General features: G+C 42.5%; 97 protein-coding genes, 1 other RNA gene and 1 pseudogene (2 of these 99 cut by a window edge). 44 read left to right on the top strand and 55 right to left on the bottom strand.

The features are described 5' to 3' along the window. The 7 genes from msrB to DFP82_RS11320 all read right to left on the bottom strand — a co-directional run. Nucleotides 1-811 carry the 5' portion of a peptide-methionine (R)-S-oxide reductase MsrB gene (gene msrB, locus DFP82_RS11350; protein WP_110923840.1) on the bottom strand. It extends 413 nt beyond the left edge of the window, so only the first 811 of its 1,224 coding nucleotides appear in the window; the start codon lies at nt 809-811; its stop codon lies off the left edge, out of view. 291 nt (nt 812-1,102) lie between these two features. Continuing rightward, nucleotides 1,103-2,422 carry an iron-containing alcohol dehydrogenase gene (locus tag DFP82_RS11345; RefSeq protein WP_110923839.1) on the bottom strand — a complete coding sequence of 440 codons (1,320 nt, stop codon included), beginning with the start codon at nt 2,420-2,422 and terminating at the stop codon, nt 1,103-1,105. A gap of 409 nt (nt 2,423-2,831) precedes the next feature. After that, entirely contained in the window at nt 2,832-4,502 is a 1,671-nt protein-coding gene (locus tag DFP82_RS11340; protein WP_110923838.1) for an ABC transporter ATP-binding protein, read from the bottom strand. Nucleotide 4,503: 1 nt separating this feature from the next. Further along, nucleotides 4,504-5,535 carry an ABC transporter permease gene (locus DFP82_RS11335; protein ID WP_220034745.1) on the bottom strand — a complete coding sequence of 344 codons (1,032 nt, stop codon included), beginning with the start codon at nt 5,533-5,535 and terminating at the stop codon, nt 4,504-4,506. Between the two features lie 50 nt (nt 5,536-5,585). Continuing rightward, nucleotides 5,586-6,656, bottom strand: a complete 1,071-nt coding sequence (gene yejB / locus DFP82_RS11330; RefSeq protein WP_110923836.1) for a microcin C ABC transporter permease YejB — start codon at nt 6,654-6,656, stop codon at nt 5,586-5,588. Nucleotides 6,657-6,714: 58 nt separating this feature from the next. Then, complete coding sequence (gloB, locus tag DFP82_RS11325; protein WP_110923835.1) at nt 6,715-7,494, bottom strand: hydroxyacylglutathione hydrolase; 780 nt, start codon at nt 7,492-7,494, stop codon at nt 6,715-6,717. An 87-nt stretch (nt 7,495-7,581) separates the two neighbouring features. Continuing rightward, a complete protein-coding gene (locus DFP82_RS11320; protein WP_110923834.1) occupies nt 7,582-9,414 on the bottom strand; it encodes an extracellular solute-binding protein in 1,833 nt (610 codons plus the stop codon). A gap of 255 nt (nt 9,415-9,669) precedes the next feature. Between DFP82_RS11320 and tnpB the strand changes: the two genes are divergently transcribed. Further along, nucleotides 9,670-10,824 (top strand): IS200/IS605 family element RNA-guided endonuclease TnpB, encoded by a 1,155-nt coding sequence (gene tnpB / locus DFP82_RS11315; RefSeq protein WP_110923833.1) that lies wholly within the window; start codon nt 9,670-9,672, stop codon nt 10,822-10,824. Between the two features lie 221 nt (nt 10,825-11,045). Here tnpB and serC read toward each other — a convergent pair whose 3' ends face one another. From serC to ffs, 5 genes are all read right to left on the bottom strand, one after another. Then, on the bottom strand, nt 11,046-12,170 hold the full coding sequence (gene serC / locus DFP82_RS11310; RefSeq protein WP_110923832.1) for a 3-phosphoserine/phosphohydroxythreonine transaminase: 1,125 nt from the start codon (nt 12,168-12,170) through the stop codon (nt 11,046-11,048). A 167-nt stretch (nt 12,171-12,337) separates the two neighbouring features. Continuing rightward, complete coding sequence (locus DFP82_RS11305) at nt 12,338-13,189, bottom strand: hypothetical protein (protein ID WP_110923831.1); 852 nt, start codon at nt 13,187-13,189, stop codon at nt 12,338-12,340. Between the two features lie 156 nt (nt 13,190-13,345). Then, nucleotides 13,346-16,222, bottom strand: a complete 2,877-nt coding sequence (locus DFP82_RS11300) for a M48 family metalloprotease (RefSeq protein WP_110923830.1) — start codon at nt 16,220-16,222, stop codon at nt 13,346-13,348. A 72-nt stretch (nt 16,223-16,294) separates the two neighbouring features. Then, entirely contained in the window at nt 16,295-16,891 is a 597-nt protein-coding gene (locus tag DFP82_RS11295; RefSeq protein ID WP_110923829.1) for a LemA family protein, read from the bottom strand. A 295-nt stretch (nt 16,892-17,186) separates the two neighbouring features. After that, nucleotides 17,187-17,283, bottom strand: an RNA gene (ffs, locus tag DFP82_RS11290) — signal recognition particle sRNA small type. Between the two features lie 261 nt (nt 17,284-17,544). Between ffs and DFP82_RS11285 the strand changes: the two genes are divergently transcribed. After that, the gene (locus DFP82_RS11285) at nt 17,545-18,258 is read left to right on the top strand and encodes an SIMPL domain-containing protein (RefSeq protein ID WP_110923828.1); all 714 of its coding nucleotides are present in this window, start codon (nt 17,545-17,547) and stop codon (nt 18,256-18,258) included. A gap of 139 nt (nt 18,259-18,397) precedes the next feature. On the opposite strand, the gene DFP82_RS11280 is transcribed toward DFP82_RS11285, so the two are convergent. The 4 genes from DFP82_RS11280 to glnA all read right to left on the bottom strand — a co-directional run bounded on the left by DFP82_RS11280 (nt 18,398) and on the right by glnA (nt 22,832). Beyond that, entirely contained in the window at nt 18,398-19,150 is a 753-nt protein-coding gene (locus DFP82_RS11280; protein ID WP_245905712.1) for a DUF4124 domain-containing protein, read from the bottom strand. Between the two features lie 170 nt (nt 19,151-19,320). After that, nucleotides 19,321-20,109: a hypothetical protein gene (locus DFP82_RS11275; RefSeq protein ID WP_110923827.1), complete on the bottom strand. Its 789-nt coding sequence runs from the start codon at nt 20,107-20,109 to the stop codon at nt 19,321-19,323. A gap of 49 nt (nt 20,110-20,158) precedes the next feature. Beyond that, nucleotides 20,159-20,950 (bottom strand): hypothetical protein, encoded by a 792-nt coding sequence (locus DFP82_RS11270; RefSeq protein ID WP_110923826.1) that lies wholly within the window; start codon nt 20,948-20,950, stop codon nt 20,159-20,161. A 472-nt stretch (nt 20,951-21,422) separates the two neighbouring features. After that, nucleotides 21,423-22,832 (bottom strand): type I glutamate--ammonia ligase, encoded by a 1,410-nt coding sequence (gene glnA, locus DFP82_RS11265; RefSeq protein ID WP_110923825.1) that lies wholly within the window; start codon nt 22,830-22,832, stop codon nt 21,423-21,425. 797 nt (nt 22,833-23,629) lie between these two features. On the opposite strand from glnA, the gene DFP82_RS11260 reads away from it, so the two are divergent. The 5 genes from DFP82_RS11260 to DFP82_RS11240 all read left to right on the top strand — a co-directional run bounded on the left by DFP82_RS11260 (nt 23,630) and on the right by DFP82_RS11240 (nt 28,147). Continuing rightward, nucleotides 23,630-24,253: an anthranilate synthase component II gene (locus DFP82_RS11260; protein ID WP_110923824.1), complete on the top strand. Its 624-nt coding sequence runs from the start codon at nt 23,630-23,632 to the stop codon at nt 24,251-24,253. A 95-nt stretch (nt 24,254-24,348) separates the two neighbouring features. After that, nucleotides 24,349-25,470, top strand: a complete 1,122-nt coding sequence (trpD, locus tag DFP82_RS11255) for an anthranilate phosphoribosyltransferase (RefSeq protein ID WP_110923823.1) — start codon at nt 24,349-24,351, stop codon at nt 25,468-25,470. Nucleotides 25,471-25,648: 178 nt separating this feature from the next. Continuing rightward, a complete protein-coding gene (gene trpC, locus DFP82_RS11250; protein WP_110923822.1) occupies nt 25,649-26,518 on the top strand; it encodes an indole-3-glycerol phosphate synthase TrpC in 870 nt (289 codons plus the stop codon). A gap of 115 nt (nt 26,519-26,633) precedes the next feature. Next, a complete protein-coding gene (locus tag DFP82_RS11245) occupies nt 26,634-27,365 on the top strand; it encodes a Smr/MutS family protein (protein WP_110923821.1) in 732 nt (243 codons plus the stop codon). Between the two features lie 149 nt (nt 27,366-27,514). Further along, the gene (locus DFP82_RS11240) at nt 27,515-28,147 is read left to right on the top strand and encodes a DNA-3-methyladenine glycosylase family protein (protein WP_110923820.1); all 633 of its coding nucleotides are present in this window, start codon (nt 27,515-27,517) and stop codon (nt 28,145-28,147) included. A 100-nt stretch (nt 28,148-28,247) separates the two neighbouring features. Here DFP82_RS11240 and DFP82_RS11235 read toward each other — a convergent pair whose 3' ends face one another. Beyond that, on the bottom strand, nt 28,248-30,191 hold the full coding sequence (locus DFP82_RS11235) for a mechanosensitive ion channel family protein (protein ID WP_110923863.1): 1,944 nt from the start codon (nt 30,189-30,191) through the stop codon (nt 28,248-28,250). Nucleotides 30,192-30,651: 460 nt separating this feature from the next. On the opposite strand from DFP82_RS11235, the gene DFP82_RS11230 reads away from it, so the two are divergent. The 11 genes from DFP82_RS11230 to DFP82_RS11180 all read left to right on the top strand — a co-directional run bounded on the left by DFP82_RS11230 (nt 30,652) and on the right by DFP82_RS11180 (nt 47,414). Beyond that, nucleotides 30,652-32,559 (top strand): TonB-dependent receptor plug domain-containing protein, encoded by a 1,908-nt coding sequence (locus DFP82_RS11230; RefSeq protein ID WP_110923819.1) that lies wholly within the window; start codon nt 30,652-30,654, stop codon nt 32,557-32,559. Nucleotides 32,560-32,829: 270 nt separating this feature from the next. Continuing rightward, the gene (ahcY, locus tag DFP82_RS11225) at nt 32,830-34,254 is read left to right on the top strand and encodes an adenosylhomocysteinase (protein WP_110923818.1); all 1,425 of its coding nucleotides are present in this window, start codon (nt 32,830-32,832) and stop codon (nt 34,252-34,254) included. A gap of 13 nt (nt 34,255-34,267) precedes the next feature. Beyond that, nucleotides 34,268-35,116, top strand: a complete 849-nt coding sequence (gene metF, locus DFP82_RS11220; protein WP_110923817.1) for a methylenetetrahydrofolate reductase [NAD(P)H] — start codon at nt 34,268-34,270, stop codon at nt 35,114-35,116. Between the two features lie 235 nt (nt 35,117-35,351). Then, entirely contained in the window at nt 35,352-36,218 is an 867-nt protein-coding gene (locus DFP82_RS11215) for a 16S rRNA (uracil(1498)-N(3))-methyltransferase (protein ID WP_110923816.1), read from the top strand. A 62-nt stretch (nt 36,219-36,280) separates the two neighbouring features. After that, a complete protein-coding gene (locus tag DFP82_RS11210) occupies nt 36,281-37,984 on the top strand; it encodes a putative bifunctional diguanylate cyclase/phosphodiesterase (RefSeq protein WP_181416304.1) in 1,704 nt (567 codons plus the stop codon). A 388-nt stretch (nt 37,985-38,372) separates the two neighbouring features. After that, nucleotides 38,373-40,166, top strand: a complete 1,794-nt coding sequence (locus tag DFP82_RS11205) for an acyl-CoA dehydrogenase C-terminal domain-containing protein (RefSeq protein WP_110923814.1) — start codon at nt 38,373-38,375, stop codon at nt 40,164-40,166. A gap of 305 nt (nt 40,167-40,471) precedes the next feature. Continuing rightward, complete coding sequence (locus DFP82_RS11200) at nt 40,472-42,256, top strand: acyl-CoA dehydrogenase C-terminal domain-containing protein (protein WP_110923813.1); 1,785 nt, start codon at nt 40,472-40,474, stop codon at nt 42,254-42,256. A gap of 247 nt (nt 42,257-42,503) precedes the next feature. Next, entirely contained in the window at nt 42,504-44,957 is a 2,454-nt protein-coding gene (locus tag DFP82_RS11195; protein WP_110923812.1) for a site-specific recombinase, read from the top strand. Nucleotides 44,958-45,205: 248 nt separating this feature from the next. Next, on the top strand, nt 45,206-46,279 hold the full coding sequence (locus DFP82_RS11190; RefSeq protein WP_245905711.1) for a glycosyltransferase family 4 protein: 1,074 nt from the start codon (nt 45,206-45,208) through the stop codon (nt 46,277-46,279). 324 nt (nt 46,280-46,603) lie between these two features. Then, a complete protein-coding gene (locus tag DFP82_RS11185; RefSeq protein ID WP_245905710.1) occupies nt 46,604-46,957 on the top strand; it encodes a PH domain-containing protein in 354 nt (117 codons plus the stop codon). Nucleotides 46,958-47,033: 76 nt separating this feature from the next. Next, nucleotides 47,034-47,414: a hypothetical protein gene (locus tag DFP82_RS11180; protein WP_110923810.1), complete on the top strand. Its 381-nt coding sequence runs from the start codon at nt 47,034-47,036 to the stop codon at nt 47,412-47,414. Nucleotides 47,415-47,771: 357 nt separating this feature from the next. On the opposite strand, the gene DFP82_RS11175 is transcribed toward DFP82_RS11180, so the two are convergent. The 5 genes from DFP82_RS11175 to pdxA form a co-directional block, all read right to left on the bottom strand. Next, nucleotides 47,772-48,608, bottom strand: coding sequence for a symmetrical bis(5'-nucleosyl)-tetraphosphatase (locus DFP82_RS11175; RefSeq protein WP_110923809.1), 837 nt, complete (start codon nt 48,606-48,608; stop codon nt 47,772-47,774). Between the two features lie 126 nt (nt 48,609-48,734). Next, nucleotides 48,735-49,598, bottom strand: coding sequence for a 16S rRNA (adenine(1518)-N(6)/adenine(1519)-N(6))-dimethyltransferase RsmA (rsmA, locus tag DFP82_RS11170; protein ID WP_110923808.1), 864 nt, complete (start codon nt 49,596-49,598; stop codon nt 48,735-48,737). 185 nt (nt 49,599-49,783) lie between these two features. Beyond that, entirely contained in the window at nt 49,784-50,182 is a 399-nt protein-coding gene (locus tag DFP82_RS11165) for a hypothetical protein (protein ID WP_110923807.1), read from the bottom strand. Between the two features lie 79 nt (nt 50,183-50,261). Continuing rightward, nucleotides 50,262-50,528 carry a hypothetical protein gene (locus DFP82_RS11160; protein WP_146221337.1) on the bottom strand — a complete coding sequence of 89 codons (267 nt, stop codon included), beginning with the start codon at nt 50,526-50,528 and terminating at the stop codon, nt 50,262-50,264. Nucleotides 50,529-50,828: 300 nt separating this feature from the next. Then, entirely contained in the window at nt 50,829-51,902 is a 1,074-nt protein-coding gene (pdxA, locus tag DFP82_RS11155) for a 4-hydroxythreonine-4-phosphate dehydrogenase PdxA (protein ID WP_110923861.1), read from the bottom strand. Nucleotides 51,903-52,239: 337 nt separating this feature from the next. On the opposite strand from pdxA, the gene dnaB reads away from it, so the two are divergent. The 3 genes from dnaB (at nt 52,240) to argF (ending at nt 55,996) form a co-directional block, all read left to right on the top strand. After that, entirely contained in the window at nt 52,240-53,643 is a 1,404-nt protein-coding gene (dnaB, locus tag DFP82_RS11150; RefSeq protein WP_110923805.1) for a replicative DNA helicase, read from the top strand. Between the two features lie 142 nt (nt 53,644-53,785). Continuing rightward, on the top strand, nt 53,786-54,892 hold the full coding sequence (gene alr, locus DFP82_RS11145) for an alanine racemase (RefSeq protein ID WP_110923804.1): 1,107 nt from the start codon (nt 53,786-53,788) through the stop codon (nt 54,890-54,892). A 186-nt stretch (nt 54,893-55,078) separates the two neighbouring features. After that, on the top strand, nt 55,079-55,996 hold the full coding sequence (gene argF, locus DFP82_RS11140) for an ornithine carbamoyltransferase (protein ID WP_110923803.1): 918 nt from the start codon (nt 55,079-55,081) through the stop codon (nt 55,994-55,996). Between the two features lie 144 nt (nt 55,997-56,140). Here the strand turns inward: argF and rpiA are convergent, their stop codons facing one another. From rpiA to DFP82_RS11115, 5 genes are all read right to left on the bottom strand, one after another. Continuing rightward, the gene (gene rpiA / locus DFP82_RS11135; protein WP_110923802.1) at nt 56,141-56,800 is read right to left on the bottom strand and encodes a ribose-5-phosphate isomerase RpiA; all 660 of its coding nucleotides are present in this window, start codon (nt 56,798-56,800) and stop codon (nt 56,141-56,143) included. 229 nt (nt 56,801-57,029) lie between these two features. Next, complete coding sequence (locus tag DFP82_RS11130; protein ID WP_110923801.1) at nt 57,030-58,340, bottom strand: arsenic transporter; 1,311 nt, start codon at nt 58,338-58,340, stop codon at nt 57,030-57,032. A gap of 67 nt (nt 58,341-58,407) precedes the next feature. Continuing rightward, nucleotides 58,408-59,154 (bottom strand): arsenical resistance protein ArsH, encoded by a 747-nt coding sequence (gene arsH, locus DFP82_RS11125; RefSeq protein ID WP_110923800.1) that lies wholly within the window; start codon nt 59,152-59,154, stop codon nt 58,408-58,410. Next, nucleotides 59,144-59,548 (bottom strand): arsenate reductase (glutaredoxin), encoded by a 405-nt coding sequence (arsC, locus tag DFP82_RS11120; RefSeq protein WP_110923860.1) that lies wholly within the window; start codon nt 59,546-59,548, stop codon nt 59,144-59,146. The genes arsH and arsC overlap by 11 nt, the downstream gene beginning before the upstream one ends. Before the next feature lie 173 nt (nt 59,549-59,721). Further along, nucleotides 59,722-60,084, bottom strand: a complete 363-nt coding sequence (locus tag DFP82_RS11115; protein WP_110923799.1) for an ArsR/SmtB family transcription factor — start codon at nt 60,082-60,084, stop codon at nt 59,722-59,724. Between the two features lie 193 nt (nt 60,085-60,277). Here DFP82_RS11115 and ilvA point away from each other — a divergent pair, with 193 nt between their 5' ends. The 8 genes and pseudogenes from ilvA (at nt 60,278) to DFP82_RS11075 (ending at nt 67,146) form a co-directional block, all read left to right on the top strand. Beyond that, nucleotides 60,278-61,831 carry a threonine ammonia-lyase, biosynthetic gene (gene ilvA / locus DFP82_RS11110; RefSeq protein ID WP_110923798.1) on the top strand — a complete coding sequence of 518 codons (1,554 nt, stop codon included), beginning with the start codon at nt 60,278-60,280 and terminating at the stop codon, nt 61,829-61,831. A 361-nt stretch (nt 61,832-62,192) separates the two neighbouring features. Further along, nucleotides 62,193-62,333: pseudogene (locus DFP82_RS14835) on the top strand (excalibur calcium-binding domain-containing protein); the annotation flags it as partial. A gap of 148 nt (nt 62,334-62,481) precedes the next feature. Next, the gene (locus DFP82_RS11100; RefSeq protein ID WP_110923797.1) at nt 62,482-62,904 is read left to right on the top strand and encodes an RNA-binding S4 domain-containing protein; all 423 of its coding nucleotides are present in this window, start codon (nt 62,482-62,484) and stop codon (nt 62,902-62,904) included. A gap of 208 nt (nt 62,905-63,112) precedes the next feature. Further along, nucleotides 63,113-63,610: a low molecular weight protein-tyrosine-phosphatase gene (locus DFP82_RS11095; RefSeq protein ID WP_110923858.1), complete on the top strand. Its 498-nt coding sequence runs from the start codon at nt 63,113-63,115 to the stop codon at nt 63,608-63,610. Between the two features lie 93 nt (nt 63,611-63,703). Then, complete coding sequence (murB, locus tag DFP82_RS11090; protein ID WP_425450609.1) at nt 63,704-64,852, top strand: UDP-N-acetylmuramate dehydrogenase; 1,149 nt, start codon at nt 63,704-63,706, stop codon at nt 64,850-64,852. After that, nucleotides 64,842-65,630, top strand: a complete 789-nt coding sequence (locus DFP82_RS11085; protein WP_110923796.1) for a YdcF family protein — start codon at nt 64,842-64,844, stop codon at nt 65,628-65,630. The genes murB and DFP82_RS11085 overlap by 11 nt, the downstream gene beginning before the upstream one ends. A gap of 139 nt (nt 65,631-65,769) precedes the next feature. Continuing rightward, nucleotides 65,770-66,036: a cbb3-type cytochrome oxidase assembly protein CcoS gene (ccoS, locus tag DFP82_RS11080; protein WP_110923795.1), complete on the top strand. Its 267-nt coding sequence runs from the start codon at nt 65,770-65,772 to the stop codon at nt 66,034-66,036. A gap of 207 nt (nt 66,037-66,243) precedes the next feature. Further along, nucleotides 66,244-67,146 carry a sulfite exporter TauE/SafE family protein gene (locus DFP82_RS11075; protein ID WP_110923794.1) on the top strand — a complete coding sequence of 301 codons (903 nt, stop codon included), beginning with the start codon at nt 66,244-66,246 and terminating at the stop codon, nt 67,144-67,146. A gap of 360 nt (nt 67,147-67,506) precedes the next feature. Here the strand turns inward: DFP82_RS11075 and DFP82_RS11070 are convergent, their stop codons facing one another. Continuing rightward, on the bottom strand, nt 67,507-68,661 hold the full coding sequence (locus DFP82_RS11070; protein ID WP_110923793.1) for a DEAD/DEAH box helicase: 1,155 nt from the start codon (nt 68,659-68,661) through the stop codon (nt 67,507-67,509). A 280-nt stretch (nt 68,662-68,941) separates the two neighbouring features. Continuing rightward, nucleotides 68,942-69,157: a cold-shock protein gene (locus DFP82_RS11065; RefSeq protein WP_110923792.1), complete on the bottom strand. Its 216-nt coding sequence runs from the start codon at nt 69,155-69,157 to the stop codon at nt 68,942-68,944. Between the two features lie 464 nt (nt 69,158-69,621). On the opposite strand from DFP82_RS11065, the gene aroQ reads away from it, so the two are divergent. After that, nucleotides 69,622-70,158: a type II 3-dehydroquinate dehydratase gene (aroQ, locus tag DFP82_RS11060; RefSeq protein ID WP_110923791.1), complete on the top strand. Its 537-nt coding sequence runs from the start codon at nt 69,622-69,624 to the stop codon at nt 70,156-70,158. Nucleotides 70,159-70,495: 337 nt separating this feature from the next. Then, nucleotides 70,496-71,797: an ABC1 kinase family protein gene (locus DFP82_RS11055; protein WP_110923790.1), complete on the top strand. Its 1,302-nt coding sequence runs from the start codon at nt 70,496-70,498 to the stop codon at nt 71,795-71,797. A gap of 43 nt (nt 71,798-71,840) precedes the next feature. On the opposite strand, the gene DFP82_RS11050 is transcribed toward DFP82_RS11055, so the two are convergent. Continuing rightward, nucleotides 71,841-72,671, bottom strand: coding sequence for an ion transporter (locus DFP82_RS11050; protein ID WP_110923789.1), 831 nt, complete (start codon nt 72,669-72,671; stop codon nt 71,841-71,843). 318 nt (nt 72,672-72,989) lie between these two features. On the opposite strand from DFP82_RS11050, the gene DFP82_RS11045 reads away from it, so the two are divergent. From DFP82_RS11045 to DFP82_RS14985, 4 genes are all read left to right on the top strand, one after another. Beyond that, complete coding sequence (locus tag DFP82_RS11045; RefSeq protein WP_110923788.1) at nt 72,990-73,739, top strand: YebC/PmpR family DNA-binding transcriptional regulator; 750 nt, start codon at nt 72,990-72,992, stop codon at nt 73,737-73,739. 231 nt (nt 73,740-73,970) lie between these two features. Next, nucleotides 73,971-74,309, top strand: coding sequence for a FeoA family protein (locus DFP82_RS11040; protein ID WP_110923787.1), 339 nt, complete (start codon nt 73,971-73,973; stop codon nt 74,307-74,309). A gap of 199 nt (nt 74,310-74,508) precedes the next feature. Then, nucleotides 74,509-76,428: a ferrous iron transport protein B gene (gene feoB, locus DFP82_RS11035; RefSeq protein WP_110923786.1), complete on the top strand. Its 1,920-nt coding sequence runs from the start codon at nt 74,509-74,511 to the stop codon at nt 76,426-76,428. Nucleotides 76,429-76,438: 10 nt separating this feature from the next. Further along, complete coding sequence (locus DFP82_RS14985) at nt 76,439-76,564, top strand: FeoB-associated Cys-rich membrane protein (protein WP_465182734.1); 126 nt, start codon at nt 76,439-76,441, stop codon at nt 76,562-76,564. Nucleotides 76,565-76,627: 63 nt separating this feature from the next. On the opposite strand, the gene DFP82_RS11030 is transcribed toward DFP82_RS14985, so the two are convergent. Beyond that, nucleotides 76,628-77,200, bottom strand: a complete 573-nt coding sequence (locus tag DFP82_RS11030) for a methylated-DNA--[protein]-cysteine S-methyltransferase (protein WP_110923785.1) — start codon at nt 77,198-77,200, stop codon at nt 76,628-76,630. 92 nt (nt 77,201-77,292) lie between these two features. Beyond that, nucleotides 77,293-78,204 carry a signal recognition particle-docking protein FtsY gene (gene ftsY / locus DFP82_RS11025; RefSeq protein ID WP_227680899.1) on the bottom strand — a complete coding sequence of 304 codons (912 nt, stop codon included), beginning with the start codon at nt 78,202-78,204 and terminating at the stop codon, nt 77,293-77,295. Nucleotides 78,205-79,002: 798 nt separating this feature from the next. On the opposite strand from ftsY, the gene DFP82_RS14720 reads away from it, so the two are divergent. The 3 genes from DFP82_RS14720 (at nt 79,003) to DFP82_RS11015 (ending at nt 82,478) form a co-directional block, all read left to right on the top strand. Next, nucleotides 79,003-79,167, top strand: coding sequence for a hypothetical protein (locus DFP82_RS14720; protein ID WP_181416303.1), 165 nt, complete (start codon nt 79,003-79,005; stop codon nt 79,165-79,167). Between the two features lie 188 nt (nt 79,168-79,355). Continuing rightward, nucleotides 79,356-80,855: a M16 family metallopeptidase gene (locus DFP82_RS11020; protein WP_425450608.1), complete on the top strand. Its 1,500-nt coding sequence runs from the start codon at nt 79,356-79,358 to the stop codon at nt 80,853-80,855. 54 nt (nt 80,856-80,909) lie between these two features. Then, on the top strand, nt 80,910-82,478 hold the full coding sequence (locus DFP82_RS11015) for a M16 family metallopeptidase (RefSeq protein ID WP_110923784.1): 1,569 nt from the start codon (nt 80,910-80,912) through the stop codon (nt 82,476-82,478). An 80-nt stretch (nt 82,479-82,558) separates the two neighbouring features. Here DFP82_RS11015 and DFP82_RS11010 read toward each other — a convergent pair whose 3' ends face one another. Together DFP82_RS11010 and DFP82_RS11005 are read right to left on the bottom strand one after the other, a co-directional pair. Further along, nucleotides 82,559-83,128, bottom strand: coding sequence for a hypothetical protein (locus DFP82_RS11010; RefSeq protein ID WP_110923783.1), 570 nt, complete (start codon nt 83,126-83,128; stop codon nt 82,559-82,561). Between the two features lie 232 nt (nt 83,129-83,360). Further along, complete coding sequence (locus DFP82_RS11005; protein ID WP_227681388.1) at nt 83,361-84,260, bottom strand: D-Ala-D-Ala carboxypeptidase family metallohydrolase; 900 nt, start codon at nt 84,258-84,260, stop codon at nt 83,361-83,363. 302 nt (nt 84,261-84,562) lie between these two features. Here DFP82_RS11005 and rodA point away from each other — a divergent pair, with 302 nt between their 5' ends. Together rodA and DFP82_RS10995 are read left to right on the top strand one after the other, a co-directional pair. Beyond that, nucleotides 84,563-85,705 carry a rod shape-determining protein RodA gene (gene rodA / locus DFP82_RS11000; protein ID WP_110923781.1) on the top strand — a complete coding sequence of 381 codons (1,143 nt, stop codon included), beginning with the start codon at nt 84,563-84,565 and terminating at the stop codon, nt 85,703-85,705. Nucleotides 85,706-86,558: 853 nt separating this feature from the next. Then, nucleotides 86,559-87,173, top strand: coding sequence for a septal ring lytic transglycosylase RlpA family protein (locus tag DFP82_RS10995; protein ID WP_110923780.1), 615 nt, complete (start codon nt 86,559-86,561; stop codon nt 87,171-87,173). Between the two features lie 147 nt (nt 87,174-87,320). Here the strand turns inward: DFP82_RS10995 and radA are convergent, their stop codons facing one another. The 11 genes from radA to DFP82_RS10940 form a co-directional block, all read right to left on the bottom strand. Further along, entirely contained in the window at nt 87,321-88,757 is a 1,437-nt protein-coding gene (radA, locus tag DFP82_RS10990; RefSeq protein ID WP_110923779.1) for a DNA repair protein RadA, read from the bottom strand. Between the two features lie 293 nt (nt 88,758-89,050). Continuing rightward, nucleotides 89,051-89,830, bottom strand: a complete 780-nt coding sequence (lptB, locus tag DFP82_RS10985; RefSeq protein ID WP_110923778.1) for an LPS export ABC transporter ATP-binding protein — start codon at nt 89,828-89,830, stop codon at nt 89,051-89,053. A 77-nt stretch (nt 89,831-89,907) separates the two neighbouring features. Next, a complete protein-coding gene (gene lptA, locus DFP82_RS10980; protein ID WP_227669241.1) occupies nt 89,908-90,396 on the bottom strand; it encodes a lipopolysaccharide transport periplasmic protein LptA in 489 nt (162 codons plus the stop codon). Nucleotides 90,397-90,559: 163 nt separating this feature from the next. Beyond that, nucleotides 90,560-91,144, bottom strand: a complete 585-nt coding sequence (lptC, locus tag DFP82_RS10975) for an LPS export ABC transporter periplasmic protein LptC (protein WP_110923776.1) — start codon at nt 91,142-91,144, stop codon at nt 90,560-90,562. Continuing rightward, nucleotides 91,141-91,707, bottom strand: coding sequence for a KdsC family phosphatase (locus tag DFP82_RS10970; RefSeq protein WP_110923775.1), 567 nt, complete (start codon nt 91,705-91,707; stop codon nt 91,141-91,143). The genes lptC and DFP82_RS10970 overlap by 4 nt, the downstream gene beginning before the upstream one ends. A gap of 65 nt (nt 91,708-91,772) precedes the next feature. Next, nucleotides 91,773-92,765 (bottom strand): KpsF/GutQ family sugar-phosphate isomerase, encoded by a 993-nt coding sequence (locus DFP82_RS10965; protein WP_110923774.1) that lies wholly within the window; start codon nt 92,763-92,765, stop codon nt 91,773-91,775. Between the two features lie 231 nt (nt 92,766-92,996). Continuing rightward, a complete protein-coding gene (gene hfq / locus DFP82_RS10960; RefSeq protein ID WP_110923773.1) occupies nt 92,997-93,530 on the bottom strand; it encodes an RNA chaperone Hfq in 534 nt (177 codons plus the stop codon). A 428-nt stretch (nt 93,531-93,958) separates the two neighbouring features. After that, entirely contained in the window at nt 93,959-95,137 is a 1,179-nt protein-coding gene (gene miaA / locus DFP82_RS10955; RefSeq protein WP_110923772.1) for a tRNA (adenosine(37)-N6)-dimethylallyltransferase MiaA, read from the bottom strand. Nucleotides 95,138-95,204: 67 nt separating this feature from the next. Further along, nucleotides 95,205-97,082 (bottom strand): DNA mismatch repair endonuclease MutL, encoded by a 1,878-nt coding sequence (gene mutL / locus DFP82_RS10950; protein WP_110923771.1) that lies wholly within the window; start codon nt 97,080-97,082, stop codon nt 95,205-95,207. A 44-nt stretch (nt 97,083-97,126) separates the two neighbouring features. Continuing rightward, the gene (gene tsaE, locus DFP82_RS10945; RefSeq protein ID WP_110923770.1) at nt 97,127-97,657 is read right to left on the bottom strand and encodes a tRNA (adenosine(37)-N6)-threonylcarbamoyltransferase complex ATPase subunit type 1 TsaE; all 531 of its coding nucleotides are present in this window, start codon (nt 97,655-97,657) and stop codon (nt 97,127-97,129) included. Beyond that, nucleotides 97,657-98,292 (bottom strand): 6-pyruvoyl trahydropterin synthase family protein, encoded by a 636-nt coding sequence (locus tag DFP82_RS10940; protein ID WP_110923769.1) that lies wholly within the window; start codon nt 98,290-98,292, stop codon nt 97,657-97,659. Before DFP82_RS10940 ends, tsaE begins: the two co-directional genes overlap by 1 nt. 452 nt (nt 98,293-98,744) lie before the next feature. Between DFP82_RS10940 and DFP82_RS14895 the strand changes: the two genes are divergently transcribed. Beyond that, a complete protein-coding gene (locus tag DFP82_RS14895; protein ID WP_264753840.1) occupies nt 98,745-98,867 on the top strand; it encodes a hypothetical protein in 123 nt (40 codons plus the stop codon). Between the two features lie 75 nt (nt 98,868-98,942). Here DFP82_RS14895 and DFP82_RS10935 read toward each other — a convergent pair whose 3' ends face one another. From DFP82_RS10935 to DFP82_RS10925, 3 genes are read right to left on the bottom strand one after another with little or no spacing between them, the layout of a single operon-like run. Next, entirely contained in the window at nt 98,943-99,275 is a 333-nt protein-coding gene (locus DFP82_RS10935; protein ID WP_110923768.1) for a YnfA family protein, read from the bottom strand. Nucleotides 99,276-99,295: 20 nt separating this feature from the next. Further along, complete coding sequence (locus DFP82_RS10930) at nt 99,296-100,117, bottom strand: PhzF family phenazine biosynthesis protein (protein ID WP_110923767.1); 822 nt, start codon at nt 100,115-100,117, stop codon at nt 99,296-99,298. 32 nt (nt 100,118-100,149) lie between these two features. Beyond that, complete coding sequence (locus DFP82_RS10925) at nt 100,150-100,785, bottom strand: DUF7822 domain-containing protein (RefSeq protein WP_110923766.1); 636 nt, start codon at nt 100,783-100,785, stop codon at nt 100,150-100,152. A 339-nt stretch (nt 100,786-101,124) separates the two neighbouring features. On the opposite strand from DFP82_RS10925, the gene htpX reads away from it, so the two are divergent. Continuing rightward, entirely contained in the window at nt 101,125-102,039 is a 915-nt protein-coding gene (gene htpX, locus DFP82_RS10920; RefSeq protein ID WP_110923765.1) for a protease HtpX, read from the top strand. A 43-nt stretch (nt 102,040-102,082) separates the two neighbouring features. Here htpX and DFP82_RS10915 read toward each other — a convergent pair whose 3' ends face one another. The 4 genes from DFP82_RS10915 to DFP82_RS10900 all read right to left on the bottom strand — a co-directional run bounded on the left by DFP82_RS10915 (nt 102,083) and on the right by DFP82_RS10900 (nt 108,154). Further along, nucleotides 102,083-103,075, bottom strand: a complete 993-nt coding sequence (locus tag DFP82_RS10915; RefSeq protein WP_110923764.1) for a DUF3644 domain-containing protein — start codon at nt 103,073-103,075, stop codon at nt 102,083-102,085. Between the two features lie 157 nt (nt 103,076-103,232). Next, nucleotides 103,233-104,927 carry an alpha/beta hydrolase-fold protein gene (locus DFP82_RS10910; RefSeq protein WP_110923763.1) on the bottom strand — a complete coding sequence of 565 codons (1,695 nt, stop codon included), beginning with the start codon at nt 104,925-104,927 and terminating at the stop codon, nt 103,233-103,235. Between the two features lie 437 nt (nt 104,928-105,364). Next, nucleotides 105,365-106,639, bottom strand: coding sequence for a saccharopine dehydrogenase family protein (locus tag DFP82_RS10905; protein ID WP_110923762.1), 1,275 nt, complete (start codon nt 106,637-106,639; stop codon nt 105,365-105,367). A gap of 258 nt (nt 106,640-106,897) precedes the next feature. Next, nucleotides 106,898-108,154 carry a carboxynorspermidine decarboxylase gene (locus DFP82_RS10900; RefSeq protein WP_110923854.1) on the bottom strand — a complete coding sequence of 419 codons (1,257 nt, stop codon included), beginning with the start codon at nt 108,152-108,154 and terminating at the stop codon, nt 106,898-106,900. 86 nt (nt 108,155-108,240) lie between these two features. On the opposite strand from DFP82_RS10900, the gene DFP82_RS10895 reads away from it, so the two are divergent. Further along, nucleotides 108,241-108,906 (top strand): DUF924 family protein, encoded by a 666-nt coding sequence (locus DFP82_RS10895; RefSeq protein ID WP_110923761.1) that lies wholly within the window; start codon nt 108,241-108,243, stop codon nt 108,904-108,906. 172 nt (nt 108,907-109,078) lie between these two features. On the opposite strand, the gene DFP82_RS10890 is transcribed toward DFP82_RS10895, so the two are convergent. Continuing rightward, entirely contained in the window at nt 109,079-109,954 is an 876-nt protein-coding gene (locus tag DFP82_RS10890) for a ribonuclease HII (protein ID WP_110923760.1), read from the bottom strand. Nucleotides 109,955-110,013: 59 nt separating this feature from the next. After that, on the bottom strand, nt 110,014-111,303 hold the full coding sequence (lpxB, locus tag DFP82_RS10885; protein ID WP_110923759.1) for a lipid-A-disaccharide synthase: 1,290 nt from the start codon (nt 111,301-111,303) through the stop codon (nt 110,014-110,016). Nucleotides 111,304-111,737: 434 nt separating this feature from the next. Here lpxB and DFP82_RS10880 point away from each other — a divergent pair, with 434 nt between their 5' ends. Continuing rightward, nucleotides 111,738-112,820: a 3-deoxy-7-phosphoheptulonate synthase gene (locus DFP82_RS10880; RefSeq protein WP_110923758.1), complete on the top strand. Its 1,083-nt coding sequence runs from the start codon at nt 111,738-111,740 to the stop codon at nt 112,818-112,820. Nucleotides 112,821-112,934: 114 nt separating this feature from the next. Here the strand turns inward: DFP82_RS10880 and pepN are convergent, their stop codons facing one another. After that, nucleotides 112,935-115,343 carry the 3' portion of an aminopeptidase N gene (gene pepN / locus DFP82_RS10875; RefSeq protein ID WP_110923757.1) on the bottom strand. It continues 234 nt past the right edge of the window, so only the last 2,409 of its 2,643 coding nucleotides appear in the window; its start codon lies off the right edge, out of view; its stop codon occupies nt 112,935-112,937.

The following is a 115,343-nucleotide window of genomic DNA, read 5'->3' as shown; positions in this document are numbered from 1 at the left end:
ATTTCTTTAATTCACTCTTCGCAGGTTTTACAAAGGTCTTTGAATTAAAACCAGTAGTAGCCACTGCGGTATTTGAAGGTGTGGTTGATGTATTTGCTGTCACACTACCAGCAGCTGGTTTGAACTGACTAAAGTCCAACTCATAGTTTTTACCATATACGCTCTCGATAAACTGGTAGCGACCAGAGTTGAAGGTATACGCTTTATAACGAAGTGGGTTCTTTTTATAGTAATCCTGATGATAATCCTCTGCCGGGTAGAAGGTGCTGGCAGGAACGACTTCTATCACCACTGGCTTGTCATAGACGCCAGAGTCTTGCAGCGCTTTTTTCGCCGCTTCTGCTGTTTGCTTTTCTTGTTGATTATTATAGAAAATAGCAGGTCGATACTGGGTTCCACGATCTACATACTGGCCGTCAGCATCGGTTGGATCAGCGATACGCCATAATGCTTGTACTATGCCATTATACGTTATTTTCGTCGGATCATAATATACTTGTGCCGCTTCCGTATGACCGGTACCACCTGCCGATACCTGTTTATAAGTTGGATTCTGAGTCTCACCACCTGTATAACCTGATACCACTTCCACAACACCAGGTATTTTCTCATAACCCGCTTCTACACACCAAAAACAGCCGCCAGCGACTGTCGCCACAGCCAAATTAGGATCTGTAGGCGCATAAGGGTTATTACCAGTGGTTGGTGGCGTGGTCTTCGCAGTATTTTCAGTGGCAGCACAGCCGACAAAGAAGGTACTGCTCGCCGCAACAACCATAGCAGCGACCTTGGTGTTTAGTTTGAGGTTCATTAGAATATCCTAAAAATAATGTTATGGAGTGAGGCTACACAGTTATCATAACCCCTGTGTATCACTGGAATACACCTAGTTTGTTATAAAAATTTAACGTAGATTAAAAACTCTGTACTTAAACTGAACAATCATCGTCTAATATTTTTGGTTTAAGCTATTTTTTAGGTTTTTACTTTCCGAATAGCAGTTTTTTGAATATTTATAAGCTAAACCCATACAGCGTAATAATAAAAAAAGAGCACGCTACACTGGTGGTAGCATGCTCTTTTTATACCGCATTTATATATCTTAGGCTACTTTAGTACTTTCCGTTTTGTCATTCATACAGTGATCACTTGCCTGCTTGATCTTTATCAAGATATCTTTTATTTCAGATGCTGTGAGATAAAGTGGTACTGCATAGGTATCACTGACCTCTTTTGCAGCAGCTTTAGCAATATTATCAAAATCACTGGTTTGTAAGCCATCAATAGTGGGATCGATATTTAAGTCTGTAATTAGCTCACGTACTTGAGCGATTAGATGATCGGTTATCGCACTATCAATACTGTCACTTTCAGCTGCTTGCTCCGTTTTCACCATGCCTGTTTTTCTAGCCAATGCCGCCAGTCTTTTTTGGCTTGCTTGACGGTTCACGTCCAAAACGTAAGGCAATACAATAGCATTTGCACGACCATGAGGAATACGATAATACGCCCCTAATTGATGAGCAATCGCATGCACATAGCCGAGGCCCGCTTTATTAAAGGCGATACCACCATAGTGAGCCGCTACACCCATCGCTTCTCTTGCTTTCAGGTCGCCACCATCTTTATAGACTATCGGTAAGTAATGCATAACAGACTTGACCGCAGAGGCCGCATAATAGTCGGTCTCTACACTAGCGTTCACACTCATCCATGCCTCTAACGCATGTGTCAGTACATCGATACCCGTATCAGCGGTAATATGGGCTGGCATGCCTTTCATAATAACCGGATCAATCGCGGCTGCTAATGGCACCATTCTAGGATCAATAGAAAGTGCTTTTTGATGCGTCTTGTCATCAGACACTACCGCACCAAGCGTGGCTTCTGAGCCAGTGCCCGCCGTCGTCGGCACACAGTACAATGGAATGGCGGGTTTTCTTGCTTTGAGGATACCAATGAGCTGCTTAGGTTCGCAGCGATTACCCTGCGACATCGCCATCATTTTGGCAGCATCAATGACCGAACCACCACCGATGGCGATGATTGCATCACACTTTGCTGCGATAGACTGGCTTAGACCTTCTTCGATTACCGTAAAAGTAGGATCTGGTGTAACACCATCGTAGACATGATAGCTGATATTCTTTGCCTCTAAATATTCAGTGACTTTCGCAGGTATACCAAGCTTATTTAATACCGCATCAGTGACAATAAAGACATTGGTGCTGCCTTCGTTGATGAGCATATCGCACAGCTCATGACAAGCAGACTCACCGACGAACAGCATTGGTCTTCTGATAGGAATGACGTAAGAAAATGCCTTCAGCACTTTGGCGCGAGTCTTAGCAACGGCGACATACCCTGCATGTTGCAATCCAGCGTTACCTACTAATCTAGAAATACTATTTTGCTTCTTCATGGGTAAACAGTCCTTTTAATAATACCAAAATAGTAATAACAACCATTTTAATCAGCGACTAAAAGCCATTAGTAAAATAGCAGCACATCTATAGTTGATTCAGTTTAAAAGAGATACAAGGCAACCGAATGCAGATGTATATGTAATACTTCAAGCGAGGTTAACGCTGTCACTCTTTTATAGAGGATTGGATACGGTGTCAGTCTCGCTTAGTCTACGACTTGTAGTACTTTCACTCGGCTTCCTTGTATCCAAATTATATTGAACTAACTATAGTGTCAAAGTGAGCCTTAATATTTACGCTAAAAAATCACTTTCTAACCGTAGTTTATCACTGCCATCTATATGATATCGCTATTAATATGAACTGCTACAGTCAATTCCATTTATGTAAGGTCTGATGTCACGACTAAGTGCTACTCGCCTGTAGCAAACGCCTAACATAAGGATGTTGTGGGTTATAAAAAACATCTTCAGTACTCCCTGACTCCACACATGTACCGTCTTTTAACACCATGATTTTTTGACATAGCGCCCGCACGACTTTTAGGTCATGGCTGATAAACACATAGCTGATTTGCAGTTTTTGTTGAATCTCACGTAGCAAGTTAACCACTGTCACCTGCGTGGTACTGTCGAGCGCGGAAGTCGGTTCATCCAATATTAATAGACTTGGTTGCATGATAAGCGCGCGTGCGAGTGCCACACGTTGTCGCTGACCACCAGACAACTCATGCGGATAACGCTGTGAAAACTCAGCTGGTAGATGTACGGTAGCCAGACTATCAATGACCGCCTGCTGACGAGTGGCCTTATCGACACCTTGGACGAGCAACCCTTCCTCAACGATTTGCATCACTGTCATACGAGGATTGATACTGGCAAATGGGTCTTGAAATACCATCTGAATCTGCGAACGGAAAGTGCGCAGTTCACGTTTCGATAATGCCGCAATATCTTGCCCATTGACAACTATCTGTCCGTCAACACGCGCCGTGTTACCAAGTAACTGGCTTAAAGCAAGCGCCGTCGTCGTTTTGCCAGAGCCGGACTCACCCACGATACCCAATGCCTGTCCTTTATGCAGCGTTATATCTAAACCTTTAACCGCTTCAAACCAACGCTTGGTACCACCAAATAGACTTTTTTCCATTGGAAACTGTACTTGTAGCGCGTTTACTTGCAGTACCGTTGACTGCTCACTTTTATTATCATCCAATATAGTCAATGCTTGACCAAAATCCTGCTGGATAAGCGTGCGGGTGTATTCCGCTTTAGGCTGATTAAATACAGCGGCCGTTTGTCCTTGCTCAATCGTTTTTCCTTGGCGCATAACGATGACATCATCACTGTAACGCCTGACCAAATTGAGATCATGACTGATAAGCACCATCGCCATATTATGCTGACGCTTTAGATCATCTAACAGCTCAAGAATCTCATGTTGCAACGTTACATCGAGTGCCGTCGTCGGCTCATCAGCGATTAAAATATCAGGCTGCTGTGCCAATGCCATCGCAATCATGACACGCTGACGCTGACCACCTGATAGCTCATGCGGATAGCGATTCAATTTATCAGCAGGATCGGTAATATTGACATCGTCTAGCAAGGCGATACTTTGTACGCGCCATTGCTTTTTAGGAATGCCACTTAAACGCAGTGACTCAGCAATTTGTTTAGCAACCGTATGTAGAGGGTTAAGCGCAGTCATTGGCTCTTGAAATACCATACCAATACGCTGCCCACGCACAGCACGTAATGCCGTGTTCCGCCCTTTTTCATTAGCTATCGGTAAGATTGTCATACCTGCTGAATCTGCCAGCTGCACCTTGCCCGTAATGGTTAAGCTATTTGGTAATAATCCCAGCAGCGCGAGACTGGCTATTGATTTGCCAGAACCTGACTCACCAACAATAGCTAAGGTTTGCCCTTGTGTGAGCTCATAAGACAGTGCATCAACCAAAGCCACGCCCACATCGGTATGAATACTGAGCTTATCTACCGACAGTATGACTGTGTTTGTTTCCTGACCATCATTTTCATTTAATCGGTTGTTTTTAGCAGTCGTCATTGTCATATTAAGATCGCCTCGGATCAAATGCATCACGCAGCGCTTCGCCAACGAAGATGAGTAGCGATAAAATAAAGGTCAAACTGAAGAACCCAGATAAGGCCAGCCACGGTGCATCCAGGTTATTTTTGCCTTGTACCATCAGCTCACCAAGTGATGGTGAACCCGGCGGTAAACCGTACCCTAAGAAGTCTAGTGCCGTTAAGGCAATAATATTCGCCGTTAAAATAAAGGGCAATTGAGATAAACTTGAGGCCAAAGCATTCGGCAAAATATGTCTCAGCATAATCTGACTGTCCGACACACCAAGATTGCGAGCAGCTCGGACATAATCAAAGTTACGCACGCGCAAAAACTCTGCCCGTACCAAACCCACCAGACCCATCCAGCCAAACAATAACATCAAGGCAAACAGCATGGTGATACTCGGACTGAATAAACTGACCAGAATAATAATCATAAACAGCTGAGGCATCCCGCCCCACACTTCCATAAAACGCTGCCCGATTAAATCAACCCAGCCACCGTAATAGCCTTGGATAGCACCGACAATGATACCTATCAATGCGCCTGCAAGTGTCAATGCCAAGCCAAATAGTAAAGACACTCGCAACCCATAAAGTATGCGTGCCAGTACGTCACGGCCTAAGTCATCCGTACCAAGCCAGTTTTGGGCGTTAGGTGCCGCTGGATAAGAAATGCCTAGCTCTACGTTGGGTGTCTGATCAGCAAATGGAATCGGCGGCATAATATAAAAGCCCTGCTCATCAATCAATGCTTGCACCGCAGGATCTTTGTAATTTGTTTCGGTTTCAAACACACCACCAAAAGTCGTTTCAGGATAAGCCTTTATAACAGGAAAGTAATAGTCACCTTGATACTGCACCAGTAGCGGTTTGTCATTGGCAATCACATTGGCTGCCATACAAATGGTAAATATCAGCGCAAAAACAAATAGCGAGATAACACCAAGGCGATTTTGGCGAAAACGGTTTAGGCGTGCCTGCCAGATAGTATTTAGCCGACGTTTTTTTGGCATAGAAACAGTAGAGTCAGATGAGGGCATTGAAGGTGATGGATGACTTGACATTAGCGCCCCTCAAAATCAATACGGGGATCAATCAGGTGATAACTTAAATCGCTGATTAATTGTAATAACAATCCCACCAAGGTAAAGATAAATAACGTACCAAAGATTACTGGATAATCGCGCTGTTGAATGGCTTCAAATCCGAGCAAGCCTAAACCATCTAATTTAAAGATAATCTCAATCAGAAAATTACCAGCAAAGAAAATACCAACGATAGCGGCTGGAATACCAGCGATAATGATTAACATAGCATTACGGAAAACATGCCCGTATAACACTTGCCGCTCTCCTAAACCTTTGGCACGAGCAGTAAGTACATACTGCTTACCTAATTCTTCTAAAAAGCTAAATTTGGTCAAATAGGTCAAGCCAGCAAACCCACCGACCGTACTTGCTAAGAGTGGCAACGCCAAATGCCAAAAATAGTCTTTCACTTTGCCAAGGGCGCTTAGTTGGTCAAAGTTCTCAGAGGTTAGCCCTTGTAGTGGAAAGATATTCCAATAACTGCCACCCGCAAAGAACACCAGTAGTATGACGGCGAATACAAAGACAGGTATCGCATGACCGATAGCAAGCAGCATAGCCGTTGCTTTATCAATCCCAGAGCCATGATGCATGGCTTTATAGACCCCGAGTGGAATCGCTATCATATAAATTAGCAGGGTACTCCATAGCCCAAGCGAGATTGATACTGGTAGCTTTTCTACAATGAGATCGGTCACTGTCTGACCTTTAAAAAATGACTCACCGAAATCTAGCTGGGCATAATTTTTTAGCATCAGCCAAAAGCGCTCGGGGGCCGATTTATCAAAACCGTATTGCGCATTAATCGCTGCCACCATCTCTTCAGATAGACCACGCGTACCCTGATACGTGCTGTTATTGCTGCCTGCACTGCCCGCGCCAATGTTACCAGCCAGCGCATTGTCTTTTGCGCCTTGTTCAATAAGCGCCAGCTGCTGCTCAACAGGACCGCCGGGGGCTGCTTGTACAATGACAAAGTTTGCGAGCAATATTAAAAATAGTGTCGGTAATATCAACAATAATCTTTTTAAGATATAACGACCCATAACAGCAGCTTCCTAGCATAACAAACATGACGATAGAGAAAACGAGCGGTGAACACAGTTAGAAGTTATTTTTTAGTTCACGTAGAGCAGCAAATACGGTCAAAGACTTATCATCGTTAATGCTCATTTTAGCCTTCACGCCTGCTATCACACTTGGCTCTTGTGTACGTAAGAATACATTGACCATACGCTCATGCTCTAGGGTCACAGGTAATGTCGGCATACCCTGTGCGGTTTGCGCTTCTGCTTGTGCCAATGCTTGCTGCATTGCCTCATTAGCAGGCTCAATCGACAATCCAAAACGTAAGTTACTGGCCGTATATTCATGCGCAGGATATAGTAGCGTCTCAGCAGGTAGACCATTCAAACGCTTAAAGCTGTCATGCAATTGCTCAATCGTACCCGTAAATACACGTCCGCACCCTGCACTAAATAGCGTGTCACCACAGAAGCAATGCTTGCGCCCATCGATATCCAAGATATAAGCCACATGACTGGCGGTATGACCAGACACATCCCAAACTTGTGCGGAGCAGCCCCATGCACTTACTGTACTGCCATCTTTGATGGTTTGATCTTCATCGACATTATGCTCAGTATGCGCCACTAGGTGCGTCATCGGATAAGACTCTTGTAGCGCTGCGACGCCGCCGATGTGATCATGATGATGATGCGTGGTCCAAATAGACGTTAGCTCTAGATTGTTTTCTTCTAAGTAAGCAATGACAGGTTCAGCCTGACCTGGATCAATGACAATCGCTTGCTTATTGTTTTCATTAATCAATGTCCAGATATAATTGTCATTGAACGCTTTAATCGGGTGAATACGAATACTCATGGTAAATCCTTACGAATAGTTATCTCTGTTGCTTAATTTTTATCAAACGTTTTTGTGAAACGCTTTAACATTCAAAATTGTTGATTTTTACTTTTTTAAATAGGTATTAATACGAGCTTCTGCTGCTTTGTCCGTCCACCAGTAGTCGATGCCGACAGCATTGGTAGGCAGTTTTTCTGTATGGCGGTATTGATTCCAGTAGGCGACGTTGGTGCCCGACTTTCCATATAGTGGCACTAAATAATGACCAGCACGTAATAAGCGGTCTAGCACTTGGGTATATAGCACAATCTCTTCACGGTTCTTAGCACGACCCAACTTGTCTATGACATCGTCGATTGCCACGTTTTTAATACCCGCTGTATTTCTATTACCCGCTTGGTCAGCTGCCGCACTACCCCAAAAGCTCGCCTGTTCAGCGCCAGGTGATAAACTCTGCGCAAATACATCCACCACCATATCATAATCAAAATTGCGCATACGCTCATAATATTGTGGACCATCCACTTGACGCAAGGTCGTATCAAACCCTAAACGCTTCAAGTTGCGAATGTATGGCAACAGCACTCGTCCCATGGTTTCGCCTGTCATCAAAATCTCAATTTGAGCAAGCTGTCCATCAGGTTGATACAGCTTCATATCCTCATAGTAGAAACCCGCATCTAGCAATAGCTGCCGCGCTTTTAATAGCCCTTGACGATTAAAACCGCTACCATCAGTAGTAGGCAGCTGCCACTCTGCCAATACAGCCTGACGTTGTATTGGTTCAATCTTGGATAACAAAGGGGTAAGCACTTGCATCTCAGCAGCCGAAGGCGTATCCGTGGCAGCAAGCTCCGAGCCATGAAAGAAGCTCTGTAAGCGCTCATACTGCCCATGAAATAAGGTTTTATTCATCCATTCAAAGTCATAAGCTGCCGTCAATGCCTGACGAACACGAATATCTTGAAAAATTGGCCGACGCATATTCATCACCAGACCTTGCATTGGTACTGGATTTTGACTGCTTATCGTCTCTTTGTTAATTAACTTCGCTTTTACTGCAGGGAAATTATAACCAGTTGCCCAATTGGACGCTTTGTTCTCAGGGCGGAAGCGATATTGACCAGATTTAAACCCTTCAAACGCAATCTCATCACTTTGATAATACACAAACTTAATCATATCAAAGTTGTAGCGACCACGATTGACCATTAAATCACGTCCCCAATAGTTGGCATCGCGTATATAGCTGACCGCTCGCCCTGCATCTACACGTCCGAGCTTATAAGGACCACTGCCCATCAATGGCGTTAGACTAATCTTCTCAAAATCAGCATCGATAGAGGATTTGGCAAAGATAGGAAACTGCCCAACCGTTAATAAGATTTCTTTATTCTCATCAGACGCAAAGACAAACTTCACTCGTTGTTTATCCAGAACTTGAACGTCTTTAATATCACCCAAATAGCTGCGAATATACATCGGCCCTTTGTTCAATATCGCATCATAAGTGGCTTTGACATCATCGCTAGTGACTGGCGACCCATCCCAAAAACGTGCAGCAGGATTGATATGATAAACAATCCAACTGGTATCATCAGGGTCATACGTCACCTTGCTTGCCAGCTGCGGATACATCGTAAATGCTTCATTTAATGAGCCAGTCATCAGAGTATCATACAGATAGTCGGTACCAGCCATTGCCACACCAGTAGTCATCCATTTATTGGCAGCATTAAAAGTGCCACGCGCATCGAGCGAGAGCGTGCCGCCTATCGGTGCATTTGGATTGGCATAAGGCATGAATGGTGCGTCAATATAGTGAGTAGGACTATTATGACCAAGCGCAGTCGTGGTGATTGGCGCTGCGATACTGACAGGTATACAGCTCACTGCGGCAATTAGCATTATGGCTTTTAGCATGGTGTTTTTTATCATAATAAAGTTATAACAAGCCCTTTTGCCAAACCGATGAATATATTTAGAATGTATCTAGTGACTGCATGCTAATTGAAAACTCACTAAGCATGATAAGTTGCACAAAATTTATCATAACAAACTTCAGTTTTTTAACATCTTAGCGCAGAATTCCCCTACTTCTAAAGTAGTGGGATGAATGCGTTATTAATCACTACCCTTAGTGCTTGTGGTATTATAATTAATAATTATACCACTTATTCATAATAAGCCTCTATGCCCACGCAAATTCTAAAAGCCCATAAAGTTAGACTATACCCAAACGAGGATCAGCAGATATTTTTTGCCAAGTCGTTTGGCTGTAGTCGTTTTATTTGGAACAAGATGCTTGGCGATAAAATAGACCACTACAAGGCCACAAAAACCACCTTAAACAACACACCTGCTCAGTATAAAAAAGAGTTTGAGTGGCTAAAGGAAGTGGATAGCTTAGCATTGGCTAATGTGCAGCAGCAGCTAAGAGGTGCTTACAACAAGTTTTTCAAGCAAAGCTCAGGTTTCCCTAATTTCAAGAAAAAGGGTATTAGGGACAGCTATACCACCAACAATCAAAAAGGAACGGTAGCGATCACAGACAGCACCGTTAAACTACCCAAAATAGGCCATATCAACGCCAAGTTCCCCGACAAAATAAATGGTCTGATTAAGAGCGCCACCATTAACCGCACCCCATCAGGTAGATACTACGTCAGCCTATTGGTTGAAACCATCGTTAACGCATTACCAAAAACCCAATCAAACATCGGCATTGATTTAGGATTGACAGACTTTATCGTCTTATCAGACGGTACAAAAGTTGCCAATCCTAAGTTTCTATCGAAACTGCAAGACAAACTGGCTCGCGCACAAAAGATTTTAGCCAAACGCAGAGCGATTGCTAAAGCGGATCAGCGCAAACTGTCAGAGAGCCGTAATTATCAAAAGCAAAAACTTAAAGTCGCTAAAGTTTATGAGAAAATAACCAATACCCGCAAAGACTTTCTACATAAGCTCTCATTCAACATCATCAAAAACCACGATGTGATTGCCATAGAGGACTTGAATGTAAAGGGTATGGTTAAGAACAGGAAGCTTGCCAAAGCCATATCGGACAGCTCATGGTCGTCATTCACCACCATGCTGGCCTATAAAGCAGAGTGGTACGGTAAAACGCTTGTCAAAATAGACCGCTGGTATCCATCCTCTAAGACCTGCTCAAACTGTGGTCACTTGCTAACGAAAGCTGAATTACCGCTGTCGGTGCGATCTTGGAATTGTCCAAGTTGTTTGCAAGAAAATGACCGCGACCTTAACGCCAGTATCAATATCTTAAATCAAGGATTGCTACTGGCTAAACAATCAAAAACTGTCGGTGCGACAGGGTTAGCTTAGTAAATTTGCCTAACCGCTGATACAATACATTGTATCAAGTATGGGCATTACCTAAGAAATCCCTACCTCTAAGGTAGTGGGTAGTTCATCCTAATGGTTTGCCATGCAAAATGTGTGGTATTACAAACCATTCGTCTATCCACCAAGCAAACATGCTGATTTTAGAAAAAAAAAGACGCAGCTCATAAAGTTGCGTCTTTTTTTCTAAAACTGGTGCTGATTTAAGCGTGCTTTTTTTCAAAGGCAATCATAAAATCAACCAGTTGCTGTACCCAGTCTAGTGATACGGCATTGTAGATGCTGGCACGCATACCGCCCACATCACGGTGACCTTTTAAGTTCATCAAGCCTGCCGCGGCTGACTCTTCTAAAAACACTTTATCAAGACTGCTGTCTGCCAAGGTAAATGGCACATTCATAATAGAACGATGTTTAATAGCTACTGGATTGTTATAAAAATCGCTGTCATCAATCGTTTTATAGAGTAAGTCTGCTTTTTGCTGATTAATCTTGCCGATAGCAGCCACGCCGCCTTGCTCTTCTAACCAATCAAAGACCAGTCCTGCCAAGTACCAAGAATACGTCGCTGGCGTGTTTGACATAGACTCTTTTTCAGCCTGATGCTCGTAGTTCATTAGCAGCGGACACCACTCACTCACCTGCCCTAATAGATCCTCACGAATAATCACAATAATCAGTCCTGCCGGACCAATGTTCTTTTGTGCACCCGCATAAATCATCCCAAACTTAGAGACGTCAATTGGCTGTGACAAAATGCAAGAAGACATATCAACGATAATCGGCGCATCAACGGCTGGCGGCTCAAATATTTGCAAGCCATGAATGGTTTCATTAGCACAATAATGGAAATATGCTGCGTTTTCACTCAATTGCCACTCACTTTGATCAGGCACATCGGTAAAGTTACTTTCTTTACCTGTTGCGACCACATTAGTCTCGCCCAGACCAAGTTTGGCATAGCGATCAGCTTCTTTGATTGCCTTACCTGACCAAGCACCTGTCGTTAGATAATCTGCGCGCCCACTATTTAATAGGTTTAATGGAATCGCTGAAAACTGTAAGCTGGCACCACCTTGTAAAAATAGCACTTTATAATTATCTGGAATGTCCATCAACGAACGCAATTTCGCTTCAGCTTTTTCCGTAATAGCAATGTACTCTTTACTACGGTGACTTACTTCCATGACCGACATACCGCTTCCCTGCCAATCAAGCAACTCGTCTTGAGCGCGTGATAATACAGCAGTTGGTATCGTAGCAGGCCCCGCTGAAAAGTTAGGCACACGGTTAGGAGCGACGGTATTGATAGTTGATGTGGTGGTCATAGTCATTATCCTAAATATGATGAAATCATCGTTGTTTGTTGGAGCGTAAAAGTTGCCTATCAAAATCACTGTAAAAGTGACTTTCGTTGTTTTTATTTGCTAATGTCTGTTTTTTTATGCCGATAGTTTATACAAGTAATTTATGACCACACCAATGGTCAGCTGGCTTAACCAGATAACTTTTCCCACAGCTGGCGCTTTAAGCTGCTATCAGCGAGCATTTCATCTAACGTGGGCACAGCCGTAAGCGTCGGATGCTCAAGCCCTTCAGGCAATTCAGTCAATGCTACCACTTGTATTTCTTCACTGCGACCAATTTTAAAGACATACCCAGCAAGACTGGCATTGGCGAGCTCTGCGGTATCCATTCCTTCACAAATAGGAAAAGAGGTGGTCTCACAAGTGATTGATAACGCTTGGGTGATATTCTGCCATAGCTTTTGACTGTCATTGTTGAGTGCTTGGATATCAACCAAAACCACCCAGTCGCCATAACGACCGCCTTGCAAGTCGAATGGTGCTATTTTTTTAAAGCTCTCATCGTTGTTTATATGAGCAATAGGGCTCTGCTTGATAGCGGCAGTAGTTTGCTGAGCTATGTTATCTACGAGAGGTCTAACTGCCACATCAGGAGTAGTGGTATCAAAACTATAAGTGACAGGGCTTTGTTCATTAGGTGATTTTAACTCTACATCACTAGCATCATGGTAATAATTGCGCGTGGCGTCATCATCGATGGCCGCTGATACAGAATCAGCAAATGCTATATTTGACATTTCGATGCTCGCGGCATTATTACTTTGCTGCTCTATACTTGGTTGTTCAGTGTTAGTAACAGACGACACAGCCTGAGTAGGCGTATCAATTGTAGAATCAGGAATAGTAGGCGCAGAGATATCTGCCATATTGATAGTGGCGGAGCCTGGCTGCACCCACTGATTGATACCCATCATCGCTAAAATTTGGCGCTGCTGCATACGATGTTGCAATACAATTAGCGGGTCTGCAATGTCACTCATACGTCTTTACTATCCTACTCATCTAAGATGGGTTTACAGAATATCTGTATTAAAAAATGTCAAATAACAACTTAAATCATGCAACTTCTGGCCAGCCCAATACGTGTCAAAAAATGCTTACGCACTTCACTCAGTAACATCACTCAGTCATAGTATTCAAAAGAGCTTTCGAACGCCTAACCAGCGCTCTGAAAGCAGCATTAAGCAATCATACTCATCTTGGCTGACTATCGTATCGTGTAACATCACTGTATGCAATGTACTCAGCCATTGCTGATAATTATTGTAGGTGTAACTCTCACCAGTCGTATCATTATAATCTATTTGCTTGAGGCTCTGTTGTCTCTCTTGATAATTATCACTGCGTTTGGCAGCTATTGCAGACGACTTAACGGTAGAGGCTATGCACACAGGCACATTCTCTATCAAGGCCAATAGCTGAATACTATTGAGGTTTTGTGCCATCAACAGCAACCACTGTAGATTGGCATCGCTAATGGCTGCTAAAGCAATATCAATCAAGCGTGCATGGCGGCGCAAGTCCACGATATAGTGGGCCACACTAGCATCGTTATAGTTAAGTATTGAACTATCAAGCTTTGAACTATATAGCGCTGATGTCATTTGGCCTTTGACATCTTTTGACAAACGATATGCCAGTAAAATCAGCATTGTTCTCTTAACATCGTTCAGTCGAGCAAACACTTGACCTGAAGGATCAAGTTGAGCATATATACCCTTTGTGCCAGCTCTCAATGTGTGCTGCCATGACTCATATTTTCGTACATGTGACTGCTCATCACTTAGCACCGTAGATAGTATCGGTAGCAGCTGTTGTAAATGTAGCGCTTGCCATAGTGACAAAATAGAAGGCGTCCAAGATGTACCACTTTTGGCGTCAGCTGATTCTGACTGAATACTATGCGTAAGAAAATCTTTATCCGTCATCTTATCCGCTAAGTCTATACTCAGGTCAGCAGTTAACTGACCATTAAAGAGTTCAGTGATACCTTGTTGATAGCGCATGAGCATCATACGACATTTTTTTTGCTGACTATAATATTGATAGCTTTCATTGCTGTGGCTGCTCTCATGCTTCAAACGTAGCTCTGCAATCACGCTTTCGGATAAATTATGCTGACTCAGATTTTTTATGACAGTTGTGATTAGCGCACTGTCTAATCGTCGATCAATACTCGCTACGGTTTCTATCAATTTATGGTCGATGGCATGCGGTAGTATTTGCGCTTGGCGATGATCATCGGTTTTTTTGTTAGTAACTTCGTACCAAATGTCAGCCAAGTCATAAGTGCTTGTCGTTACTAGAGCTTGACCCTGATGGCATAGCATCACCGCCTCAATCAAGGCCTGTGCGCCTAACGGGTGGTGACTGTGATTGAGCACATACTGTGGCAGCGAGACTTTTTCAATATCATTAATACTAATCAGCGCTGCTGATGGTAAATCGCTATCAGGTTTTGCCTGCCAAGGTTTTAACCGTTCATGGATATCCATATCTTGTGGCTGTATTTGTAACCGCCCATCAATGACAACATCCTCTGCTACAACGAAATCCAGCCCTTTTTCTTCTTCCTCTACCCCATTATTCAATGCTTGAGTAGAGAGTAGCTCTGCGTGGGGTAATTGTTTGTCAGTATTTTCTTTTTTATTACTACTTAGGCTATTTGTTTTTACTTTCTCCACGTCCCCAAGTCGACGCTGCTCATATATTTCTTTTATTTTTTGCTGGTTGATGCGTTTCTCTTTGGCAACTTGTACGGCAAACTTATGGTAAGCATTGGCATTAATAGCACCCATACGCTCAGACAAACTGGGATGAGTCGCAAACCAAGAGACATCCCCCAGGTCTGTGCCACTACTGGCAAAGAAAAAATGACTGAGTCCATTGATATCAGTGATACCTGTCAAGCGTGAACCAAGTGAATCTTGATGAATGGCTTTTAGTGTCTCCATAATCGCAGGAGAGCGCGTCAACTGCACACTGGTCGCGTCGGCAAGCAGTTCACGCTCACGATTGAAGCTATGTTTGATTAACTGAGCACTGGCCATGCTCGAAAAGCTCAACCCATGTAACAACAATGTCCAAACGCTACGAGGCGCTTGGCGATCTACTACCAGTTTTTTTTGTAGCCATTTCGACTGAATTTTTGCGGTTGACTGTTGATTTTGCGACTGGCTCTGCCAGTACGCCACCCACTCACTATGAGTGGTAAAGCTTGCGGTTTTCGCTTCGGTACTACGAGCATGATTATCGATGGACTTTTGTGATAGATCGAGGTTTTGATTGACGGCATTATCAAAATAATTGCCATTACCGATAGGATCGCTCCAGTCATATAGTATCTGCAAGCCTGCTAATACTACCATCAGCTGCAGATTGAAGGTGGCATCGCCATGGAGGATGTGACCATACTCATGTCCGATGAGCCCGTACAAAGCCTCATCAGACAACTTATCCAGTGCACCTTGCGTCACGACCAACACCATATCCTGACTGTGCCGACCCGCCACGAAACCATTGATACCCTGCTCATCAGGCAGCACATACAGAATAGGCATACTCAAGCCTGATGCAATGGCCAGCTGCTGCGCAATTTCATAATAGCGACGGTAGACTGGTGGAAAATCACGCTCATCACGCACCGCAATATGATGTGCACTATAGCGAACCTTTTGTATAGGCTCATGCTGATGAGCAATCCCCTGACTGTGCTCCCAAGCGTCTTGGCTATGATCAATAAACAATCTAACAGCACCTACGCGCTGAGCAATAGCACGACCGCCCGCTTTTAGACGACGATACTCTAAAAAACTACCACCAGCGAAGCTACCTAATGTCCAGATAATGACCAGTACTAATGCCCAATAATAAATACCACCCGTAAATAACGTGAGCAACAGTGCCATGACACCGAGCGCCACTGCCATATGCGCAAATACAATGAGAAAAAATAGCCCATAGAGCAATAGACTGCGCTGAGTACGTGTGCGCTGTTCACCAAAAAAATCCATCTACTTGTCTTACCTAAACTTTATGTTGTCTAAATTTTATACTATCTAAACATAGCCGAACGCATGTGAATATCAGCCCATATTGACAACAGGGGCTTGAGCAATCGCCTTTCTGTCTTCAAACACCAACTGACTTAATGGGCGAAAGCCAAAAGTAGTGCTCACCAGATTATTGGGGAATACTTCGCGATCATTATTATAGAACATCACACTATCATTATAGTGTTGACGCGCAAAACCAATCCGATTCTCCGTATTGGTCAGCTCATCCATCAACTCTTTAATCATACTGTCTGCTTTTAGCTCAGGGTATGCTTCGACGACAGCTGAAAATTGTCCCAATGCTTTGGACAGCATACTCTCTGCTTTGGCAAATAATGCCATATGTTCCAGTGAGTCTGGCTGATGTTTACTCGAGTCCTGCAAGCTTTGGGCATGATTACGCGCGCTGATGACACGAGTAAGCGTTTCTTCTTCATGCGTCAAATAACGCTTGGCCGTCTCAACGAGATTTGGAATCAAATCATGACGGCGTTTCAGCTGCACATCGATCTGAGCAAAACCATTTTTTGCTTGGTTGCGGGCGCGTACCAATTTATTAAATATGGATACCCCAAATACAACCACTAACACCACAAAGGCAATAAACAGCCAGACAAACATCTTCATAATCAAATCCTAAAACGTTTCGTATTGACATTAAGGCCTGTTGAATACTCCACCATGGCACTAACAGCGACTATTGGTGAAGACTCAACACACTCTAATATTACTAAAAAGTTAATACATTGTATTTTAACTCATATTAATCAATGAAACTTCGCAATTGAATAAGAAATCGAAATATAAATTGGATAAAATTCACGCAAAAAAAAGCCCTTTACAATGAAGGGCTTAATACATAATACGAGTGTTTTTGACTGATTATAAAACCAATTATCAAATTTTAGGCAAAAAAAAGCGACTCCAAAAGCACATCCTCGGCACACACTGTGACTATTACCGTTGCTACCTTCCGGTCCTGGCGGGATTCATAGAACAATGTTGCGAGGCTACCAATGGAGCCACCAGTTGCAAATTATACAAGATTTTTTTAATTTTACAACCCCTATCGTAAAACTGTTTTTGTAAGGCAAAAAAATCAGTAACTTAGGTGACAAAATTATCACAGCATCGCGTCTGAATTTTGCTATGTTAGTCTATAAAGCTGAGCATGATGGATAGCAACTAACAAATAAAATGCACTGCTTTTAATAGAGAGAGACAGCGTTTAATGATGGCTTCTCTCTTTATCATTGATATAACTCACTGAGGAGATAGTAATGAAAACCACTCTACTAAACAAAGCAACCCTAACGACTGGCTCTGCACTTCTACTAACCGCTATGATGGGCAGCGCGCATGCAGAACCAACTGGCTACGACCAGCTTACTTTTCAAACAGAAGTAAAAGAAGAAGTGCAAAATGATGAAGTACGAGCCAGCTTATACAAAAAAGCACAGGCAACTGACTCAAAAGCATTGGCCACCACGCTCAACACCTCTATCAACAATGCCATGAAAATCGCCAAACGCTACCCTAGCGTCACTGTCAGCACAGGACAGCAGCGCACTTACCCTAGTTATGATAAAAACAACAAAATCATAGGCTGGACAGGACAAGCCAATATAGATTTGAAGAGTACTGACTTTGCCGCGACCAGCCAGCTCATTGCTGATCTACAAGAAACGCTCGTCATGGAAAATCTCAGCTTTGGTGTGTCAGACACCAAAAAAGATGCGCTAGAACAGAAGCTAATGACAGATGCCTCTCGCGCGTTTCAACAACAAGCTAAAAACTTAACTAGCGCATGGAGTGCTCGCGGCTATCGTGTGGTGAACGTCAACCTAAATACAGGTAGTAACTACCCGCGTCCAATGTATAGCGCCATGAGCATGAAATCAGACTCACTTGAGTCAGTACCAAGCCAAAGCTTTGAGTCTGGCAACAGTACGATCTCAGTGACCGCAAATGGTACGATTGAGCTGACTAAATAAATCAACTTATACCAGCAGTTGGTTCGTTCATAAATTGAACTATTCATACTAAAAAGGCAAGCATCATTAGGGTGCTTGCCTTTTTTCTTAAGCTGTTATTTATGCTGTCGTTATTCATCATTCATCAATAAGACAAGCTCTAATCACTTTGACGTAACTTTAATAATAGTTTTTGGTACAACGATAGGTTCTGATAAGCCAACAGCTGCTCTGCCTTTCTTTTATTATCTTGCAAGGTTGTATTGTTTTGGATGACATAAACGGTTCGTGCTACTTGTTGTAGGGTTTTACCTTTCTCATTGGTCACAACTGCCGTGATACTGTGCGATCCCGGTAAAATATCTACCGTTGGGATGGAAGCATTAAGACCCTGCGCCACCTCATTACCATCCAAGTAAATACTCACGTTATCGCCTGCTTGTAAAGATGGCTTTACTTGTACATTTACAGCGATATTTTGCGCTGGACGACGATAAGCACGCTCTTCGCTAGGCTCAGTGATCGTAAGCTGATAATTGACCGCGGTTTTGACGGTTGAACTATCAGCATCAGGTGTAATCGTCGTCTCTGTGCTGGCAGCTTGCGCAGTACTGCTAGACTGACCACTCGTATTGCTATTGTTACTTGAGTTAAGCGTATCACTTCTAGTCATCACGCTGGTCTGAGTGACTTGCTTATCCGCTTGCTGCTCATAATTCTGTGGACGGTCGGTAAAGGTCACTTGACCTGTCTTTTCATCAACGACTTTGTAAATAGCAGAGGCATTTGCTAAAGGGGCGTAGAGACTGGCTGTGAAGACTAGCAAGCCTGTGAACAACATCTTATTTTTTGTATGACTGCGTATGGTCATGGCGGTCTGAATCAAACGGGAATGTTTTGAGAGTGAGTGCATAGTCAGTCAACCTAATAAGTGCGCGTATTTAACAAATATGATAGTACCATTATGGGGTATTTTTCAGCGAATAACACTAGGGCGTGTCTTCAATCTGAGTATTAAACATTGAAAGCTTCATAGCAGTGCCTGTTGTTATAATTATAATGACTGATTCAAGTACGCAGTATTTACTCTATTGGCGATATATTCCACGTTTCTATCAAATCCCATATCACAGTATCAATCGCTTGTGCTTGGTCAAGGTTTTTACGATCTGTATACCAGTTGATTTCTATACCGCTATAGATAGGTTCTCTTGACTCTACAGTTACAGGATAATTCTTAAATGTTGGGATATAGTAAGAGAAGCCTGAAACAAGAGGGTTGGTAGATTCACCAAAGCACCTTCTTTGATTATCATGCTTTCCCTTAAAACGATAACAAGTCATCCCATTATTAGTCTCTGCAGAATCAGCATCCAACTCTAGCATTGAGTAATTATCAAAAGACTGCTTGGTATTTCCCCCTAGAGAATAATTATTTACGACAACCTTCACCTGATCAGGATGATCTAAGGTGTCATTAGAATTAACACTGTTATCTGTAGCCTGTACCCATGAGCCGTTGAGCATGAGATTAAACTCATACCCTCCGCCTGACGTTTTAGAGATAGGCATGTCTCTTGCTTCTGACTCAGTTATCTTGTCAAAACTTGCGGGCTGATAATCAATAGGGAATTGACCAATATAACGCTCAGACTGTGGCCGATAAAAATCTCTTTCTACTCGTTCATTGTGTGTGACAAAATGCTCTCGCCTTTCTCCGACTTCAGCCTTCAAAATAAGATGGTCATTAATCTTCCAAGTAACGATATCGCCCTCTTTATAAGGATCTTGCTTTTTATCTTGTTGCATACAACTTATTTGAAACAGTGACAAGGTTATTATTACTAAAGAGCTTAACGTTGAAGTCTTCATGGTAGTGCCTGTTGTTATAATTATGATGGCTGATTCAAGTACGCAGTATTTACTCTATCGACGATATATTCCAAGTATCTAATAATCGCCAAATGGCAGCATCAATCACTTGTGCTTGGTCAAGGTTTTTGCGATCAGCATACCAGTTAACTTTTACGCCGCCATAAATGTATTCTTTAGATTCTACGCTCATTCGCATTGTCATATCTTTTGGTATATAAATAGCAAAGCCTGAGATCAAGGGGCCTGAAGAGTCACCAAGGCATCTTTGATGACCATAATATTTTCCTTTTAATTGATAGCAAGTTATCCCATTATTTGTTTCTGCAGAATCAGCATCTAATTCTGACATTAGTCGGTTATTAAAGAATTTCTCGGTATCTTCTTCTACATAAGTAGTATTCAGAATAACCTTCACCTGATCAGGGTGATCTAACGTTTCATCGGACACAACACTCCTGTCCGACGCCTGTACCCATGAGCCATTGAGCATTAGATTAAATTCCAAGGCTTGCCCTGGCATAATTGGTGTTACTGGCATCGCTAGCGCTTCTTCTTCGCTAATGGTGTCGAATGCTTTGGGCTGATAATCAATGGGGAACTGACCGAGATAATGCTCTGCGTGTGGACGATAGAACTCAGACTCTCCTCGTTTAGAATGATTCTCAAGCGAATGAGTTCGCCTCTCCCCTATTTCAGCCTTAATTATCATCTCACCCCATAGTAACCAAATAACGATGTCGCCCTCTTTATAGAGGTCTTGCTTTTTTTGTTGCATACAACTTATTTGAAACAGTAACAAGGTTATTATTACTAAAGAGCTTAACGTTGAAAGCTTCATGGTAGTGCCTGTTGTTATAATTATGATGGCTGATTTTGAAACATTGAGCGTTACGACCAGTATTTATTATCGATTATTCATTCTTATAACATTCACAAAAATTAGAGTGGCAAGGAAAACAAGTGCAAGTACTACGCATTGTAGACTAAACGAGTTTGACACAGCTAATCGTATTTTTTGGGTTTGGTATTAATCTCTTATTTTGAGATAATTATTAGGGCGTGTCTTCATTTCAAAAATGGTGATAAAAATGAGATAAATTGCCGTCAAACAAGGAAAATAGCGCAGATAATATCGGGATATTAACCAGCTATTTGATGATGTTTGGCAAGATTTAGCCATTTTCAGCCCATTTAGATGACTATCGAGTGAATTAAAGACACGCCCTAGTTTAAATTCCACAAAAAAAACCAGCTAAGTTAACCTTAGCTGGTTTTTTTGACTCAAAATAACTGAGTGCTTTAGCGACTAATTAGCAGCTGTAGTACATGTCAAATTCAACAGGGTGTACAGTTACGTTCAGACGCTGTACTTCTTCTTCTTTCAATGCGATAAACGCTTCTAGCATGTCTTCAGTGAACACATCGCCTTTTAATAAGAAGTCATGATCGTCACGCAATGCTTGTAGTGCTACATCTAAGCTCTCTGCAACCGTTGGGATTTGTGCTTCTTCTTCTGGTGGCAAGTCATACAAGTTTTTGTCCGCAGCTTCGCCTGGATGCATTTTGTTTTGGATACCGTCAAGGCCGGCCATCAATAATGCAGCAAATGCTAAGTAAGGGTTCGCTGTTGGATCAGGGAAACGGGCTTCTACACGTACTGCTTTAGGGCTGCTCACGTGTGGAATACGGATAGACGCTGAACGGTTAGATGCTGAGTAAGCAAGTTTAATAGGCGCTTCATAATGTGGTACTAGGCGCTTATAGCTGTTGGTCGATGGGTTGGTAATCGCGTTCAAAGCACGAGCATGCTTGATGATACCACCAACGAAGAACAAAGCTGTTTCAGACAAACCAGCGTATTCATCACCAGCGAAAGTGTTTACGCCATCTTTAGCGATAGACATATGCACGTGCATACCTGAACCGTTGTCACCAACGATTGGCTTAGGCATAAAGGTTGCTGTTTTGCCAAACTGATGCGCAACGTTATGTACCACATATTTCAACTGTTGAACTTCATCTGCCTTACGTACCATCGTGTTGAATGCTACGCCAATTTCAGACTGGCAAGATGCTACTTCGTGATGATGTACTTCAACGCTACCTGCACCAACGATGTCTTCGATACGCTCACACATGATTGAACGCATGTCTTGTGAGCTATCGATAGGTGGTACTGGGAAATAGCCGCCTTTGACACGTGGACGATGCGCCATGTTGCCCCACTCATACGTCTCGCCTGTTGACCATGCTGCTTCTTCAGCAGTGATTTTATGGCTAACACCAGACATATCAATTGACCACTTCACGTCATCAAAGATAAAGAATTCAGGCTCAGGACCAAAATAAGCAGTATCACCAATGCCAGTAGACTTTAAGTACTCTTCAGCACGGCGTGCGATAGAGCGTGGGTCACGATCATAGCCTTGTAGCGTTGATGGCTCGATAATGTCACAAGTAACGACAACGGTAACTGAATCAAAGAACGGGTCAACAAAAGCGGTTTCTGGATCTGGGCGCAAGATCATATCTGAGGCTTCAATACCTTTCCAGCCAGCAATAGATGAACCATCAAACATCTTGCCGTCTTCCATTACTTCTTCGTCAATGGTATGTGAAGGAAAGCTGATATGTTGTTCTTTACCACGGGTATCGGTAAAACGAAAGTCAACCCATTTAGCATTTGTTGATTTGATAAGGTCTAGTAATTTGTTCGACATAAATAATCTCCGTTGTGTTGATCACGTTATTGCGATTTAAGGTGACTGATGCAATTTACTGGTTCAAGAATATCAGCTGTGTTCTTAATACTAAATAGCGCCTTCAATATTATGCTTATTATCAGCACTGTCAATGTCTTTAGTCAAGACATCCTTTTAATGCTTATTTTTCATTCTAACAACATATAACTCACAATAGTAAATTCTTCCGGCACTTATTAATAATTATTTTTGAATCAATTTTCAGCCATAAATAATCATGAAAGTAGTGGTGCAAACGCTGTGCCAACTTATAAAAATAATAATATTTTAGACAATCTCCATCAACTTAATTCGCAATTATTACAATTACCTATAACATGATTTATTCTTTATCAAGCATAGCCTATCAACGATCCACACGGCTATTATTTCTCATTTACAGGTATAGAACATCATATTATTGCACTCTTTCAGTGCTAAATAACTGCACCATTAACGAACAATGTTCTTTTTTAGTGCACGCCCTACAATTAAAAAATATCAAACAATCCAAAACCAAAGATTCATCACAAATATTTTGTCAAAAGTATTGTGAGGTAAAATAATTTTTACGCATGACTTACTTGGATAGCCTGTACCTTACATTTGATAGACCACAAAATAATGGTAAGATAACCACGCCTGACAAACGTATGAATACAGAAGCACTTGCGTCAAAAATTACTTGAATCAAGAACCAAGAACCAAGAACCAAGAACCACTATAGATAAATATAAGTCTAAAAAACATAATCACATCCATAAGTTGAAAATCCAATGATTTTGATGATCGATAATTACGACAGCTTTACGTACAATATCGTACAGTACTTCGGTGAATTACAGCAGGACATCACCGTCTGGCGTAATGATCAGGCTACCATTGAACAAATTCAAACCCTTGCACCAGATGTGATTGTCATCGGTCCTGGCCCATGTGATCCTGATCGAGCGGGTATCTCTCTAGCAGTTATCGAAACATTCAAAGGTATCATACCGATATTGGGTATTTGCTTGGGTCATCAGGCCATTGGACAAGCCTTTGGTGGTCAAGTCATCAAAGCTGGTGAAGTCATGCATGGTCGGCTATCGGCCGTCTACCATAACGGTCAAGGTGTGTTTTCTGGATTGCCTAATCCATCACAGGTCACCCGTTACCACTCGCTCGTCATTGACAAACGCAGCCTGCCCGATTGTCTTGAGCTGACCGCATGGACACAGTATGCCGATGGTAGCATTGAGGAAATTATGGGCATTCGCCATAAAAATTTGGCCATCGAAGGGGTGCAATTCCATCCTGAGTCTATTTTGAGCGAGGCCGGTTATCAGTTGCTCAATAACTTTTTGCAAACACATAATTTGGCCGTACTGGCCTCGAACGAGTTACCACAAGTCGGCTAAGTATCGTTAAAAAATAAATCTAAAATATCTATAATATTAAATTTGAAACCAACTTAATCTAAAACAAACTTATAAAAATAGTAAGCGAGAATATAATGAGTACAACAAAAATAGAGGGTAATCACACTCCAGATAGTATTGCTCAATTGTCTGATGCAGATATTCATAAGTTACTGACGGCATCGTTAGAAAGAATTTTTCAGCACATTGATTTAACCTTTGATGAGATGTATCAAGTAATGCTGATCATCATGCAAGGCAGATGTAGCGACGCCATGATGGGCGCTATTTTGACTGGCTTGCGTATGAAAGGTGAATCAATCGATGAGATTACTGCATCGGCCAGTGCCATGCGTGCCTTGGCTTCTAATATCGAACCAAAGAACTGTGATCACTTAGTAGACATCGTTGGTACTGGTGGCGATGGCGCTAATTTATTCAACGTGTCTACCGCCTCTGCTCTTGTGGCAGCAGCGGCTGGCGCGCAAGTTGCCAAACACGGCAACCGCGGCGTGTCTAGCAAATCGGGTAGCTCAGACTTACTCGAACAAGCGGGTATTAGCCTTGCGCTCACACCTGAACAAGCACAAAACTGTATCGAAAACCAAGGTATCGGCTTTCTGTTCGCACCCAATCATCACAGTGCCATGCGCTATGCCATACCCGTCCGCCGCGAGCTCAAAGCGCGTACTATTTTCAATATCTTAGGGCCATTAACCAATCCTGCTAGCACGCCCAATCTGGTCATTGGCGTTTTCACTGCCCAACTGTGTGAGCCTATCGCCAACGTCATGAAAAACTTGGGCGCTCGTCATGTGATGGTTGTGGGCGCAAAAGACGGCTTGGATGAAATTAGCCTTGCTACTTCAACTACTGTCGCTGAATTAAAAGATGGCGAGATATCTGTTTACGAGATGATGCCAGAAGATGCAGGCATTGAATCGCAGACCCTGATCGGTCTCGATGTCAACTCTCCAGCGCAAAGTCTGGAGCTGATTCGCGCTGCCCTATCTGGAGCCGACACTCATGACCGCTCTGTACTTAAGGCGCGTGATATGATTGCACTAAATGCAGGTGCGGCAATATATACGGCAGGACTTGCCAGCAACTACGCTAATGGTGTGAGCCAAGCGCAAAAAGCCATCCAAAATGGTGATGCGTTGCTCAAGCTTGAGTCTCTGGCCAACTACACACAGCAATTAGTGGCTCAGGGTTAACTTACAAGCATTCATATGGTGCAAAATTTGCCACCACTGTCTATAGACAAAGAAGTCTAAAACGGATACAAGGCAGCCGACTGCAGATTGTACAAGTCGTACATCTAGGAAGAGTAACGCCGTAGCCGTTTAGTAATTCTTTGACTATATTTACATTTAATATTATTCGGATACCCGTATGACCACAACTCACTCAGACATACCCTCAGTATTGCAGCGCATTGTCGCAACCAAAATAGAAGAAGTAAAAGCCGCGCGTGAAAACCTTTCTCTTGAGGATTTACAATCGCAAGTCGCAGCTGATAATAAACCACGCCGAGGCTTTGCTGCCGCTTTACGAGCGGCCAGTACGAACAAAAACAGTGTCGGTATCATTGCTGAAATCAAAAAAGCATCACCATCTAAAGGCATCATCAATCATAACTTTGCACCGGCATTATTTGCCCAGCAATATGAGCAAGCTGGTGCCAGCTGCTTATCAGTATTGACTGATCGTGATTATTTTCAAGGCGATGACAGCTATCTTCTTCAAGCGGCTAATGCTGCAAGCCTACCAATATTGCGCAAAGACTTTATGGTGGATGTATACCAAATCTATCAATCTTATCTGATGGGTGCAGACTGTATATTACTTATCATGGCTTGCCTTGATGACACGCAAGTACACGAGCTGCATGCACTGAGTATCGAGTTAGGTATGGATGTATTGATAGAGATACATACCAAATCTGAGCTTGATCGTGCACTAACATTGCCACGCTCAGCACACAATATTTATGGCATTAACAATCGCGACTTAAATACTTTTGACGTCGATCTACAAACCACATTAGATCTAAAAAATATTTTGATCGAAGCATTAGTGGTAGACAATACAACCCTTAAACCGCTTGTCGTCACCGAGAGTGGCATTCATAGCAGTGATGATATTCGTTTGATGTTAAGCCATGATATTCAGCACTTTTTAATTGGTGAGCAGTTTATGAAAACCGATCATCCTGGACAAGCGTTACAATCCTTACTTGCGGGCGTCGCAGCAGACGAGTAAAGTAACTAAAATAGCTTAGGCTACGATACGACTCGTAAGCTTATATTAGTATAAAACCAGCGACGATATAGACTATTAAGTCATTCATTCATCAACCAACGATACATTAACTTTTATGTCAAATTCTCTATTTTCAAAAGAAATGCAAGACCAACTTAAAGAGCTAAAAGGCCAACTAAGCAAAGGGCGTGATACCACGTCACCTGAAGGTGAGGATCAAAAGCCAACAGAACCTGTTTCATTACCCACGCAAAAGCAAGTCAATAAGACTGTTAAGCAAATGAACAGCGAACATGTTGATGATGATAAAGTGCTGTTTATGCAAGCCATGCATGGTGTCAATCAGCTTGACAATAAAAACGTCCGCTCACCTGCCAATGCAGCAAAAGCGGGCAAACCTGATGCAACCACACTGTCTAAACGTGCAGCTGCTCAAGGTAGTGAAGCCAGTGACTTGGGTGCAGGCTTGTCGGATATGCAAGCACTGCTCAACCCTGTCGCTGCTGAAGCATTTTTATCGTACAAACAGCCAACCTTGCAAAACAAGATCTTTGATCAACTTAAGAAAGGCAAGCTACGTTGGTATGATGCTGTAGATATTCATGGTTGCACGATAGAAGAAGCTCGTGACGCTATGACGCAATTGCTGAGTCAAGCGAAGCAGAAAAATGAGACGATGGTAAAAATAGTCCATGGTAAAGGCTCTGAGGCCATTCTAAAGACGTGTGTGAACGGTTGGTTACGTCAATTACCAGAAGTCTTAGCTTTCTGCTCTGCCCCGCCTAAAGATGGCGGTAATGGTGCAGTATTGGTATTGCTCAAAAAGCCTAAAGCTGATGGCGAATAATTATTATTGTTAGCTCAGTATTAGAAATAAAAAGGACTGCAAATAGCAGTCCTTTTTTATATAAATAAATCGTCTATTTCTATAGTAGCAAGCTGTAAGCACACAGCCATATGACTTTCATGCACAATTTTTATTAGAGTGAATCTATCATGAGCATACAAACAATTGAAAATCTTGAAGCAATAAATGAGCATATCACTGCTTTGATTGCTATCGAACCACGATTTGAGCCTGTCCATAAGCAAGTTGGCACGCCAAGCCTTAGACACAATACAGGTGGATTTGAGCAGCTGATGAGAGCAATGGTTGGTCAGCAGTTATCTGTCGCTGCCGCAGCCAGCATTTGGCAACGGTTGGTTGATGCAGGCTTGACGACACCGAATGCAATCGTTGAGGCAACAGATGAGACTTTGCGAGCACAAGGACTGTCTAAACAAAAAACTCGTTATATCCGCTCATTGGTCGAGCACGATATAGACTTTAATGCATTAACAACCATGTTAGATGAAGATGTCATACTTACGCTAACTGCTGTCACTGGTATTGGTCGCTGGACGGCTGAGATGTACTTGTTGTTTTCTTTAAAACGCGCAGACGTATTCGCTGTCGATGACTTAGCCATCAAAGTGGCGGCCATGGAGTTGCTAGGTTTGGCAGAGCGACCGACGCCGAAACAATTAAAGAACCTGACCCAAGACTGGTCACCGCACCGTAGCGCTGCCAGCCTGTTACTATGGTCGTATTACGGTACATTACGCAATAAAACTGCAGTGCCTTTATAAAGACCTAGCATTAAAAAAAGTGAGTAATGCCATCGTCTAAATCTTATTGATAACAAACTCTGTATTTAACACCATTACAAAGGTCTCTTTAATCTTTACTCTAAAATTGGTTCCATATAGAAAAACTAGGTCTTTTTTTGACATGCTTAAACTTGCTTTTCTTTAATACATGGCTTTTATGTATGAGTCCTTTGAGCGTTTGGCCTTTCTTACTTTTCAATGTTGCCTTCTTTTTTTCATTGAGGGCTTCATCGCTATTAGTACTGTTATTGCCTTTATCTTTATTTAAATCCACAGCAGTATAGTCATCAGAACTGTCATTGCCAGCATTAGCATCCTTACTAATTGATACATCTTTTACCGATTCAATGCTGTTGTTTGCTTGATTATTGCTTTCTTGATTATAGTTTTGATCCTCATTATCAATGTGATCTTCTAGCTCAGCTTGATTGACGATAAGCTGCTGAGTCGGCAATGCATGTTCTACTTTATATTTTGCGACTTTCTTTAATACATCGATAAATAACGTATTTTGTTTGTCATAGAATTCAATGATTCCAGTAGCATTGACATAAGCCTGCAACTGAATGACATAGCAATCTTGACGCAGCTCTAAGATATTGACCTGATTCCACTCTGGGTTGGTTAAATCATGCTCTTTTATGAATTCATCCAAGTCGTTTACCATTTTGAAAATCACATCAAGATCAGCGGTACGCTTCAGATATAAATGATGGAAAAAACGAAACATATCACGAGAAGTAAAGTTTTCAATCTGCATCGATGAAAAATCACCGTTCGGTACCGTCACGATCGTACGCGTCAATGTCCGCACACGCGATGAGCGAATACCAATATCAATCACCGTACCTTCATAAGTGCCAAATTTACAATAGTCACCGATTCGCACTGGCGAATCTGCCACGACGACGACACTACCGACTAAGTTTTCGATGGTCTTTTGCGCACCCAATGCCAATGCCAAACCACCCACACCCAATGCAGCAATACCTGTGGTCAAATCAAAACCCAAATTACCAAAGATGACAATCACAGCAAATATCAGCAGCAGCGCTTTAACCACTTTGCGCATCAGCCCTAAGATTGAGACCCGCTCAGTATAGTTTTTCTTATAGCTCAAATTTACCGCACGAGTGAATATGGCATCGACGACTCGTAGTAGTAGCCATGTTATCGCTACCCACGAAGCTATTTCCGTGAAACGATTGACTGGCTCACGCAGGGTCACTGATACGCCAGCGTATACCATCACCTCAGACAGTATCAGTGCCATGATTACCACGGAAAGCGGTAGTATCACCTTATCCGGTAATGGCAATGTCACACCGCGTACATGCGGATAAGTGATTCTCAATAGATGATACAACAGCCAAACCATGATATAAGTCAATATAAAGCTACTGACGATCATGGCAAGCGCCGCGACCAAATCAGCCAACTGATAACCGAAAAGCTTTTTGCCGTCCAATGAATCAATGGTATAGCGAGATACCAAAGTGGGTTCAGTGTTCTCTATTACTTCCGGTATCGAGCTGAGCGTATCGCTTGAAAACTGCCAATACTTTTCATTTCTCTCAGACGTAACTTTTTCGAGTATCAGTGACACGCTTTTTTCACCAATATTAATCGCACCCACATTTTCTTGATTTGGTGGTAGCTGATCAGTGAGGTTACCCTCAGGCGTATTGCTCAGCTGCAAATCCGGCTGAAAACGGCCACCTGCATCTAGCGCTTGCTTAAATTGCCGTACGATGGTCGTTGGATTGTCAGACTTCGATAAATTTAGATAGTTACTCGCCAGCAGGTAGTCATTTTCACCCAGGGCGCTGATAAACCCTTGCACCGTATTCCTTGGTGTATCTCGCCCGAATGAGTCCGGGCGTGATGATTCTACTGACTCTTCACTACTGCTTTCACTCACACCAAGTGTACTAGCCTCAGCTGCAAAGGTATGAGTTGGCCATAACAAACTCAACAGCAACACAAGTAAAAACACCATCGCGAGTAATGGCATTTTAATCATGGAATATGGTGAAGATAACTCGGTGCTGGGAATCAGACGATACTTGATAGACAAAACAAACCTCTTAGCTTTATAGATAGTACAACGGACAACCGTGAATTCTTGACTATGATAGCAATTATTTATAACAGCAGTGCTTTTGATTACGCATTTTTGTAGCTCTCTCTGTCAGTGACAGCTTGCACTATTTCTTGCTACTTTTGTTCGGATTCTTTATAAAAAACCCTCTCTTTAAACGATAGAAATGATACCAAAATGAATTATTAGCAACTCATCATGAATCTTGTTCAGCTTACCCTGAGAAAATATTAAGTTAAAGTAGTTTATAAAGCTCGCCATATTGTAGATAATGTATGTAGTTTTGCTTATATACATCTTTTTGTAACCTTTGACAGGCTTAACGTCAGACTCGTTACCTTTTATTTCTGTACTTTTTAATATGATTACTTTGGAACTGACTATGTTTTTACCACGATCTTCTTCAACTGCCTATCTTCGCTTATGTATTTTAAGCGCGCTTGGTGTATTTTCTTTGAATGCAACAGCTGCCACCACTGATGGCACTATCGCTAGCAACAATGAACTACCAGAAGTTGAACTCGATGAAATTGTGGTGACAGCAACTCGTACGCCCACTAAAGTCAGCAATACCATTGCCCAAACTCGTGTGGTTGATCAAGAAGACTTAAAACGCTTTCAAGGTCAAAGTGTTCTTGAAGTACTTAAGCAGCAGCCTGGTATCAGTCAATATACTGATGGTGGCATGGGTACAACCTCAAACTTTTATATGCGCGGTTACGATAGCAAACAAATCTTAGTATTGATTGACGGCGTACGCTATAGCTCTGTTAGTAATGGTGGCGCGGCACTTAACTTATTGCCTGCCGACCAAATTGACCGTATCGAGATTTTATATGGTGCCTCGGGCTCTAGTATTTATGGTGCAGATGCGATGGGCGGTGTCATTCAGGTATTCACCAAAGGTAGCAATGTAGATCAAAGCAGTATGTCAGTTACCGCTGGTATCGGCTCAAATGATCAATACTTATACGGTGCTAGCGCACAGCTTGCCAATACTACTGGCACCACGCTAAGTTTGTCAGCTAGCCACAATGAGTCAGATGGCATCAATGCCACCTTACCTTCAAACGTTGGAACTTATAATAAAGATGAAGATAGCTTTGAAAGCAATAATTTTAGCATTGCTTTGAATCAACGCATTAACGATCAATGGCTAGCAGGCGCAAGTGCGTTATATAGTAAGTCAACAACCGACTTTGATGATGGTGATTATAAGAATGCGCATGCTGACCAAGAAAACGGTAGCGCTCAAGCTTATGTAGACTGGCGCTATATGCCAGGCTCTTCATTGAAACTACAGTATGGCCATTCGATTGATAAGAGTGACTCTTCTAGCCAATATGGCGGGGTATTTGATACCAAACAAGACCAAATAAGTTTACTAGGTCAACATCAGCTTTCTATCGGTCAAGGCTTTTATGGGATCGAATATCTAAACCAAAGCCTAGACAGCAGTGCCTATGAAATCGATGATCGTGATGTAACCAGTGCATTTTTTGGTTATGTATTTGATATCGACCAATTCGATGCTCAAGCAAACTTACGCTATGATGACAACTCACAATATGGTGACGAAACTACTTATAATCTAGGCGCCGCTTACCATATTAGCCCTGACTGGCGTATTGGTACCAGCTATGCAAAAGGATTTCGCGCACCTACTTTCAATGATATATATCCTGGATACGGCGGTAATCCTGATCTAAAACCTGAAACCAGCGACAACTATGAAGCCTTTGTTGAATACATCACGCCATTACAGTCTACACGCCTAACTGGCTATTATAATGATGTTGAAGATTTAATCAGTTATGTAGCAAGCCCTACACCTAACAACCCTTATGCAGGGGCTACTCAAAACGTCGATGAGGCCAAAATTAAAGGGCTTTCGTTAACGTCTGACTGGGTTATCGACAGCTACTTGCTTGGTGGTAGCTATGACTATCAAGATGCCAAAGATAATAGTGGTGGTAGTAATGATGGCAACTACCTACCCTACCGTCCTGAGCATAAAGGTTTGGTGTACGTCGGATACCGTCTGCCAAGTTTGGATATTCGTGCTGAATATCAATATGTGGGTGACTATTACAGCAGGCTGACCAATACTGATGCGCAATCTGTCAACCATTATGGATTGCTGAATATCAGTGGTAACTACAAACTGACTGACAACTTATCTATGACAGCACGTTTGAATAACATCACTAATGAAAGTTATATAACAGATATTGGCTATAACACTGACGGCACTAACTTCTTCACCTCTTTGACCTATAACTGGTACTAAGGTTATTTGTTCTGTTGTTACAAGAGACCATCGATTGATGGTCTTTTTTATGGGTGACATTTCACCTGTCATCTATTACAATGACACCCTCCGAGAGGTGTTGCGCCATGACCATGAATATTGCATTGAGAGACTAGAATCATGCAAATCATAGGTTGTGTTAGGCTCGGTTAACTGTCGAACGTCCTATTTTGGTCGCTCACAGCGCAAATAACGGCACCTGCGTTTTTATTCTTTTTATCATACCTTAACCACTGATAGGAGCATATTATGGACGCAGTGTCTAACACCCCATCTGCCCATACGATCGACCCCTCTTTCACTGACTATAAAGTCGCTGACATTAGCCTTGCTGATTACGGCCGCCGTGAAATCACCCTTGCCGAAGCTGAAATGCCTGCCCTAATGGGTTTGCGTCGTCGCTACGAAGCAGATCAGCCGCTTAAAGGCGCGAAAATCGCTGGCTGTATCCACATGACCATTCAAACTGCTGTACTGATCGAGACACTAGTCGCGTTAGGTGCTGAAGTACGTTGGACCTCATGTAACATCTTCTCAACTCAAGACCATGCTGCTGCTGCGATTGCTGCTGCTGGTATCTCTGTTTATGCTTGGAAAGGCGAAACAGAAGAAGAGTACGAGTGGTGCTTACGTCAGCAAGTACACGTAGGCGGCGAAGCATCAGGTCAGCTTTGGGATGCTAACTTAATCTTAGATGACGGCGGTGATTTAACTGCGTTGATTCATAATGACTATGCTGAGCTTCTTGATAGCATCCATGGTATCTCAGAAGAGACCACCACTGGTGTGCATCGCTTAGTCGACATGCTTAGCAAAGGCACACTTAAAGTACCAGCTATCAATGTTAACGATGCGGTTACTAAGTCTAAAAACGACAATAAATACGGCTGCCGTCATAGCTTAAATGATGCTATCAAACGTGCTACCGACATGTTCCTTGCTGGTCGCCGCGCTTTGGTTATCGGTTATGGCGATGTGGGCAAAGGCTCTACACAGAGCTTACGTCAAGAAGGCATGATCGTACGTGTATCAGAAGTTGATCCTATCTGTGCCATGCAGGCATGTATGGACGGCTTTGAAGTATTATCGCCTTACATCAATGGTGATAACACTGGCGGCGCAGAAAACATCAATACGCGTCTGCTTGAAGACACTGACATGATCGTTACCACCACTGGTAACTACCATGTATGTGACAGACATATGCTAGCAGCCCTTAAGCCTGGTGCTGTTGTATGTAACATCGGTCACTTTGACACCGAAATCGACACCCAATTCATGCGTGATAACTGGCGCTGGGTTGAGATCAAACCACAAGTACATCAAATCTTCCGTTCAGACGACGAAAATGATTATTTGATTTTGCTTGCTGAAGGTCGTCTAGTGAACCTAGGTAACGCGACTGGTCACCCATCACGCGTGATGGACGGCTCATTTGCTAACCAAGTATTGGCGCAAATGTACTTGTTTGAAGAAAAGTTTGCAGAATTGCCAACAGATAAGCGTACTGACAACTTATACGTAAAAGTGCTACCGAAAAAGCTAGACGAAGAAGTAGCAGCCGCTATGGTCGCAGGCTTTAACGGTACCTTAACCAAACTGACTGAAAAGCAAGCGGAGTACTTGGGTGTATCAGTCGAAGGCCCATTCAAGCCTGACGCTTATAAATACTAAAAGGAGCCAGACTGTGAGTAAGCCTGCGTTCTCTTTTGAGTTCTTCCCTGCAAAAACTGAGCAGGGACACGAAAAGCTACTGAGTACTTATGATGAGCTAAACAAGCTGTCACCGAGTTATTTTTCGGTGACTTATGGCGCTGGTGGTTCCACCCGCAGTCGCACCTTGGATATTGTGCAAGCATTATGCACACGTGGTGATACTGGTGTTGCTCCTCATATGTCCTGTATTGGCGATGATAAAAGCGAAATCGCTGAACTATTGACACATTACAAGAGTTTGGGCATCAATCGTATTGTCGCGCTTCGTGGTGACTTACCATCAGGTCAAGTTGGTATGGGTGAGCTGCCGTTTGCTTTAGACTTAGTCAAGTTTATCCGTGAACATTCAGGTGATCACTTTCGTATCGAAGTAGCCGCTTATCCAGAGATGCATCCACAAGCCCGTAGCTTCGATTCTGATATCGACAACCTGGTCAATAAGTTTCAAGCGGGTGCGGATGCAGCGATTACACAGTTCTTCTACAATGCTGATAGCTATCTGTACTTACGCGACACCTTAGAAAAGCGCGGTGTTGATACGGTTGCTAAGCCATTGGTCGCTGGCATCATGCCAATTACTAATTCTAGCAATTTGATGCGATTTGCTGATAGTTGTGGCGCTGACATTCCACGTTATGTACGTAAGCAATTGGCAGATTTTGGTGATGACCGCAAGGCCATCCGTGAATTTGGCTTTGATGTGGTGTATCGCTTATGTGAGCGTCTCATTAGCGAAGGTGTACCTGCCATGCATTTTTATAGCATGAACAAGGTTGAGCCAAACAAACGTTTGGTTGAAGAACTAGGGTTAACCACCTAAATTATTATTCAATTTACTGCATAATAACTGGCATTCTTCGGAGCGCCAGTTTTTTTTGGTAATAACTTTTTAAGATTATTAGAGACAATCAGAAATAATTAATATTTATTACAATAAAAATTATACTAATAAGCATTATGCTAAATGTACTAACAGCAATAACTTCACCTACTCTGACGATATTCTGCTAAAATATTTAAAAAACTCATGATTCAAATTATAGGATTAAGCAACTGTGCGACGTTTTTTTTATGCTACCAGCAATGACACCGATAATGCAGAAAATACAACTTACCCTCGACTTAGCACTTTACCTATAGGTGCCAATGTCGAACTTACAGAAAATATTATTCATCATTGGTGCCGTGTATTACGGGCAAATGTTGGTGATAAAGGTGTTTTATTCGATGGGTTTGGCGGTGAGTATCAAGTACAGTTACAGACCATTAGTAAAAAGCATGCCACTGTCACTCTATTGACTCATATAGAGGACGATCGTAGCGCATCAGTACTCACTAAAATTGGTCTGGTAATGAGTCGTGCTGAACGTATGGACTATGCGATTCAGAAGTCAACCGAGCTGGGTGTAACAGCTATTCAGTTACTAAGTAGCCATCATGGTGAGGTCAACCTAAAACCCGCACAAGTTGAGAAAAAACTGGCACATTGGCAGCAAGTAGCCATTGCAGCCTGCGAGCAATGCGGCCTCAATCGTCCACCGCTCATTCTCGCACCTATCTCTATCAATGACTGGTTACTTAAGGTAGTAGATAGCGAGCAAGAAATGGCGGTCAGCCCTATAGTAGCTGCACTCAGTCAAGACGCCTATTATCATCGGCTACAGCAGCCAGCTGATTTACGTATGCAGTTGAGCGTGCCAGCATTAGGACAGCCCGCGATGCCTGAATTGTTACCAGTCACCCTAAAACAGTCGACACCTTATATTGAACTATTAATTGGCCCTGAGGGCGGGCTCAGCGACGATGAATGTCAGCAAGCATCAGAGCTCGGCTTTCATCCTTGGCAAATTGGCCCGAGAGTATTACGTACCGAAACAGCCCCGGTAGTTGCATTGGCGACCTTACATGCTTTGAGTCATTAGTTATCAAAAGGCCATGTATGTAACCTTATTTATTCTTCAACTTTAATGTTATGGGTCCAATTATGACTAATGCCGCCGCTATTCCAATCGCAGACAAGCAACAGTTGCTGGCTCAGTTATGCGAACAACTTGATGACTCTATATTCATCTTAGATGCCAATTTGCGCTATTTATCGGTCAATGCCTGTTACGAGATGACTATTGGTTATACCGAGTCATTTTTACTTGGGCGACCGCTTGGTATCTACGCGGCAGAATTTTTATCAAAAGAAGAGCGAGATATTTTAGCGGATATCACTAGTCATTTAGATACTAATGGTTTTTATGAAAATGACTTTTCGATGGCCAATCGCTATGGAGAGATCGTTGATTGTCATATCACTTATCGCAAACTCTATGTCGAACAGACTGTTTACTATGTTGGTATGCTGCGTGATACCTCTTCTGCCATCAAAGACAAAAAACAATTGGTGCATTTGCTCAATTATGATCAAGTGACAGGCTTGCCAAACCGTAAAGTATTTTTGAGTCAAGTCAGTGACTTGCTATTAGACAGTTATCAAGAAGTTGTTATTGTACGTTTGAATATCGACCGTTATCGCAGCCTTGCAAGCTTACTAGGCCCTGATGGCATAAATGCTTTGATTAACAGTTTTGTCAAACGCGTCAAAAAACTCAAACTCGATAATTTGCATTGTTTTTCCCATTTTGGTGGTGATGATTTTGCCTTATTATTCGAATGCCCTAATGCTAATATCATTCGTCACCAGCTAGACAGTTTAATGCAAATGTGTGAACGGCCCTTTTCTCCAGATAAATCAGAAGCAAAGATATATTGTCACGTATCCATTGGTGTTAGTTACTTTCCTAAAGATGGTGAAGGATTAACAGGACTATTAACCAAGGCCGAAAAAGCGCTACATTATGTAAAGAATCAAGGTGGTGACGATATCTGCTGGTATGACACCGCTATTGATGAAGCCACCACTGATAGTTGGCAGTTAGAGGCTGAACTCAGAGTAGCCGCCTCTGAAGGCCAATTTATTCCTTACTATCAACCAAAATTTGAATTAGCGACGGGTGCCATCACTGGCTTTGAAGCCCTAGTCCGCTGGCAACATCCGACTCGTGGACTGTTGAGCCCAGTACACTTTATCGATGCCATTATCGCTCATAAGCTATCATTTGAGCTATTCTCACAAATAGCCATTCAAATTGCCAAGCAGCTGTCGATTTGGCAAAAGCAAGGCTTTCTTCAGCATATCTGTATCAATGCGGACGCCGCGGAATTTAGCCATCCTAATTTTTCTGAGATGGTGAGCAACCTCCTTACACAGCATGAGATTTCTACGCATCAATTGCATATTGAAGTGACAGAGTCTTCTCTCATTCAGCGCCATAGCAACGTTAAAAAGCAACTGGAGTTACTCAAAGAGTTGGGAATCTGTCTGGCCTTAGATGATTTTGGCACCGGTTATGCCTCGTTAAGTTACTTACAAGAATATCCGTTTGATTTTATTAAAATCGACAAAAGCTTTATCTCTAATATTGAAAATAATCCTACCCAACATGCGATTGTCAAGGCTATTTTAGATTTGGGCAACGCCCTTAATATGCAGGTCATCGCTGAAGGTATCGAAACCGAGGAGCAGCGTGACGTACTATTTGCCATGGGATGCAAGCAAGGTCAAGGCTATTGGCTGAGCAGACCCGTGCCAGCTGACTCTGCAACCAATATGTTAATTCAGCAGTACAGTGTGGTATAACCCAACCTGATTGAGCGTCACTTACTTAGTATCACTAATAATTTCATGTGGTTATTCGTCTTTATCTTGAACGCCTAGCTTCGATTACACAACGGATGCAAGGCAGGTTCATGACTTATCAGTCCTGTCACCAAACTTGTATAATCTTCTGTGAAAGCCTATCTTTTATAGTGAATTTGTTAGGTCTTATTCAGCCTCAAGCCGACTCTAACAATCACCACTCTTTTCAATACGATTTTATGTAATCGATAACTTAGTCAATCTGTATTACAGCCTAGCATTTATTTAGGATGTTCAGATTAAAGTGACCAGGACTTTTGCGCTATCTAATAGTGCAGCAACCTACTCTTGACGATTATTGATTATATTCCAAAAAGGACAGGAAGTTATGCAATATAAAGCGCCCTTACGTGATATTCAATTCGTAATGCATGAGTTACTTGATAGCGAAAGCCACTATAAAACTTTACCTGCGTTTCAGGAAGCTGACCGTGAATTGATGGATAGCCTGTTCGAAATGGCTGCAAGCTTCGCTGAAAATGAGCTATCACCATTGAATCAAAGCGGTGATGCTGAAGGCTGTCATTTTGATAATGGTGTTGTTACCACGCCAAAAGGTTTTAAAGAAGCGTACAAAGCGTTCTGTGAGCTTGGCTTCCCTGCTTTGTCTGCTGAAGAAGAGTTCGGTGGTCAAAACATGCCTTTTTCATTATCAACGGTTATCAATGAAATGGTTGGTACGGCCAACTGGTCATTCTCTATGTACCCTGGCCTATCACATGGTGCTATTCAAACCATCGAGCACCATGGTACCGATGCACAGAAACAAACCTATCTAGAAAAAATGATCAGTGGCGAATGGTCAGGTACGATGTGTCTGACTGAAGCGCATGCGGGTTCTGATTTAGGTATCATCCGTACTAAAGCTGAGCCTAAAGAAGATGGTAGCTATAGCATTACTGGTCAAAAAATCTTTATCTCTGCCGGCGAGCATGATTTAACTGACAACATTATTCACATTGTATTAGCGCGTCTACCAGGCGCACCTGCTGGCACAAAAGGTATCTCATTATTTATCGTCCCTAAAATGACGGTCAACGAAGATGGTAGCGTTGGTGAAAGCAACAATGTCGTTTGTGGTTCTATCGAGCATAAAATGGGCATTAAAGCCTCTGCCACTTGTGTCATCAACTTCGATGGTGCAACAGGTTACCTAATTGGCCCAGAAAACCGCGGCCTACAGTGCATGTTCACCTTTATGAACGTTGCCCGTATCGGTACTGCTGTTCAAGGTCTAACAGCTGCTGAGTATGCGTTCCAAGGTTCACTAACCTATGCAAAAGATCGTCTGGCCATGCGCTCGCTTTCAGGCACTAAAGCACCAGAAAAAGTAGCTGATCCGATCATTGTGCATCCAGCGGTTCGCAACATGCTATTGACTGAAAAAGCCTTTGCTGAAGGCGGTCGTGCATTGGTTTATTACCTCTCACATTTTGCGGATATCGTCGCAAAAGGCGAAGGTGAAGAGCTTAAATTTGCTGACCAAATGTTGTCACTATTGACACCAATTGCCAAAGCATTCTTGACCGAAACTGGTTTAGAAGCAGCCAATCATGGTATACAGATTTATGGTGGTCACGGTTTTGTGAGCGAATGGGGTATGGAGCAAAACGTCCGTGATACTCGTATCGCTTGTCTATACGAAGGGACGACTGAGATCCAAGCACTTGATTTATTAGGTCGTAAAGTATTGGGCTCTCAAGGCAAACTGCTTGGCAACTTTGTCAATATCATTCAACAGTTCTGTGAAGATAACAAAGAAAATGACGAGATGGGTCAATTTGTTCGTCCACTTGTCAAGCACCTTAAAGAATGGGGCGATCTAACGGCACGTATCGGCATGCAAGCGACTGAAAATCCTGAAGCAGTAGGCGGTGCAGCGGTTGATTACATGTACTTCAGTGGCTATGTCACACTAGCTTACTTATGGGCTCGTATGGCACTAGTTGCACAAACTGCTATTGCAGACGGTACTAGCGAAGCCGCATTCTATGATGCCAAAGTAAAAACCGCACAATTCTACTTTGCTAAATTATTGCCACGTACCACCACTCACGTACAGCGTATCAGCACTGGTGTTGAGCCATACATGAGCATGGACGTCGATCAATTTGCTTTTTAATTGAAGACTTTATAAATTAGCTAAGATACATGATCGGCAACATACCACGGTATGTTGCCGATTTATTTTGTGCCCCTGTTAGTCGCTTTGGTATCCTATATCAACGACGGTCTTAGCCCTTGAGAGGTAGTTCAGCATCACAATAGTCGCTACTAACTTTTGGTGCACGCACGATTCACGAAGAAATACACCCGCGCGCAAGCTTATTTGTTAAACTTTAATTATTAATCGCTCAGGTTACATTAGAAAAACAACCTATAATTTTAATACTCTTAACTCTACTCATTTGAACCAAAGGAATGTTTATGGCTGTCTATAATGCCCCTCTTAACGACATGCGCTTTATCTTAAATGATGTGTTTAATGCGCCTAAATTTTGGCAAAATAACGAAAACTTAGCTCATGTTGACATAGAAACTGTCGATATGATTTTGGAAGAAATGGCAAAATTGTCAAAAAACATTCTGTTGCCTATCAACCGCAGTGGTGATGAAGAAGGCGCAACATTTCATGGTGATGGCGTCGTCACTACCCCAACTGGATTCAAAGAAGCTTATAAGCAATTTGCTGAATCAGGCTGGGTTGGTCTAAGCGGTAACGCTGAGTACGGCGGTCAAGGCTTTCCGAAAATGGTCACTATGTTGACTGAAGAAATGGTTTTCACTGCAAACCAATCGTTTGCACTGTATCCAAATCTGACAGTCGGTGCGACGCTTTGCTTGAACGCTGCTGGCTCTGAAGAGCAAAAACAGACTTACCTCGAAAAAATGTATAACGGTGAATGGTCAGGTACTATGTGCTTGACTGAGCCACATGCTGGTACGGATTTAGGTATTATCAAGACCAAAGCAGTACCTAATGATGATGGTAGCTTTGATATCTCTGGTACCAAAATCTTTATTACTGGTGGTGAGCATGATCTGACTGACAATATCATTCATTTGGTATTGGCAAAAACACCTAATGCGCCAGAAGGTTCAAAAGGTATTTCATTGTTTGTGGTACCAAAATTCTTGGTCAACGAAGATGGCAGCTTAGGCGAGCGCAACACATTGGCAGTGGGTTCTATCGAACATAAAATGGGCATCAAAGCGTCAGCTACTTGTGTGATGAACTTTGACAATGCTAAAGGTTGGATGGTTGGCGCAGAAAATACGGGCCTATCTTCAATGTTCATTATGATGAACTATGAGCGTGTCACGATGGGTCTACAAGGCCTTGGTGGTTCTGAGCTTGCCTATCAAAATGCTGCTTTATACGCCAATGATCGTGGTCAAGGTCGTAGCGATACGCAACTACAAAGCCCAGAAAAACCTGCTGATGCTATCATTCATCATGCCGACGTACGCCGTATGCTACTGAACGCTAAAGCGAATACCGAAGCTTCTCGTTGTTTTGCCATGTACGTTGCTAAAAACCTCGATGAAGAGAAATTTAGTACAGATCCTGAGTTGGCAAAAGCGGCGGCGGCCCGTGTTGCCCTACTCACGCCAGTAGCCAAAGCATTTTTGACCGATAAAGCGTTAGAAGCTACTGTTGATTGCCAGCAAGTATTTGGTGGTCATGGCTATATCCGCGAATGGGGTATGGAGCAAATTGTACGTGATACTCGTATTGCACAGATTTATGAAGGCACCAACGGTATTCAAGCGCTTGATTTATTAGGCCGTAAAGTCGCTCGTAATAACGGCAAATATGTCACAAATTTCTTGGGTGAAATCCGTGACTTTATCGGTAACATGCAAGCAGATCATGGCATTAAACAAGCTACGCTAGATGCTGCAGATACGATCGAAGCATTGACTCAGACTGTACTTGGTAATATTGGCGAGCGTAAAAATGAAGTCAATGGCTGTGCCGTTGATTATATGCATGCCTTTGGCTACCTAGCATATTCGTACATGTTTGCATTGATGGTCGAAGCAGCCAATGGCAAAGAAGGTGATTTTTATACCAATAAAGCCAAGCTTGCTGATTACTTTGTCGGTCGTATATTGCCACGTATCGAGTCACATGCACAGATGGTACAAGCTGGTAGTGATCCGATGATGAACTTTGATCTTGATTACTTTAATGTACCTGCTAGCTAAGTAATTATCATATAAAACACTCTTAAAAAAGGACAGCCACATTGAGCTGTCCTTTTTTGTGCCAAAATGATTCTCATCATAATTGCTAACAAAATAAGTGACTATCAATGAATGGTTCAGATTAAAATGACGTACAATAAAGCGTTATTTTAACCAAATAAAGAGGTTTTCATATTTTTAGAAAAACGCTTACTGTGACCCATTACATAATAAAAACTACCAAAATAATCATAACAAAGGGTATGACGTGTCAGAAATGAAACACATTTTACAGCAGATTACTGCCTTAAGTGATGTACCCGATAACGCGGTACTAAAGCGTTTAATAGACGAGCTACGGGTAAATGATAAAGAGCCCGCCCTCGCCAACGCAAATATTCAATCACTTATTGATATCCTTCGTCAGCATCCAGAATATGCTGATGGACTCTCTAGCTTCGTCCTAAAGATAATCATTCAATACCGTCAAATCGCTTTGTATACTGATACTGGCATCATGTCAGACCAAGGATTCTTTAACAGCTTACGCCGTTTGGTTGGCCATCGTTTTTTGCCTATACTACCGCAAGAAGACTCTGTCGTTGAGTTGGTTGGCTACTTGTTCGATAAAAAGTCTGATGAACGCTGGCTTGCCAATATCGAAAAAGACAAATGGGATACATTAATAGAGCTGCTTAAAGTAGAAGAGAAGCATTTAGACTTAGTCGCCACCGTAAAAAACAGTATTTTGAATGCGATTATTATCTTGTCTTATCGCATCAGTGGTATCGGCTTGCATCCTGATTTGATGGACTCTTACCCGCAGATGTTGAATTACTCAGCGTCTTTCGTGGCTCAAAACCAAGAAGCGGTCCTGTTTGTCAATGAATACAGAAAAGCGCATGAGCTTGACACGTTAACGGACATTACCCCTGAACAAGCGGTTGATCCAGCGCCTTTACTCGTGATGATTGAGCAGTGTGAGGATATCGTTGCTACTGTACGCAAACGTATTTACAAAACTGGTATCTCTATTCGTCTGACGAATATGATGCTGCGTTTAGATCAAAGCTTACAACGTATGCGCATCTTAACGGAACTGGTCACTGATGACGATCACAAGCGCGATCGTGCAGTGATTGATCTGATTCAAACGCTGATTACGACTGCCAATCGTCGCTACAGCATTGGCTATTTAATCGATAACAATACCAAGCTACTCTCTCGTAAAGTGACAGAAAATGCGAGTCGTGTCGGTGAGCATTACATCAGCACCGACAAGTCTGGCTACCGAAAGATGTTCAAAAAAGCCTCTATTGGTGGCTTTATCATTGCGTTTATGGCCACGATTAAAATACTGGCTTATCAATTGGCACTGGCTCCGATAGGTCGAGCGTTCGTTAACAGTATGATTTATGGTTTAGGCTTTGTCTTTATCCATGTCATCCGTGGTACCGTTGCTACTAAGCAGCCAGCCATGACGGCAGCCGCTATTGCCTCTACTATATCTGAAAGCTCTGGTAAAAAATCCCATCAGCTGACCAAATTATCAGAGTTGGTCGTCGATATTTTGCGTACTCAGTTCGTTGCCATCATGGGTAATGTGATGCTGGCGATACCCGTTGCCCTCATTATCTCTTTTGCGTGGCTGCAATATACGGGTACACCGATGATAGACTCCGAAAAAGCGGGTCACCTACTCCATGATCTAGATCCCTTTCACTCTCTGGCACTGCCCCATGCTGCGATTGCTGGTGTGTACTTATTTTTATCGGGTCTGATTGCTGGTTATTATGACAATTTAGCGGTGTACAATAATATAGGTGCCCGTATCCAACGCCATAAATTACTCATGTACATACTACCGAAATCATGGCTTCAGCGCCTTGGTGGCTTTATAGAAGCCAATTTGGGTGCCATCATGGGTAACTTTTTATTCGGTGTGTTCTTAGGTAGTACTGCGACGATTGGCTTTATACTTGGCTTGCCAATTGATATTCGCCATATTGCATTTGCCTCGGCGAACTTGGCACATGGTTTATTTAACATATCTGCCGATGAGATAAGCTGGAGCGTTATTTTAGTCTCAATGCTTGGCGTGGCACTTATTGGTATCGTCAACTTATTGGTCAGTTTTTCACTGGCACTGTTTGTCGCATTACGCTCTAAAGAAGTTCGTTTCTTTGAATGGAGTCGCCTAACCAAATTGGTGTTCGGTCATATCATTAGCCATCCTTCTGACTTTTTCTGGCCACGTGATAAGCCAATGAAATACGCACGTATCGATAGCCAAGGGCATATGATATTTGACGATACCTCAGCGCAAAAAAATGGTAAACATTTACCAAGCAATTATGTCGTACGACGCTTGTCTGATGTCAGAATTTTACCCGAGTCTAAACAAGGTAATGCTCAATATCCTCAAACAAACACTGATATATATTATGACAATCAACCTGAGGGCGATCATACGCAAGCTCATGCCCCTTCTCACCAAACTGTAGACCTTGACGATGGCTTAATGGATGAAGAGCTCAATAGCATGCCCTACACCAATGATATTCAGTATAATCAAACGGACAAAACGCCGAACAATCATGATTACGATGCTAACAGCGATATCAGCAAAGAACCACATCATGTAGATCCTGATAGCAAAGCAGCAGGCGATGCAAAGACACCTCTGCCAAAACCAAAAAAGCCACCAAAACTGCCTAATTAATAGGATGGTTTAGGTGGTTTTATACTTGGTTAACTACTGATCTTATGGCTAATGAGATGGCTAACCATGTTTTTTGATACGTCATTGCTCTCACCACCTAAATCTTATCAAGTCACCAGAGTTAGCCACTTCGTATGAAATGATGGCATATCTCTGTCGGCTTTGACAACAGGAGTCAGCCGAACCTGAACCATCAGTAGCCCTAATATGTACATGTTCAACAGACCCTAACAAGCAAGGCAATCGATTTGAAAATTTTAATGGTGTTGTTTTACGGCCTTAACAAGGGAGCTGGTGTTGAACGCGTAGGTTCTATGATTGCTAACGGTCTATCTGAGGTGGGCCATGAAATAATATTAGCTAGTCTTGGACCTTGTGATACACCTTTCTTTCCTCTAAATGAAGATATTAAAATAATTTCACTATCGGGTTCTTCTCGCGTTAAGTTAGGTCATACGCCTAATGCTATTTATAAAATAAGAAAGCTGTTAAAAACAGAGCGTGCTGACATAATAATGGCAGTAGACACAAAATCTATTCCATATACTTTACCCGCGACTTTAGGCTTGAAAGTAAAGCATATAGGCTGGGAGCATTTCAACTTTGATCCTAATGAAGGTATCAGTAGAAGCTCTATCGTCAGACATTTAGCGGCACGATATTGTGACTCAGTGGTTACTTTAACCGAAAGAGATAAGCAATATTGGTTAAAAAATACTCGTCATAAATCACAAATAATTGCTATCGCCAATCCTTGTCCGTTTCCTATTCAAGAATATATTGAGGAAAATAAAAAAATAGTATTGGCGGTTGGTCGTCTACATAGAGAAAAAGGGTTCGACTTATTACTTGAAGCTTGGCTTCAGGTAACTGCAATGATGCCAGAGTGGAGATTAAAAATAGTTGGTGAGGGTGAAGAAAGAGCAAAGCTAACTGAGCTTATTGAAGCAAACCAAATAACTGAGAGTGTGGAACTGGTCGGTGCGACTGATAATGTGGGTCACTATTATAGAGAGGCAGAGCTATTTTGCTTGAGCTCTCGCGCAGAAGGGTTTGGTATGGTTTTAACTGAGGCTTTAGCTTTTGGTCTCCCTATTGTTAGTTTTGATTGTGGGCCTGGCCCCGGAGAAGTTTTAAACGGCACAGGCTCTATTTTGGTCCCTAAAAATGATGTTGGCGAACTTGCTTCAGCGTTGATTGGTTTGATGAAGAATGATGAGCAGAGAAAAACTATCAGCTTAAGAGGTAAAGAGAAAGTCGAAATTTATCAACCCGCTAATATAATAAGTGAGTGGTTAGATCTACTTAAAAGCTTTGAATAACTCAAAATACTATCTTAATTATCTCTATGACTGGTTTATACCTATGGCGAACCAATCTCAGATGCCTTTACTGGTTCTGTCCGCTAATGAGGATTTGGATTTTTGGCTGTAAGCTACTGGTATTAGCGTTCTAACTCACTGAAACAGTCCAAGTGCACTTCACGGTGTACATGAAATGAGCTTTTCGAATATAAATATTAACTAATGACTTTCTGCTAACAAATTATGATAAGTACTGTATTCACATCAAAGATCGATTTCTGGTTAGCATTTTTAATGTTGGGTTTTAGCTTACTACTCGTTTTGGTGCCTGTATGGGAATGGATGTACAACAATAGTTCTATTAAAAGAATAATATTTATCAGTCTTTTTACCATACCAACTGCGTTACTGTTATTGGTACTGTTTTTTAATATAAAGTACACTTTGACAGCTGACACATTGTTAGTGAAAAATGGTTTTTCTACTCAGAGCATCTCATTAGAAGATATTACAAATATCACTCCTACCAGCAGTACTTTATCTGCTCCAACACTGTCTTTAGATAGGATTGAGATAAGATATGAAGGTGGTAGCATAGTGATATCACCAAAAGACAAAGATAGGTTCTATCATGCAATACAAGAACGTGTACCCGCATTAAAAACTGATGATAATAATGGGCTGATAAAGAGTTAGCCGATAGTTCGATGCGCTATACAGGCATCGAACTACTAGTTCTAAATATGAACTTAATGACTAAAAAATTGAAAGCATGGCTCAATTCAACACATGGGTAGAATTTAAAATCATGATTAGAGCACTGAGTAAGAATGATAGTGACTTCATATACATATATAGTGTTTATGAAAGTAAAAATTATAGTGAGAATAAAGTTGAAACTTATTATTTAGCAAGCTGTAGTAATTACCAAGGCTTAATGGCGTATAGGGAAAGTGAGGTCTATAACATAGAGATTTTAGCAGACAATTACGTAAGCTTAGCAACGGTTGATTTATCAGCAGGTCTAAATAATAGGATGCATCCTATACTTTATGATTTTCTAAAAAATGATTGGGATGCTTATGAAGGTATCGTCGAAGGACAGCTTGAACCTTGGCTTGAATTTCAAAAAGAATTGGGTCATAGACCCTGATTAAGTTAGTTTGCAATAAATAAGACTAAATACTATTTATTTTAAATATAAATTAGCACGTAGGTTAGGCTGAGCTTTCGATACTCAAAAATCAAATGGATCCAACTAAAAAGCTACGATGCTCAATCTATCGTAGCTTTTTTTGTTTATCATGGGTAATAATGGCAATATCAAAATGTAATAATCAAATTACTTAGTAAAATTAATCAGAAGTTTTAATTAGGGTATCCCCAATCAAACCAGTTATTTCACCCTTTAAACCTATTAACAGACTACTTAAAACAGACCGTTATAACGGAACCACTTAAAACAGACCGCTTATCTAGCCTCTTATATCAAGCTCAGCTATAGCCCTCGTTATAAACTCGGGCACTGCTCGCTTGACGTTATTACATGACCATCACTGAGACGATAAGCCAATAGACAATTGCCCCACACACAGCCGCCGTCGAGTGCACGTGCATGCGGCAAATCAACCTCACCTTTTAGCGCAGCCCAATGTCCAAATAGTATCTTGCGCGTCCGTGGTACTTGCCATTCAAACCACGGTAAAAAACCTGCCGGCATTAATTCATCTAAACCTGCTGAAAAACCAAACTCAAGCGTACCATCCTGTTTACATAGACGCATACGCGTAAAATAGTTAGTGATAGCACGCATTTTAGTAAAGCCATTAATATCTGGCTGCCAATCATCAACTGACTTGCTATACAAATTCGGTAATAAGCGATCGAGCTGCCATAAGCTGCTTTGTAATTGCGCTTCTACTTGTTGTGCATAGCCTGCTGCTTCATCGATACTCCAATGCGGTGGAATACCAGCATGCACCAGTACGGTCTGTTCATCAGGGTAAGCCAATAGCGGCTGATGACGTAACCATTCAAGCAACTCATCACAATCATCAGCGGCAAAAATCGGCGCTGTCTTATCCTTCTTTTTGAGCTTCGCCGCGCCGCGCCAGACTGCTATTAAATTAAGATCATGATTGCCCAATACCGTTGCAGCAGCGCCCTGCTCACACAATGCTTTGACATGGCGCAGCGTGTTCAATGAGTCCTCACCGCGTGCTACCAGATCACCAGCAAACCATAACTTGTCTTGTGCTGGATCAAAATTCAAGATTTCAAGTAATTTAAGATAAGCAGCATAGCAACCTTGCAGGTCTCCAATGACATACTGGTGACGAAAACTCATAGTACCTCTATGCTTTTTAGATATGAATTGATATAAGAGCACGCTTAAGTGAGTACCCTTATATCAATAGTTTTAGGTGAATAGTTTTATGTGAATATTTTGAGAGGTGTTTAATAGTAGATTAACTTAACCTTCTACTTTACGTGCCTGATTGCTCAAATTGACAAAATCTTTCACACTTAAGACTTCAGGACGTGCTTGTGGGTCGATAGCGCAAGCCGCAAAATCTTCTTCGCTCAACGTTGGCAATAGCGTAGATTTCTTAAAAATCGCACGTAGTGTCTTACGACGATGGTTAAAGGTTTCGCGTACGACAATCGCAAAATACTCTTCATCTTCTGCCACGACTGGTTTAGTAATATGCGGAGTCAGACGAAATACAGCACTGGTTACTTTTGGTGGCGGATTAAAAGCGCCGCGTGGCACGGTCAATAGATAATCTGTACCGCAGTGATATTGCATAATAACGGATAAGCGACCATAAGTTTTGCTACCAACATCAGCAGTGATACGCTCGACCACTTCCTTTTGCAACATAAAGTGCATGTCTTGAATCACATCGGCATAGCTGAGTAGATGAAAAAGTATCGGGGTAGAGATGTTATATGGCAGGTTACCGACCACACGTAGCTTGCCGCGCTCAGGACTATACAGCTCGCGGTAGTCCACATGCATCGCGTTGTCTTTGATAATCTCAAAATTCGGATGACTGTTGGCACCAATACGGATACGCAAACTGTCTGCCAAATCACGATCCAACTCTACTACGGTCATCGCATCGACTTCTGCCAATAGTGGCTCAGTCAACGCACCCATTCCCGGTCCAATCTCGATTAGGTTGTCATCGCGCTCGAGACGAATGCTTTCAACGATTTCGCGAATGACGCTGCCATCATGCAAGAAGTTTTGACCAAAGCGCTTACGCGGTTGGTGTTTGACAGCACGTAGGCTGTTGGAAATAGATTGGGCATCAAACGGAGTTTTGGACATAAAAGAATCTTAATGTGTAAAAGATAAATGGGCGATAATGGCAACAATATGCCAATTATATAATGACAAATTATACCACAGCTCAGAATTAGGCTGTATTGTTGAAACATTATTATCGATAAGCTGCTCATACTTTATCGCAACAGATACAGTGAATTTTTCTCAAACTATTTGCTCTAGCGCCTCTATGATGTTTTTTGGAAGCCTAAAACATGCTGTCTGACTACTTGCTCAATTTGTTGCCAATCAGCAAGATTGTAGCGAGAATAATGCGCCTTAATAGATAGATTTCTCTGTGGTCCTAGATTAAAAATTTGGGTACAAGGTGGTCTTGGTACGTCTCTATTACTGCACTCTATATGAGTTATGATTTGACCCGTTTTATCTCGCTGAATAAAGACATCCTCTGCATATCTATTTTCACGCCACGGTTTATTAGTAACTGGGTCAATATTTGGCGGCGCATAAACCTCCAATCCGAATTGATCATTATCAAGCCGTTCATATTCATGAACAGGACCTGCTTCTTTGCTAGGGTTAAGTGTGCCATAGCCGATACGATGAACAGGATTGGGAACAGTCACTCTGTCGCCTGAGTTGACGGTGACCGATACCCAAGGATTATCTCCTAAGTTTCTTTTATTGTCTCTACGATAAGCGCTCTTAAAGAGCTTTATTAGTCGTATCTAGCATAGTATTGTCGGTATAACGCAGATCAAAACCGAAACTGTTAATTTTTGAGTCATAAGTGCGCATGGGTTTTGGATGCTCACGTTTGTTACCAAACGTAGGGTCGCCGTCATACGCAACAAAATGCACAAGGTTTTTAGGCATATCAACAGGAACACCGCCCAGATCGCCAATATGATTCGGGCGAAGCCCTTCACCACAAAAATTAATAATAGGTAGGGATAATACGATGGTTATCATTTGGCTAAATTCTTTAATAAACATGCAACCCCATAATAAAAGAATACTGTCCTCTGACGTCACATCATTAGACATTAATTTGGAAGATTATTACTTGAAATAAGTCTGATTGGCTGTTTTTTTATTAGGATGCACTTCAAATGAACCACACAATAAAACTCGTTAATAAATAGACTGCTATAATCGAACCACTTACATTAGGTCGTATTTTATTATTCCTAAACAGGCATTGCCCACACTAAAACTATCAAGCATTGTGTGAAAAATATCTATAAGGCAATGAATCATAAAAAAGGTATATCACCTAGTAAGCGACTTATTAGCCATCTCATTGGCCATATTTAACGCTTGATATAAACTGGTCGCACTTGCCCCGCCACGCCCTGCCAAATCAAGTGCCGTACCATGATCAACCGAGGTGCGAATATAAGGCAATCCTAAGGTCAGATTAACCGTATCACCAAAGCCGTGTGATTTAAGCACTGGCAAACCTTGGTCATGGTACATAGCAATCACTGCATCACAGTTTGCTAAATGCCTTGGGGTAAATAACGTATCCGCTGGCATCGCCTCTGATATGTCTACGCCTGCATCGATAAACTCTTGCAATACTGGATTGATAATCTCAATCTCTTCCATACCTAGATGGCCGCCCTCGCCTGCATGTGGATTAAGCCCACAAACTAAGATACGTGGCTGCGTTAAGCCAAATTTCTCTCGCATATCATCAATGACAATCTGTACCGTTTGGCGCACATTCTCTGCCGTAATAACTGCCGGTATGTCTTTTAATGCTAAATGAGTCGTAACAAGCGCCACTTTCATGGCTTGGTTGGCGAGCATCATGACGACTTTTTTACAGCCACTTTGCTGCATAAAAAACTCAGTGTGGCCGCTAAACATTGTGCCATCTAATAACTTAATGTCTGCGTCAATGAGTGCGGATTTTTGCAATGGGCCGGTAACGATGGCGGCGACTGTTTTATTGAATGCTAGCTTATGCGCAATGTCCAATTGTTTGGCCACCATGGCTGAATTGCTCGTATTAATTTGCCCGCTGATAACTGGTGCTGAGCAAGGTGTATGAAGCAGGATAAAAGCATCATCACTATGAGTCGTATTCATTGACATCTGCTCTGAGAAATCATCCGCATCTATATGTGCGTCTACAGTCTGCCATGATGGGCAAACTTTTAAGACACCAGCAGTGGTAAGCTCTTTGGCACGCTCTGTTATTGCGTCTGCATCAGCAGTTACCCAAATTGGCCGCGAAAAGTCTTGCAACTTATTTTCTGCCGCTAGTAGCAGTACGACGTCCATACCAATGCCAGCAGGTTCGCCTGTTGTGATTAATAACGGTAATTTATTTTGCATCATAAAAATAGTCTCATGTCTTAATTAAATATCTGATTTTATTGTTTTTATAGTTGAATGTACTGGTTTTTATATCTAAAAATCGTAATCTATCTCTTCACTGATCAACCTCAATGGCTTCAGATTTAGTTACTGTGTGCGTCTAAAAAAAGCCCATAATGTGTTAAACTTTCGCATCTGATTGTAGCATTTACTGGCAAGCGTGAGACTGCATTTTGTGTTGTATCGTAGCAGCACACCGCATTTGCTTTGCTGTATTATTGCCAATCATCAAACACTTATATTAAATATCTATTTACACCCTCTTTCATACCGACTCTTGATACATTAGGCACTCATGGCAGATACCGAAAAAAACGACGACTTGCTCAATCAAACACCGCCGCACAATATCGATATTGAAAAGGCATTGCTTGCCTCTTTAATGAGCATCGAAGAGGCGTATGACAAGATTGCCGATATCGTTACCAAAGATGACTTTTATGCTGGACGCCATCAATACATCTTTGATGCGATTGCCCATTTGGCAGCAGTCAATGAGCCTTATGACACGGTCATGGTGCATGACTGGTTGGAAGCACAGAAACTACTCAAAGGTGCGGGCGGTGACAGTTACTTGGCAGATATTTTGAGCCAAAGCCCTGCCACCTTATTCAACCTCACGGCCTACGCCCAGCGCGTACGTGAACTATCAACACTACGTCAGCTGATTACCACTGGTAATGACATGTTGACACTAGCCTATAATCCAAAAGACCAAAGCGTTAGTGACATCTTAGACAGTGTCGAAGGCAAGATATTTAGTATTAATGAGCAGCATAATAAACGCGCTGAACAGCGTGGCCCTGTCGGCATTACCTCTGTGTTGACCAACGTCATCGATAAAATTCAAGAGCTTAAATCCAATCCCGATGGCATGATTGGTTTGCAAACGCCATTTGCTGAGCTGAATAATAAAACACAAGGCTTACAGGCAGGCGATTTAATTATCGTCGCCGCGCGTCCTTCGATGGGTAAAACAACCTTTGCAATGAACTTGGCAGAAGGCATTTTATTTAACGAAGACCTACCCGTCGTGGTGTTTTCGATGGAGATGCCCGCAGAGTCTATCGTCATGCGTTTGCTGTCATCGTGGGGTGCGATTAATCAGACGCATCTGCGTTCTGGACAAATGAATGAGGATGAATGGGCAAAGATGATGAATGCCATTCAGCATTTGCAATCTAAGCACCTGTATATCGATGATAGTACTGCCCTGCCACCATCTGAGATGCGTTCACGCTGTCGCCGTATCGCCAAAAATCACGATGGCAAGCTTGGCGCTATCGTAGTCGATTATCTTCAGTTGATGAAAGTGCCAAACCTAGATGGCAACCGTGTTGGGGAAATCTCTGAGATTTCTCGTAGTCTAAAAGCCTTAGCACGCGAACTTGAATGTCCAGTGATTGCGCTGTCTCAGCTTAACCGTAGTCTAGAGAACCGTCCTAATAAACGTCCGATTATGTCAGATTTGCGTGAATCAGGTGCGATCGAGCAGGATGCCGATTTGATTATGTTCATCTACCGCGATGAGGTTTATAATGAGAACTCAGATCACAAAGGTGTGGCTGAAATTATCATTGGTAAACAGCGTAACGGCCCTATCGGTACCATACGTTTGGGCTTTGAAGGACAATTTACTCGCTTTATCAACCTGACGCCAGAATACTATCAAAATGTCAGTTTCGAGAATGATGAATAGTCATAGTTTTACCGATTATACTTGCTTAACCTTAGACACTTAATACAAACAGCTCTCAGTAACCATAGCCAGTGCCACATCAATCCAATTGATGCAGCATTGGCTTTATCACTTCATAACTTTGCTAATAAAGAAGCCAATTATGCGTACTATCACTATCAAACCAAAAGCCATTACTCATAACCTCAACCAAGTCAAAAAAATGGCGCCACACTCTAAAGTTCTGGCCATGGTGAAATCCAACGCTTACGGACACGGGATAGCGGCAGTTTTGCCAGCATTACAGCAAGCAGATGGTATTGGAGTCGCCACTTTAACTGAAGCACTAGAAGCACGACAATTAGGTTGGAATAAAACGATTGGTTTGATCGAAGGTGCGTTTACCGCTGATGAGTGGCAGCAAGCCATTGATAGCGATATTAGCTGCGTCATTCATCATGAGCCACAGTTGCAATGGGCATTGGAAAATATCCCACCAGCTAGTAGTGCTACTAGAGTGGTGTGGATTAAATACAATACAGGTATGAATCGCCTAGGTTTCGATGCCGAGGGTGTGATTGCTGCGGCTAAGCAGCTTCATGCTGCTGGATACCAACTAATCCTCACCACACATTTTGCCAATGCAGATAACAGCACTCATCCATTAAATGCGATGCAAATACAGCGTTTTTCAGATGTTTTAAACACTTTACAAGAGACTGTTAGCGCTGATATTCAGGGTTCATTGTGTAATTCAGCTGGTATCGTCAATTTTTCAGAGCATCATTATGATTGGATACGTCCAGGTATTATTTTATATGGTAGCTCACCTGTCGTTGATCAAAGCGCACAGGAATTAGATTTACAGCCAGCGATGGATTTTAGCGCGCAAATTATTGCTCTACAAACGGTCAATGCAGACCATGCTATTGGTTATGGCAGTCGTTGGATAGCACAAAAAGACACCAGAACAGCTCTAGTCAGTATCGGCTACGGAGATGGCTACCCTCGTGTCGTCAACGATGACGCTTATGTCTCTGTCATTGACACGAGCAACAATCAAAGCTATCGATGCTCGGTCATTGGGCGTGTGGCAATGGACATGATTGTCATTGATGTCAGTACCGCGCCAGAAGACATTGCTTTAGACAGTAAGGTAATGTTATGGGGCGATGCACCGCACGTTGATGAGGTCGCTGCACATGCGGGTACGATTAGCTATGAGCTGCTATGCCGCCTGAGCATACGTCCAAAGCGTGTCCAAGCCTAATAATCATAATACGACGGTGAAATTGCCGAGTACTGGAGTGACTGAACAATCAGACTAAATTGGGCGTTTACATTAGAAGTAATTGCGCTATACTAAAAGTTTGTTGTCACCCCAGTATGCGCACTGATGCGATGCTATTGAAGACTGATAACGTTTCACTGACTGCGATCGACTGCTAGGATTACTATGAGTTTGCGCCATTTTTTGACCCTATCTGATTTAACCAAACAAGAACTAGAAACCCTTATCAAACGCGCAAGCGAATTACGTAAGATGCAACATGCTGGCGAGATATATCAGCCTTTTGTTGGTCGTACGCTGGGTATGATTTTTGAAAAATCCTCAACCCGCACGCGTATTTCTTTTGAAACAGGTATGGGCCAGTTTGGTGGTAGTGCTATTTTTTTGTCGCCAAATGATACGCAGCTTGGACGTGGTGAGCCGCTAGAGGACTCTGCTCGTGTGATCTCTAGTATGGTTGATATCATCATGATTCGTACCTTTGGTCACGAAAATGTTGAGACGTTTGCTGAATACTCAAGCGTTCCAATCATTAACGCTCTAACTGATGAGTACCACCCTTGCCAGTTGCTTGCTGATATGCAGACCTATTATGAGCATCGCGGCAGTATCGAAAACAAAATCGTGACGTGGGTCGGTGATGGCAATAATATGTGTTCATCATTTATGCAAGCTGCCAATCAGTTTGGTTTTGAGCTACGTGTGGCAGCGCCTTATGGCTTTGAGCCAGACCCTAAGCTGATGGAACGCTTCTCTCATTGCGTCAGCCTCGTCGAAAATGTACAAGATGCGGCAAAAGACTCAAACCTAATCGTCACCGATGTATGGGCAAGTATGGGGCAAGAGTCGGAACAAAACACCCGCGCCCGTCGTTTTGCGCCTTATCAGGTAACACCATCACTGCTAGACAAAGCTGATCCTGAAGTCGTATTTATGCATTGCTTGCCTGCGCATCGTGGTGAGGAAATCTCTCATGATATGTTGGACGATCCACGTTCAGTGGTGTGGGATGAAGCAGAGAACCGCTTGCATGCACAAAAAGCATTAATGGAATTTTTGTTAAAAGACAAAATCAAAATCTAAAAAATATAGCTATAAGCTATTTATCAAAGAGTAAATAAACAAAAGGCAGACCACATTGATTGCGGTCTGCCTTTTTATTGCTACTACATAACAAGCTACTATAGCGTTTTTAACGGATGAGTGTCTTGTAACGAGCAAAAAGTTTTAACGAGTCAGTGTTGTCACCCCATTGCTACCAGCTTTTAACAACACATCGGCTTGGTTAGCAGCGAATATACCATTACAAACCACACCTACGATATTATTTAGCGTTTGCTCAAGCTCTATTGGATTGCTCACATCCAAATCATAGGTATCTAAAATCACGTTTCCATAATCGGTCACGAAATCTTCACGGTAAACTGGCTCGCCGCCCAGACTAACCAATTGGCGTGCAACATAAGAGCGTGCTTGTGGTAATACTTCAATCGGTACAGGGAACTCACGTCCAAGCATCTCGACACTTTTACTCTCATCAACCATGCATATAAATTTATTAGAAGCCGCTGCCACGATTTTCTCACGAGTAAGCGCGCCGCCACCGCCCTTAATGAGCTGCAAATGCTCATTTACTTCGTCCGCACCATCGATATAAATATCAAGCGTACCAGCAAAGTTTAAGTCAACGATCTCAATACCAAGGGCACGAAGTTTGTCTTCAGTGACCTGTGAGCTAGCAACTGCGCCAGCAAGCTTTACTGTCGACAATAATTCAATCAAGCAATTAACTGTACTACCTGTACCTACGCCCAGTATCATGCCATCTTCGACATAGTTTAGAGCAGCTTTGGCTGCGGCTTGCTTTTGTGCTTGCTGATCACTCATCATAAATCCTTGGAAAATAAACGGACAGTCAATTCTATATAAGTTGGATATGGCGTTAGACTCGCTTAGCCTACCATTTGTAGCACTTTCACTCGCCTGCCTTGTATCCAAATTATCTTGAACCGACTATATCATTATAAAAGAGGTAAAATGCGCCGCTATTATACCCGATGAGTTTGATCGATGTCAGCGTAATAACCACGCTAATCACAAGAGATTTACTCAACCTTTAAAATGTAGACAGATAAGGCAACCACAAGACTAAGGCCAATAGCGTGACCAATAATACGGGCGGCGTAATAATCAGCCCAATTTTCATGTACTGTCCCCAACTGATTTTATAGTCTTTTTCTGCCAATACATGCAGCCACAATAAAGTTGCCAGACTACCGATAGGTGTAAATTTCGGTCCTAAATCATTACCAATCACGTTGGCATAAATCATGAGCTCACGAGTGGCGTCTGGTACTTGCGCGCTATCGATAGCCAGTGCGCCTACTAAGGTAGAAGGCATATTGTTCATGATAGACGCTACAATAGCAGAGAGGAATCCCGTTCCTATTGTTGCGATGACCGTACCCTGCTGCCCTAGCCAATTCAGAATCTGAGCACCATAGGCCGTCAAGCCTGCATTACCCAAACCATAAACCACCAAGTACATACCTATTGAAAACAATACAATTTGCCAAGGAGCCTTTCGCAAAACATCAGATACTGAAACCACTGCGCCGCATCCACCTTGCCACCAGCGACCTGCGATTGCCATTAGCACCAGCGCAGCGACGCCTGTCACAAACGAGATAGCAATGCCCAATGATTCAGTCGTAAAGTACGCAACAAGTAGTAATGCTAAAAGCGGAAAAGCCGCCTTAAAAACGAGCGGGTCTTCAATCGCGGTCTCTGGGGCACTCAGCTCAGCAACAGAGTAGTGTTTTGGAATGTGCCGTGCATAGACGACCCATAACACAGCGAGTGTAGCGATGACGGAAACGATATTGACCGGTACCATGACTGCCGCATAACGACCAAAGCCAATGTCAAAATAATTGGCACTGACGATATTAACGAGATTGGACGTCACTAACGGTAGGCTCGCGGTATCAGCAATAAAGCCTGTCGCAATGATAAAAGCCAAAGCAGATGGCGGTGAGAACTTAAGACGCAGCAAGATAGCGATGACAATCGGGGTCAATAGCAATGCCGCCCCATCATTGGCAAAGAAGGCAGAAATAAACGCGCCTAAGATCACAATCATAGGAAACAGCAATCTTCCTTGCCCATTGCCCAATCGAGCCACATGCAAAGCTGCCCAACCAAAAAATCCAGCTCTATCTAAGATAAGAGAGATAATAATGAGTGCGACAAAGGTAAAAGTCGCATCCCAAACAATATCCCACACAACCCCGATATCGGAAAGCTGTACCACGCCAAACACTAAGGCGATCAATGCACCACCCATTGCGCTCCAGCCAATACCCAGTCCTTTAGGTTGCCAAATCACTAAAATTAACGTGACGATAAATATGGTTAATGCGATCATCGAGTAACCTTTCTAAGCTCAATTATTATAAGAAGCCGTATTAAAAAATACATGATGAGAGAGTGAATTAGAGTGATTTTTGATTGACGCGCTTGGATAGTTCTTCAGTGCTTTCTACCCGTTCAGAGTAACGATCGGTCAGATAGGCTGAGCGCCCACGAGTCAGCCAAGTAAATTTCACCAACTCCTCACAGACATCAACGAGACGCAAATATAAAGGAGATTTATCCATGCGATCGTCATCGTTAAATTCCAAAAATGCTTTGGGGATAGATGATTGGTTGGGAATCGTAATCATCCGCATCCAACGGCCAAGGATACGCAGCTGATTGACCGTGTTGAAGCTTTGACTACCGCCGCTGACTTGCACGACTGCTAACGTTTTACCTTGGGTCGGACGCACGCCTCCCAATGACAGCGGAATCCAGTCGATTTGTGCTTTCATAATACTGGTCATGCTGCCATGACGTTCTGGACTCACCCACAGCATCCCTTCTGACCACTGTGCCAGCTCTCGTAACTCTTGCACTTTGGGATGACTGGCATCAGCCGCATCAGGCAATGGCAAACCTGTCGGGTCAAATGTCCGAACCTCACAACCATACCAGCGCAGTAACCGACTCGCTTCCTCGCTTGCCAATCTAGAAAACGAACGCTCACGCAAAGAGCCGTATAACACTAATATTTTAGGTGGATGACGCGAATCATTTGTTCCAATCAAAGCTTCAATATCAATAGGCTGAATACTATCTGCATCGATATTAGGCAAATCACCCAAATCGACCACATTCAAATCTGCTGTATTATTTGCCATGATGAATGACTTCCCCGTCTTCTTTCGTAAAACTACTCACTGGATGCTCTAGCAACTCAAACACTCGCTCTGACGGACGGCATAACGCGGCGCCTTTATTTGTGAGCACTATAGGACGGTTGATTAAAATAGGATGCGCAATCATCGCATCGATGATCTGATCATCAGATAATTCAGGATTGTCTAATCCTAATTCATCGTTAATGGACTCTTTGCTTCGTAATAGCTCTCTTGGCGTGATATTCATTTTTGCCAACAGCTCAACTAGGTATTCGCGGGCTGGTGGGGTTTCGAGGTATTCCATCACTTCAGGATGCTCACCTGACGCATGCATAATGGCTAAGGTGTTGCGAGAAGTCCCGCATTTAGGATTGTGAAAAATTAATGATTGCATAGTGATTTCACTTATTGTCTGAATAGGTTGTTTGAATTCTGAATATATTGTTTGAATGTTCAACAGACCCCAATCAAATTGATTTTGACGTTCTGTTTGTCTTACTGATTCGCTCAATAATGGCATTAGATACTGTCTTAAGTTTTATCTTAGATAGAGTCTTAATAGTTATCTTACTCGCTGTTTGAGTCATTAGTATTAACGACCCCACACCCACTTAAACTGTCCATAAGAGACGCACACAATTCTGGATGACCCGCGCAGCAATCTTGCAATAAAAACTGCACAACATCCTCCATATGCGATAAGGAGGCACGGTAGATAATCTGTCGGCTTTGGCGTTGCGAAACCACCCACCCTGCTCGTGCCAACACTGACAGATGTGCTGACATGGTGTTATGGGGCACGGTTAATTGACGGGCAATTTCACCCGCAGGCAGTCCTTCAGGCTCTTGACTGACAAGTAATCTAAAGGCGTTTAAACGAGTCTCTTGAGAGAGCGCAGCAAAGCTTGCGAGAGCATTAGTTATTTCCATATGTCCAATAATACAGACATATGGAAATAACTCAATATTTTTTAATAAAATATTTATATAAACCCAACTTCATCTTTCATCAAAACCTGAAATCACAGCAAAAACTGCAATTGTGTCTTGCAAGACAGTTAAAATCAGCATAGGCTAATCTATTTCATTTTTATATTCATCTACACACTGTTTAGGGATTACTATGCTGTCACACTGGGTACGAGCCATCTTACAAGCCACTGTCTATGACGTTGCGATTCAAACACCACTTGAAACGGCACCCAAGCTGACCCAACGTTTTGCCAATGACATTCGTTTTAAACGCGAAGATTTACAACCCGTCAAATCCTTTAAATTACGCGGTGCTTATAATCGTATTAGCCAGTTGAACGATGAGCAAAAAGCACGCGGCGTCATTTGTGCCTCAGCAGGCAACCATGCGCAAGGCGTGGCTTACTCTGCGCGCAAATTATCACTGAATAACATCATTGTTATGCCAACCACCACCCCTGACATCAAAGTCGATGCCGTAAGAGCACTGGGTGGCAACGTTGATTTGCATGGCGACAGCTTCGATGAAGCCAATCGTTATGCAATCAATCGCGCTGAGACCGAAGGCTTAACCTTTATACCACCTTATGATGATGAATTGGTCATCGCAGGGCAAGGTACTATCGGTCTGGAGCTGACCCAGCAGTGGCGCAACATGGACTACGTTTTCGTTGCGGTTGGCGGTGGCGGTCTCATCTCAGGGGTTGCAGCATTTTTAGGCGAAGTGGCACCACATGTAAAAGTTATCGCCGTAGAAGCGGAACAATCAGCTTGCCTAAAGGCCGCACTTAAAGCGGGCGAACGCGTCAAACTGGAACAAGTTGGCTTATTCGTCGATGGTGTGGCCGTTGCTCAAATTGGCGAGCTGCCTTTTGAAGTCATCCGTACACAAAAAAGTGATAGCTCAGGCCCTATCGTCGAACCTGATGTGATTACCTGCACCAATGATGAAGTCTGCGCCGCCGTCAAAGATATCTTTGAAGAAAACCGTAGCATCGTCGAGCCTGCTGGTGCCTTGTCTGTTGCAGGCATGAAGAAATATATCGCTGCCAATAACCTGCAAGGTAAAAACTGCGTCGGCATTATCTGCGGTGCCAATATGAACTTTGACCGTCTGCGTTATATCGCTGAGCGTACCGAAATCGGTGAGAAAAAAGAAGCCATCTTTGGCGTAACTATCCCTGAGCAAACGGGCGCTTTCTTAAACTTCTGCCGTAGCCTGCATGGACGTAATATCACTGAGTTTAACTACCGTGCTGATAGCAAAAAATCACCAGACTCTATGGAGCCTGCCTCGATATTTGTCGGTATCGCCTTAAAAGAAGGGGATAAAGAGCGTCAAACTATCAGCAATCAATTGACCGCTGATGGCTACACTGCCCACGATTTAACCGATGATGACATCGCTAAATCTCATATCCGTCACTTGATCGGTGGTCATGCACACGTCGAAAACGAGCAGTTACTAAGTGTGGTGTTCCCAGAACGTCCAGGGGCATTGCTGACTTTTTTAGAAAAATTGGGCGACGATTTTAATATCACCTTATTCCATTACCGCAATCACGGTGCCGCTGAAGGTCGCGTACTGGTAGGCCTACAAGCCTCAGAGAGCAACTCTCGCCAGCTACAAGACGCACTGCTTGATATTGGTTACGACTGTACGATGCTCAATGACAATATCGGCTATCAATTGTTTTTGAAATAATAAAGCAGGTATCAATCACTCTCTACTCTGTCAGTTTTTTAATCCATTAAAAGGCTGACAATAGCGAGCGGATGGTAGCAACAGTTAGTTTTTAACGGTTATTGGTGAGTATAATGCCATGATGAAAAATATATTAATGATACTGGTACTGCTGGTTTTGGTAATTGTGGGTTATAAACTTTTTCAACCTGAGAGCGCACCGAGTAGCTCTATTACGGATTCATCCAATACGCCTCCAGTAGGCGCTGCACTAACCACTGCTGACTTTGATGAGATACAACCAACGTATGTCGATTTAGACCCAAATTCAGAAGCAGTCCCAGTAATCACGTCAACAACAAATTCACAGCCAACAACGTCAAGATTTTCATGTGATGGTAGACAACATTGCTCTCAGATGACCTCATGCGAAGAGGCAACTTACTTTACACAACACTGTCCCAATACAAAAATGGACGGCAATCATGATGGCGTACCTTGTGAACAGCAATTGTGTAACTGATTTCTATAAACTATAAACTATAAATGCAATATATCCACTATCCAGCCCATCAATCACAAAAACTTATTTGCAAATTTAAAATATGCCCTAATCTCATTAAGATTAGCTTATTTTAAATAAATACAGACATCCATATAGAGTAGCTGTTATGCAGAATAATACAAATAGCAAAACCCAAGGCTTAGCCAAAATTCGCCTTGATAAGTGGCTTTGGGCAGCACGTTTTTATCGAACACGTACACTTGCCAAACAAGCCATCGAAGGTGGACGAGTTCACTACGCTGGTAGCCGTGTAAAAACCAGCAAAGAGATTGCAGTCGGAGATGAATTAACCATCCGCCAAGGGTCAGCCACTGCCATGACTGAAAAAACAGTCATCGTGGAAGCGCTAACCACTCAACGCGGTAATGCGAGCGCAGCTGAAGTATTGTATTCAGAAACTGACGAGAGCGAAAATCGCCGCGCCTATCATGCAGAGCAACGCAAGCTTGCCAATCTTGCTCGCCCTGATAACAAACCCAACAAAAAAGAGCGTCGTGACATTCAGCGCTTTAAAAGCAAGCAAGACTAAAACACTGCCCGTACCACACTGAATTATAGATAATATCGCCATCAATATTGTGTCATATGACCATATTGTTCAGCCTATACTCTTGCCATTTACGGCATTAAACGTTACGCTGACAGCCGATTCAATCAATCAATTGCATGCTGATAAAAGCCGCACTAATAATGCTGGTCTCTTATGGCATGTTTTTTTTGTTATACAAGGTCATATTATGCTGATGAAAACCTGTACGCCATCGTCTGTATTATTGGTTTGTTTAGGAAATATTTGCCGTTCACCAACTGCTGAAGAAGTGTTTCGTCAGCAAGCAGCGATTGCTGGATTATCAATAAAAGTAGACTCTGCAGGTACAGGGGATTGGCATATTGGCCATAAACCCGATGAACGAGCACAGCGTCATGCCAAAGCGCATGGTTATAAAATCAATAAACTCATCGCACGCCAAGTAAATAACGATGACTTCCGCAATTTTGATTTGATTTTGGCAATGGATGCGCAGAACTTAGCCGACTTGCAGGCGCTCAAAAACAATCTAGCAGATACTGAGAATAGTATGGCTAAGCTGGCATTATTCAGTGAAGAAGACCCAACGTATGGCGGTGATGATGTACCTGACCCTTATAAAGGTGATGCTGATGCCTTTGAAGAAGTCATTGAGCGTATAGAATCAAGCGCACAAGCTTGGATTGAAAGCTGGAAAGCTTGCTAGCGATAAAAGCTAGATTTACACGCCTTTTGTGTCTCGCATCCTTTATAATGATTACTGTGTAATTTTTTATCTATTTGCCATATGAGCTACGTTATGACTTCAGCTTCATGCCTTAATTCTAGTGCTCAACTTGCCACGACAATGGTTTCAGCAGCAAAGTTATTGCCTAGCGAGTCCGTTGACTTGTCACACAGCAATACTATGGCACTGACCTGTATCGCTGACTATGTTGTGACGTTGACAGATGAGGCTCAACTTGACACCTTTATGGCAGATTATACGAAACACACAGAGCAACAAAAGCCATTGTTTGTACTGTCTGGTGGTAGCAACGTCTTATTGCCCACACAACTAAATGCAATCGTGTTACAGCCGAAAATGCGTGGCATTAGCTTGACTGCTCAGACGGATCGTTACGTCGATATCGAAGTGATGGCAGGCGAAAACTGGCATGATTTGGTTGTTCATACGGTCAGTCAAGGTTGGTACGGATTAGAAAATCTTGCGCTGATACCTGGTCTCACTGGCGCTGCACCGATACAAAACATTGGGGCTTACGGTGTCCAGTTAGAAGACCACTTACAGTATGTCCGTGCTTACCACATCCCTACCCAGACGTGGCATCAACTATCAATAGCAGACTGTGAGTTTGGCTATCGCGACAGTATCTTTAAACGGACTCCCAATACGTGGCTAATCAGCCGTGTGGGGTTCAGATTACACACAGATATAAGCAAAGTGTTAGCCAGTTACGGTGATGTACAGACAGTCGCACAACGCTACGCTGAACAGCAAAACCGAAACAAGGCTACTCCTGCTGATGTGATGCACGCTATTATAGATATTCGCCAACAGAAACTTCCGGATCCCAAACATCTGGCTAACTGTGGCAGTTTTTTTCAGAATCCGATTATTCCCCAAGAGCAATTCATTGCGTTACAAGCCACTTATCCAGCTATCGTTGGTTATCCAATGCCTGATGATAAAATAAAAGTTGCAGCCGGTTGGCTCATCGAACAGGCAGGGTTAAAAGGTGGTGGTATTGAACCCATTGTCACCCATCAGCAGCAAGCACTGGTACTCACTAACCATGCTCCTTATCAAGCAACTCAAGAAGATGTCGCGATAGCACAGCGTTATATCACTGATACGATCTATGAGAAATTTGCGATTCAGTTGTCGCGTGAGCCAGTTTGGGTAAATACTGACAGCTCTATTGGGCATGATGAGCATGTGGCCTAAAAAATCACGGTCTAAGCGGCTGTTATCTAAACGATTATGGCATTATTACTTACGTTCAGCTGAACGTATGATAACGCTGTTTCGTATCATTAACATTACCTTTTTGCTTGGCTCCACAACTGTTATTTTAGTCCTCATTAGTTTATTCACACCTTTATTCTCGCAATCGATTGTTTATCTATTTACGCTACTTCCCTTGCCAAAGATACCTTCTGGAGCGGCGAGCTCTCCACCGACAGCCTATGTAGTATTAGGCGGCGGACTGACCAACGACCAGAACAATCAAATCATTCTAAACAGCTATAGTCTCAATCGTGCTCGTACTGCTGCGGGCGCTTATCACGACCTACCCTTACCTATTGTACTCAGTGGTGCTGAAGCGCCTTGGCTTGGTCAATGGCTCATCGAGCATGATATTGATGGACTGATAAGCGAAAACGCCAGTATGAATACTTGCGAAAATGCACGCTTTACCGCAAAGCGTATTCCACTACGTCACGTCTACCTCATCACTGATAGCTACCATATGGCACGCGCCCGTAGACAGTTTGCGCTAAATGGTATCAATACCACACCTCTCAGCGCTCCTCTACCAGTTGGTCGAGACTGGGAAAAACCTGCACAGAATCTCACTCATTCACGGCGCGCCGTTTATGAAGTCGCCGCTTATTTACGTGATGTAATACGTCCGCAGATGGATTGTCGTCATGCTAAAGACGTGACATCACAGCAGCTATTAACGCCTAGAGGCAATGCAGCAAAGTCACCTACAGAATAGAACTGGATTTATATTTGAGCTAGATTTTATTTAATGATGAGCAGAATTAGCAGCTATTTCACTTTTATGTTCACAAGCAATCACCACATTTATAATAGGTGTATAATGCCACCAGAAATTGCTATCTAAGAGACTCTCCATGCTCAGTATATTTTTATTAATTCCGTTAAGTCTCATGTTATTTGTGGTTGCCATTTGGGCAGTACGTTATGCGGTAAAATCAAACCAATTTGAAGACTTAGACAATGCATCACAGCGCATTATACTAGATGATCGTCAAGAGCGCAGACAAACCATGCAAGCTCATGAGAATGCTACATCTACTAAGCAAGCAAATGATCAAACAAACCTTGCTGACACAGAGTCCGTCAACCCTTCTAATATTGATAGCAATCCAAAAATATAGCTTCGAGAGATAGTTGGTTCGAGATCATCAAGAGGCAAGTAAGACAAATTCAAGTGTTACACATAATAGACTGAACAAGCCTAGCACCTTGTCTAATCAATATAGAATTGACCATATCTTGACTATACGTGACTCACGATTATGTTTCGTCCAATACCATCTATTTAAGTAGATTCAATCTTTCACTGTTTTTAGGAGAATCACCCCATGACCACAGCTTTACTCGTTGCGGCATTACTAATGGGATTTTTTGGTTCACCACATTGTTTGGGTATGTGTGGTGGTCTTGTGACAGCGTTTGGCCTATCGATGAAAGATGCCAGTCCTGCTAAACGCCGCGCTCTTGTCGCCACTTACCATCTAGGCCGTTTGAGCAGTTATGCATTATTAGGTTTGATAGCAGGATTGATTGGAACCACCGTACTAGCGCCATTAATGATGGGCAATAGTATGCCACGTATTTTATTAGGCTTAGTATTGGTGTTTGTTGGGGTCACTATGCTTGGCGCACCATTTTTAAACAAACTTGAACGTTTTGGTATGCGGTTTTGGCAGTATTTAAGCCCACTTCGTCAAAAAGTATTTCCGCTCAACACGTTTCCACGTGCACTAACTGCTGGCTTACTTTGGGGTTTCTTACCTTGTGGATTGGTGTATGGTGCCTTACTCATCGCCGTAGTTGCTCATAATCCATTGAATGGTGCGGCACTCATGTTTGTCTTTGGCTTAGGGACAATACCGATGTTGGTCGCCACTCACGAAACGGTTGGCTGGTTACGTGACAAAATTGGACGCTTTCGCTTAAGACAGCTAAATGGCGCTGTTATGGTCATATCAGGTTTAGCCGTTGCGGTCGTGCCGATGGTCATGTCAAGTATGCATGGTGGGCATGATATGTCTAATATGCATGGCGATCATATGCAAATGAGTGATTCAGAAATGATGGACATGCCTATGGATGCAGACATGGATCACAGCAGTCATCATATGATGCCAGCTGATGATAATACATCTCACCAAGGCATGGATCATAGTATGCATGATATGAGTGATGCGTCGATGGACATGAATCATAATGAGCACTCTGAAACGATGGAACACGCTCAATAGAGTCGTCGACCACAGATATAGTCAGTGAACTACTAAACCGCTACGGCGTTATCCTCCTTAGATGTAATACTTGTACAATCTGCAGTCTGCTGCCTTGTACCCATTTTAGAGTTCTTTGACTATATTATTAAAATATAACATTGCGTGCTATCAAAGCTTGCCGTATGAAAAAGCCCTTAACATCAATATGAATGTTAAGGGCTTTTATCATTTTATTCGCTGCACACTATAGTCAATTCAGTTTAAAAGAGAGTCAAGGCAACCGAGTGCAGATGTATATGTAATACTTCCAGCAAGGTTAACGCTGTCACTCTTTTATAGGGGATTGACTACATAGAAAAACTAGCAGCTTTAAAAGTACTACTCTTGCCATTGCTCAAGCGAAAACTTAGTATCCAAATGCTTTTCTAAGGCGGGTACATTAAACGCGTCATCCTCACTCACGAAGCTAATGCTGATACCTGTTTGTCCAGCACGCCCCGTACGACCAATACGGTGCACGTAATCGTCTGGCTGATCAGGCAAGGTATAGTTAACCACATGACTGATATCATCGACATGGATACCGCGCCCGGCGACATCTGTTGCTACCAAGATAGAAGCATGGCCATCTTTAAAGCGCTGTAGGTATTTTTCACGTTTTTGCTGAATAACATCACCTGACAGCATCACAATTTTGTGGTCTGCACGCAACTTATGATATAGGCGCTTGACTTGGTCTTTACGGTTGGCAAATACAATGACTTTGTCCACTGCAGGATCACTAATAATACGCTGTAAGGCTTCTAATTTCTGATCTTCTGTCAATAAGTAAAAGTGCTGATCGACCAACTCACTGGTTTTGTGCTCAGGCTCAATTTCAACAAACTGCGGCTCATGTAACCAGCGATAAGCCAAATTCATAACATCTTGGTTAAAAGTGGCAGAGAATAATAAGCTCTGACGGTCTGTATTGGCTGGCATCCGGCCTACCAGACGCTTGATATCAGGAATAAACCCCATATCCAACATGCGATCTGCTTCATCTAACACCAATACTTCAACGCGATCTAAATAGACCATGCCTTTATTTGCAAGATCAATCAAACGTCCAGGCGTCGCGACCAAAATATCGACATATTGACGCTCAAGCTCATGCTGCTGGGTTTCATAATTAGTACCACCCATGATACACACGCTATGTAGCGCCGTATATTTGGTCAAAGCGATACAATCATCAAATATTTGCTGGGCAAGCTCACGGGTGGGTGCCATTACAACTGCACGCGGCTCACCTAAATAGCGCTCTTCATCATTGGTAAAAGGACGCTTAAGCAATGCCTCCATGATCGTTAATAGGAAAGTTGCCGTCTTACCAGTACCTGTTTGAGCCTGTCCAATAGCGTCTTGATTTGCCAACGTATGTGGTAGTATTTGTGCTTGAATAGGCGTCAATGCAGTAAACCCTAAATCACTGACAGCACGTAATGTCGGTGCTGAAAGCGGCAAATCAGTAAATGTCGTAAAATTACTCAAAAAAATATCCTTTTTGTATTAATCACTTGTATGTTGTCCATCGTAAGCAAACGCATTATCAAACGTTATAATACTATATAGCGTTACCAATAATCATTGCCATATCAAATCTATAGATAGCGGATAGTCATGCAGACATAAAAAAGCCAAGCCCGATACTTACTCTGACCTAATATGCTGAAATTCACTCAACATAGGTAAGATAAGACGGGCTTGACTCAGTAGTATATCAGTAGTTTGTACAGACATTATAGCTAAACCGCTCTAATGACCGGATAGATTACTCGTCTACTTTTCTGACTTCTTCAGCTTGAAGACCTTTTTCACCTTCTACTACACTGAATTCAACCTTTGCGCCATCTGTTAAAGAGCGATAGCCATCACCTTGAATCGCGCGGAAATGGACAAAAATATCTTCTCCGCTATCACGTTGAATGAAACCAAAACCTTTTGAGTCATTAAACCACTTAACAGTACCTTGCTCACGAGCTGACATAATATTACTTCCTAAAAAAGTCCGCTTAGCCCCAAATTCCTTTGCAACATTGCATACAAACGGGATCTAAAATTATGAAATCAAAAAACTTAAGAGTCCTACACTAACCACTATTACTAACATATAGCTTTTATGATAGACAATTACCTCTATAAACATTCTTTACGCTTATAGAGACGATAAGTGGCTTTCATATCAGCATTGCTTTAGCTATAGCAACAAACTTGCAATAATTATTGCATAAAAAATATCATAGCACGGGTTTTTAGCAACATAAAGACTTTTAGCATGCTTTTTTACTTTCAGGTTGATTTTTCATGTAATTTTTTTATAACCACTACTAGCAAGCTGCTATCATAAACAAATAAGCACCATTGGGTGACATAATTCTCTTTTTCTACGACCCTTATGCCTTACAATAAAGAATAGACCACTCCCTTTACCTAATCGCTATAGAGACCAGTATGACGACCTCTTCACAATCTACCGCAGCATCAAAGCCTTCTAGTCAGAGCAACAGCAATACACTCACTCATAAGCTGCTGCTGGTTAACGGGGTCAATCTAAATTTATTGGGTAAGCGTGAACCTGATATTTATGGTCATGCGACGCTTGCTGATATCGAAAAACGTTTGATTGCACGTGCTGCTCAGCATAATATCGAATTGATTTGTATACAATCAAACCACGAAGGCCAGCTAGTAGATGACATCCAACATCATGGACTGTTAGCAGATGCCACAGCGCAAGTAGATGCTATTATTATCAACCCTGCTGCATTTACGCATACTTCAGTTGCTCTACGCGATGCATTGCTAGCCACACAAAAGCCATTTATAGAAGTACACTTATCTAATGTTCATGCACGTGAGCCTTTTCGCCATCATTCTTATTTGAGCGATGTCGCAGTCGGTGTGATTTGTGGTTTGGGACAGATGGGTTATCAAATGGCACTAGATTATTGGCTCAACAACCTCTACTCTATCAACCTTACCGACTAACATTTATCGGTTTTTTGAAGTGATGGTTTTAAGTGCTAGCAATGATTGCTTATATGTACTAAAAATAGCTCAGTTAAACGGTAATATAGTTGATTCAATTTAAAATAGTTTGATTAAAATACTAGGGCGTGTCCTCATTTTAGAAATGGTGATAAAAATGAGATAAATTGCAGTCAAACAAGGAAAATAGCGCAGATAATATCGAGATATTAGTCAGCTATTTGACGCCGTTTGGCAAGATTTAGCCATTTTCAACCCATTTAGATGACTATCGATTGAATTGAGGACACGCCCTAGCATTATGGCTGAATAAACAACCCAATATACGGTGATATGAATGGCAAAATCGTCTGGAAAGCGCTTTATGAAACTCGCTGGCATGACTGCAAGTATTGCCGGAAAAGCAGCTAAAAACTCATTTAAGCACCTATCAAGCGATGAAGAGAAACGTCTGCAAGCACGCTCGGAGCTCATGCAAGATGTGGGGATTCAGATAGCTGAGACGCTTGGTGAAATGAAAGGCGCCGTCATGAAAGTGGGGCAAATCGCGTCACAATATAAAGATGTGTTTCCACCTGAGGTTGCCACTGCTCTAGAAAAGCTGCAAAAAGATGCGCCACCCATGCCATATGCACAGATACAGGCACAAATAGAACGTGAGCTCAAAGCGCCTGTGGGAGAATTATTCAACGAATTCGAAGAGACACCATTTGCCGCTGCCTCTATTGGACAAGTGCACAAGGCAGTATTGCCCTCTGGTCAAAGAGTCGTCGTCAAAGTTCAATATCCCGATGTGGATGAAAACTGTGATAGTGATCTTAAACAAGTACGCATGGCTTTGAAAATCGCTGGTGTGCTCAATATGAGCAAGCAATTACAAGAGCAGTTGTTTCATGAGATTCGCCAAAGTTTGCATGATGAGTTGGACTATATTAAAGAAGCGCATAACTTACGCGTATTTGGTGCATTTCATGCAGAGGACGAAGGTCTTATTATTCCGAAAGTTATTAGTAGCCACTCTTCTAAACGGATTTTGACACTGACTGAAGAGATGGGAGAAACTCTCACCGTCGCAGCGAGTTGGGATAATGACATCAAACAAGAAATAGCCAAACGCCTGTTTCATTTTACTGCAGGGCAGCTATTTGGACTGTATCGTATGCACTGTGACCCCCATCCTGGCAACTTTGCCTTTCGCAAAGATGGTAGCGTCGTGGCTTATGATTTCGGCGGTATTCGCAGTTATAGTGACAACGAGGTTCAACTGTTCCGACGTTTCGCCAAACATGCGATCAAAAGTGATGTAACTGCCCTTGAGCAAGATTTGGTGGCGTTAGATATTCGCCGTGATGATGATAAAAACATCCCTGGTGAATTCTATGAAAAATGGCTATCCATTGGCTTAAAGCCCTTCTCTATTGAACCTTATCAAACAGGCACTTTCGATTTTGGTAGCAGTCAAATACACCACGAAGCCATTGCACAAATGCGGACATCTTTGAAGTATTTTGGTCAATTTCAGCCTTCTGCAACGACCATGATGCTCGACCGAACCGTGTCAGGGCAATATTGGAATTTGGTCAATCTGGGTGTAGATATTGACTTATCGCCGCTTATCAGTGAGTACATCGATATATAGCATTGCACTAAGTAAAAACTCACATCAAAGCAGCTAGGCCATACTAAACGTGCAGCGCATGTCCACAGCGATCACAAAACTCTGCTGCGATGGCATGACCAAACTTACCACAGTTGGGACAAGTAACAGGATTTAGTTGAGGACGCATATTACGTGCTAGCTCAGAAGTGAAAATACCTGTGGGTACGGCAATGATCGAATAACCCGTAATCATGACCATGCTCGCAATCGCTTGACCAAGCGGGGTTTTGGGTGACATATCACCATAACCGACCGTCGTCATCGTAACGACCGCCCAATAGATAGACAATGGAATACTGGTAAAACCGTTTTCTGGCCCTTCTACCACGTAGATAATCGAGCCAAAAATCGTGACTAGTAGTACGAGAGATAAGAAGAATACCGTAATCTTTTGTTGACTGGTCTTAAGCGCCGAGGCCAAAAAACCTGCTTGTTGCATATAAGCTTTGAGCTTGAGTACACGAAAGATACGCAAAATGCGCAAAACACGTATGACGAGTAGATACTGCACACCTACGAACATCAGGCTTAAGTAACTTGGTAATACGGACAACAAATCCACAACCCCAAAGAAACTAAAAACGTAACGCAAGCGATTGGGGGCGGAAAATAATCGTAAGGCATATTCCATCGTAAATAAAATGGTAAAAAACCATTCTGCGTAAAAGAATATAGTGCCATACTGCAGGCGCATATATAGCACGCTATCAAGCATCACCACAGCCACACTGGCCAAGATTGCAATCAATAATACAATATCAAAAAGCTTGCCTAAACGAGTGTCCGTGCCTTCAATAATGACATGGATACGGTTACGCAAGTGTGTAATGGCTTCGGCAGTGAGTTGCTTCATAGAGTCAGTAACTTCATAAAATCAATGGCTTGATAGCATCCAATGACTTAAAATGTGATGGATAAGGCCAAGTTAGTCAAAATACACAAAACTGGTTTATAATATTGCTCACTTATCACAGTGAATACAATCTATAAGTTGCCACAGTGTAGCAAAAAAGCACTCTCAACAACATACAAATCGTTAACGTGTCAGTAGCTCTATTACGTACAAGAGATAGACTATCTATCTGATAAAACACGTGACTTGGTATGAAAGATGATTATTAAACACTTTTTTTAAGCACAATAAATAGTACGCAGAACTTAAGGATGTTATATGGCAGGCCATTCAAAGTGGGCAAATATCAAACACCGCAAAGCTCGTCAGGATGCGGTAAAAGGTAAAGTATTTACCAAGATTATCCGTGAAATTGTTTCTGCTGCCAAGCAAGGTGACCCCGACCCTGATAAAAACCCGCGCTTACGTGCCGTGATAGAAAAAGCACTATCAGTCAACATGACCCGCGACACGATTAACCGTGCGGTCGATCGTGGTACAGGCGGCGGCGATAATGAAAACATGGAAGATGTCAGCTATGAAGGCTATGGCGTGGGCGGTGTGGCCGTACTGGTCGAGACCATGACTGACAACCTAAATCGTACGGTCAGTGAAGTACGTCATGCTTTTACGAAGAACGATGGTAATCTTGGCACTACAGGTTCAGTGGCTTATCTGTTTACCAAACGCGGCGAAATCACCTTTAACGATGTAACCTTAGAGGATGAAGTCATGCTGGCGGCACTAGATGCTGGCGCCCTCGATATCGAAAATGATGGTGAAAGCTTACTTGTCATCACTGAATGGGAAAGCTTCGGTCAGGTTCAAGATGCGCTTAATGCAGCAGGTCTTGTTTCTGACAATGCGGAAGTGACCATGTCGCCATCAACCATTGCCGAAATAGACAATGTTGAAGATGCCGAAAAAGTCATGAAGATGATTGATATGCTAGAAGATATCGATGATGTACAAGAAGTTTATAGCAATGTGAACTTCTCTGCTGACGTAATGGCACAGCTTGAAGGATGATTAATATAGTCTCAAATGTGGCCTATGTTGCTGAACTTTGAGACCTAAATATTAGAAATAGCCTTTAGTATTAATCATTTAACCTTTAGAGCCAGACAGTTTCTTACTGTCTGGTTTTTTGTTGTCACAAGCCGCCTTATGGATATTGTTTTTGTGAAAGTTGAGGAATATAATCGCACAAAAACAGTAATAGTTATTATTTGCAATAATGCGAATAATTAAGGACTCTCTATGAGTATTACGATCATCCCTTCTCAAAACACCACTACCGATACGTCTACTTTTTCTGATAACAAAACCACATCATCTCCTGTCTGTTCATTGCTGGATTTCGATAAGCGTCAACCTGCCATCATTGATGAGATTGTCGCCAATAGTCGGTTTGGTGAGATCGATGGTGCTATCAGTCAACGACTAAAAGATTTAGGGTTTTTACCTAATACTTTGATTCACATTGTAGCCAAAGGATTGTTTGGTAAGCCACCTTATGCAGTACAACTCAGCACAGGCGCGCAATTTAGCTTACGTGCCGATGAACTGATAAAAATACAATGTCGCGCTGTCACATAAAGGTAAATGATAAAAAGCACTAATTGTTGGATGCCCACGTGCTCTATCCAAACGCTTTTTTCATATAGTCTATTCCATTTAAAAGTAGTACAAGACAACCAAGCGTGAATGTATATTAAATACGTCAAGCGAGGTTAACGCGGTAACACTTTTTTAGTGAAATGACGATACCAGTCCTTTAACAGTGATTCATAAGCTTATGACCTCTTCAGCAACCCTTTCAGTACCAGCCAATCAAATAAAAGCCAGCACTGCCCCTATCACACTGGCTTTGGTCGGCGCACCCAATTGCGGCAAAACAGCTACCTTCAATGTGCTTACAGGCTCTAAAGCTAAAGTGGCAAACTACTCTGGCGTCACGGTTGATAAACGCAGTGCTAGCCTACTTGGGCACTCTAATGTCAATATTTTAGATCTACCGGGCACTTATAGTTTAAAAACAGCCAGTCTCGATGAAGAAGTCACTCGTAAAGTACTGTTTGGTCAGATGCCTGGCGAATCTGTCCCTGATGGGATTATATTTGTGGCTGATGCAACCAATCTACGTATGTCATTACGTATGTTGCTAGAGCTAAAAAACTTAGGCTTACCCATCATCGTGGCACTCAATCTAAGTGATGTGGCACAAAGCCGTGGTCTGGTCGTCGATGAGTCGATACTAGCAAATGAGCTTGGCGTTCCTTTTGTCCAGACAGTCGCCATTAAACGTAAAGGTTGTGCGAAATTACTCACTTTAGCCGATGAACTGATTGATTATATTGGTTATAGCGAGCAGCCCATACATTTTTTTGAGACTGATACTGATACCCATACGATGTACCAACAGGCTGACGATATTCTCAGCCGAGCCGTGACGGCAGCACAGCGTTTGCCCAGATGGCATGAACGTTTGGACCAATTGACACTTCACCCCGTGATAGGTGTTGTCATCTTATTAATGATTTTATTTGTCATATTTCAAGCAGTATATGCATGGGCCACACCGCTGATGGACAGCATTGAGTGGCTAGTAGGCAGCGTGGGAACTCTGTTATCACAATGGCTACCGGATGGAATATTACAAAGTCTCATTGTAGATGGTATTGTGGCTGGTGTGGGCAGCGTCGTGGTGTTTGTGCCACAGATTGCATTACTGTTTTTATTTTTGTTGATACTTGAAGATTCAGGGTATCTGCCTCGGGCCGCTTTTTTATTAGACAACCTATTGGCCAAGATAGGTCTGTCTGGACGCTCGTTTATCCCCCTACTATCAGGGTTTGCTTGCGCCGTACCAGCGGTCATGTCGACCCGTACTATTCCTAGTCATACAGAACGATTGGTAGCGATTGCTGTTTTACCCATGCTAACCTGTTCGGCTCGCTTACCTATCTATGCGCTCATTATTGCCGCTGTGATACCCAATCATGCGGTGCTTGGCATATTTAATTTGCAGGGTATTACGTTATTTGTATTATATGTGGCTGGCACGTTTTCAGCGGCGCTAATCTCTTGGCTGTTCAAACATTTTCATAACACAAAGTCAGAGTCTTCGGCTTTTCCTTTATTAATGGAGCTACCCACGTATCGTATGCCCAATGTTAGGCATATAGCGGGTGAGCTTTGGGACAAAGTAAGTGCGTTCCTAATGAAAGCCGGTACCGTTATTTTCACCTTATCTGTTGTACTATGGGTGTTGGTTACCTTTCCAGAAGCCCCTACTGGCACCGCTGGACCCGCTATTGATTACAGCTTTTCTGGTATGCTTGGGCATTTAATTGAGCCTATTTTTGCGCCTATTGGCTTTACATGGCAGATGTGTATTTCTTTGATTCCAGGACTTGCAGCAAGAGAAGTCGTGGTGGCAGCTTTGGGTACAGTATATGCCGTGGGCAGTGTCGGTGATGAAGCTATCAATCAAACGCTTATTCCAATCATTCATGCCCAGTGGGGACTTGCGACTGCATTTTCATTTTTAGCATTTTACGTATATGCGCCTATGTGTTTAGCCACGCTGACGGTTATCCGCCGTGAGACCAAATCGTTAAAGCAGACGTTGGCCATCACTGGCTATTTGTTTGTATTGGCTTATGTCATGGCTTGGGTAGTCTATCGAATAACAGGCCAAATTTTTGGATTCTAAGGAGTTAATAATGAGTATATGGTTAGAATATTTTATCGTCTTTATAATCGTTGCCATCTCTATTTACTATGTATGGACAAAGGTTATATTTAAGAAGTCACAAGGCTGCTCTGGCTGTAATAAATGCGCCAAATAAAAAAAGCACCAAACCTCATGACAGGTTTGGTGCTCAATCAATTCGTAAAAAGTAGATTTACGCTTATGGTTTACATTTGACCCCTTCAAGCGCTAACAGATATTCTTTTTTATCTAGCCCGCCTGTATAACCGCCAAGCTTACCATCACTAGCAATCACTCGATGACAAGGCACGATAATACTAAAAGGGTTTTTGCTATTGGCATTAGCAACGGCACGAAACCCTTTAGGACTATCAACACGCTTTGCTAATGTGGCATAGCTGATCGTTTCGCCATGATTGATACCTTGTAGTGCACACCATACTTGTTGCTGAAACTTAGTGCCCAAGCTCATATCTATCGGCAAATCAAACGCCTGAAGCTCACCTTTAAAATACGCCGTTAATTGCGCGATGGCTTCTATCAATAACGCTTGAGAAGGCTCATTCTCGCTTAGGCTATTAGTATCTATAAAGGTAAAGTCTTGCTCTGTAAGCTTATAATGCTTTTTGAGTTTGGGAATAGATTTTGAGTGCTGCCAAGAGTTACCTGCCAGCAACCAATTGGCCTCAACGAGCATAGGGTGACCATGCTCATTGACACGGGCGATTAGCGTTAATCGATGTGATCCAAAGGCTGCTGTGGTAACTATCATGGCTTCTACTTCCCAATTGTCTTAAAAATAATTTGCTAGGGCATGTCTTCAATTCAATCGATAGTCATCTAAATGGGTTAAAAATGGCTATTTTATTCTTTATCATCAGTCTCAAATAACGCGGCAACAAACTGTTTTGGACTAAAGGCACGTAAATCATCAATCGACTCACCCACACCAATATAGCGGATAGGCACGTCCGTTGTCTCAGCAATATTAAAGACTACGCCACCTTTCGCCGTACCATCCAATTTGGTAATGGTAATACCGGTCAGTGGTACGATTTTATTGAATAGCTCTACTTGGTTAATCGCATTTTGCCCTGTACCAGCATCAAGTACAATCATGCCTTCATGCGGTGCACTTGGATCGGCTTTGCGCATGACACGTACGACTTTCTCTAGTTCGGCCATCAAGTGAGTTTTGTTTTGCAAACGACCAGCAGTATCTGCGATTAACACATCGATGTTTTTGGCTTTGGCAGATTGCATGGCATCAAAGATGACAGACGCACTATCAGAGCCATGACCTTGCGCCACCACTGGTATGTTATTACGCTCACCCCATATCTGTAACTGCTCTGTCGCAGCAGCACGGAACGTATCGCCCGCTGCCAACATGACTGATTTACCTTCACCTTGCAGGCGCTTGGCAAGCTTACCAATCGTTGTGGTTTTACCCACACCATTGACACCCACGACTAAGATGACAAACGGCTTTTTGGTGCTATCAATCACTAAAGGTGCGACTTTCGGGGTTAAAATATCGACCAGCTCACTTTGCAATGCTTTATATAATGAGTGTGCATAAATCAAATCACCACGGGCAGTCTGTTCAGTGAGACTTTTGATAATACGATTGGTTGCATTTACCCCAATATCAGCCACTAGCAGTTGATCTTCAACTTCTTCTAATAGCTCATCATCTATCTCTTTGCCACCGATCAGGATACTGACCATACCTTCGGCTAGGTTTTTACGTGACTTACTCAGCCCCGTTTTCATACGATTAAACCAACTGCCTTTTTTATTGTTTTCTTGGCTCTCTGCTGATTCTGGTGCTGTCTGAGTTACCGCTTGCGAATTGCTACTTGCATTGCTATTGGCATTAATATTAGCATTGCTACTTGCAGCGCTAACAGCTGGCGTATCCCCTAACTGATCCTGCAACGGCATGGTTGGCGCAGTAGAAATACTACTAGGTGTCGCGGCGTTATCTTTATTAACTGTATCGCTTTCAATTGGCGAGCCCAGAGCGATATTGTCTGCTGCATTGGCGACGGCATTGATACTTGGTACTTCTTTATTTACCGTGCTGTCTTTTTGCGCTGCTGCAACATCGACAGTTTCATCGATAATGGGTACGGATTGTGCCGATAGACTGGGTAAAGTAATATCGTCGTCATCCAAGTCATCAAGATCTCCGTCGAGGTTAATGACCACACGGCTATTATTATTTGGGTTATTCATAAGCTTGCCCTAAAAGTTATCACAATCAGTTATTTGTTTATTTTAAATGGATTTATCGGTCATGATGTTTTGACCATCGACATGACAAATAATTTTGCCCTAGTTTAGCATAATTCAGGTTATGCTCAGCCCTTACCATCATAGACTATCGTCAAAATTTATAAGTTTAAGAGATCATATAACCGACTGAGAAAGTTTTGCTTAAGGTTTGGACACAAAAATCTGACTTTACACATGTTAAACTTCACCTACTCTACCAGTCTTACTTCCTTGTTCTAGCTTTTCATTCTATACCTAGAAACCACTTTGGTTATCACCTTTTAGGAGTTACCTATGTCATCACTATCTAACACTTATAAAAAACATGCACAGAAAACAATCAGTATCAGTACCGTAATGCTGATAGCGACCGCCACACTAGCAACAACAGGCTGTAACACCACACATGATATTAAGCCAACCGCTACTGTTATGGTCGGTGCACACACTTCTCTATAGCACTTTATCACGACAACTAAGGCCTATTAGACATTCAAAAATTGTCAGTGCTTTTCTAACGTTAAATCGTCTAAACAATAGCCACTGTCTGTCTATACCATAGCTAAATAGTGAACCTGTCCTAATATATTGTTTGATTTATCAATCATCAGTTTACAAGCTATCATTTTATATGAGTAGAACACATCATGATATTGTCTTTACCACTACCTAAAACCGCTTTACGCATTGCTTGTTCCATCGCAATGATGACGACCCTTGCCGCTTGTCAAACCAATGCTATCGATCCGAAGCCATTGTCTACCGCTCAAATTCCAGCAATTCCGAGCATATTAAACCAAGATAAAGCAGGTCAAAACCAAACGACCAATGACAGCCAGTCCTCATCATTAACCATGGACATGTCCGGTCGACATGAGTATCAGTTAGAGAACGGTCTGAAAATAGTGATAAAAGAAGACCATCGTGCACCAGTGGTCATGTCTCAGATTTGGTATCGAGTAGGTTCAACTGATGAACCCATTAACAAGGGTGGTATCTCTCACTTACTTGAGCATATGATGTTTAAAGGCACTACTGACGTGTCAAGTGATGATTATGAGCGATTAATTGCCAAGTTTGGCGGCGTCAACAATGCCTTTACGAGCTACGACTATACGGGTTATTACGAGCTGTTCCCTGCCAACCGATTCCCCCTAGCGCTTGAGCTAGAAGCAGATCGCATGAAAAATCTGCTGTTCAATGAAAAAGAGTTTGTCAAAGAGCACCAAGTTGTCATGGAAGAGCGCCGTCAGCGTACCGATGACAATCCATTGGCAAAAGCATATGAGTCATTTCGTTTACTCGCATTGCCTGATAGTCCAAAAGGTGAGTCCGTTATCGGCCCCATGAGCGAGCTTGAATCAATAACGCTTCCAGAGCTAAAAGACTGGTATCAAAAATGGTACGCACCAAACAATGCAACCTTAGTCATCGTCGGTGATGTCGACCCTCAAGACGTGTTGGCTAAAGCCAAACGATACTTCGGTGAGCTAACGCCAAGCGCTTTACCGAAACGCCCTACTGTCAGCCAAAAAGGCTTCCGTGGCTATCAGAAAGTCGACTCCGAGCAAGCCGTACAAGTACCAGTTTTATTAATGGGCTATAACGTACCCAGCCTCGTCACAGCAGATAAAAACAATGAAAAACAAGCGTATGCGCTCTCACTGGCTCAAGATGTATTAGACGGTGGCTTGTCCGCTCGCCTTGAGAGTCGACTGATACGTGAGCAAGGACTACTGACCACAGTAGGAACGTCTTATGATTTGCTCGATCGCGGTGATGGCTTATTCTTGATTCAAGCAACTCCACGTGAAGGCGTGAGCTTAGAACAAGCTCAGCAAGCTATTATGACTGAGATAGAGAAGCTAAAAACTGATCCAATTGCTGCCGACGAAATCAGTCGTGCCAAAACCAACACGGTGACAGGGCTTGTCTACGCACAAGACAGCATGGAAGGTCAGGCACGTATGATTGGCTCATTACAGTCCATTGGACTGGATGACAGACTGCTTGCCGAGCTACCAACCAAACTTGATGGCATCTCGATCGCTGACATACAAATGGCCAGTAAAAAATATTTAGTAAAAGACAATTTAACGGTCATGCATGTCATCCCGCCTAAAGACCAAGCCAATACAAAAAAATAATGGTGTGGTAACTGTGCCAATCATAAAGACGTTACTATTAATAAGAAGAAAACCATGACTCAAAATAATAACTTATTACAGATACGAAAAGACTCTCTAAATCATGCACGAATGCCAATGCAACGACTAAACGCCGCCTCTAAAAAGCTCTCTCAACTGAGCATGGGTATATTATTCGGTATGACGATATTAACGATACCCGCACAAGCGGACTCAGCGGCTACTGAAGAATATCGTGGCTCAGCAGCTGCCGTAGATACGAGCGCACCCATTGCCGCACTATCGAAATTGACGAGCTTAAATGACGCCAAACCTTTGACCGTCACCGTACCAACGATTCAGCAGTTCAAAACCGAATCGGGTGTACCTGTACGCTTTGTACAAACCACGACATTGCCAATTGTCGATGTCGACTTGCGCTTTAATGCAGGTAGCGCACGTGATAGCAGCATCCAAAAAGATGGCTTTGGTATTGCTAGCATGACGGCGACCATGCTGACGCAAGGCTCTAAAAGCTTGGATGAAAACAAATTCACACAAGCAGTTGAAACATTGGGTATCAATCTAGACAGCAGTGCCTATAAAGACATGTTTATCGTCTCATTGCGGAGCTTATCTGATGATAAACATCTACTGCCTGCCATCGATTTAATGACTCAGATGCTCAGCGAACCTGCTTTTGACGATGATATTTTAGCGCGCAACAAAGCACGATTATTGGTCGGTTTGCAGCAACAAAAACAAGATCCCAATAGCCTTGCCAGCATTGCTTTTGATCAGGCGCTATACGGGGAGCACCCCTATGCTCATCCATCCGCTGGTACGCTTGAAAGCGTCCCTAATATCGGCAAACAACAGCTGATAGATTTTAAAAACCGTTATTTAGTCGCGGCTAATGCTTCGCTTGCTATGACAGGAAATCTAACCCTAGCACAAGCAAAAAAACTGGCTGAAGATATCACTACCAAGCTACCAATAGGTCAAATGGCAACGGAGTTACCTGAGCCGAAATCACTAAGCCAAGCAAAGCACATTCATATTCCATTTCCGAGCACCCAAACTACCGTACTGATGGGCCAGTTAGGCAGCAAACGCGCTACCAATACAAAAGATCAGCAGCAGCAAACAAACTTTGCTGTCGGTAACGAAGTGATGGCTGGGGGAGATTTTAATGCACGGCTGATGACTGAAATTAGACAAAATCTTGGTTACACCTACGGCATATCAGGATCTATGAACCCAATGCTCGCAAAAGGCCCATATCAGATTGGGTTTTCAACCCGTAATGATAAAGCTCGTGCTGCCATTGATGCCAGTTTAGAGGTTATCAATGATACTTTAGATGAGGGTATTACCAGTAGCGAGATGCAGCTGACAACAGATGGCCTTAAGAATAGTTTTCCAATGGGATTTGCGAGTAATGCGGGGATTAATGGTTTACTTGGTATGATGAATTTCTATCAGTTACAAGACAATTATCTGACCAATTACGTCAATCGTATTGACCAAGTAAAGCTGTCGGAGGTCAATCAAACAATGCGTGACACGCTAAAGCCTGATGATTTTTTAATTGTTACTGTCGGTCAGGATGACCCTTGGAAAGATAAGAAGTCTAAAAAGTAATTGCTTAGCTCAAGAGCGATGCCAGAAATAGCATCGCTCTTCACGTTTATCTTTAGTGATAAAGACAGTTAAGGGCATATTTAATTGGCAATCGTTACGGCAACGTCATAAATAAAATTTTCAGGCTTATAGTCTGCCCCATTATAAGCCAGTCGAATCACGTGCTTGTCGTAAGAGCTTACTTGATAATCACCATTGGCAAAGTTGTGTAATGTAGGGACTATTAATAATGCTTCGATTTGACGGTTGTTAACTTTAACAGAAATATTTTGACCTTCTTGTGGATATAGAAAATAATCACAATAATCATTTACCATAACTTCTGCAGTACGCTCAACAACCTGACTACCCACATTCTCTTGTATCAGTTTTGGACAAACATCTGAACGTTGTGAAGCCAATCGAGCATAAGAGTTTCGAATATTGTCTTCAATCTCTTGCGCCTCTTGTAAGGTTTTATCAGCATTGTTAGCAGTCACCTCTGTCATTGGCATACTGTCTTCAAAAATAGAATCTGGACTGCAAGCACTGATAAATAAAATTGAGAAAATGGCTGAACCAAATAAAACAATGCGCTTGTTATTTAACTTCAAAAATTTTTTGGCGGGCTTACAGGTATTATTATTTTTTGCTGAGTACTGCTTTTTCATAAATTCTACTTATAATAAATTTCTTGCAAAAGTATGGAATTACCAAGATTGACAGGCAAGCTTTACAAGCTATCTAGCGACTCAATCAAGAGATCAAATAAGTGTTACTTTTAGTTATGCGAATATATTTTATCAACATATTCATTAATACCAAAGAAATTTATGACTCATGCGTTTATTTTTTACTTTTGAACTATCTCACAGCTGATATTCTACTCATTGATAAGTAATCCTAATAGCGACAAGGCGAGCCACTACTCGCATGGTTGAACCCCCACTTACGATAGCCATCAGTATCTAAATGAATAGCGCCTGTCGCATATAACCCTAAACCAAAATTATGCCCGCTTCCCTGATATTGCCAAAATTGACACAATCCATCCTGCATTGTACTACGCTGCCATGGGTTATATTCATATTCTGGCACCCAGATGTCCATAGCACTAGCATTCATGTGCTTGCTGCTGTCAGCACCGCCTGCACAATCATTGAGGCCGGGACTACGATATACCGAACGTATTTCACTACTTGCAGGCAAGATGCCCTGCTGCTTGAGCTCACTATACAGACGTAACGTCGGTACAATGTTTGCCCATAATTCTTGCGGAGGCAACTGATAAGGCTCATAGCCACATTTACTCCAGCTACGAGCAGTAGTCAATAACTGTGATAGTGGTGGTACGTTTTTTGCGCCCACTTGCGAGCTGAGATAGCGTTGATACTCTGCCACTTGTTTGGCACGGTAACTGTTATTATTCAGCCAGACATTAAAGTCAACACTGACAGCGTCATTGTCATCATTGTTTCCTGTCTCATGGCCATCATGATTGTGTTCTGTGCCATAAGTAGGCGGACGCCGGTTGATATTGACACGTTTGTTTTCTTCGATAGATAGACGGGCATCCAAATTAAAATCACGCTGTTTTTGAGCAATCAATCCCTGCATGCTATCGCCATTGGTAGCATTGTCGCCACTCAGCATCGTAACACCAGGGCTGTGAATTGAGTTATTTGTGGAAGGTTCAATGTAGACATTACTACCTTGACGTACTTGTATTCGACGTTCACTATTATCACTGGTAAGCGCAGCATGGGCAGAAATACTGCTGGCACACACAAGTAATGCAATCATAGGCTGCTGAATATGCCTATAGTTTCGGGCTGTTATATTGATCATCGCAAGAGACTACCGCTAAAAACGTTTTATCGATACTATCAAATTTTCAGCAAGCAGGCTAAACTATCGCTTCTAATCAGAGGTGTGATATTCGTAATTAACACTTATCCTCATAATTTTTATAATTATGTGACTTTATTGCTTAGGTGTTACTTTTTACGCAACATTGCATTAGTGTAATAACATCCTGCTCTCTCTGAATCTATATCATTAGATAAAACTTTTCTTTTACACCAATTGCCAGACTCACTTTGCCTATGTCTTCTAATCCGCAATATCGTTTTTCACGTCAGAGCCATCACTTCGGCCAAGGTCATGCACCAACGCTATGGCAGCGTATTCATATCGACCCATGGCTAACACTGCTTTTATTAACGGTTTGCTGCATTGGTTTGACGATTTTATACAGTGCTGCAGCCCAAGACGTCAATATGGTCATACGCCAGATGATCAGCTACGGTGTGGCTTTTACGGTCATGGTTATTATGGCGCAGATACCTCCTAGTATCTATCGTACCTTTACGCCCATATTTTATGTGCTTGGGCTCATACTGTTGGTGCTAGTTGATATCATCGGCGAAGTACGTATGGGTGCTCAGCGCTGGATTAACCTACCTGGGTTTGGTAGTGTTCAGCCATCAGAATTTATGAGGCTGGGCATGCCGATGATGTGTGCTTGGTTTCTGTCCAAACGTGAGTTGCCACCGTCTGCCTCTAGTATCGCTATCACGTTAGGATTAATCATAGTACCTGTCTTATTGATTGCCAAAGAGCCTGACCTTGGTACTTCGATATTGGTAGCAGCCAGTGGTGTTTTTGTGTTGTTTTTAGCAGGACTATCTTGGCGACTGATTTCAGCAGCAGCCATTCTAGCAGTACCTCTTATCGCCTTCGCTTGGAACTTTCTATTACACGACTATCAGCGAACACGCGTCATGACACTGCTAAACCCTGAAGCCGATGTCCAAGGGGCTGGTTGGAATATTATTCAATCCAAAACCGCTATTGGGTCTGGTGGCCTCACAGGAAAAGGCTACTTAGAGGGTACGCAGTCGCACCTACACTTCTTACCAGAGGGTCATACGGATTTTATTATTGCCGCTTTTTCTGAAGAGTTTGGCTTGCTAGGTGTGTTGCTATTGATGTTTATTTACTCTTGTATCCTCATGCGCGCCTTGTACATTGCCTTTACCCACCCTGATGCCTATAGCAGATTGTTAGCAGGTGCTATTGCCATGTCCTTCTTTGTTTATGTATTCGTCAATGTCGGTATGGTTGGTGGTATTTTACCTGTGGTTGGTGTCCCTCTACCTTTTATCAGCTATGGTGGTACTGCTATCGTAACGCTAATGGCAGGCTTTGGGCTGCTAATGTCTATCCACACCCATAAATCAGTTTAACGCTGATTTGTCAAAAAACACTTAAAGATAACTAGGAGGAGTAAAATAGAATAGCACTCCTCCTATCAAATCTTTTGATCATTAAATTAACGGATTAAAGTAGTGAATTTAGACAGTAGTGAATTTGAAAACAATTGAGCATGAATATTAAACAATCAAATATTAAACCTAACTAATGATTTTTAGTATCTGTCTATTTTAATAGAAAATATAATGTCCATCAAAAAAGTGCTCATACACGCCATAAAAAATACTTATAAATAGTTGATATATATCGTATAAACATCAATCCTACCTTTCGTTTCTTCCTCAAAGAATATACCTTCATAAATAGTACTGATAGATTTTAATCCTTGTTTTTTACAAATAATTGCGTTAACCTCGTTCAAATGTACTTTGATACATAACCCGTACAGAGCTACTAAAAAAGTTTTCATTCAATTATATTCTAGTTGTAGCCCAGCCGTATAGTAAGCAGCTTGTAGATTTTGAGCTTTCAAATACACTACTTAATTAACGGTTTAGCCACAAAGTTATACGTAAAGTCATTTATTAGGTAATAGGTTTAGTACTTAACTTTCCTATTTAAGTAATGTGCTTTATGAATATCATTGACTATCATTTGAGCGTGTCATAAGTACTTTCAGTTAAGTGACTGTAACCGACTTATGATGATGAAAAATTACCCTATATTAAAATCTATAAAAGTCCTATCTGGTATCAATTATTATATAAAAACTAGATTGATAATGCGGCTTCAGAGTGTATGACACAGTTAATTCGAATGGATACTGTGACACTCTATCTAACATGATTAGAGTTAGGTTTTAATGTACATGTTATAGAGGTATCTATGAATAAGCGTTTATCTGGTTTACTTACCGTATCAGCAGTATTGTTTGCTGGCTCTGCAGCCGTTACTAATGCCAATGCTGTAGACTCCAAAACCTCCCTTGCGATGATTTCACAAGATAACGCCTCCCATATCGATCGTGTGCTTGGTGAGCTTAGCCGTCAACATGATGGTGCATCAAGTTTGGTTAAGTCAGCACGTCAACCTACTTCTTTAGCACTTAGCAGTTCGCTGTTGGCTAATGACTCGACACAAGTAAGCAATGATGAAGATGTACTAGAGCGTCTGACAGCCGTTGCCTCTAACTCAGTCAGCAAATTTAAGCAGACTGGCCTAGCGTCTTGGTATGGTCGAAAATTCCATGGCCGTAAAACAGCCAGTGGCGAAACCTTTGACATGAACGCATTGACAGCAGCACATCGCTCATTACCCTTGAACTGCTATGTTAAAGTTACCAATAAGACAAACGGTAAAAGCGTCGTGGTCAAAGTGAATGATCGTGGCCCATTCCATGGCAACCGCGTATTAGATCTATCTTATGGCGCTGCTAAACGCCTAGGTATTACGAACAAAGGGGTTGGCAACGTTTCTATTGAGCGTGTTTCAGGACCATAGTTCTGCCGCAATAGTTTTATCACAATAGTCCTGCCGCAACCTTTATCTAATAGCTATATCAAACAATAAAAAGCGCCTAACCATGATGAGTTAGGCGCTTTTTTATTTAGCTTAAATTGACTATATCAGAATCAAAGACATAAGACCTTACAATTCAAATGCGCTCTCAATCGCATCATCAAGCCGCTCTACCGCAATGACATTAATACCTTTAAACTGAGGTGCATTCTTAGCAGGCGCATTGGCCTTTGGAATGATGGCATGCTTGAATCCATGCTTCATCGCTTCTTTGAGACGCTCTTGCCCATTAGGTACAGGGCGAATTTCACCAGAGAGTCCTACTTCACCAAAGACCGCTAATGACGATGGCAATGCCCGTTCCTTAATGCTTGAGGCACAGGCCAATAACACTGCTAAATCAGATCCTGTCTCTATGACTTTGACACCACCGACCACATTGACATAGACATCTTGCCCACTGGTATGAATACCACCATGACGGTGCATGACAGCTAACAACATAGACAGACGCTGAAAGTCCAACCCCAATGCCATCCGTCTAGGTGAACCTTGTGAATCATCAACTAAGGCCTGTACTTCTACCAATAAAGGTCTTGTGCCTTCACGGCTGACCATAACAACAGAACCAGCCACAGGTTTGTCATAGCGACTCAAAAATATCGCCGATGGGTTGGCCACTTCTTTAAGACCCATGTCAGTCATACCAAAAATACCCAACTCATTAACCGCACCGAAACGGTTTTTGACAGCACGAATCATGCGAAATTTAGAGTCTGACTGACCTTCAAAGTACAACACTGTATCTACCATATGCTCAAGTACACGGGGGCCCGCTAGCGTACCCTCTTTCGTCACATGACCTACTAAGAATAGTGCCGTACCCGTTTGCTTAGCATAGCGGGTCAAAATAGCTGCAGACTCTCGAATCTGACTGACACCGCCCGGTGCGGAGTTGATCGCATCTGTATAAATCGTCTGAATAGAGTCAATAATAGCAATCGCTGGCTGCTCTTGTGTCAAAGCTGCACAAATTGTCTCCACATTGGTTTCAGCGAGTACGCGTAGCCTGTCTGCAGGCAAATCCAAACGTTTGGCGCGCATGGCTACCTGCGCAAGTGACTCTTCACCTGTCACATACAGTGCACTACCTGCTAATGAGTCAGCACGTGCCATATTAGTCGCCGTTTGCAATAGAATAGTCGACTTACCAATACCAGGGTCGCCGCCTATCAGTACTACAGAACCAGCGACCAATCCACCACCCAGCACTCGATCGAACTCACCAATGCCCGTCGGTAGACGCGTGTCTAACGTTACGCTGACTGCGTTGAGTGGCATGACCGCACTATGCGTACCTGAATAATTACCCGCAGGTGCGCCAGTACTACGAGAAGCGGCACGACTGGCATTAGGCTTGGCTGTACTTTTATTATGATGTGGCATGCTGACATTAGGTGCTTCAACCAAGCTATTCCACTCGCCACAATCGGTACACTGCCCTGCCCACTTGCCAAAATGCGCACCGCAATGCTGACAGACATAGCTGCTCTTATTTTTTGCCATAATTTATGAGCCTTATTCAGGTGTTCAATCAAAAATAACTGAGAAAATATCGTGACACTTGTATGAATGCTAGTGTAACTATAAGTTTAAGTTTAAGTTTAAGAATGACTTAGAGATTAATCAGCCATAGCCATAATAGGCTGTGACCGATAGAAGGGACGGTATCAAATGAGGTGACGTTCTAAAAATAAGAAAAGTAGCGATAGCAGTAGCTGGCTGAAGGCATCAGTTAAACCTTTTGACTCTAGCAGCCAGCTTAAATATTAGCGTGGTATATATGAAAAAGTATCGGTTTATACCTGAAAATCCTTACCTAAATAGACAGACTTCACCAATTCATTATCTAAGACTTCAGCCGAAGTACCTTCCGCAATGATGGCGCCCTCTGAAACGATATAAGCTTTTTCACAAATGGCCAATGTATCGCGTACATTATGATCCGTAATTAAAACCCCGATGCCACGATTCTTTAGAGACAGAATAACGTCTTTAATATCGCCTACAGAGATAGGATCAACACCTGCAAAAGGCTCATCTAATAAGATGAATTTTGGGTCGGCTGCTAATGCGCGCGCAATCTCACAGCGACGACGCTCACCACCTGACACACTCATCCCCAAAGATTTTCGTACATGCTCTAAATGGAATTCACCGATTAATTTTTCAAGCTCTTGCTTTTGCTCACTTTTACTTAACTCTTTACGAGTTTGCAAAATAGCCAGGATATTGTCTTCGATAGACAATTTACGAAAAATAGAGGCTTCTTGCGGTAAATAGCCAATACCTGCACGAGCACGCTCATGCATCGCATACTTAGATAGGTCCATTTTTCCTAACGTCACACGGCCTTTATCCATGTTAACCAGACCCACCACCATATAGAAACTGGTCGTCTTACCTGCACCGTTGGGTCCTAACAACCCAACAACTTGTCCTTGTTCAACAGAGAACGAGACATCTTTTACGACCCAACGTTTACCATAGCGCTTACCTAGATTTTGCATCGATAATCGCTCAGCAGGTACTATATTATTACCCGTGGCTGAAGAGTCTATATTTTTACTATCACTCATAACTTACTCATACTGTTGAAAAATCTAAGCACTGGTGCAGACTGGTTTGTATATTGATACATAGACGATTTAACGTCTTAGCGTACGCCACTTTGGCTGCTGCCACTACTGGGCGGAAATACCAATTCTACTCGCTGATTACCACCAGCAGTTGCCTCAACATCGCCTGCTTTTAGGCTATAACGAATGACATTACCAGCAAAACTTGCACCATTCTGAACCAACTTGGCATTACCCGTTAGAGTAATGATGCCAGTGACTGCATTATAATCGATTTTGCTGGCTTGACCTTTTGCTAGACCTTTTTCTTGAGTCACTACCTGCTGCATAGTCGCTGGACGTCCGGTCGCTACGGCTGAGTTAATACTACGCTGCTGCGATAAGTTGACAGTGATATTGTCCGCTGTCATCTTAAACGTACCTTGAGTAATACTGACATTGCCGGAGTAACTGGTCACCCCTGTACGCTCACTATAAGTCGCCTTGTCAGCCAATAGTTTTATTTCTTGATTGGAATCTGATGGTAGCGCATGGCTATAAAGTGGCAATGCTAGCAGCATGACCATTGGTAACTTGCGCAGTTGACACAAGCTATGTGCTTTTGAATTTGAGCGCAAAGTAGGCAAAAATTTAGATTTCATAAAATCACTCGTTTTATAATGGGTAGTAGAATTTGCAAACTTTATGCTAGCTGCTGTCTTTTTATATAAGCAATAAGCACCGTTATCATTAGAACAATGCTTTATCTTGGCGTTCAGAAGGGGTAAAAGCAACAGCGACGTGGCCAAACTCATACTCACCTGTTTCAAGATTGGCAGTCATACTAGAGGCTTCAAACCGGTTCATCCCTTGCTCGACCTGAACAGGCTCGTCACTATATACTTTGCCTGACTTAGTATTACCTTTAAGGATACTACCTGTCACTTTTATTGGCTCAACCTCAGACGTACCTTCTTTGCCTTCGCTGACAAGTGAGAAGCCACCTGACAAACTAAGCTCACCTGTCTCTTGACTGATAGCAGCCGTACCCGCTTCAATACGATAGCGCTGTTCAGCGGACGGCTCCCAATTCATAGTGATACCTGACATTTCGTCCAGATTGGTCTCTGGATTATGCGTCAAGGACTCAGCCGTCAGCTCATACTCAGTCTCACCTTCATCGTTAGTCTGTACCGCCTTAATTTCTGTTGCCTCATAATCGACATCAGTGGGCGCCATACTAACTGGTGGCGCAACATCACCCTGCTGCTGAAAAAACCAACCTGCAATACCAGCAATAATTAATGCAATAATTACTAAAACACGAGTATTCACGACAAATCATCCTGAGTTTTTACTTCATCAAGCGTATAGTGCGCAATAAAGTCTTGATAGTGTCCATGACCCTTTAAGATGAGATCACATATTTCACGTACAGCGCCAGTGCCACCTGCACGAGTCGTGACCATATCGCTTCGATTGATTACTTCTGCATGCGCATTAGGGACCGTTGCAGCAAACCCGACTGTTTGCATTGCTTTAATATCTGGTAAATCATCACCCATATAAGCACAATCAGCGGCCGTAATATTGAGTGCTGGATCAAGGGTTGATAGCAGCTCATTTAAAGCAACTAGCTTATCATCACGTCCTTGCACCACGTAGCCAACACCCATCTCGAGGGCACGTTTATCAACCATAGCACTGCTACGACCAGTAATAATAGCCGTTAAGATGCCATAACGCGCTAAAGACTTAACACCAACGCCATCATGAACTGAAAATGCTTTGGTCTCGATACCATTGGCATCATAGATGATTTGACCATTTGATAATATACCATCAACATCCATTACCAGTAATTTTACTTGTCCAGCTTTTTTGATTAAGTCCTGCATCATCTACCTCTTGCTTAGAGCCGTTTATTAGATTTTATTGTGATACGCCAATACCACCAGTCTACTTACTTTACACCAGCTTGCAACAAGTCATGTACCGTAATAATCGCTTCCAAACGATCTTCATCATCAATAATTAACAACTGACTGATACTGTTTTCATTCATCACGCTAAGTGCATCTGAGGCACGCATCGATTTACTAATACGGCGTGGATTACTGACCATCAACTCACCCATTGGCGTTTGTAGATCAATGCCTTTTTCTAGGCCACGGCGCAGGTCACCATCTGTAAACACACCAATGACTTTATCACTCTCATCAGTCACCACTGTCATACCCAAGCGCCCAGCAGACATCGTAAATAAAGCCTCTTGCAGTGGGGCGTGTTGATGAATAAGTGGCAGATTTTCAGACTGAGTATGCATTAAATCTTCAACTCGTGTTAGCAGCTGACGACCTAGTGCACCTGCTGGATGCGACAATGCAAAATCTTCTGAGGTAAAATTGCGAGCATGTACCAAAGCAACTGCCAGTGCATCGCCAAGGGCTAAAGTGGCCGTGGTGCTCGAGGTAGGTGCCAGATTAAGGGGACAAGCTTCCTGAAACTGACCAAGTGTTAAGACAATATCAGCAGCACGAGGCAGCATGCCACGCTTATCACGGCTAATGCTAATCAATGGAATATTTAGACGCTTAACAACAGGCAGTAGCATCTTGATTTCATCAGACTCACCCGAGTTAGAGATAGCCAGTAGCACATCACCTTTTACCAACATACCCAAGTCACCATGTCCCGCTTCACCAGGATGCATAAAAAATGATGGTGTACCAGTAGAGGCAAATGTTGCCGCGATTTTACGGCCAATCAGTCCTGACTTACCCATACCGGTCACTACCACTCGACCCTGACAGGCCAAGATAGTATCGCAAGCTTGTGCGAATCTATCATCTATCTGTTCTGTCAATAGTGTTAACGCAGATATTTCGGTATTAATCGCCTCGATAGCTCTATTGATAAACTGCTTATGGGTCAAATTGGCTTGGGTGTTATCCATGAAAACGCTCTATTTTTATAATGAATCAATCAGGTATTTTACTATACTATGACTAATATTAATAACATTAGGCTGTTAATAGCATCAAACAAAACCTATCGATAGCAATTAAAAGCCACCTATTGAATCATATTGTGTGTTTATTTATACAAAAAAAACCCACTATAGCAGCAGGTTTTAATTGAATAAGTCATATCTTAACGATGCAGCTTAGGCAATGCACTGAAAGATTTAACCGTTGTTATCATTAGATCCATCATTTGGCTTATCTTCAAAACCTGCATTGTCTGCTGGATTCTCAAAACCACGATCTTGACCAAATCCACCACGCTCAAATCCGCGTTCTTGACCTTGACCAAAGCTACCGCGTTCAAATCCGCGCTCTTGGCCTTGGCTAAACCCACCACGATTAAAACCACTACGGTTAGAAGCAAAACCACGCTCTTCAAAACCACCCGTGCTAGCAGGGTTACTACCACGCTCAAAACCACCACCTTGATAAGCCGTTGGCGCTGCGCTTTGAGGTTGTTGGGTACTAGTGCCAGTCGTCGTACTACTACGAGGATTTCGAGCTGGCACTACGGTCGAGATAGCATGTTTGTATACCATTTGACTCACAGTATTCTTAAGCAAAACAACATATTGATCAAATGACTCAATTTGGCCTTGCAGTTTGATGCCGTTGACCAAAAAAATAGAAACAGGAATGCGGTCTTTGCGCAGCGAGTTCAAGAACGGATCTTGTAAAGTTTGTCCTTTTGACATGAAATCTCTCCTAAATATTATATAGTTATGTTTTGAGCGCCAATTATTTTAAGTGTCGATTTAATTATAATGGCTGAAGGTAGATACAATAATAAGCTATCTTTATAAAACGTATCTAAATAAACCCTAATTGTTGTCAAGTGATTCCACTTTATCGTGAATACATTATTATTGTAAATAATTAAGTAACTACTTGTATCATTGATGATTATTTTCAACAAGCATCAGTAACTAGCAATTAGGAAAGTAGTGTTAAAGCCGTTACTTTCATAGATTTAAATTATAGCAGTTATCTACGTTATAATTTGAAACTAATTGTCACTACTTTCTAATGGCTGTGTAGCGTCTGTTTCTATACCAATTTTCAGTACGTTACGCTTTGCGCGCAACCTACCTTTGAGCTAATAATCTACTCGTACGAGCAACTTTTAGTATAGATACTCTCTTGCCTGCGCCATCGTTGTAAATGTCTTTATAATCATACCCCTGTCTATAGAGGTATTCTCATCATTAGGCAAATCAGGCATCTTTACCACATCTGTCGTAGCATGAGGCAATTGCATGACTTTACGCAACCAAGTGTACTGCCGTTTTGCCAGTTGTCTTGTAGCATATAATGCCTTATTTTGCATTTGCTGACAAGCAAGTGACTCGGTCTCTTCACTGGATAGCAATGATTGCGCTGACAGCTCTGCGGTATTATTTGATGTTGCTTGTCCATCTACTGACTCTGAATATCCTCCAAAAGCAGCATAAAACTGCGCTTTGTCCAAGTGCGGTAACTCAAATATTGGATGATTAATATGTACCAAATACTCTAATACCTGTCGATAGCCAACACAGCGCATAGCAGGCAAATTAGGTGTTAATGTATATTGCTCAAGTAAACCAATCACTTCAGCTACCAGCCCTTCATCCCACATTATATCTAAACGCTGAGCAATACGCGCATGTAGCCATGGACGATCCGGCATTATTGTCAATGCATGCCACTGCTGATTGGGATTATGTGCCAGTGCTTGTTTAGGCTGACGTTGCCAATCACTGATTGGGATGTTTGTTTGCAGATAAACTTCAATCGCTCGGGTAATGCGCTGAGTATCAGTTGCATTAAGACGCTCATGGCTAATTGGGTCAACTTGACCAAGGTAATCATGCAGTGCTTCAATACCTTCCTCTTGCCGCCACTGATCCACACGGGCGCGCACGCTATCATCACTATCAGGCACAGGTGATAGTCCATCAAGTAGCGCCATGTAATACATCATGGTACCGCCCACTAATAACGGTATCTTGCCATCCTTATGACAGTCATCAATCAAACTAGCGACATCTGCGACAAATTCCGCAACACTATAGCTCTGTGTCGGATCAATGATATCCACCAGATGATGCGGATAACGTGCCAGCTCACTAGCCGATGGCTTTGCTGTACCGATAGTCATATCACAGTATATCAATGCTGAATCTACTGAAATTAGCTCGTAGCGCCCTGTATCATATAGCTCATATGCCAATGCAGTTTTGCCACTCGCGGTTGGCGCCATCAAGCACACCACGCTATTATCTGTCAGCTTATGAGATAAACCATCAGACGAATGTCTCATAGAATTGCCTTTAATTATTATTTATAGGTAAGTAATATTTATGTGTCAGTAAGGTGTGCTATCGAACCTAGCTTGGTATTGCTTCAGAGGTAGACAAAAGTATCAATGTTACTAGGTGACTGCTACTGATCGTCTTGATAGAGTTTTGAATCAGCAACGCTTCAAGATCCGTTATAAATAGCATCAAGTCTTGTGTAGACATCTGCTGGCTCATAGTAATAAGCTGATGATTTATTTCTCTCGCACTATTGGGCAGCTTGTCTTTATGCAATACCTTACTGCTCAGTATCTGTGATTCAAACAGTTGGTTCAACTTTGATTGCCAATCCGTTTCAGCAATGAGAAAGCACTGTCCTTGGTGGGAAAATAACAACCAAGGTAAGATCTTATCATCAACATATTTAGCAATATCAGTGCCAAGTGCTAACTTATCTAAGCCGCTAATAACCTCTAAACAAATTGGTAAGGGTCTCGTTCCTACCAACACACCATTAGCAATATTAGTACACTGACTGGTAAACTTATTGCTACCTAATTCTGACTCTGCTGAATATTGAGATTGAGACATTGTCTGGACTGTCTGACTGGATGGCAGCTCATATGATTGCTTAGCAGTATTTACCTGTCTGCTTCGAGGCTGTGATAAAGCATTTTCGTAAGGCTGATCGGTAGCAACAACGTTTACTCTTTCATCACTTATCAGCGTGTTATCTTCTCTTAATGGTTTGTCACATTTTTCAGGCTGTACGTTGACTTCAATATTTTTCAGCTGAGACTGTACCGCATGGTTTAAATGCGCCATGATATTATTCAGTGGGCTAATCTTAATGCGCTGCTTCGATGGATGCACATTGATATTGAGCCACTGGGTTGGTAGGTCAAAATAAAGTGCGTAACCCATACCAGTTAGTTGCGCACTCTGAGCCAATTGACGAAGCTGATTATTAATTAAGGCTTCCTTAACCAGTCGACCATTCACATAGATTAGCTTTGGCAACGCCGATGCTACTTTGCTCTGCTGCTCATAATGTATAGGCCACAACCAACCGCTGATACTCGCTTGACTGTCAAAGCTATTATTATTGGCGTAATCCATGGTCTGTTGCATCAGACTAGACAGATCAATCGTGATCTTTATGGCGTTATCTATTAATGAAATACCAGTGGCTTGCTCAAGACGTGATAACGGCAGACGGCTAGCATTTTCGTTGCCATTTCGATTAACCTCTATCATGCTATTATCTGTAAGCACACTATTTGAAGGCATTGAACCTACAGATAGTGACGTTGAAGACAATGTATTTGAAGACAAGGTACTTGAAGATAGAGACATGCGTTTTTTATTGTCGTGAAACAGCGTAAGCGACACATCTGCTCGTGCCAAAGCAACTTCTCGCACGATAGTCTCAATATGCCCAAACTCAGTCGCAATAGATTTCAAATTACCGCGACGGGCTGGTACATTGAAATATAAATCTTTGACCGTAATCGTCGTTCCGCGATTGTGTACAACGGGTACTAATTTTGGCGTATCAGCCAAGACACCAGCGACCTGTAACTGACGACCAACACCACTATCATCATGACTACTCGTCAGAGTCAAACGGGACACTGCAGCCGTTGCTGCTAATGCCTCACCGCGAAACCCCAAAGTGGTAATTCCATGTAGATTGGCGACATCAGCGACCTTACTGGTTGCGTGACGAGTAATGGCCATGACCATATCATCAGGATGGATACCAATGCCATTGTCTATGACTTCAATCAAGCCCATACCGCCTTGAGTGATGCGAACCTCAATATTGGTCGCGCCTGCATCGATGGCATTTTCAAGCAGCTCTTTGACCACCGCTGCTGGACGTGTCACTACCTCACCCGCTGCTAATTGATTGATTAACAATGGCGACAGTTTTTTGATACGTGTACTAGCGTTATTATCAGACATTAATGAGCATCATATATTTTGGACTACAGGCATTTTGTATAACGTTAAATTTTGAGCGTTGATAGATCTAAATCTAGCGCTTGTCCTGCTTTCGATAGTCGCAGTTCAACCAAACGAGATTCTTTACCATGATTATCACCATCACCTTGGGTCATATCAATAAACAAAGTCGGCGGTGGTAAATAGCCATCCGCGCGGCTTGCCCATTCGATAATGACCAAAGCATTTGGCTCATCTAGATACTCATCAAACCCAATGAAAGACAGCTCTTCTGGATCTTGCAAACGATACAAATCTGCATGATAAACCGGCTTAATCGAGCCATCACTTTGCTGAATACTGTAAGGCTCAACCAAGGTATACGTTGGGCTTTTGACTGCGCCTGCATGACCAAGCGCTTGCAGCCAATAACGAGTCAACGTGGTCTTACCTGTACCCAAGTCACCTGCCAGCCACACACTGCCAGTCAATGGCAAATCAGCCAGCTGCTGAGCCAATGATTGAGTATCTTGCTCAGAGTTCAGTATCAATGTTTGCGAGTATTTGTCGTCTTTTATAGATTCATCAGTGTGCATCAGTCTGAACCTGCCTGTACTTGCTCTGTTTGTACCTGCTCTGTCTGTACTTGCATAGTCACGGATGGATTGATAAAACTCTCACCGCGAATCAATTTTGCATACAGATCAGGGTCATGCCATTCCTTAGAAACTTGGTCACTGAATGCAAACTCTTCCAAAACCAGTTTGCCCATTTGATCATTGGCCACATCATCAGCGAAACACTGCGCATAACCTGTTGCTGTTTCGTGCGCAATTACTGAGTAAACACTGACATCTGACTCGCCATTTTGCATTTGAGTCTGGCGCAAAATCTCTTGCGCCCAAAAGAAGATAACACGTGAGAATTGCTCTGCTGACGGTGATACTGGCAAGCTTATCCAGCGCGCACTGAACTTCTTACAGGCATCAATATATTCAGGATCGTCTTTATTCCAAAAACAGATAGCATGATCAAAGCTGTCGATGATGTCTTTGATCGAAGACTTTAACAGACCAAAATCATAGACCATCTGACCGTGATCTAAGCGCTTGGCTTCTAAAATCAGCTCAATCTGATAGCTGTGACCATGGATAGAATGCTTGCAACGTTCAGAACTACAATTACGAACGATATGGGCATTTTCAAATTTAAAAAGTTTACGAATACGCATAATAATTTTGACCAAAACAGTAAGCACCACTGTGCTAGATATTAATATCGTCAAATCCACATAAATCCGCTACATTGTCATCTTCGATAGGCACACTAATGTATAGTGTGTACTAGACTTCTTTGTATCAAAATTATTTGAATTCAACTGTAAATAAGGGTTTGCCGCGTCTATTCATCGGCTTGTCGCTCATTATAGCAAATCGCCATGTATCCGTAAGTAAGCACTTATGAATACTCATATTTATTATACGAATTGACATGACGCAATTTTAGCTAATAGGAGCAATCCATTTAATCGTAGGTGAATTGTGCGCGTGCTATCTATTAGCACCTCTTCAGCCTATACTCATGACAGTGCGCAATATTTGCGTTATTCGTACCAATATATTCCTTGAAGTCTGCTTATTTCGACTTTACGGGTATTGCAGCTTATTTCAAGAGGAAAAAATCATGAGCAAAGGTCAAGACAGTAAAAAAAATGTAAAAAAGAAACCACTTTTGACGGCAAAAGAAAAGAAAGCGGCGAAACAAGCTAAGAAAGAAGACAACGGCAGTATCTTAGGTAAACACTAATAGTAAATACAACAATATGCCAATCAAGCTTAACCGTTTGATTGGCATTTTTTTGTGTTAGCTACTAATTTTTAATTAGCCACTGCGCGGTGCAAACATAATAATCGCCATCCCCAATAGCGCGACAATAGAACCTATAACATCCCAAGTGGTTGGTCGGATACCATTTACCGTCCACAACCATAAAATCGCCATGACTACATATACCCCACCGTAAGCGGCATAGACTCTGCCCACAGCCGTCGGATGCAATGTCAGCAACCAAACAAAGGCGGCCAAACTCAGTACAGCAGGTATCAGAAGCCAGATTGACTTACCTTCTCGCAGCCATAAATAAGGTAGGTAGCAACCGATAATTTCTGCTAATGCGGTAAGCGCAAACAGCCCAACGGTCTTTAATTCTGTCAAAACTTACTCCTCCTCACCCACTACTCTTCAATCGTGATAAATCCAGTCAAATACTGTACGGCATTACCAGAGACCAGCACCCTATCCTCTACAATCACGCAATCGAGTACCCCACCGCGACTGGAGGCTTGATAAGCAACCAATTCATTTTTCTCCAAACGCTCAGCCCACAATGGCGCTAAACCTGTATGCGCCGATCCTGTCACAGGGTCTTCATCGCCACCATTGGCAGGCCAAAAATATCTCGAAATAAAATCGTAATTTTTATAGTCATCTGATTCAGATTGACATGTCACCACCACATCTAAAGGCGCTAGCTGCTTTAACTTTTCATTATCACGTTCTACATTTAGTACATCAGCTTCAGAATGATAAATCACGAAATATGCTTGCTCATTACGATAAACGTCAACCGGAGCAACTGAAAGACCTGCCAACAACTCCTGAGGAATGTCGGTAATCTTTTCAGGCTTTCTGTTTGGGAAGTCCATTTGTATTTTACCAGTGTCTGTTTGCACAACGGTCAAAATGCCAACGGCTTTGGCTGAAAGTTTAACGGATTTTATAGTAGGATTTTTCTTAAATAACACAAAGGCAGACGCCAAGGTTGCATGCCCGCAAAAAGCAATCTCAGTGAATGGTGAAAACCAACGGATATGGTAGATATCTGCATCGTCCGCTTTATCTAAAACTAGAAATGCCGTTTCTGATAAGTTGTTTTCCATCGCAATAGATTGCATCAGCTCATCGGACAACCAACTTTCTGTGATAATAACTGCTGCTGAATTACCCTTAAAAACGCTATCAGTGAAAGCATCGATGACATTTATTTCTAGCTGCATTTTATATTCTCAATTTTATAAGTTTTTAGAGATTAGTCTTGGTCATCATCCTCTCCAGAGAAGTCAAAATACAGAATATTTGACCAAAGTCCAAGGCCGAGATCGTAGATAGCTTGTTCTGGGTTATTCGCGGACAATGCTTTTGGCGGTGTTGAGCGACGACCGAATAGTTTTGCCCAGAAGCCAATAGGTTTAGGCTGGTCGCTCACTACTGGCGCAGGCAATAACAGTGACTGATATGCGGCCTCTATCTCAGGCTGAAGGTTCTGCACTTGATTGAGAAGTGCCAGATTTTGCGCTTCTACTGGCGTCTCACTCATCTCAAAAATCTCGCCACACTCCAAAATAAAATACTGACTTTGGTTCTTAGGCATTTTTAAAAATTCAAGCGCCTCTGCAATTGGAGCTTGAGCAGCAGGTAACGTGATACCTGCTAAGAATGCTTCAAGGTTTTGCACACCGCTTGCATAATCCCCAATGAGAGCAATCTTTTCAGGGTTGTCCCAAATTACTGATAGACAGGCTTGCGGATTACCAGAGAGTAAAATTTTAAAGACGATTGGAATATCATAATTATATTCTGAAATACCAGTTAGCACACGGCTGCTATCATCTTGATTTGGTTCGGGGATAGTGTTGGTCGAATACAGATAACTACGGTTCGCCATAATAATCACTCCAATTTATAATAATTAAATCAATCGCCATACATGCTTTTGTTTACAATAGTATGTAAGACCACCTATTCGATAGTCGATGTGAGCACCATTGTCATTATCCAATATACCCTGATTAAAATGACATGACAGTCAGAATTACCGTAAAATCTATTATATAGTTGAATTCAAATAATTTTGATACAAGGAAGCTGAGTGCAAGTGATACATTAGTATGCTTAGCGAGGATGACGATGTAGCGGATTTATATGGACTTGACTATAGCAAACAAACCTCTTAGAGAGTGCTCTATCGAGGCCATACCGACACTTTACATAGGAAGTTAGCGTCATGATGCGTATTGGATTATTTTTATTAACCAACTTAGCAGTGATTGTGGTATTTAGCATTGTGTTTGGTATATTGTCGAGGTTTTTTGGAATTGGTGGTGTGCACGGTGCAGGTGGGCTGAACTATGTCAGCCTTGCCATTATGTGTGGTATCTACGGTATGGTTGGCTCGATGATCTCGCTATTTCTGTCAAAATGGATGGCTAAGAGATCAACTGGTACAGTAGTGATAGAATCTCCACGCAACGCGACTGAGCAATGGCTGGTCGATACGGTAGCCAGACAAGCACGGGCGGTAAATATCGGCATGCCTGAGGTTGGTATTTTTAATAATTCTCAGCCAAACGCTTTTGCGACTGGCTGGAATAAGAATAAAGCGCTGGTGGCAGTATCGTCTGGCCTACTACAGAATATGAATCAAGATGAGGTCGAGGCCGTATTGGCGCATGAGATTGGTCATGTGGCCAATGGCGATATGATCACGCTTGCTCTCATTCAAGGCGTGGTAAACGCTTTTGTGATGTTCTTTGCACGCATTATAGGCAGTTTCGTTGACCGTACCGTTTTCAAAAACACCAGTAATCGTCCAGGTATTGGTTATTTTATCACCAGTATCGTGATGGATATCCTGCTTGGGTTTTTGGCGTCTGCCATCGTGATGTGGTTCTCACGCTTACGTGAGTTTCGTGCCGATCAAATGGGCGCAAAATTGGCCAGCCGCGAAAAGATGATCAGTGCGCTTGATGCGTTACGTCCTTCTGCACAGCGTCCCGACCAAATGCCAGAGAGTATGAAAGCGTTTGCAATCTCGTCTGGGCAAACTCAAGGCTTTAGTATTGCAAACCTATTCCGCTCGCACCCAACGTTGGATGATCGTATTGCAGCGTTGAGAGAATATAATCCTAGTGAAAGCTAATTATTAGACTTTTTCTGTGAACGATTAAAGGCATAGTTCTAGATTATGCCTTAATCTTAGTGTAATGCTTATCAAATTCTTTCTGAATATTGGGATTGAAAAGCTTCTTTATTCCACCTTCTGGATTTAAAGGATTTAAAACCCTCAAATACGCATACCGTTTATCCTCTTCTAATTCTCTACGAACTCTATGGTACTTAGCATTCATTTTGAAATCAGAATATCTTTTCGTTAATCGTGTACTTAAAGTATCATAATCCCAAGGATATTTATCAGCCATATCCTCTTCAGATAACATTATTGTCGTAGCAGTTGGATCATTGGTAAGCTGAACAGGTAATCCAGAAGTGCTTTTGACTTTTTGAAATTTCACTTCAATTCTCAGCGTAAGATTGTAATCACTTATCTCGCTATCGTCATACTGAGATTCTGAGTTTTTTATATAATCTAAAACTTTCTTTTCACTTGAATTCAATGCCACTCCAGGAGCATCATCAAAATTTCTAAAAAAAGATAAAGGCATCAAGTAAAAATTATATTGCGCTAAAATGTCACCGAACCACGTAGATACTAAATGAAGATAGTTTTGAAGTGAGGCGCTTCCTAATTCCTGAACCTTCATCGATAAAAGAAGGTCATTGTTAACAAAATGGATTGAATTATCTCTAATTTCAGTAAGTGCTATAAGATTGTCACTTACTGCTCTATCAATCTTTACACCATAATCTTCAGTGACAACCCTATATGCTTCGAATAGATTAATAGACATTTCGTTACCTGACCTATTTCGCTTGGGTCGAAGAACTTTAGATTTTTTCCCACTCGTTAATGTTCTAAACTCCATCATATACAGTGATGTCATTTTGTTACTAGCTAGATTAAGTACTTTAGCTTTTAATAGAAGCTCCCATGAATTAATACATAAAACAGAAAATGTCTCCTCACGATATTTAAAGTCAGGTTTATTATATATTTCTATGGCTGAAAGCATAGCTGCAACAGACTTCTCTAGCATTAATCTAGACCTAGATTTCATAGGCTAATCTATCCTTAGAGTATTAATAGTTAAAAAAATACATCGCAATCTTAGCATGTATTGAAAAAACAGAACATATATCGAGATAAAAATATAGCTACAATAATAGCAGCTATCCTGCCATAACCGCTAGGTTCCATAAAATAGAAATACAACTTCATTCCTTAGACCCAAACAGCGATATCAAACCATCTGCTATTATTCCTCGCCAAGAAAAGTAATCATGCCCTGCACCATACTCTTCATAACGAGCGTAATATCCTTTTGCCAATAACACATCACGCAGATGACGATTGGTTCCCAATATACCATTGCTACTACTTTCCCCACGAGCTGTTTCAAACACGCCAGCACTCATAAAGAAACGAACGGGTGCCTTATCCATTCTTATGACTTCAGACGCTACAAAATGCTTATCATCTGCTGCCTGATCTTCTGGCTTCCACCAAAAAGAACCAGACATAGAGATAACATTGCCAAATATATCAGGATGACGTAGTGCGATAGTCGTGGCAGCCAATCCGCCATAGCTCGACCCTGCAATGACCGTTCTATCCTTTGGTATCGCTACTGGCAACCGTTTATTTACTTGCGGCACCAGCTCATTGGCCAATACATCTGCAAATACAGGATTGGCAGGCAATTCACGCGCACGAGCATCACCATCAGGATTACTGATAAACACCGCCGTCACCGGTGGAATCTCACCTTCTTCGATTAAATTATCTAATATCGTTGGCAATCCAACCGTATCGATATATGACTCGGCATCAAAGATATACAACAACACCGCATCGTCTCTATTGTTCTGGCTGTCATCAATAGCAGGAGAATAGATAGTGATGTCTCGGGTATTATCTAATATGCTACTGGTGAATTTAAAAGTAGAAAGCTCGCCTTTGGGGGTTTCTTTTTGCACATCTAACCAAGGATTTTTTGGTGCATCTTTCAATGTGACAGTTGATTTTGTCGCGTACTTATCAATTGCTGAATGAGGCCATGGATGATGATTATAAGGATCTGCCTGAGCCACAGCTTTTATGGCAATTCTACGGGCACGCCCAGACAATGGTAGTTGAGGCACATTGGGTGCTATTTGATAAGATAAATGCGTGTTGTTTGGCACAATAAAGCTTTTGTACCATGTATCAGAGTCCGCCAATCGTTGCAATGCATCATGATTATTGGACGGGCCACCCATTAGCTTGATATTACGATAGTCGCCTCGCGCCAAAAACGTCATCAAGGTGCCCGAAGGTGTCTCTTCGATAAGCGGCGTACCTAATGCTTCTACATTTGCCCAAAAACCATCACTACTTTGTCCTTTTTGCAGTGATTCACGTAATGCCGATACTTTTGGACTGAGTAGCGCATTAGAACTTTCTAAATGACTTTCTAAAGAACCTTCTAAATCCTGCTCCGCTAAACTGACACGTTGTTCAAGCACTATCTGATATTCACCTATGCCAGACAGTCGCCATATCTCTGCGCAGTTTTCGGCCACTGAATAGAATTTTTGCTTGCCAGTTTTATGGTCAATCAAACGGCGCGATAATTTTCCTGTGGCATCGATGATATCCATCGTCATCGTATTATCACCACTGTCAACATATCCGGCCAGATAGTCACCCTTGTCACAGGGTACTTTGATATCTAATGACTTAGACTGTGGCTGTGGCTGTGGCTGTGGCTTGATACTCTCGCTGTTGGAATAACTTAGCTCACCCTTCACAGGATTTCCCACTTTTAACACTGGTATCTCCGAACCAAATGCCGAAAATGATTTCGAATATAACAAACAAGTAAATCCTGCTATAGCCCATTTATTAGAGAAAAAACGTGTGTATGTCATTCATTGCTCCTTATTCTATTCACTGACAAACATCTAACCTCCGCCGTTACAAGATGTTAGGGCGTGTCATCAATTCAAACGAGTGCCCTCTAAATGGGCTAAAAATAGCTAAATTTTGCCAAACATCGTCAAATATCTGGTTAATATCCCGATATTATCTGTGCTATTTTCCTCGTTTGACTGCAATTTATCTTATTTTGATCATCATTTTTAAAATGAAGACACACCCTAGCAAATGATACAAAGCTGAAATACTACCTTATTTTCATTATTAATGATATTGTAAATCATTATCATTTAAGTATTTATAAATTGAATACCTAATGACGGCTTAACACTCTTACAAACCTTTGAACCTAAAATTCTGTAAAAACAAAAAAAAGCCCCTCTGACTCAATAGTGAGTCAGAGGGGCTTTCGGATACAGATTACGACTAACTAGATATCAAACTCAAGCGCTCTATCGCCATTCTCGTCTTTGATACGAGTTGGCAAACCAATCTTATTCAATAGATTGATAAGTGGCTTGGCATCAAGCTCTTCGACGTTGACCATCTTGCCTGCGTCCCATTCACCGGTAGCAACAAGCATAGCGGCCGCGACAGGTGGCACACCCGCAGTATAAGAAATACCTTGGCTGCCCATGGCTTCAAAGGCTTCTTTATGGTCAGAAACATTGTAGATAAATACTTCGCTATCCACGCCATCTATCTTGCCTTTAACCTTGTCACCGATACAAGTCTTACCAGTATATTCTGCTGCTAAAGAACTTGGATCTGGTAGTACGGCTTTCACCACTTTTAGCGGAATGACTTCTTGCCCTTCAGCCGTCATAACAGGCTGCTCAGACAACAAACCTAAGCTTTGAAGCACAGTAAAGACATTGATATAGTGCTCACCAAAACCCATCCAAAAGCGAATGTTTGGCACGTCTAAGTTGGCTGATAACGAGTGAATCTCATCATGTCCGCTTAGGTAGCTGTTTTGCATACCAACCACAGGCAAATCATCCGTACGCTTCACTTCAAACATTTTGTTTGACTGCCACTTACGATCTTGCCAAGAGTAAACCGTACCTGTAAATTCGCGGAAATTAATCTCAGGATCAAAATTAGTGGCGAAATATTTGCCATGGCTACCAGCATTGATATCGATAATATCAATGTCTGTGACCGAGCCTGCATCCATCATGTCATAGCCAAGACGCGCATAAGCGTTGACCATACCAGGATCGAATCCTGCACCTAAGATAGCGGTGATTTTATTGTCGGCACAGCGCTGCTTACGCTTCCACTCATAGTTGTTATACCATGGCGGCGTCTCACAGATCTTACGAGGATCTTCGTGAATAGCCGTATCAATATAAGCAACTTCTGTTTCGATACAAGCTTCTAGCACACTCATATTCAAAAAAGGTGAGCCAACGTTGATGACGATTTGGATGCCTGTTTCTTTTATCAGCTGTATCAGCGCAGGGATATCCATGGCATCGATTTGGTGCGTATACAAAGTCGCTGGCTGCTTGAAGCTGCCTTTCTCTTGCACACTTTGAGCGATGGCATCACACTTATCTACCGTGCGCGACGCAATATGAATATTGCCAAGCACGTCATTATGCATTGCACATTTATGCGCAACCACTTGAGCGACACCGCCTGCTCCAATGATGAGCACGTCTTTTTTGTTGGTTGTAGCTTGTTGGTTTGTGTTCAATGAACAATCCTCCTTTGTGTCCCTGTCGATACCATTGATAGCGGCTATGCAAAACAGAAACGAGTGAATGATATGCGTGAATTAAAAAGGAAGACCGAGGAAAACCCACGCACCCGTCGGGCAAATGCCATTTTTTACCAATGGATATTTGCCCGAGGCGATTATAACAATTTTTTAATCTCTTTTTGGCAAAAATTCATGAATAAACATCAATCTTATTAACAATGTAAATATGAGGCTAATACTCAATTCTGAATATTAAGACAAGCTGGCCTTATAATCCTGATAATCAAATTCACGCTGTACATCAATCGAGCCGTCAAGACGACGAATGACGATAGCTGGCATGTTGACGCCATTGAACCAGTTTTTCTTCACCATGGTATAACCTGCGGCATTACCAAAGGTAATCTGATCGCCTATCTGTAAGTTACTCGGCAAGTCGTACTCACCAAAAATATCCCCTGCCAAACAAGAACGACCATAAATGAGCGTACTATCTACCTCACTGTCGAGAATAGGTTCTGATGTCTCAATCACTGAATGACCAATAGGAGCGATATCCATTGCTGTATTATTGATGGCGGAAATAGGTGCTGACTCGCGGTAAATCAGTAGATCAAGCATGTGCGCCTCGATAGACGCATCAACCACGGCAAGATGCTTTTCATTGTGCATGGTATCTAGTACGGTCGTGACTAGCGAGCCAGCACCATGAATGCTCGCCTCACCTGGCTCAAGATAGACTTGCACGCCATATTGTTCGCTAAATCCTTTTAATCTTTCAGCAAGTTTTTCGAGTGGATAATCAGGCGCGATAAAGTGGATACCACCACCTAAGCTTACCCACTCTAATTGCGCAAGGATATCGCCAAATCTATTTTCAATATCTGCCAGACTTTCACTAAACGCTTCAAAGCTGTCATTTTCACAGTTGTTATGAATCATAACGCCAGTAATGTCACCCAGTACCGCGGTGATTTTATCTTTATCATGCTCACCCAAACGGCTAAAAGGACGGGCCGGATCAGCGATAATAAACGACGAGTTACTGGTTTTTGGGTTTAGACGCAGGCCGACAGGAATGTCTTGTGCACGTGCCTGCTCACCAAAAGCATTAAGCTGCGAGATAGAGTTAAAGATGATTTTATCCGCGTATTTTAATACCTCGGGAATCTCGTTTGCACTATATGCCACGCTGTAGGCATGCGTTTCTTTTTTGTCTTTGCTACTCGCATCATCATTATTGCCAAAAGTCTCATAGCCCAGACGGACTTCATTCAGTGACGATGAGGTAGTACCATGTAAATACGGCTGCATAATATCGAACACGCCCCATGTGGCAAAGCATTTCAGTGCTAATAATGCCTTTGCACCAGACAGCTCGCACAGTCGTGCAATGATTTGCATATTGGCAAGGATGGCCGCTTCATCGAGTAAGTAGTACGGCGTTGGCACGTTGATAGACTGGCTGGTAGATTTGGTAAAAGTTGGATTGGCAGACGATGTATTCATGATGGTGCACCCGATAGCATTTGATAACAGTAGCGAATAATATTTTTCGCTATAGTAGACTAAATTTATCATGATTAGAATAGTTTATGGCACTTTCAACCGACTACTCCACCTCGTCCAGTCAAGCCAACTCGGCTCAATTGGATCCAAAAAATATTGATCTGGCCCATCTAGATCCTAATGCGCGGGCCGTATTGGACTTTTGGTTTGATACAAACAATGAGCAATATTGGTTTGCACAAAATGATAATTTTGATAGACAAATAAAAAATAAATTTGGCGATATCTGGCAAGCAGCCAAACAGGGTGAATGTGCGACTTGGCGACTTTCAGAGTCATCATTAGACAGTAATAGCTCAATCACGGCTTTGGCTGGACGCTTGGCAGAAATTATCGTATTGGATCAATTCTCACGTAACTTATGCCGCGGGCAAGTCGGCGCTTTTTCTCAAGATGGTATGGCAGTCGCTTTAGCACAAGAAGCCAGCCAGCAACCGTATTTTGATACGCTACCAATGGCATGGCGTAAGTTCATTATCATGCCGTTTATGCACTCTGAATCGGCAGTCATCCACGAGCGCTATCTGCCATTATTTGAACAATTGGATGATGCGTACACTTTAGATTTTGAGCATCGCCATAAGAATATCATTGAACAGTTTGGCCGTTATCCTCATCGCAATAACACGTTAGATCGTGAGTCAACTTACGAGGAAGAAGTATTTCTGCAGCAGCCGAACTCATCGTTCTAAGTATTTTTGACCATTTAAACTTTATAGTGGTTAAATTACAAGAGCAAAAAGCCACCTGCTTATAAATAAGTAGGTGGCTTTTTGCATTCCAACGATAATATATTTTATGCTTAGGCTATTTTATAGGGACAGTATGACGGTCAAATTTACTGCCCTTTTCAATACGCCTCCATTAGCTTTCTAGCGCCTTTCTAACAGGTGCAAAGCTACGCCTGTGCTCAGATAATACGCCATAGGTGTCAATCGCTTCCATATGTGCACGCGTTGGATAGCCTTTATGTTTGGCAATTCCGTATTCTGGGTGCTGTGTATCAAGCGCATACATGGCTTCATCACGGCTTACTTTTGCTAAGATACTGCCCGCGGCAATACTAGTATGACGAGCGTCGCCCTTCACCCATGCTTGGCAGTCGATATTAGCCTGTTCGACCCCACATTTAGCAAGCTTAGCAAAGTCCAACTCTGGACAACGATTGCCATCGAACAATACTTCAACTTGTAACGGTTTAACAGCATCTGCTGTCATTTCACAGGCCATGGCAAACTGTTGAGCAACTACTTCTATCAATGTTTCGGTACATAGGCGCATCCCTAGCATGGTCGCTTGCAATATATTGACCTGATCAATCACTGCTGCGGGTATGTCAGCGATGACATAGCCGATTGCATATTGCTTCACCAACGGATAAAGAATGTCACGCTTTTTTTCACTCAACTGCTTAGAGTCTGTCAATATAGATAGCGGCGTACCTGTGAGTGGTTGTTCCTCAATCAGTCCTGACCAAGCGGCAGGCAATATCGCAGCGGCAACATTGACGCTACCGAGCAAAGGCCCACGCCCTGCTTCATCGATGCCAATCTGTAGCATTGGCTGTGTTAAATCTTGCTGTCTATCTACTGAATATTGAGTGAGAAGCTCAGAGACATTGAGTCGCCCGGACAAATGAATGGGGGCTGCCAATTGGATATATTGACCTTTAATATCAATGCTCTCGATACTCACTTTAATTGGTGTCATTGAGCTGTCGGTACTGTGCTGTTTACTCATAGCGATGCGGTGTCTTTTTATCAAAATAGTGGAAATGTAGCGTGCGTTAATCCGCAGTATTATGCTTTATGGTCTTTTTGAATAAACCATTGCTCAACCACACTATTGGCTGGGTCATGGTTACTTTGCTGTTCTAATGACCGTTTGGTGGCGACGAGGTCTTTTAACTGCTCAGCATAGGCCCGCGGTTGCAGTAATCGCATGAGCGTACGGCAAATATTATCCCCGCTTGCCTGCTCTTGAATCAGCTCAGGGACGATGGCCGTACCCGCCAAAATATTAGGCAGCGCCACATACGGCACTTTTACCAAGCGTTTGGCTATCTGATAGGTGAGCTTGTTTAATTGATAAACCACGACCATCGGGCGCTCTAGTAGCATCGCCTCTAACGTTGCCGTACCCGATGCTAACATAACGATGTCAGATGCAGCCATGGCCTGCTGGCTAAATGTCGGTTGGCTGTCATCATATACCACGACTATCGCGGCGCGCAGCTGCTCTGAGCGTTGATCAATCACATCTTGCACGATATATTGATGATTCTGATCTACTGTTGGAATGATAAAACACAGCTTTGGATCTAATAGTATTAGCCTTTGAATACCGTCTAGCATCAACGGTAAAATAGCGGTTATCTCTCCGCGTCTAGAACCTGGCATCACACAAATAAGTTGGCTGACGTCATCAAATCGCTCAATAAAGAACTGCTGCAAACCATCGTTGTGCCAAACTAATTCGCTGCGGCGCTGATTAATCGGTGTCTCTAGTAATGTCTGATCAATGGTGCGTAAGAGCGGATGACCGACACATATCGCCGGGTGATTATGGCGTTCATAAACAGGTAGCTCAAAAGGAAATAAGCACAGCACCAGATTGGTCGCCGCTTTAATATTATGAATCCGTGACTCACGCCATGCCCAAATAGACGGACTGACATACTGTACACAAAACACGCCTTTTGGCTTTAGCTTTTTAGAGACTCTAAGGTTGAAATCAGGGGCATCAATACCGATGAACCAATCAATATTAGCGGCTTTGAATGCGCTCAACAGCTCACGACGGGCTTTGAGTAAATCAGGCAGTTGGCCCATCACCTCTACCAACCCCATGACTGCCAGACGCGACAAAGGAAAAATACTTTGTAGCCCCTGCGCCTCCATCATGCTACCGCCCACACCTACCCAAACAATATCATCACGCAAGTTGTTCATTTGTTGCATAAAATCTGCACCCAAACTGTCACCTGATACTTCACCTGCGACGATACCTATCACTAATGGCGTCGATTTTAACTCAGGCGTCTGCTCTGTGAGTTCAGTATGTTTATCAGGCGTAGAAAAATCTGTCATGACAAGCTCTCGATATTAAAAAACACAATGTTATAAAGAATAAAAAATAATTATTATGAAATAATACTTGGGAAATCTACACTAAAATACGATGATTAATGAGTATTCTCAACACGCACTATTTTAGCGTCCTATCGTTTATGTTGTCATCATACGTGACGATGATATAAATAGCTAAGTTAGCTGATAAAAGTAGCGTGATATACCTATGAAAAATGACTTAAAATTTCGGTCAATTTTTCATTATGGATAAGAATATTAAGCAGAAATCTTACGTCTATTACACTCAACACAAGACTGATAATAAACAAGTATAACTAAGTTTTGTTTTTATCATTCCAGTTATGAGTCAATAAACTCGCCGACTACCCTTGTCAACAGCCCGTTTTGTCCGCATAATGATTATTCCTATAAATTAGCTAGACGATATAATCATGACGACACCAGCTACCCATAATGCAGATATTGATGACGTGAACATTGAACAATTCATCCCCCTAATCACTCCAAACGAGCTCAAAACTGAGCTGCCTTTGTCAGAGAAAGCGTATGACACGGTTTTAAAAGGCCGTAATACTATCCAAGACATCTTGGATGGTAAAGACAAACGCTTATTTGTGGTCATCGGCCCTTGCTCTATCCATGATATCAAAGCCGCTCACGAATATGCCGATCGCTTAGCCATATTGGCAAAAGAAATCGAAGACAGCGTTTTCGTTGTGATGCGCGTGTATTTTGAAAAGCCGCGTACCACTGTCGGCTGGAAAGGTATGATTAATGACCCTGATATGAACGACAGCTTCGATATTGAAAAAGGTCTACGTACGGCCCGTAAACTACTGATTGATCTGAACGAAAAAGGCTTACCTTGTGCCACTGAAGCATTGGATCCAAACACGCCGCAGTACATGCAGGATTTGATTAGCTGGTCAGCGATTGGCGCACGTACCACTGAGAGCCAAACTCACCGCGAGATGAGCTCTGGTCTATCATGCCCAGTTGGTTTTAAAAATGGTACCGATGGCGGTATGACCGTCGCAGTCAACGCTATGCAAGCAGTAAAAGCAGGTCATAGCTTCTTAGGTCTATCATCAGATGGCAAAGTCTCCATCATCAAATCTAAGGGCAACCCTTACGCGCACGTGGTATTGCGTGGCGGTAATGGCAAACCTAACTATGATCAAACAGCTGTCTCTGAAGTTGAAGATGCGCTGGCGGCAGGCAAAACCAGTAGCAAGATTATGATTGACTCAAGTCATGCCAACTCAGGTAAAGACCCATATCTACAGCCGATGGTCATCAAAAACGTCGCTGAACAAATTCAGAACGGCAACAAATCTATCATCGGTATGATGATTGAGAGTCACCTAAAAGGCGGCAATCAAAAACTGACTGCTGATTTGAGCCAGCTTGAATATGGCAAATCTATTACTGATGGTTGTTTAGATTGGGACAGTACCGTCGTTGCGCTACACAACTTACGTGACATGGTAAAAGACGTATTGCCTAACCGCTAGTCGTCATTGTCTTATAGTCAATTGCTATAAGCCAAGCATAAAAAATCCCGTCCGACATAGTAATGTTGGACGGGATTTTTTTATGCTTTCAATTCAGTCAAAAGGTCATTTAACCTACTCGCTCGCTGCACCTAACACACTATTTAAACTCTCAAGCACATGCTTAGATGAGACTTGCTTCTGCAACTCAAGCAACTGATCATGCGCCATCTGGCGATGCGATTCGGCCAATGTATTCCAACGTGCCAGCACTTGCAACAAACGCGAGGCCAAAACAGGATTGGCATCATCTAGCTTTTTGATCACGCCTGTATAAAGACTCAACCCTTCTGCTGTCCACAGCGCTGTTGGCTGTGACGTAAAGGCACTGATGACCGAGCGTACACGGTTGGGCGTATTCCAATCAAAATCAGTATGAGCAATCAACGACTCGATAGTATCAGCCGTGACAGTATCAGCGGACGCTTGCACACTAAACCATAAGTCGATAACCAAATCATTGCTGTTAAAGCGCTCATAAAAATCGGCTAAATAAGCATCAGCACTTGCTACTTGATGATTGACCATCACTTTTAGTGCACCGAAACGCTCTGTCATACAGCTAGCATTGTCATACTGCTGCTGTGCCCATACTGCTGCATCTTCAATTTTGGCCGTTAATGCCATGTCTAACACCACATTACGTAGCGCACGAGTACCACGTGCCTCAGGGCTGTCTTTATAAGACTGCATCGGTAGCTGTTTATAAAGCACTGCCCACTGATCTTTTAAGGTATCTGCTACCAATTGATACAAGCCTTCACGTTGCGCTTTCACCAATGCTGGATCGTAATCTTTGTGAATCGCAGACGCCAACTCTTGTGCTGATGGAATATCGAGCAAACGTGCTGCCAACATCGCATCTTCAGCTGCCAATTCAGGTAATGTCTGAGCCAGTGCGCTTAGATAGACTTGAGGACTGCTCTTCGATCCTTGACCTTGTAGCAGGATACGATTGACGAGCATCTGCGTTACTTGCCAGCGGTTAAAACCATTGGTTTCATGCTTAAGCAAGAATGCCAAGTCTTCATCTTGATAATCATAATTAAGCTGTACTGGCGCACTGAAATCACGCAGCAACGAGACTACTGGCTCACTAGACACGTTTTCAAAGGTAAATGATTGCGTTGCTTGATCGAGCAATAACATACGCTCGGCGATGATGTCGCCAGAGTCTTGATCAAACAGTGCCGTCGCTACCGGAATAGGTAATGGTTTTGGTGCAGAAAAACCACTGACATGGCGAGTTTGCTGACTAAGCGTAATGGTTAATGTCTGCGCAGCTCTATCATAGCTTTGATGGCCAGAGACCACTGGCGTGCCTGGCTGACGATACCAATCTATGAAGTTTTCAATCTTGCTATCAGTGATACTCAGCGCAGATAAGAAGTCTTCAACGGTCACAGCTTGCCCATCATAACGGCGAAAATACTCGTCAGTACCCTTGCGGAAATCATCAGGCCCTAACGTATTCGCAATCATACGGACAATTTCAGCGCCTTTCTCATAGACAGTCGTCGTATAAAAGTTATTGATCTCAACGAAACTCTCAGGACGTACAGGATGTGCAAGCGGCCCTGCATCTTCTGCAAACTGATGCGCGCGCAATGTAGCGACATCATCGATACGCTGTACAGCACGCGACTGCTGATCTGCTGAGAACGATTGGTCACGGTAAACAGTAAAACCTTCTTTTAGACACAGTTGGAACCAGTCACGACAGGTGATGCGATTGCCTGTCCAATTATGAAAATACTCATGGGCGATGATAGCTTTCACACTGAAGCTACGTGAGTCAGTCGTTGTCTCTGGGCTAGACAATACGCAGGCCGTATTAAAGATATTTAGACCTTTGTTTTCCATCGCGCCCATATTAAATTGGCTAACCGCAACGATCATATAACGATCTAAATCGTATGGTCGGCCATAATTGACCTCATCCCACTCCATGGCATCTTTTAGCGCTTGCATACCAACATCGCATTTATCGATATCGGCAGACTTGGCATACACTTCAAGCTTAACATCTCGACCTTCGCTCGTCGTATAAGAGTCTGTCAATACGTCTAAGTCAGCGACGACACAGGCAAACAGATAGCTTGGTTTGTTAGTCGGATCATGCCAGATTGCATAATGGCGGTCTGGCGCATTTACCAACTCACCAAACTCAACCAAATTACCATTGGCCAATAACGTTGGGTAGCGCTTATCTGCTTCTAGACGTGTGGTAAATATCGCTAGCACATCGGGACGATCTGGATAAAAGGTAATCTTGCGAAAGCCTTCAGGCTCACACTGGGTGACAAACATGGTATCGTCACCACTACCTGCCATATATAGACCTTCAAGGGCAGTATTGGTCTGCGGACAGATGCGAACTTGAATCTCTAAAACAACCTCATCAGGTGCATTCGATATTGTCAGCTTGTCATCGTCTTGCTGGTAATGCTCAGCAGTCAGTATCTCGCCATTCACACTAATAGA

The organism is Psychrobacter fozii, from assembly GCF_003217155.1.
GTDB classification, from domain to species: domain Bacteria; phylum Pseudomonadota; class Gammaproteobacteria; order Pseudomonadales; family Moraxellaceae; genus Psychrobacter; species Psychrobacter fozii.
Note: the sequence above shows the minus strand (reverse complement) of the source record. Positions and strands in the feature narration are given on the sequence as shown.

Coding starts and splice junctions, on each gene's coding strand:
- DFP82_RS11245 (WP_110923821.1), top strand. CDS start 26,634: ATGTCAAATTCTCTATTTTCAAAAGAAATGCAAGACCAACTTAAAGAG.
- miaA (WP_110923772.1), bottom strand. CDS start 95,137: ATGAGACATTCGTCTGATGGTTTATCTCATAAGCTGACAGATAATAGC.
- DFP82_RS11305 (WP_110923831.1), bottom strand. CDS start 13,189: ATGAGTGACATTGCAGACCCGCTAATTGTATTGCAACATCGTATGCAG.
- htpX (WP_110923765.1), top strand. CDS start 101,125: ATGATGCGTATTGGATTATTTTTATTAACCAACTTAGCAGTGATTGTG.
- DFP82_RS11280 (WP_245905712.1), bottom strand. CDS start 19,150: ATGCACTCACTCTCAAAACATTCCCGTTTGATTCAGACCGCCATGACC.
- DFP82_RS11340 (WP_110923838.1), bottom strand. CDS start 4,502: ATGACAATGACGACTGCTAAAAACAACCGATTAAATGAAAATGATGGT.
- argF (WP_110923803.1), top strand. CDS start 55,079: ATGAGTTTGCGCCATTTTTTGACCCTATCTGATTTAACCAAACAAGAA.
- DFP82_RS11345 (WP_110923839.1), bottom strand. CDS start 2,422: ATGAAGAAGCAAAATAGTATTTCTAGATTAGTAGGTAACGCTGGATTG.
- DFP82_RS11180 (WP_110923810.1), top strand. CDS start 47,034: ATGGCTCAATTCAACACATGGGTAGAATTTAAAATCATGATTAGAGCA.
- DFP82_RS11210 (WP_181416304.1), top strand. CDS start 36,281: ATGACTAATGCCGCCGCTATTCCAATCGCAGACAAGCAACAGTTGCTG.
- alr (WP_110923804.1), top strand. CDS start 53,786: ATGCGTACTATCACTATCAAACCAAAAGCCATTACTCATAACCTCAAC.
- DFP82_RS11205 (WP_110923814.1), top strand. CDS start 38,373: ATGCAATATAAAGCGCCCTTACGTGATATTCAATTCGTAATGCATGAG.
- feoB (WP_110923786.1), top strand. CDS start 74,509: ATGACCTCTTCAGCAACCCTTTCAGTACCAGCCAATCAAATAAAAGCC.
- rodA (WP_110923781.1), top strand. CDS start 84,563: ATGTCTTCTAATCCGCAATATCGTTTTTCACGTCAGAGCCATCACTTC.
- DFP82_RS11320 (WP_110923834.1), bottom strand. CDS start 9,414: ATGATAAAAAACACCATGCTAAAAGCCATAATGCTAATTGCCGCAGTG.
- pdxA (WP_110923861.1), bottom strand. CDS start 51,902: ATGCAAAATAAATTACCGTTATTAATCACAACAGGCGAACCTGCTGGC.
- DFP82_RS10930 (WP_110923767.1), bottom strand. CDS start 100,117: ATGCAGCTAGAAATAAATGTCATCGATGCTTTCACTGATAGCGTTTTT.
- gloB (WP_110923835.1), bottom strand. CDS start 7,494: ATGAGTATTCGTATTCACCCGATTAAAGCGTTCAATGACAATTATATC.
- DFP82_RS11015 (WP_110923784.1), top strand. CDS start 80,910: ATGACTCAAAATAATAACTTATTACAGATACGAAAAGACTCTCTAAAT.
- DFP82_RS11260 (WP_110923824.1), top strand. CDS start 23,630: ATGATTTTGATGATCGATAATTACGACAGCTTTACGTACAATATCGTA.
- ftsY (WP_227680899.1), bottom strand. CDS start 78,204: ATGAAAACGGGGCTGAGTAAGTCACGTAAAAACCTAGCCGAAGGTATG.
- yejB (WP_110923836.1), bottom strand. CDS start 6,656: ATGGGTCGTTATATCTTAAAAAGATTATTGTTGATATTACCGACACTA.
- DFP82_RS10895 (WP_110923761.1), top strand. CDS start 108,241: ATGGCACTTTCAACCGACTACTCCACCTCGTCCAGTCAAGCCAACTCG.
- DFP82_RS11200 (WP_110923813.1), top strand. CDS start 40,472: ATGGCTGTCTATAATGCCCCTCTTAACGACATGCGCTTTATCTTAAAT.
- tnpB (WP_110923833.1), top strand. CDS start 9,670: ATGCCCACGCAAATTCTAAAAGCCCATAAAGTTAGACTATACCCAAAC.
- DFP82_RS14720 (WP_181416303.1), top strand. CDS start 79,003: ATGTCATCACTATCTAACACTTATAAAAAACATGCACAGAAAACAATC.
- ccoS (WP_110923795.1), top strand. CDS start 65,770: ATGCTCAGTATATTTTTATTAATTCCGTTAAGTCTCATGTTATTTGTG.
- DFP82_RS10940 (WP_110923769.1), bottom strand. CDS start 98,292: ATGCGTATTCGTAAACTTTTTAAATTTGAAAATGCCCATATCGTTCGT.
- DFP82_RS11285 (WP_110923828.1), top strand. CDS start 17,545: ATGAAAACCACTCTACTAAACAAAGCAACCCTAACGACTGGCTCTGCA.
- rsmA (WP_110923808.1), bottom strand. CDS start 49,598: ATGTCCAAAACTCCGTTTGATGCCCAATCTATTTCCAACAGCCTACGT.
- DFP82_RS11055 (WP_110923790.1), top strand. CDS start 70,496: ATGGCAAAATCGTCTGGAAAGCGCTTTATGAAACTCGCTGGCATGACT.
- DFP82_RS11300 (WP_110923830.1), bottom strand. CDS start 16,222: ATGGATTTTTTTGGTGAACAGCGCACACGTACTCAGCGCAGTCTATTG.
- DFP82_RS10900 (WP_110923854.1), bottom strand. CDS start 108,154: ATGAATACATCGTCTGCCAATCCAACTTTTACCAAATCTACCAGCCAG.
- DFP82_RS11240 (WP_110923820.1), top strand. CDS start 27,515: ATGAGCATACAAACAATTGAAAATCTTGAAGCAATAAATGAGCATATC.
- murB (WP_425450609.1), top strand. CDS start 63,704: ATGACTTCAGCTTCATGCCTTAATTCTAGTGCTCAACTTGCCACGACA.
- DFP82_RS11040 (WP_110923787.1), top strand. CDS start 73,971: ATGAGTATTACGATCATCCCTTCTCAAAACACCACTACCGATACGTCT.
- DFP82_RS11065 (WP_110923792.1), bottom strand. CDS start 69,157: ATGTCAGCTCGTGAGCAAGGTACTGTTAAGTGGTTTAATGACTCAAAA.
- DFP82_RS11010 (WP_110923783.1), bottom strand. CDS start 83,128: ATGAAAAAGCAGTACTCAGCAAAAAATAATAATACCTGTAAGCCCGCC.
- ahcY (WP_110923818.1), top strand. CDS start 32,830: ATGGACGCAGTGTCTAACACCCCATCTGCCCATACGATCGACCCCTCT.
- DFP82_RS11005 (WP_227681388.1), bottom strand. CDS start 84,260: ATGATTGCATTACTTGTGTGTGCCAGCAGTATTTCTGCCCATGCTGCG.
- DFP82_RS11115 (WP_110923799.1), bottom strand. CDS start 60,084: ATGGAAATAACTAATGCTCTCGCAAGCTTTGCTGCGCTCTCTCAAGAG.
- DFP82_RS11045 (WP_110923788.1), top strand. CDS start 72,990: ATGGCAGGCCATTCAAAGTGGGCAAATATCAAACACCGCAAAGCTCGT.
- DFP82_RS11085 (WP_110923796.1), top strand. CDS start 64,842: ATGTGGCCTAAAAAATCACGGTCTAAGCGGCTGTTATCTAAACGATTA.
- DFP82_RS10965 (WP_110923774.1), bottom strand. CDS start 92,765: ATGGATAACACCCAAGCCAATTTGACCCATAAGCAGTTTATCAATAGA.
- lptA (WP_227669241.1), bottom strand. CDS start 90,396: ATGGTCATGCTGCTAGCATTGCCACTTTATAGCCATGCGCTACCATCA.
- DFP82_RS11130 (WP_110923801.1), bottom strand. CDS start 58,340: ATGATCGCATTAACCATATTTATCGTCACGTTAATTTTAGTGATTTGG.
- DFP82_RS11050 (WP_110923789.1), bottom strand. CDS start 72,671: ATGAAGCAACTCACTGCCGAAGCCATTACACACTTGCGTAACCGTATC.
- serC (WP_110923832.1), bottom strand. CDS start 12,170: ATGACCACCACATCAACTATCAATACCGTCGCTCCTAACCGTGTGCCT.
- DFP82_RS11235 (WP_110923863.1), bottom strand. CDS start 30,191: ATGATTAAAATGCCATTACTCGCGATGGTGTTTTTACTTGTGTTGCTG.
- ilvA (WP_110923798.1), top strand. CDS start 60,278: ATGCTGTCACACTGGGTACGAGCCATCTTACAAGCCACTGTCTATGAC.
- DFP82_RS11075 (WP_110923794.1), top strand. CDS start 66,244: ATGACCACAGCTTTACTCGTTGCGGCATTACTAATGGGATTTTTTGGT.
- lpxB (WP_110923759.1), bottom strand. CDS start 111,303: ATGACAGATTTTTCTACGCCTGATAAACATACTGAACTCACAGAGCAG.
- DFP82_RS11335 (WP_220034745.1), bottom strand. CDS start 5,535: ATGCCAAAAAAACGTCGGCTAAATACTATCTGGCAGGCACGCCTAAAC.
- DFP82_RS11295 (WP_110923829.1), bottom strand. CDS start 16,891: ATGAAGATGTTTGTCTGGCTGTTTATTGCCTTTGTGGTGTTAGTGGTT.
- dnaB (WP_110923805.1), top strand. CDS start 52,240: ATGGCAGATACCGAAAAAAACGACGACTTGCTCAATCAAACACCGCCG.
- glnA (WP_110923825.1), bottom strand. CDS start 22,832: ATGTCGAACAAATTACTAGACCTTATCAAATCAACAAATGCTAAATGG.
- DFP82_RS10890 (WP_110923760.1), bottom strand. CDS start 109,954: ATGAGTAAACAGCACAGTACCGACAGCTCAATGACACCAATTAAAGTG.
- DFP82_RS11160 (WP_146221337.1), bottom strand. CDS start 50,528: ATGATAACCATCGTATTATCCCTACCTATTATTAATTTTTGTGGTGAA.
- DFP82_RS10880 (WP_110923758.1), top strand. CDS start 111,738: ATGACGACACCAGCTACCCATAATGCAGATATTGATGACGTGAACATT.
- trpC (WP_110923822.1), top strand. CDS start 25,649: ATGACCACAACTCACTCAGACATACCCTCAGTATTGCAGCGCATTGTC.
- DFP82_RS10995 (WP_110923780.1), top strand. CDS start 86,559: ATGAATAAGCGTTTATCTGGTTTACTTACCGTATCAGCAGTATTGTTT.
- DFP82_RS10970 (WP_110923775.1), bottom strand. CDS start 91,707: ATGCAGGACTTAATCAAAAAAGCTGGACAAGTAAAATTACTGGTAATG.
- DFP82_RS11270 (WP_110923826.1), bottom strand. CDS start 20,950: ATGAAGCTTTCAACGTTAAGCTCTTTAGTAATAATAACCTTGTTACTG.
- aroQ (WP_110923791.1), top strand. CDS start 69,622: ATGACGACCTCTTCACAATCTACCGCAGCATCAAAGCCTTCTAGTCAG.
- arsC (WP_110923860.1), bottom strand. CDS start 59,548: ATGCAATCATTAATTTTTCACAATCCTAAATGCGGGACTTCTCGCAAC.
- DFP82_RS11020 (WP_425450608.1), top strand. CDS start 79,356: ATGATATTGTCTTTACCACTACCTAAAACCGCTTTACGCATTGCTTGT.
- tsaE (WP_110923770.1), bottom strand. CDS start 97,657: ATGCACACTGATGAATCTATAAAAGACGACAAATACTCGCAAACATTG.
- DFP82_RS11230 (WP_110923819.1), top strand. CDS start 30,652: ATGTTTTTACCACGATCTTCTTCAACTGCCTATCTTCGCTTATGTATT.
- DFP82_RS11175 (WP_110923809.1), bottom strand. CDS start 48,608: ATGAGTTTTCGTCACCAGTATGTCATTGGAGACCTGCAAGGTTGCTAT.
- DFP82_RS14895 (WP_264753840.1), top strand. CDS start 98,745: ATGAGCAAAGGTCAAGACAGTAAAAAAAATGTAAAAAAGAAACCACTT.
- trpD (WP_110923823.1), top strand. CDS start 24,349: ATGAGTACAACAAAAATAGAGGGTAATCACACTCCAGATAGTATTGCT.
- DFP82_RS10915 (WP_110923764.1), bottom strand. CDS start 103,075: ATGAAATCTAGGTCTAGATTAATGCTAGAGAAGTCTGTTGCAGCTATG.
- rpiA (WP_110923802.1), bottom strand. CDS start 56,800: ATGAGTGATCAGCAAGCACAAAAGCAAGCCGCAGCCAAAGCTGCTCTA.
- DFP82_RS11185 (WP_245905710.1), top strand. CDS start 46,604: ATGTACAACAATAGTTCTATTAAAAGAATAATATTTATCAGTCTTTTT.
- DFP82_RS10925 (WP_110923766.1), bottom strand. CDS start 100,785: ATGGCGAACCGTAGTTATCTGTATTCGACCAACACTATCCCCGAACCA.
- DFP82_RS10910 (WP_110923763.1), bottom strand. CDS start 104,927: ATGACATACACACGTTTTTTCTCTAATAAATGGGCTATAGCAGGATTT.
- arsH (WP_110923800.1), bottom strand. CDS start 59,154: ATGGCAAATAATACAGCAGATTTGAATGTGGTCGATTTGGGTGATTTG.
- DFP82_RS14985 (WP_465182734.1), top strand. CDS start 76,439: ATGAGTATATGGTTAGAATATTTTATCGTCTTTATAATCGTTGCCATC.
- lptB (WP_110923778.1), bottom strand. CDS start 89,830: ATGAGTGATAGTAAAAATATAGACTCTTCAGCCACGGGTAATAATATA.
- DFP82_RS11275 (WP_110923827.1), bottom strand. CDS start 20,109: ATGAAGACTTCAACGTTAAGCTCTTTAGTAATAATAACCTTGTCACTG.
- DFP82_RS11030 (WP_110923785.1), bottom strand. CDS start 77,200: ATGATAGTTACCACAGCAGCCTTTGGATCACATCGATTAACGCTAATC.
- DFP82_RS11095 (WP_110923858.1), top strand. CDS start 63,113: ATGCTGATGAAAACCTGTACGCCATCGTCTGTATTATTGGTTTGTTTA.
- mutL (WP_110923771.1), bottom strand. CDS start 97,082: ATGTCTGATAATAACGCTAGTACACGTATCAAAAAACTGTCGCCATTG.
- radA (WP_110923779.1), bottom strand. CDS start 88,757: ATGGCAAAAAATAAGAGCAGCTATGTCTGTCAGCATTGCGGTGCGCAT.
- hfq (WP_110923773.1), bottom strand. CDS start 93,530: ATGTCAAAAGGACAAACTTTACAAGATCCGTTCTTGAACTCGCTGCGC.
- DFP82_RS11100 (WP_110923797.1), top strand. CDS start 62,482: ATGCAGAATAATACAAATAGCAAAACCCAAGGCTTAGCCAAAATTCGC.